This is a genomic window from Ekhidna lutea, assembly GCF_900188325.1.
Classification (GTDB): domain Bacteria; phylum Bacteroidota; class Bacteroidia; order Cytophagales; family Cyclobacteriaceae; genus Ekhidna; species Ekhidna lutea.
Genome location: NZ_FZPD01000003.1, coordinates 1 through 115343 on the forward strand (window position 1 = coordinate 1; position 115343 = coordinate 115343).

Genomic DNA, 115343 nt, shown 5'->3' on the forward strand with positions numbered 1-115343 from the left:
TTGATGTTAACCTGGATGCGATCGTCTAGGTAGGTGGAGTCTGTCTGAATCTTACTCCAGGTGGAAGTAGAGTCCGCCTGTAGCTTGTTGTAGAGCGCGGTAGAGTCGGCATCCACCTCTGCATCGAGCGTAGCAATGTCAGCGATGTTGGTCGCGATGCGATCATCGAGGTAGGTAGAGTCCGCCTGCACCTTGTTCCAGATGGCAGTAGAATCTGCATTAATTTTTAACCTAATATCATCATCAGCGTTTTTTATTGCTGCACTTACTGCTTGCTCAGTAACTAAGGAGTTATTATTCTCAGACCCATCATTTCTTACATCTGTTCTGATATTGTCAACCGTTTGTCCAGTAGCATCAAACCTAAATGTTCCGTCTATTCTTGCATTACCGGTTGCTGAGAAGTTGCCAGCTGTATTGATGTTGCCCGTGGCATCATCAACTATAAAACGAGTTCCACCAACTGTCAGGTCAGCATTGGTCACATCCAATCCATTCTGTGCATCTACATTGCCTGAGAAAGTTGCTAGTTGTGATACATTAAGTGTACCTCTCACATTAGTTGATACATTAGTAGCAGCTAAATCAGTTTGTCCTGCCACATCTAAAACTCCATTTAAATCTGTGGCATTAGCAACTCTTATACCGTTGGTATTATTTAAGATGATTTGCCCTGTGCCTGGAACAATAAAATCAGTTGTTAAATCCAAATCTGTTCCATCGACGGCATTGTCCTGAATGGTTGTAAGAACATTTGGGCCGCTTAGTGAAATATCAACATCAGATCCAGCAGATACTCCAGCTGAAACAATAGTACTCCCATTTCCTATAAGTAAGTAGTCGGCTTGTCCAGCAAATAATTGTTGGGCGGTGTTTGAATTATCACCAACGAAAATACTACCGTAGTTTAGGTCTTTCGTTGCAAAATCAGTAACAGGCCTTGAGGTAATTGCACCTCCCGGCCCAGTTGTTAGGATTTGATTTACTCCAGGTGCGAACCAAGATGCGGCGGGAACATTATTTGAGATCAGCAAAGCGTTGGCGTTGGCCGGTAAAATTTTACCTTGAGTTACAGCCTGATTTGCAAGCTTTGCAGTTGTTATCCCCAAATCCTTGACCTGAAGGATATCAGTACTTACTTCTAATGTTGCGTTATCAGCATTAATATCCAGCTCATCGTTAACACCATCCACAACGATTCCGTCTCCAGCTAAGTCACCAAGGTTGACTGACAAAATATCACCACTAATTTGAAGTCCATTGCCGTCATTGATCTCAAGACTCCCATCTACACTTTGAATCAATCCAGGTCCAGCTACATCCTGATTAATCTTTTCTTTTGTAACGGCATCATCTAATATTTTGTTAGTGGTAACTGAATTATTTGCTAGCTCATCTTCAGTCACAGCAGAAGTGGCTATATCTGCAGTCTGGACTTGTCCATCAACAATATTTTCAGTTTGAATCGCATTATTAGCAATTTTAGCATTTGTTACTGCATCGTTAGCTAATTCAGATGTTCCCACAGAAAGTGGAGCGATTTCATCTGCTCCAACTGCATTTGTGGCAATATCTTCTGCTAGAATTGTTTCATTTAAAATTTCTACAGTTGTGACAGCTCCCGTTGCAATGTCATTTGCAGTTATTGCGTCATCGGCTAATTCGTCTGATCCCACCGCACCTGAAGCAATTTCATCAGAGTCAACAGCATCCGTAGCAATATCTTCCGCCAGTATTGTTTCATTTAAAATCTCAACAGTCGTTACAGCACCAGTGGCAATGTCATTTGCAGTTATTGCGTCATTGGCTAACTCATCTGATCCCACCGCACCGGATGCTATTTCATCAGACCCCACCGCATCCGTGGCAATTTCGTCAGACCCTACTGCATCTGTTGCTATTTCACTTGACCCAACAGCATCAGCAGCAATTTCGTCAGACCCTACTGCATCTGTTGCAATTTCATCGGAATCGACAGCATTCGTTCCAATGTCACCAACGGTGATTGTATTGTCCAATATTTCATTGGTTGTAACTGCTCCGGTTTTAATTTGGATATCAGCTGATGATCCGGAGTTTGTTATAGTAACATCACCACTAGCTGGTTGAGCTTGCGCAATTCCTGAATTGTTACCAATGTAGATGTTATCTTGTGGGAGTGCGGATGATGTAAACTCATTACGACTCGTCCAAACAGGATTCCCAGAAGCATCAACCGTTAAAACACTGTTAGCATTGCCTTCTGTATTTATTTTAGAAATGGTGATCGTTCCGTTAGCAATGTCTTCATTCTGAATGGCTCCATTTATAATGTTGGAGGAGCCAATCTGAATAATAACTTCAGAAATACCAGTCACACGACCCTTTTGATCAACGGTTAATTGTAGAACATTAAAAGCATCTGTCCCGTAAGTACCTGCCGTTATTGTCCCTAAGTCCTCAAGCTTATCCCCTGTGACTGCTTGATTTGCAATTTTGTTTGTAGTAACCGCGCCATTATTAATTTTCCCTGTAGTTACGCTACTATTTTGAAGTTTAGAAGTAGAAACAGCCCCATCAGCGATTCTGTTTTCAACCACAGCCCCTAATTTAATTGTTGGGTTTGGGTAACTTCCTGTCAGATCCCCACCTGCAGTAATTACATTTAAAACCCCTAGTCCAGCTTTCCAAACACCACCACTCCAGTAGTAAAAAAGATTTTCAGTTGTGTCAAACACCATCAATCCGTTTTCCCTGCTACTCAGAGAACCGCTCATACCAATTCTTTGCGAAGTGGTGACCCGGGGCACTAGAAACCCTTGATCTGACTGAGGTGAGACTAACTCTAAAACAGCATTGGAATTTGGAGAGGTAGTGTTAATACCTACTGAATTGTCCTGACCATAAGCAATAATGCAGGACGTTAGTAATGCAGTAAAAACTGCGCTTCTTAATCGTTTCATAATACGGGGATATTTAGAGACTAGTTTCGGCTGTTTCCAGCCGAGGGCTTTTTGGTTTTATTGGTTAAGAAAATAGGGCGGTGAGACTATTTCAATAACTGGTGGTAAAAGTTATCTTATGCATGCATAATTTCCAAAAAACCAGCGGGTTATGTGTATAACTTTAGATGAATGGCTGTTTTTTCATATTGAATTTTCAATTGTGATCTAAAAGCGGAGAATTTTTAACGGAATTGTCGAATTTCGACTTTAGTTTCATACCTTTGCGTTTAGTTATAGATAGAATTCCGAAAGAGGGGACAGCAGTCCCCTCTTTTTATTCATAGAAATGTGATTGAGGAGAAAGTAAAAGAGTTAGCTGAAATAGCATTACAGGAAAGCAAAGATTTGTTTCTGGTAGACGTGAAAGTAAAGGGGTCTGCTGGAAACCAAAAGGTTCTTGTATTCATAGACGGAGACAATGGTATATCCATTGATCAGTGTAGCAAGGTGAGTAGGTATATTGGCAATGAGATGGAGGAACTGGAGTTACTGGATGGAAAGTATACACTGGAGGTTTCCTCTCCAGGCTTAGATTTTCCGCTTACATTGCATCGCCAATATTTAAAAAATATCGGTCGAAAACTGGAAGTTGAAACAGTGGATGGTAAACATCATGAAGGCCAGCTAAAAGAAGTAAAAGACGATGGGATTGTTCTAAAGGACAAGGAGGAACGATCGCTTGGTTTTGAAGAAATAAAACAATCAAAAGTAAAAGTATCATTCAAGTAAGATGGAAGCGTCAGTATTAATTGATTCGTTTGCGGATTTTGCCAGGGGCAAAAACATTGACCGCCCGACTATGATCAGAATTCTGGAAGATGTATTCAGAACGATGATCCGTAAGAAATACGAGACCGATGATAATTTCGACATTGTAATAAATGCTGATAACGGTGACCTTGAGATCTGGAGATTTAGAGAGATCGTAGATGACAACTCTGAAGATATCTGGGATCATGATAAGATCAGTTTAACAGAAGCAAGGGAGATTGAGCCCGATTTTGAAATTGGTGAAGAAGTTGCGGAGGAAATAAAACTTGAAGATTTTGGTAGAAGAGCAGTAATGACGGCTCGTCAGACTCTTATCCAAAAAATCAAAGACCTGGAAAAAGACATCCTATTCCAGAAATACAAAGATCTTGTTGGTGAAATCATTCAGGGAGAAGTATACCAGGTTTTAGGCCGTGAGGTTCTTTTGACTGACGGTGATGGGAATGAGCTTACCGTACCTAAGAGTGAGCAAATCCCGAAAGATCGATACAGAAAGGGAGATACTGTTAGGGCGATTGTCCATAGAGCTGAGATGGTTAATGGAAATCCTAAAATCATGCTTTCACGAACATCACCTGTATTCCTTGAGCGTCTTTTTGAGGCTGAGGTACCGGAGGTTTACGACGGATTAATTACCATTAAAAACGTGGTTAGAGAGCCAGGTGAGCGAGCGAAAGTGGCGGTAGAATCTTACGATGACAGAATTGATCCGGTTGGAGCTTGTGTAGGTATGAAGGGATCCCGAATCCATTCGATTGTTCGTGAATTGCAAAATGAGAACATTGATGTGATCAACTTCACGGATAACCTAGAGCTTTATCTGGCACGAGCGCTTAGCCCGGCTAAGATCACTAGCATGAAAATTAGTGAGGAGAAAGACAGAGTTTCTGTTTATCTCAAGCCTGATCAGGTATCTTTGGCCATAGGAAAAGGGGGTCAAAACATTAAATTGGCCAGTAAATTGGTTGGAATGGAAATCGATGTGTTCCGAGAGCTTGATGGAGCTTCAGAAGAAGATGTTGATTTGGAAGAATTTACTGATGAGCTGGAGGATTGGGTCATTGATGAGCTTAAAAGGGTAGGGCTAGATACTGCGAAGAGTGTATTAAAGCTAAGCACAGATGATCTAGTGAGAAGAACAGATTTGGAAGAAGAAACAGTACATGAAGTCATTCGAGTTCTGAGCCAGGAATTTGAATAAACTTAATTTTGAGAGGTTTATATGGCAGAATACAGATTAAGTCAAGTAGCAAGAAAGCTAAACGTAGGTAAGAATACTATCCTGGAATTCTTGAAAGAGAAGGGTCATGAAGTTGATTCAAACCCAAACTCTAAAATTCCACAGGAGCAGTATGACATGCTTGCGCGTGAGTTTGCGGATTCTGCTCACGATAAAGAAGAAGCTTCTGAGCTTACCATCGGCGGGAAAACCGATAATATGGTTATTGATGCTGAAAAGCCTTCTAAAGAAGAGAAGAGTGAGGACGAGCGTATACTTATAAAGGATAATGTAGGTTCTGATCCTCAACCGGAAAAAATCTCTGCGAAAACAAAACTGGATGGCCCTAAGGTAGTTGGGAAGATAGATCTAGAAAAGAAAAAAAAGGAAGAGGAGAAGGAAAAAGAAGTAGAGAAACCGAAGGAGGAGCCTAAGAAAGAAACTGTAGAGCCGAAGGCAAAGGAAGAGGAGAAGAAGGAAGAGCCAAAAGCCAAAGAAGAGGCCAAGCCGAAGGAAGAAAAAGCCGAAGTGCCGAAGGAAGAAGCTAAAAAAGAAGAACCTAAGAAGGAAGAAGAAAAAACTCCGGAAAAAGAAATCATCAAGGCGAAAGCTGCTTCATTGAGAGGCTTGAAGGTTTTAGACAAAATTGAGCTTCCAAAAGACAAGCCAAAGCCGGTAGCATCATCTGATTCTAAACAAGATAGGAAGAAGCGTCCTAGAAAACGAATTCAATCAGCCGGAGGCCCTCCACAAAGAGGTGGTGGTGGAAGAGGTGATCGCGGAAGAACACAAACCGGAAGAAAAACGGAGGAGCTTTCTGATAAGGAAATTCAGGATAAGATTAAAGCAACGCTTGCTAAACTAAGTGGCGGTAGTGGAAAGAGTAGCTCACAGCGATCTAAATACAGAAAAGACAAACGATCAGCTCGAGCTGAGGAAGAAGAAGAAAAACAACTTCAGGCGGAAGAAGCATCAAAAACACTACATGTAACTGAGTATATCTCAGCAAATGACCTTGCGTCGCTAATGGACGTAACTGCGAATGATGTCATTTCTGCATGTATGTCATTGGGCATGTTCGTATCCATCAATCAAAGATTGGATGCGGAGACGATCACCGTTATAGCAGATGAGTTCGGCTATGACGTTGACTTTACGGAGGCCAAAGAAGAAACTGACATTGTAGAAGTTGAGGATGATGAGTCTACACTAGAAGATCGTGCTCCTATTGTGACGATAATGGGTCACGTAGATCACGGTAAAACATCCCTACTCGATTACATCAGAGAATCGAAAGTTACAGAAGGAGAAGCAGGGGGAATCACCCAGCATATTGGCGCATATGACGTGATGACGAACAGTGGGAAACGTGTTGCTTTTCTAGACACTCCAGGTCACGAAGCATTTACTGCTATGAGAGCCAGGGGAGCCAAAATTACTGACGTTGCAATTATTGTAGTCGCAGCAGACGACTCTGTGATGCCGCAGACGAAAGAGGCAATCAACCATGCTCAGGTAGCGGGTGTGCCAATCGTAATTGCAATCAACAAGGTTGATAAGCCAAATGCTAATCCGGATAAGATCAAAGAAGACCTTTCCAATATCAATATTCTCGTAGAAGATTGGGGTGGAAAATACCAGTGCCAGCATGTGTCGGCTAAAACGGGAGAAGGTATAGATGACCTTTTAGATAAAGTATTATTAGAAGCAGAAATCCTTGAGCTGAAAGCTAATGCAAATAAGCCAGCGGTAGGATCAGTTGTGGAAGCTTCGTTGGACAAAGGACGAGGTTATGTATCAACCATTATGGTGCAGGCTGGGACTCTAAGGGTTGGAGATGTGCTGTTGGCAGGGCCATATTTTGGTAAGGTAAAAGCCATGTTTGATCATAGGGGTCAGAAACTGGATGCTGCTGGACCTTCCACACCGGTACTGATGCTTGGACTCGACGGTGCTCCACAAGCAGGTGACAAATTCAATGTCATGGAAAGTGACAGAGAGGCCAGAGAGGTTGCAAATAAGCGAGAGCAGATTCTCCGAGAGCAATCCATTCGAACCAAGAAACATATTACCCTTGATGAAATTGGCAGAAGGCTTGCTATTGGAAGCTTCAAAGAGCTTAATGTAATCGTAAAAGGTGATGTGGACGGTTCTATTGAAGCCTTGGCAGATTCACTATTGAAGCTTTCTACAGAAGAAGTACAGGTTAATATCCTTCACAAAGCTGTTGGTCAGATATCAGAATCCGATGTATTGTTAGCATCAGCGTCTGATGCGGTAATCGTTGGTTTCCAGGTAAGACCATCAGGAGGAGCCAGAAAGCTTGCGGAAACGGAGGAAATTGAGATCAGGTTGTATTCTATCATTTACGATGCAATCAATGATGTGAAGGATGCGATGGAAGGAATGCTGGAGCCAACCAGTGAAGAAGTAATCACTGGAAATATTGAAGTAAGAGATGTCTTCAAGATCTCCAAAGTGGGTACAGTAGCCGGGTGTTATGTGACAGATGGTATTGTGAAACGGTCAAATAAAGTGCGATTAGTTCGGGATGGTATTGTGGTTTACACAGGTGAAATTAACCAGCTCAAGCGATTCAAAGAAGACGTTGGTGAAGTGAAGAATGGTTACGAGTGTGGACTGAGCATTAAAAACTTCAATGACATTAAAGTTGGTGACATCATCGAAGGCTTTGAGGTGAAAGAAGTAAAGCGAACACTCTAGAAAGAGTTAACATATAGATTTAAAGCTCATCAAAAATATTTGATGAGCTTTTTTTATTTTACAGCACTCCAACATATCCAAATATGAGAACATGTGTGAATTGTGGTGTTGACAACAGCCACAAATTCTGCCCTGAGTGTGGCCAAAAGATGGAAGTGAAACGTGTTTCTTTTCGAACAATTGCGGAAGAATTCTTTTCGAAATGGATTGGTTTCGATAATCAGTTTGGGCGTACTGTTTTAGATATGACCATACGACCCGGAATAGTCGTTAATGCCTATTTATCAGGCAATAGGACTCGATACATAGGACCTTTAGGCTATGTAGTTATTATGACGGCCCTACTTATTATTTCATTCGATTTGTTTGGTCTTGAGGTGGGTGATTTTTTGAAACAAAATAGCGATACATTCAATCCCGCCGGCAACCAAGCAATAAGTGAGGATCAAGCTAAGATGCAACAATCCGTTATGGAGTTTATGGCAAAAAATTTCCGATTCATGGCAGCTATTATGATTCCATTTTTTGCTATTTCATTGGGCTGGTTCTATCGTAGAGAAAAGCTCAATTACATAGAACGCGCAGTAGTTACAACCTATTTATCCTGTCATGGGATGTGGATTACAATGGCTATGCTTGGGATATTAGCTTTGAGTGGACATCTTTTCAATGTTACAGGCATGATCCTGTCGATTGTTTATTATGCTTTTGCATTACACAAGTGCTTTCCAAGAAGGAATTTTATGCTTGGTTTTGTTAAGACAGTGGGAGTGTATGTAAGTGCGATTTTGTTATTCACACTTTTTGCGCTAATTGTTGGGATTGGGATCGGCATTCTAATAGCAATATTTAATCCCGAAATGATACAATCTTAAGGATAAGTTTTATAAAAAAGCACAACCTTCCAGCTATAATTTCGTTACTTTGTGGATTGAGATAAAATCTTGAAGAAGTTTCAAACGATACTGACCGTTTTTACCCTAATTTTTTCAATGAATTTGGCGTTTGCGAACTCCAATGTGAGTGAAATACAAACAGGAAGTCAAGAGCCTGGTCAGGAAGGAAGACGGAAAGCTGAGCAAGGAATGATGAGACCTGATGGAGAGGTTTCAACATCACAACAACAAGATAGACAAGGTCAATCTGAATTCCGCCAGGATAGGGTTGAGAGTAAATCACCATCGAGTGTTGAAAACGAAGTTGATTCAGTTGAAGATGATTCTGTAAGCAAATACAACTTTATCTTTTACTTTCTCTACAAATTCAAATACGATAACGAGGAGGCTCCCTAAGCTTCGACTGACTGATAGTCATCAATATCGTCAAGGGAAATAGTACCTTCATAAAATGCTTTCCCAAAAATTACACCGTACAAACCAAGGTCACGCAACTTTTTGATGTCATCCATACCTCTAACGCCACCACTGGCAAAAATGCTCAGGTCAGGAAATTCAGTAAGTAGCTTCTTATATAAATCAAAGGAAGGGCCTTCCATAGCTCCGTCTTTCGAAATATCTGTAGTTTTCAGGTATTTGAGTCCTCTGTCGTAGAAATAGGAGATATGATCAAACAGATCTTTTGAGGTTGCTTTTTGCCAACCGCGAATTCGAATTTTTCCCTGCAGACTATCTGCGGCTAAAGCCACTTTTTCTCTACCATATGACATTAGCCAATTGGCAAACTGTTCTTTGTTAGAAACGGCAATCGATGCAGCGGTAACACTTTCCGCTCCGTATTCAAATGCTTTTAAAACATCACCGTCAGTATGTAGTCCACCAGTAAAGTTGATTTTTAAATCTGTGTAAGCTGAGACCATGTGAAGGATGTCATAGTTGACAGAAGTCCCCTTACGAGCACCGTCCAGATCAATTAAGTGTATACGGCTAATTCCATGATCTTCAAACTGCTTTGCTACATCTATTGGGGTATCATTATACACCTTTTCCCTGGAGTAGTCTCCCTGAGTGAGGCGAATGGTTCTGCCTTCAATAACTGATATTGATGGTACGAGTAGCATAATAAGTTGAGATTGGTTCTTTTAGAATCGCTCTTTGATAAAGATACAAAATACTGGTGAGAATAGAATCACTTCACTTCCACTAATTTGAATCCTTCACCGTGAATTGTCAATATCTTAAGACTGGGTTCATCTTGAAGGTATTTCCTGATTTTGGCAATATAAACATCCATGCTTCTGGCATTGAAATAGCTATCGTCTTTCCATATTTTTTTCAAGGCAACACTTCGTTCTACTGTCTTGTTTACATTCTCAAAAAATATTTTAATAAGCTCATTTTCCTTTGTAGTAAGATTTATTTCGCGTTTAGGAGTGACAAGCCTGTTTTCCTGATAGTAATAAGTAAGATCAGCTATTGTGAATGGGTTTGGAAAATTGTCTTCCTCTTCTTTTTTGACCGATCTTTTTAAAATTGCCTGAATGCGCAGCAAAAGCTCTTCCATGCTGAATGGCTTGGTCATATAATCATCTGCTCCAATAGTGAACCCTTTGATTATGTCCTGCTTCATTGATTTGGCAGTGAGGAAGATGATTGGGGTGGCATCATCAGTCGCTCTTATCTCTTTTGCCAATGTAAATCCGTCTTTCTTTGGCATCATCAGATCCAATATGCAGAGATCGTACTCATCCTCCTTGAATGCTTCACCTCCTTCTTCTCCATCTCTTTTTAGCGTTGTTTCATACCCCTTTAACCCAAGGTATTCACTCAGGATTTCTCCCAGGTTAGGGTCATCTTCAACGATCAATAATTTAGGCTTCATTTGCTAATGGTAATGTGATTGAAAACTTGCTTCCCTTTCCCGGTTCGCTATCCACATGAATACTTCCTCCATGGGCTTCCACAATTCTCTGAACGTAAGCTAAGCCTAATCCAAATCCTTTTACATTGTGGAGGTCACCTGTGGGCACTCTATAGAATTTTTCAAAGATATGCTTCTGCTGCTCACGAGACATACCAATTCCTTTATCATGAATAGAAATGATAAAGTCTTCATCATCAGAGGCAGTGCGGAGAGTAATGTTTGGTGCTTCGGGTGAGTATTTATTGGCATTATCGAGAAGGTTCAGGATGATGTTGGTAAGATGCATTTCATCCCCTTGAACCACATCTTTCTCGGCTTTTTCTATCATATTTAGTCTCCCACCTCGCTGCTCAACCTGCATAGCTATATGCTCGGCAGCATTTTTCACCATGTTACTCATATGCAAAATTTCCTGCTTCAGATTATAATCATTGCGATCGATAGCTGCGATTTGTAGCACTTTTTCAACCTGATCACCAAGTCGCTTATTCTCCTCCCCAATAACTTTAATATACTTCGTGCGCAAGCTGCTTTGTTCAATGTCTTTGTCGTTTAGCGCCTCTACAGCCAATGAAACTGTAGAAATTGGTGTCTTAAGTTCATGTGTCATATTGTTGATGAAGTCATTCTTCATCTCCGATAGTTTCTTTTGCCGAACGATTGTACGAATACTGTATCCAAAGCAGAATAGTATGACCAGCACTAAAAACCCGGAACTCACCATGGCGGACCAGACTTTGCTCATTAAGTAACCTTTTTTACCGGGGAAGCTTATTGTTAATATGCTGTCATTGTCAAAGATGTCGTTAGGAAATAAAGAGGCTCGAAGTTCACTTTGAGCTAATTCTTTTTTCTGGCCGCCACTTGTCAGAAGCAGAAATCGACTTTGCTGAGGCTGAATAACACCGTATTCGTATGAGATATCAATGCCCTTACTGTTTAACTCGTTCTTAAGTAAGGAGTCTAGCTGCTGTGGGCTGAATCGCGAGGAAATGGAACGATTGGGTCCCATTAAATCCTTCACAACATCAAACGTCAGCTCATACTTTCTGGAAACTTTAGCCAATTTGCTTTCAAGTTGCTGGATCTTTACGTCTCGCTCTTCCAGCATTTGTTCCATCGAAGAGCCTGGAGGTGGTGGAGTATTATCAAAAAAGAACCGATCTGCCACACTGGAAAAGTTCACAACAAATTCAAAACCACCCTCATTTACCGTATCAGCAAAGTAGAAGATCTGTCGATTGCCCTGGTTAAGGACCTCAACATTTTCATTTTTCTTTCTATTCCGTAGTTTTTCAGAATTCTCAACTTGTTGTAAGTGTAAATTTTCCCTCTGTTCGTAGAGAGGTGAGTTAACATAATTGAGCTTTTGCAGAGCAGCATAGGTCTCCTGCTTTTCGAGCTTATTTGCGACTGAATTAAGAGCATCAAGCACATCTTTCCTGAATCTTTCTTCATTGGCTGTAACCAATGAATCAATCCAGTAAAGCTGAAGTGAAATAAGGCCGATCATGGCCAACCCCATCATGCTAATAATCCATCTCAGTGTTTTACGCTGCATACTTCAAAAATACGATGAAGTCCTCAGCGTAGTTCATCTTTAACCATTTTTAACAAGGATTAACGACTGATTAACAGAGAGATAGAGTGTCCCGTCGTACTTTCGATAAGGAAAAACGATTTCAATAAAACTCAAAATAATATGAAAGCGAAACTTACAATAGGTATTGTGACTCTGGCTATGGCCCTTGGTGGGCATGCTCAGGGTTTTGCTGACGATGATGGAAAAATTATCGTGGAGATTACCAAAGAAATTAATGGTGAGAAGAAAACCTTTAAGGGAGAATACAACAGCACTGAAGAAATGCATGCGGACCCAAACTATCAGGAATTTGCAGGAAAAGATGAGCAGTTCAACTTTTGGTTTGATAGGTCTGGTGATGATGATGTTTTTCTACACCTGGATCAATTGAGGGATCATAACAAGTCTTTCTTCAAGTTCTTCCATGGTGATGAAGAGGATGGTGACAACACTTTTTTCTTCAAACATTTCGATGATGACTCTGTTGATGGTTTTTTTGATTTACATCTGGATGGCATGAATCTGGATGAATATAGAGAACGTATGAAACAGCTCGGGATAGAGATGGAGGAGATGTTTGACAAATTTCATGGAGATAAGAGCGTTCGAGTGATCGAAATAAAGCGAGTAAAGATTGAAGATGTCGACGATGAGTTTGGCAAGAAAGGCAAGGTGGATGATTCTAGTATGCTAGAACTTGACGACCTTTCATTCTATCCAAATCCGTCATCCAATGGGCGATTCAAGGTTCGATTTAGTGTTCCTGAAGAAGGAAGCTTAGCGATAAAGGTTTCAAATCTCGAAGGCAAAGAAGTCTTCAGTAGACATTTTGATCGTTTTGGAGGCACATACTCGGAAATGATAGATTTATCTGGCCAAAAAGAAGGAATCTACTTGCTAGAGATAAGTCAGGGCAAAAAGAGATTAACCAAGAAAATAGTAATCAATTAGGTTAGGTTTAAGGTTGAATATGGAACCGGTTTGATATTAATTCAACCGGTTTTTTATACATATTCATCCGTACTTTTTGTCATAATAATATTAAAGTTAATATCTACGATATCCTGAAAGTCCATACCGGTTTCTAACATATCCTCATCATCTTCCTCTGCGTACCAGTTGATTACAACATTTTTACCGCTATCCTCTAACCTTTTTAGTTGCTTAACAATGAGATATATGCATCTTGCTGAGCTTGTGTTGAAATACATAAGCTTGAAATCAGCTTCGATTTTCTCCTTATTTAGTTTGCCTATCATGGTAATGGCTCTGATGAAGGGCTCATAAAACTCCATTGTATTTTCCGGGCTAGATCTTCCTTGCAGTTCTATTTTTCCTGCCTGAAAGTTTACACATGCATATGGTGTTGTTCGGGTAGCTTCGCGTATATATGATTCTTTCATTTCTTCGTTATTTTAGACTTTTACTCCTATGATTAGCATGTCATCCAATTGCTCTTCATCACCTCTCCATTCAGCAATTTCTTTTTCAAGCAAAAGCAATTGTGCTTCTGTGTCCTTCTGATGTATACTTTGTAAAAAGTCCTTAAACTTTTTTGAAGAATACTTCCGATCGGCTTTACTTCCGATCTGATCCTGAAAACCATCACTGTATAGATAAAATGTATCTCCACCTTTCAGTTCTATGGAGTGATTTGTGTACTGCTTATCAATCTTCCCAAAGTAAGAGCCAATTGGCATTCTGTCTGCTTTAGTTTCCTTCATCTCTCCACCTCTTATGAGCACCAATGGATTAAATGCTCCAGCATATTCAAGCACTTTGGTCTCATGATTAATTGTACAAAGCGCAATATCCATCCCATCACGCTGTGCACTTTCTTTTCCTTGTTCCAATGTGTCAATCACTTCAGATCTCATAGAGTTGAGGATGTCAGCAGGTTGAGTTTTACCGGGGACTATTTTATTTAGAATGGTATTTCCTATCATACTCATGAAAGCGCCAGGTACTCCATGCCCTGTACAATCCACTGCTGCCAGATAGGAAATATTATTGATATGTCTGAACCAGTAGAAATCACCACTTACAATATCTCGTGGATGATAAAAGACGAATGAATTAGGGAGGTATTTTTTAATGAAGTTTTCAGAAGGTAGAATTGCCTCCTGGATTTTTTTCGCATAACGAATACTTGCAGTAATATCCTTATTCTTTGATTCAATAATTTTCTTTTGAGCATTTAACTGCTTGTTAGAATCTTCTAACGCCAGTCGCGAAATAATTTCCTTCTTAGTCAGATTGAATCGGGTTTGAATGAGAATAATCGAAAAGATCATCACGGTACCGGTTAGCAAGCCTCCACTCGCCAGGATTTCTTCCAGCCCAAGAGTACTGTTTTTAGCCAAAAAGTAAATATTGGCTGCAATTGATATTACAACTACGATGATAGACCAATAGATTTTCCATAGTACTAGCATGCCGGCACCAATAAATAATGCGATGTATGCCAACGTATGCTTCTGCAGGTGCTCCGCATCCATTAGACTCCACATGAACGCATTTTGAACAGATATCAGCAGGAATGGGACGAAAATCAGAAAGTCAGCGGAAATATTTAGCGGTTTGCGAAGAACTAGAAGAATTGCAGTGAGCGCCGATACTGCTAATCGGAAAATGAAAAAAACTTCAAAATGATGGTTTACGTTGATGTAATCGGTAGCACCGAAGATCAGGTTGAAGATCACGGCAACCCAGGATCCCGCAATGTGATATTTTACTGTGGCTTTTTTTAGTTCTTCTTCCCACTGAACCTGTAAGGCTCGCTGGGCGAGTAGTTCTACTTGTTTCATGTGTAGCCCTAAAAAGGGTAATGGTTAAACTGTTGGTAATGGATTATAACCGTTCTCACAGAAATAATTACAATACCTACGAGTTCTTAGAGGGAATTGGATTTATGTACCTGAAATCAGAAGACAAAAACCAACGCCATGGTGATTCTTGATTTCTAGTGTAGAATCGTTAGAAAGGTATTTACGTAATCGAGTAATAAAGACATCAAGACTCCTCCCCTTAAAGTAATCGTTCTCACCCCAGATCGTTTCAAGAATGTCTTCTCTTTTTACTAACTGATTCCGGTTTTGAACAAGCATCCCAAGGAGTTTTCCTTCCATTTGAGTAAGGGATTGTTTTTGATCGTGGAAAGAATAAACAAGGTTTTTTGTGTCGAGAGATGAATGACCAAATTTGATAAGCTGTGTTGGCGGTGAGTCTATCGAGGTGGAGTTTCTTCTGAGGAATACTTGAATCCGATACCCCAGCTCTTTCATCGAAAAAGGTTTGGTGATGTAATCATCTCCACCAATCTCAAAACCTGATAACCGATCCTCCTCTTGTGATTTAGCGGTTAAGAATAGAATGGGAATAAATTCGTTTTGATCTCTGATATTTTTAGCCAACTCAAAGCCATCCATTTTTGGCATCATCACATCAAGCAAACAGATTTCATATTGATCTGATTTGAAGGATTGCAAAGCCTGGGATCCATCCGAACACCAAGTCACCTCATGATTAAGTGACTGCAGGTTGTCCTGGATCATAAACCCAAGGTTTTGGTCATCTTCTGCCAATAGTATCTTAGCCATTCAATATTATTTTAAATGTACTTCCAACGTCTATTTTAGATTCGACACCAACTTTTCCGCCTAGATTTTGAACTGCAGACTTTACAATGTGGAGTCCCAAACCAAATCCCTTTTGATTGTGCTGATGTTGACTCTCAGGTACGCGATAAAACTTCTTAAATATCTTCTTGAGGTGTTCTTTTGGTATGCCCGGCCCATCGTCCGCGACACTTATAACGGTTTGGTTTTGATCTTGACTAAAGGCTATTTTGATATGCTTTCCGCCGTATTTTATTGCATTATCTACCAGATTTCTTATACATTTTTCAAGTAGTTTTTCATTGGAAAAAATAGCTCTGTTCGCTTCTCCTGTTAGGTCCCAGCTTATCAGCTTTGAGGCATATTCACTTTTAAACCCTTCCGTCAGCGTGTTCAGAAACTGGTCCAGCTGAAGTGGTGCTTTTTGAATTGGCCTTTTGGATTCAATGAAGGATGCCTCTAAAATATCTTCAACATTTTTATGTAAACGAGCGACTTCATTATTGATAATTGTCAAATACTTGTTGTCTTTTTCAGCAGATCTTTCATGAAGGGTTGTAGAAGCTAATGCCAATGTAGCTAATGGCGTTTTAAGTTCATGGCTAACATTGTTGATGAAATCACGCTGCACTTCGCTGAGCCGCTTCTGACGAAGGATCACAAACAGCGCGTATCCAAAAAAGCCAATTACGACCAGTGTGATAAGCGTGGTAAACTTCCACAAATCAAAGCCTGCGAACAGGTTTTTGGCTTTCTCCGGGAAATAAACGCCGAAATAGTATTCTTCATTTTGCAAAACAGGAATGGCAGGACTGTTGGCCTGATTTTTCAAACTTACATTGTCAGCATAGACCATCTGATCATTGGCACAATCGTAAACTCCATATTCAAAGTCTTGTGATATGGCTCTCTTCTTTATTTCGGCCGAGATTAAATATTCCAGATTAGTGATATCTATTCTGTCATTGGTTCGAACAATAAAGTAATTCCCTGAAACCTGCTCAATGGGATTAACCGTAGGAAAATCTTTTCCATTAGCCTCACACAAAGACTCTACTACATTCCTCAGGGCGACTTGCACATTGTGATTAAAGACCTGATCCTGCTGCTCTATTGCCCGATTGAGCCAATATACCTGTGTTCCAATAATGCCAATCAGGGAAACAATGGCAATAATTACTAATACACGAATAGGTGCATTCTTCATTCTTCAAATGTAGGCGTTATGAAACGGAGATTTTGAGGTTTAACAACTCATTAACAATCATTAGGAGATCATTAACAGTGTTTTGGCTGAGTTGCTGTCACATTTGGAAAAACTAAAATTATTCAAAATGAGAAAAGCAACATTTATCGTAATGCTGGGGATCGCAGTAGCTGTGATCGCTGGTATGTCACCTTTAAAATGGAAAACCACTTCAATCGACCTGGGTCAGGTTACTAAAAATGAATCAAAAGAACTTTCCTTTGACTTCACTAATTCGACCGGTCAGGCTATCACCATTCTTGAAGCCAAAGGATCGTGTGGATGCACGAATGTGAAATTTCCGAAAGATGAAATCAAGCCAGGTGAATCGGCTTCAGTGACTGCTAGCTTTAAATCAGGCAAGGTGGGGACGTTCAAGAAGAATATCAGAATTAAGACCTCTGCTTCTGAGGAGTATACTTATCTACACTTTAAAGGTGAGGTGGTAGAATAGCATCAAATCCCTCATCCGTTTGGGTGAGGGGTTTTATATATTTATCACATGTTGAGTAGGTTAATTTTCAGTTTTCCTTTTTTTGTAGCGTCCACTCTTGCATTGGCGCAAAGAGTCGATTATAAGAAAGTAGATCTTCCTTTAGAATATTTTCCGATAAGTATCAATGAACAGAGTATTCATCTAAAAGCCAACCTGTATAATGATATCTATTGGGTTCATGCGATTCAACCAAAATGGAAGCCTTCAATTGGTTTATTAGCTGATGATAGTTTGAAATTTGTACATCAAGTTGAGGCTGATGGAAGGTTTGGCTATGCTTATTTCTATAGATCTGAAAATTCTCAAAATAGCTTTATTGTAGCTAGTGTTCATAGTTTTGAAGATGGACTTTCGTCAACCTATTTTTTTAAAGTCGATGGTAAACAGGTTAAATTTTTGGGAGAATTTTTTATTCTTGAAAAGCGCAATAACGACCCTTTAATAGGTGGTTATTTTGGTGTGTTTCCAAAAGGCATTTCAATTTACAAATTGGATAAAATGAAAATAGAATTCGACTCAAACGAATATCTCATAATGGATAATGGTGTGGAGGCAGTATTTAAAGGACGAATCGAATTGCAAAGTAAAAACGGAGATTTTGAGGTGAGTAAAATCGAAGAATTGTAACGTTTCAAAAGAAAAAGCTCATCGAGAAGGTTGGCAGGTTCTCCTCTTCGCCAAATGCATAATTGAAATTAAGCACAAGTGTATTAAGCGGACTTATCCAAAGCCCAAATCCTTTCCCGGCATGCCACTCATCTGAGTCTTCTCCATCTACCCATACACGACCTGTATCATGAAAAGCTAAAAGCCCGAACTGCCCGGGAAAGATGTAGCTACGGAATGATGCCAATTTGAGCCTTAAATCCAGGTTGTGATAAAAAGAAGTTTCACCGTAAAACCGTGTTCTTCTAAATCCCCTCAGATTAGTTCGTCCCCCCAAAATGTTTGCATTGAAGAAATCAAATTGATCGGATGTGATATGAGATGCACCCAGTCGATTTGCAATTACCAATCGTGATGGCAGTTTGGCCGTCAGGTAGAATGCCCACTCAGCACTGAGTCGTGTTGAGCTTTCTGAAAAGTCAGTGATCGCCTCCAAATGTTCCACTTCAGCAAAAGCGGTCATTCCGGCAGTTGTTAAAACCTTGCTATCTCTGGAGTCGAATGAAATGCCGGTTTTAAACCGGGCATATTGGTTTTCCTTAAAATCATTCCCGTCTGATGGTTGATCTGTGATAAACCGATTGTCTGATGCCTCTACCTCTACCGATTTATATCCACTACTCAAGTAGAATTTGGCTTTTGCTCCGACGTTTCTGGAGAGACCAGCGTTTAGCTCCAGCCTGTCCATTCGTACCCTGTAGTAGTCGATGGGGTCATCGTCGGGAGCAACAAACTGATCCATCAGGAATTCGCTTTCATTGCTAATGCCAAAGAAATTATTCACAAAAAATGGCTCTTGCCAAAGCAACGAAGTGTTCAGGTCCCATTTTCCTAAAACATCTGTATAATCCCCGGTATAATCGAACTGATAAGAGCCGGTTTCAAATGCGCCAATGGCTTTGAAGGAATGTTTTGCTGCAAAAGGTTCTTTCCTCCAACCATGTTTGGTGTAAGAAAATCCACCTCCAAGAAAAATGCCATCATCTGGATTTAGCGCAGCAGTCACTAGCGGCATGAGTACATCATATTGAAAAGCTTTCCTGTTGTACCGATTAATTGCCGGGTCATTACTCAGTTTTAAGATGCCCTTTGAGTTGCCCTGAACTCTTGTGCTTTTATAGCGATCGTATACTTTAACTTTTTTCAGCTTTTCGTCTGCATTCCCATTGATGATGAGGTCTTTGTCAGTACCTCCAATTATTCGGACTTTGATTTTGCTCGACTGACCTTTAACTTCAAACACGTCCTCACCATCAAAACCATAGAGTCGTACTTCTTTTGTTTCATCGCTTTTGAAGATACGCTCATATATGACATGCTCGACCTCTCCATCTTTCTTTCGTTTTCTGACAGTCACCTTTGTTTCAGAAGGCGTTAGATGCTCTACCAGAAAATATTCATGTTTATCAGAGCCGGTAACCTCTACTTCTTTAGAAAGGAATAGATATAGTTCTCTTGCATAGCTTTCCATGTTTGCTCTGCGAGCTTGCAAGCCTGTGCGAATGCGATCTCCGGTGAGTGATTGAATTTGTTCTGGCCACAGGGAAATAGCCTGATCGATCACTTCATCCGTCAGGTTTTTTTGCAGAAAATCGATTTGTTCCAGCCAGTCATTCCAGTCAGGTTCGTTCATAAATGTGCGATCAAAAAAGCGGGCATTTTGACTAATCCCGGGCGCCCAGTCTACCTCTTCATCAAACCCTTCGATTTTGGGAAGTGCCCATTTTCTAGCTGCCAGCTTGGGGATTATACCTTCATTGATGAAAAAAGCCTGATCACGATCTCTGGGAATTGGACGATACAGGTTGCCGTTTTCCTGATCTATTTGCGCCCATCGCCATTGGTCATCGTGCCTGTCCCAGTCACCGATCCACATATCGAACAGTCTGTTTCTTACAACGAAATTTTGATCTACTGCATTGTCATTGTCTTCCTTCAGGTTTTCAATGACAGTGTCTGTCCCATCAATATCCTCGCCCCCTCCAAAGTGTGCATCCCTGGAAGCCGCTTCATTTGGTCGCTCTTCATATAACGCAAGCGTACCGGCGAAAGTCGAACGAAACTGTCCTAATCTGGGATCATCCGGGATATATACCGGTTTGGGGTTAGTATGGTAAATGTGTGCAGCCTCAGCAAGTGGCGGAATTATGAATGCTGCATAAGGATGGGAGGCTGAAATCTGATCTTCAACAATATCCTGTGCGAATGTTTTTTGAAGAGCCGTTGGAATGGCATTTTCCGGATATTTTTCAATTGATCGAAGAACATATTCTTTTTCGTCCTTCGCACTTAATCGAAGTGATTTGGTTTGCATGCCACCCCCTTTTTTCACCACTTCAAGTCCACCTCTTTCAACGCCAAGATCAAAAACGTCTACCTCGACGGGCGTATTCCAGACATCCCGATAGTTTGCTCCTAACCAGAAGTCTTTTCCTTCTTTTCCCTCATACTTTTTGCTTGCGACGACTGTGATAGTGCTGTCCGAAAAATCAGGCATATTAATATTTTCAATGCTTTTCTGTAGCTGCTTTGAATAAACTTCCTTTTCATAGAGCAGACCACCATCCACGCCCCAGTATTCAACAGACGCTTTTCCTGAATTTTCAAGGGTTAGAACAGCAAAACCCTGTTCACTTTTTGCAAATAGACTTCCCTTCCCTTGCTTCACATGAGTGGTTTTGGAACCAGAACCACTCACAATAAAATGATGCCCTTCTTGCTGAATGAATTGCAAAGAATGTTCGTGTCCTGCTGCATAAACGACACTCTCGGCTTCATTCATGGCTGAAATTACCTGCTTCATTATCGCTCTGTACTTGGGATGGGTTACATCCTGAATATTGCCAATGAGCCTACGAAATAAAGGTTGAAGGCTTCCCAACACCGGAGGCTTCATCTGATCTTTAAAGCTGAAATTGCCATGATGCTCACCGTAAGTAAATATTGGATGATGGGCAGCAATGAGGATATGCTTTCCTTTATTTCTTCTGACAATCGTTTTGAGGTCTTCTAACGCCTCAATGGCCGACTTGTTTTCACAATTGTCATCCTCATCCGGTTTGTCCCAACCATGCAAAAAATACTGCGTGTTTAGAATGATAAGGGTCGATTTATCATTCATTGGTATTTCTATCGGCCCAGGACATCCTCCCGTAGGATGAAATGCATCTGTACCTTCCTGATAATCCTGAACAAAGCGCTCCATATTCAACGCTCGTTCCCATCCGTAGTTTCGCCCCTGAGCCCAGTCATGATTGCCTGGGACCATATAGGCTTTACCTGGAAACACTTTCATCACATCTAGCTGCGAAATCAGCTTTTGTTCTAGCTCCTCTCTTTCCGGATGCTCCTTTTCGGGCAAGCCTTTTGGATACAGGTTGTCGCCAAGGAAAATCAGATAGTCTTCGGGTGTGGCATAAGCTACTTTTTCTTTCAACAAGACCAGGTTTTTATCCTGGTCCTTTGGTTCCCCGGCATCACCTATCAGGTAAACTTTTTGTCCAAACAGGATAGCAGGAAAAAGAATAAACAGAAATACTAATTGCCTCATTTAGTCAGGTTTGTTCATTTTGAAAGTTAAGATATAACCTCGATCACCCTCCCCCTCACTGCTAATGTACATGGTGCCTTCAGGAGAAAAGCATAGCCCTTCTGGCTGACCTAAAATCCTTGGAGAGATCGGGTATGTAGCCTGAATCAGCCCATTCTTGTTGACGACCACAAGCATTTTTCCAACCGATGACAAGATGTAGTAATGACCGGAAATCGGGTGTGTGGCAATAGCTGAAGGTTTAAACTTAATTCTGTCTTTATTGTACTCAAACGATCTGTTCTGCTCCCAAAAACGTTTGAGCTGATCAGGCCCGATCGTAAAAAGGGGCCGTTCAATGAGTGTCATCGAGTCTAAATTAATTGCATAAAAAGCCCGACCATTTGTTTGATTATCCGATAGACTACCTTCCTCTTTACATGCGATTATCAATTGGTTGTTTTTGAGGTCGAACCCTAACCCCTCTGTATCATTTTTAGATGTAAAGGCATTTTCAAACTTATCTGCAATAAGCTCTTTTTTTGATGTGTATGGAAACCTGAAGATATCCCCATCACTTTTTAGGACATAGACATGTTTTTTCAGTAGCTCCACTCCCTCATAGTCATCCGATTTATAAAACTGGATGGAGTGAGTAATGTCTTTTTTATTGAGATTGTACTCATAAACCCTCCCTGATTCATCATCTACAGCCAATACCGAGTTTGGACTTTTGAAGGTAAGACCAGAGACTTCTTCCAGGACATAGGGGAGAAAATGTTTTTCGTCTGGTGACTTCAGGTCATAATTGACCTCAACATGCTCTGTCACTAAAAAAAGACTATCTGCATGCTGACCAAAATTCCCTGTGCAACACGCCTGACTAAAAGAAATCAGCAAAATGAACAATAAAATAGGGGCTATGTTCTTTAGTGTAATCATTAGGTTGGTCTAAAATGTCAAGGCTACAACACTAAATTGCCTAATTTTTGTTCTAATTTGTGAGAGATTGTTAAGAAGATGGATTCGAGTACGATAATTAGCCGTGTAAAGGATTATGCTATCGAGGTGCTATCGAAAAAGCTCCCTGATAATATGACGTATCATTCAATTAATCACACACTTGATGTGGTTGATTCGGCTGAGGAGATTGCTGCCAAACAGAAAATTAAGGGTGACGATCTCGAGATCATTCAAATTGCTGCATGGTTTCATGATTTGGGTTATGCCAAGGGGTGTGAAAATCATGAACAAAATGGCGCCAATATGGCGAGAGAATTTCTTAGTGGGCTTAGCTACCCACCCGAAAAAATTGAAAAGATTGAGGGCTGTATTATGGCCACTCAAATTCCTCAGAGTCCGAAAAATAATCTGGAAAAGATTCTATGTGATGCTGATCTGATGCATCTGGCACACCAGGATTATTTTAAAAAGGCTGATTTACTTCATAAAGAGATAGAAACAACCAAGTTTTGCAAAATTCCGGAAAATGAGTGGTTGCGAATGAACCAGGAGTTTCTCGATAAACATTGTTTTTTCACGGAATACGCAAGAAAAAATTACGAAGTAGCGGTAAAAGAAAATCTTAAAAAGGTTAGAGACCGCTTAAAATCATGGAAGAAAGCGAAAAAGTAGAAGAGCTGGAAGGCAAGATTTCCAAGCTTAAGAAAAAGGTAAAAGAGGCAAAGGAACTCAAGCCAACCAGAGGCATTGAGACGATGTTTCGCACGACTTCCAAAAACCACATGGAATTGAGCGCTATAGCTGATAACAAGGCGAACATCATGATCTCAATTAATTCCATCATTCTTTCAGTACTCGTTTCTGTTTTGATACGGAAGCTGGAAGAGTATCCACACATGACAATTCCAGCTGTGGTATTGACTTTGGTATGTCTGACTACCATTGTATTTGCAGTTTTGGCCACAAGGCCAAATGTGACTTCAGGAAAGTTTAAACATGAGGACATCATCAATAAAAAAGCGAACCTGCTTTTCTTTGGCAATTTTCATCGAATGAAACTGGATGATTATAAGTGGGGGATGACAGAAATGCTAAAAGATGCCGATTATCTATATGGCAGCATGATCAAAGACATCTATTTTCTGGGAGCAGTGTTGGGCAAGAAGTATCGCTTACTCAGAATGAGCTATACCATCTTTATGTTCGGGTTTGTGCTTTCAATACTTGGCTTCATTATCGCGGAGCTTTTCTTTAAATCTCCTTATCCATATTGATTGAGGAGGTATTCATAGGTTGCTACCTGTGCTCTCACTTCTTTTTCCACTTTCGGTCGCTTGTTAGCCAATTTTTGTGAGAGCCAAACCCCTTTGACATCATCTGTCCATTGAAACTTCAGAAAAGAGAGCAATTCTTGTTTCATACCGTCTTCCTGGATCGGGAAGCAGACCTCAACCCTACGGTGCAGGTTTCGATTCATCCAGTCTGCTGAACCAAGATAAACTTCTTGCGCCCCATCATCATGGAAGTAGAAAATTCGCCCATGCTCCAGGTAGCGGTCTACTATTCTTTTCACTTTTAGGTTTTTGTTGGGAACCAGACAGCAAATACTTCGAACAATCAGCTTAACGTCTACACCTTTTATGCTCGCCTCATAAAGTTTATTAATCAGTGTTTGCTCTTGTAGGTTGTTTACTTTGATAATGATTCTAGCCTCCCGACCCGCCTCGGCATGAGCGATTTCCCGGTCTATTTTTTCTAGAAATCTCTCATATGCTCCAAACTGAGAGACGATCAGCTTCTCAAAAGGAGGAGGTGTGTATTTTGTTAAGAGGTGTTGAAAAACATTCGAAAGCTCTCTGGTCATGTCTTCATTGATGGTCATCAATCCATGATCGCAGTAAATTTCCGAGGTTTTTTCATTGAGATTTCCTGTTCCAAAGAAGCCGTACATTTTATCTCTTTTCTTCACAAGAGCTACCTTGGCATGTACCTTTAATCCCGGTAAGCTGTAAAGCACTTTCACCCCTGCAGCTTTCATTTTTTGGGCCCATTCCAGATTATTTTGCTCATCAAACCGAGCTTTTACCTCCATGAATACTGCTACTTTTTTCCCATTGTTAGCTGCGCTAATCAACGCTTCAGCGATTACAGAATTTTTTGCCATCCGATAGAAAGTCACATTAATCTCTGTGACATCCGAGTCGATGGCAGCTTCATTGAAAAACTGTAAAATGTAATCGTATGATTGATACGGGAAGTGCAGCAGGTAATCCTGGCTTTCAATGCACTTAAAAATGGATTTGGTTTGATCCAGGCTTTTGACAGAAATGGCTGGCTGGTCTCTATAGATGAGCTTGTCATCCTTGATATTAATCTGAAAAAAATCGTTCAAATTGTGATACCGTCCACCTGTGATCATATCCTCCGACGAAAGCTTAAGCTTATCCGCAAGTGTGGTGAGCAACGCATCATTCATTTTGACATCAAATAGAAATCGAGACGGAATACCCAGATTCCGCTTGTGAATTTGCTTTTCTATTTTTCTAACCAGGTTGCCCTCAAATTCATCATCGATTTGCAGGTCTGCATCTTTGTTGAGTTTTATCGAATGGACATCATCCGCTGTTACGCCAGGGAATAAGCTATCCAAATGCATTCGGATAATATCATCCAGGAAAACATAATAGGCCTTCGAATCAACTTTGTAACTGGCGAACCTTCCAAGTTTGTCAGTTGGGATTTTTAGAATATAAGAGCCGGAAGTTTTGGTTTTAAAAGTCAGGTAAATAGCCTGATTATCTAAAAACAACTCGTCTTTCTTTTCTATATGAATAGGCCTGAGATAGGCAGAAACCTTTGTTTTGAAATAATGAAGTAGCTGCGGTTCAAGCTCAGCTGGAATTTCGGAAGTGTGAGTGCAAATGCAATGACCAGCTTCATTTAACGATTGAATGGTCGATTGAAGAGCTTCTCCATACTCTTCCAGCTGATGGCTGACTTCACTGTGGATTTGCTCTAACAGTGCCCCAGCATCAAAATCAAGACGTTTATTAATCTTCTTTTTATCAATTTGTTTGATGTTGCGAATATTAGCAACGCGTACCCTGAAAAATTCATCCAGATTGGAAGAGTAAATAGCAATGAATCTCAATCTTTCAAGCAATGGGACTGATTTATCCATTGCCTCCATCAGTACCCGGTAATTAAACGATAGCCAGCTTAAGTCTCGATCAAAGAGTTTCACTAAGCCAATTTAATAATTTCCATTTCCTGATCTATTCCTTTTAGCTTCACATTACCCAGTGAGGTCCCATTTGATGACATATGTTTGACGTCATTGTAAAAGTTTGAAGATACTAACCACGAGCAGTTGTAGTCCTTTGTGAGCTGCTCAAGTCGTGCTGCTGTGATAACCGGGATGCCGGAGATTGAGAATTGCTGACGTGTACTGTTACCAATATTGCCTGCTATAATTTCTCCATTATGAATCCCTATTCCGACTTTGATTTCTTCATTCCAGTCGGACTTGTTCATGGCGCTTATCTTGGACAGAATATCCCGTCCTGCTTTAAAAGCATTTTCAGGCGTATCCCCATCTTCCGAGGCAAAAGAAGCCATTAGGCCATCACCCATGATCTGGTTGATCATTCCACCATTGTTATGAATGCAATCCATAATAGGCCCGAAAAATCGATTCTGAAATTCATTCACGTCTTCTGGAGAGAGTAGCTGCACCCGCTGGGTAAAGTCTCTGATATCTAAGAACAGAACTGATGCTTTAATCTTGAAACTGGCACCACCGGCTTCTGTTAATGCCTGAACTACCTCTTTGGATACTTGCTTGCTAAACAACGATTCAATTTGGTCTCGTTCCTCCTGAGTTTTAATCGAAACTGTAAGCCTCTTACTTAACTCGCTTGCAACAAGTCCGGCACAAGTACCGGCAATTAGAAACATAATTGCTTTTGTGTAGTAGACAATGGATGGAAGCATGGATGCAGTATCATACGTTTCGAACGTCCAATAAATAATTATGACATACATCATCGAAATTAATGCCCCATTCATGAAGCTAATCCAAAAATTTAAGTAGAGGGCGGAAACGATAATTATTGGAACGAAAATGAATATAAGCGGAGAGTCTAGAAAAATTCCATTGCCTTCCCATTTAATAATAAAATAGAGCCAAATGAAAGGCACAATCGAATCTGAAATGACCGAGTAATATTTATACCAAATTGGAAGAGGTTTTTCACAATCTGCGATCTTTCCAACCATCCATCGCGAGATTAAAAGTATTACAATGAATCCTGCAGAGGTATAAACTCCTAGCTTTATACTCCTTTCATCCAAAAAAGTATCTGAAATTGTAGTTGGAAAGAAGATCATATTGGTCAATAGCAAGACCAATCCAATAACCAGAATGCCGATAAAAATTTCCAGCCTTCGCTTTTCGGTTTTGACAATCTCAAGATCAATGCATTTTTCTAGCTCTTCTATTTGCATGAAGGTTTTCCTTTTGGCAGGATAAAGGTAATTTTAAATAACGCCGCAAGTAATAAGGCGAATTATACTTGAGTTGGTTCCCGATTAAAGGATTTGTTTTATGAATATACGGTTAATTTCTGAGGGAGATTTCGAAAAGTTATTTCATGCGTTCAAGGCGGCTTTCACAGATAATGCTGTTAAACTTCAGCCTACCCGTGACGAATTTTCCTACCGCATCCACAAAAAATTGAAGTTCAACATGGATATTTCAGCGGTTGGTTTTGATGGGAACGAAATGACTGGCTTCATACTTCACAGTTCAAATCTCTATCAAGGCATCCCAACTGCTTATAATGGTGGTACTGGCGTTTTACCTGGCTTTAGGAACCAAAAAATGGCAGAAAAAATGTATGAATTTCTGATTCCAAAAATTCAAGCCAAATTCCTCGCCAGGATTTTATTAGAGGTTGTTGAAGGCAATCAAAAAGCCATATCACTGTATGAAAAAATAGGATTCACTTTTAAACGTAGATTTCATTGCTATAAGCTTACCGAGACATTCAAGCTAGATTCGGACATCCTGATTACAGAAGGTAAAATATCGGAAGTGAATTTCAACTTCAATGATTTTGAACCATCATTTATTGACAGTTCCGAACATTTAAAAATAGGAAATGAAAAGGTGTTACTTGCAAAAGATCAATCGGAAGTCATCGGGTATGTAATCATGCAACCTCATTTGGGCCGAATCTCCCAATTAGCCGTTAGTGGATTCCATCGTAGTAAAGGCGTTGGGGAAGCACTCGTAAGTGCGGCTCAGGCTGCTGCTAAAAAGCCGCTTACCATTATGAACATTCCGGATGATGAATTTGGGTTCGATGCATTTTTAAAAAAGTGTGGTTTTCAAAATCAGGTCAATCAATATGAAATGGAATTGATAATTTAGGTGATGCTTTTTTCACACCTCAAAAAAACTACCAATGGACAACTGAGCCTTGATCAGGATTTAGAGGTAAGCCGGTTTTCAACCGACACCAGAAACCTGACCGGGCATCCTTCCGAAGTATTTATTGCAATCAAAAGAAAACGAGATGGACACGATTATATCAAAAATGCAATATCAAAAGGAACCAGGAATTTCATTGTGTCTAGTGATATTGAGGTTGCCGATGTAAACGTCCTCCTGGTATCAGACACCTTAAAAGCGTTCCATCAAATAGCATATCATCACAGGAAAAAATTCAAAATCCCACTTATAGGCATTACTGGGAGCAATGGAAAAACGATAGTTAAAGAATGGCTCTCGACCATTCTTTCAGAGCATTTTTATGTGGTTAAAAGCCCCAGAAGCTACAACTCACAGATAGGGGTTCCAACTTCTTTAATGGAAATCAAAAAAAACCATGAGGTAGGGATATTTGAGGCCGGCATTTCTCAAAAAGGAGAGATGGAGCACTTACAGAAGATAATCAATCCAACGTTAGGAGTTTTTACCAATCTGGGGCATGCGCATGATGATGGTTTTGATTCGTTAGATCAAAAACTAGAGGAAAAGCTCGCTCTTTTCTCCAATTCAGAAAAAGTAATATGCCGAGGAGATACCAGTTACTTCGCCAAAATACAGAAACAACTTGGGGATAAGCTTGTGTCATGGAACCCAGATGGCACTGGCAAATACAATGTGAAGTGGAACCCGCATTACATCGCAGTAAATAGTTATAAGTTCCAAACAGAATTCAGTGATCCATCACAATTAGAGAACTTAACTCATGCCATTGTAGCAGCGCTTGAAATGGGTCTTGCACAAGATGAAATCCAGCGTGGTGTCAACCTAATTGAAAACGTGCCCATGCGTCTTGAATTGAAGGAGGGGATTAATGGATGCTACCTTTTGGATGATACCTACAACAACGACGTGATAGGGTTAAAAGTAGCGCTTGATTATCTTGAATCTCATCAGCAAAACAGCAAACGAACGCTCATTCTCTCCGATATTCTTCATTCCGGTTTGCCGGATGAAAAGCTTTACAAAGACGTGTCAGATCTGTTAAAATCAAAATCAGTCGATCGGTTAATCGGAGTGGGGCCTAGAATCTCTGCAGCCGAGCATGTTTTTCAGATAGAGCGAATATTTTTTGATAGCACTGATGCCTTATTAGCGGATCTGCCTGATTTCAAAGATGAGATGGTGGTAATCAAAGGAGCACGAGATTTTGAATTGGAACGTGTCACTCAAAAGCTTGAGGAAAGGAGTCACGGCACAGTACTCGAGGTGAATTTTGAGTCACTACAGTATAACCTCAATCAATATAGAAATTTACTCAAGCCAACAACAAAGTTGATGGTGATGGTGAAAGCCAACGCATATGGTAGTGGATTACTTGAAGTAGCTAATTTTCTTCAGCATCAGCGAGTAGATATGCTAGGTGTAGCCTATGTAGATGAAGCCATCCTTCTACGCAAAAACGGCATTCATATTCCAATCATGATTATGAATCCACACATTGCAAGTTTTGACCAATTTGAAAAGTATGACCTGCAAGCAGAGATATTTAGTTTCTCTTATCTAAATCGTATGATGAGGGATACTCAAAAGCCACCAAAAATCCATTTGAAAATTGATACCGGAATGCACAGATTGGGTTTTGCAAAAGATCATATTCTACAACTGACCGAAAATTTGAAAAAGCATCCTGACCTGATTGTGGAAAGTATTTTCACCCATTTTTCCAGCTCAGACATGAAGTCGGAAGATACATTCACCAGTCTTCAGGCGGAAGAATTTGATGATGTATACAACCAGATAGTTGACGCGCTTGGATACCAGCCAATTAAGCACGCTTGTAATTCGGCGGGGATGGTTCGGTGGCCTCAATATCACTATGATATGGTGCGTCTTGGAATTGGGTTACACGGATTTGATCCTTCCGGAGAGCTGAGTTTACGCCATTCAAGTCAACTAAAAACGGTCATTTCTCAGATTCAACATTTGAAAGCAGGTGATACTGTTGGTTATTCGCGAAAAGGGAAAATTGAAAATGACAGTAAAATCGCAATCATTCCTATCGGCTATGAAGACGGATATTCCAGAATTTTTGGAAACGGTCGAGCTCATGTTCGTGTCAATGATATACTTTGCCCTACAGTTGGTAATGTTTGTATGGATATGACCATGATTGATGTGACTGATGTTGATGTTTCAGAGGGAGATGAGGTCATTATTTTTGGAAACAATCCAGAGATCAGCGATCTGGCGAAATGGTCTGATACCATTCCTTATGAAATTCTCACGAATGTTAGCAACAGAGTTAAAAGAGTATTTGTATCTGAATAATTAAAGAAGATGAAAACCAAGACTAGCATCAAATTACGAAATGGATTTTATGGGTTTTTATGCATTGGGGTGGCTCTGTACGCACTTTCACATCTCTTCAGGGTAGACTTTTATTCATTCAAAATGAATGGAATTTCCACAAGCTCAATTTGGAGAACAGCCTTTCATTTTCACTTTATTGGAGGAGCAGTGGCGCTAGCGATTGGCTGGACACAATTTTTGAAAAACTTTCGATCCACGCATTTAAAAACACATCGAAGGCTAGGGTATGTCTACATCACAGCTATTCTTTTGATTAGCTCTCCTGCTGCTTTTTACATGGCTCTTTATGCCAATGGCGGATTCAATAATGTGGTTGGCTTTGGGATGATGGCGCTGTGCTGGTTTGGTTTTACAGCAATGGCATTTGTAAAAATCAAGAATAAAGACTTAGATGCCCATGAGCGATGGATGATCAGAAGCTTTGCGGTAACACTTGGTGCCGTTACGCTTCGAGTTTTTATGCCAATAATGATTATATCAGGTGTTTCTCCTGAAGAGGCATATCAGGTGATTGCGTGGTTTTGTTGGGTTCCCAACCTTTTTGTTGCAGAGTATCTCATCAGCAAGAAGTACTTAGCCGCCGCATCCTAGGTTTTTACTAAAGTCCAGGTCTTCAGGAAATCCTCCATGATCATTCTCTTCGTGGTTTTCCGTCGGCTTTTCTTCTTCCTTTTCGTTCACTTTTTTAGACTTCTTTTCCATTTGTTCAATTTACATCTTTCAAGATATAACCATGAACAGATCAGTAAGGTTATCTTTGCGGCATGCCTGCAAAAGACATTACCGACCTGAAAATTGGCGTACTTGGAGGCGGTCAACTTGGCCGTATGATGATCCAGTCTGCCATCAATTACAACCTGGATATTTCCATTTTAGATCCGGACGAAAATGCACCTTGTGCTCATTTAGTTAAGCACTTTTCCGTAGGGAAGCTTACAGATCATGATACGGTTTATAAGTGGGGTCAAAATTTTGACCTCATCACAATTGAAATAGAAAATGTAAGTGTTTCTGCCCTCAAGCAGTTAAAAAATGAAGGAGTCACCGTTTACCCTCAACCGGAAATCATCGAACTGATACAGGATAAACGAAAGCAAAAGACATTCTATAAAGCCAATCGCATCCCAACGTCTGACTTTGTACTCACTGAAAATGCGGCTGATGTAGCCAACCACCAGGACATGCTTCCAGGAGTAAATAAGCTAGGTACAGAAGGATATGATGGCAGAGGCGTGCAGATGATACGATCTGAAGCTGATTTGCCTAAAGCATTTGACAAACCCGGACTTTTGGAGAAGTTGGTTGATTTCGAGAGAGAGCTAAGCGTGGTAGTTGCCAGAAACGAAAAAGGTGAAATGGATTGTTTTCCGGTAGTTGAATTGTCCTACCATCCCGAACAAAACCTAGTGGAGTTCCTTTTTGCTCCGGCCCAAATCTCTAGTGAGAACGAGGAAAAGGCCTACAAGCTGGCAAAAGATGTCATTGAAAAATTAGACATGGTTGGACTACTTGCCGTTGAAATGTTTTTAACAAAAGAGGGGGACGTGCTGGTAAATGAGGTGGCTCCTCGCACCCATAATTCCGGTCATCATACGATTGAAGCTAATCGAACCTCGCAGTTTGAGCAGCACCTCAGAGCCATACTCAATATGCCTTTGGGGTCCACAGAGCTAATTACTCCTGCAGCGATGGTCAATCTTTTAGGAGAAGATGGATTTACAGGAAATGCTCAATATGAAGGAATGGAGGAGTGCATGGCAATGAATGGAGTTTATGTGCATCTTTATGGAAAGAAATTAACCAAGCCTTTCAGGAAAATGGGGCATGTGACTATCACTGATGACTCTATACAAGATTTAAAATCTAAGGCCAGAAAGGTCAAAGACACACTTAAAGTAAAAGCATAATGGCAGCACCAAAGGTTGGAATCATCATGGGAAGCAAATCAGATCTTCCCGTCATGCAGCAAGCAGCAGATATTTTAGATGATCTAGGCGTTTCTTTTGAATTGACGATTGTTTCTGCTCACCGCACCCCTCATCGAATGGTAGAGTATGCCGAAGGCGCACGATCAAAAGGGTTGCAGGTAATTATTGCCGGTGCAGGCGGAGCAGCTCACCTCCCTGGAATGGTTGCCTCGTTGACCACCTTGCCTGTAATAGGCGTACCGGTTAAGTCTAGCAACTCGATTGATGGTTGGGATTCGATACTTTCGATTCTTCAGATGCCTGGAGGGATTCCGGTGGCAACAGTAGCACTGGACGGTGCAAAAAATGCCGGAATATTAGCTGCTGAGATCGTAGGAGCGACTGATAATTCTATTGCTGATAATCTTCAACAGTATAAAGACGGCCTTAGAGATAAGGTAATGGAAAGTGTTAAAAGCCTGGAAAAATAGTGCTATTCCTCTGCCGGAAGCTTCTCCTCAATAATTTCTTCAGGTGTTTCGTCTTTTGGAAACATTAGAGACAAGACTATGGCTAGTACTAATGCCCCGATAATTATGCCGAAGGATAGGTATATAGGTACATGAATATCGAATATCTCAGCCAGCATTTTAGCTCCAATAAATATCAGTACGACTGACAAGCCCTTTTGTAAAAGGTAGAATTTGTCCAGAACATTGGCTAACAAGAAGAACATAGCCCTAAGACCCATAACTGCAAAAATGTTTGAGGTATAGATCACAAACTCATTCTGCGTGATTGCAAAAGCTGCTGGTATTGAGTCTACCGCAAAAATTAAATCTGTTGATTCGATTAGAATAATTACAAGAAATAATGGAGTAAATAGCAGCTTACCTTTTTCACGAATCCAGAATTTTCCATCCTTATCAGAAGTACTCATTGGAAGTACTTTTTTTGCCGCCTTAAGTAGCGGATTTTTTTCCGGCTCCAGCTCCATATCATCTTCTTCACTAAATAGCTTGATCCCGGAGTAGACAAGGAATACACCAAACACATACAATATCCAGTGAAATTCTGCAATCAGTAATGCTCCAACAAATATGAATACTGCTCTGAATACAATTGCTCCCAGGATACCCCAGAAAAGGATATTGTGATAATACTCCTCTTTGACATTGAAATATCTGAGGATGAGCAAAATCACAAAAATGTTATCAATAGAGAGTGCCTTTTCAGTTATATAAGCGGAAAAGAATTCCAAGGTTGCCCCCGATCCTTCCCCGTAGAAGTAAATGAGAGTTCCATATCCGACCGATACGAGCACCCAGAAAATAGACTGTTGTAATGCTTCTTTTTGAGAAACTTTCTGGTGCTTCTTGTGAAAAACACCCAGATCTACAATGAGAAACAGGACTATAATAACTCCAAATACTCCAAAGAGTAATCCTTCATTTTGACCTGTAAATAAATTAAGCAGCATTTTTAATGGCGATTATTCTTTATGAGGGCGCAATCCAAATTAAGCAATAAACCACAAATAAAGAAAAAATTAATCGATATCGGTGGAGAAGTTTTCTACTTAATGTCCCATAAAGAAGATAAGCCAGATAATTATAAGGACAGGAAGCAATATGGGAATAGAATACTTTACAATATAAGAGAAGAAGGAGGGCATTTTAATACCTACTTGCTCAGCTATAGACTTAACCATAAAGTTTGGTCCATTGCCAATGTAAGTGAAGGCTCCAAAGAATACCGCACCTAGTGAAATGGCCATTAACGAGAGCAGCGACGATTTATATTCATCGTTGGCATAGGCTATCACTTCCTGAATGTTATTTACATCAGCCCCAACGCTTGCCATAGAGGCGGTCAGGAAATTAACATAGGTAGGAGCATTATCAAGGAATCCACTTAAAAGACCTGTTCCCCAGTACAATGTACTCGGACGAATCAGTTTTTCACCTTCTGGTGATTGAGCGAAATCACTAACAAGCTCAAGAGCCGGCATCATTGTAAAGAAGATTCCGATGAACAGAAAAGCTACTTCCCTGATTGGCTCAAAGCTGAACTCATTTCCCTGAATGGCTTGGAGGTCAGCATACTTAAATGATCCAAAAGCTGCCAGAAGCATTATAATTTCTCGGATGTATGAGAACTTCTGGCCTTCATAAACAATCCCTGGAACCCAGTCAAAAACATTCGGATCAAGGAATACGGCTCCAACAACTATCGCTAGCCAAATAAAATTTCTTTTTCCAACAAGGGATACTTTACCAGTTGGTTCTTCCAGTTCATCTTCCTCTCCGCGCATTAAGGCATAATTGGTTTTATTCCTAATGTCGAATAGATAGAAGAATACTAAAAGAATAATACAAGCTATGACCCATGGTACCAGGTTATGAATTAATGTCCACTGAAATGGGATACCTTTCAAAAACCCCAGGAATAATGGTGGATCCCCGATAGGGGTAAGTGATCCGCCCACATTACTCACAATAAAAATAAAGAATACAATATGGTACGGTTTAATCCTGTTTTTATTGAGCCGGATAAATGGTCGAATCAGAAGCATGGACGCACCGGTTGTTCCTATGATGTTGGCAATAACTGCTCCTATTGCCAGGATAATCACGTTGGTCAATGGATGAGCATCTTTATCCACATTAATCAGAATACCTCCCGATGCTACGAAAAGTCCCGCTAGCAGTGCAATAAACTGCACATATTCAGCACCTGAATGTATAGGGGCATGTACATTATGAAGATAGAATAAGTAATATGTACAAACTATGATTGCCAGAATGACTGATATGACCGGATAGCTTTTATGCCAGAAGTGAGGGTAAAATAGCGGTCCTGTTGCAATCATCAATAGTAAAATCACAAAAGGAGCTACACTCCACATTTTGGGCTTTTCGGATGCATGACCGCCCTCCACATCATGATCCATTGTTTGATGCGTTTCCTGTTGCTCTTGAATAGGAGCACTGTCATTAGCAAATGCAAATGACAGGGTGCACACAAATATTAAAGCAACAAAAACTCTTCGAATCATGCTTAGGCGTAAGTGAATAATACTAAAGTTATCATTAGCGCAGACAAAAACAAACCTACACCAACTTATACTAGCTTATTTAATGAAATATTAAAGGCGGTTTCAGCAAGGTTTGCACGGGTATTATTTTCTTTATGTACTGCCTGCAACGCATCTCCTATCGTTTTTGAGCAGTCATTAAAAATATCCGCATCCGTTAATACGTCGTTATTATCAGGATCCATTAAGAATGCAAAAGTTCGTGCCATCCCACAATTTGCAATAAAATCCGGGAGCAACGAAACTTTCTTATCCACAAACTCAGCAATCGGCCCGTAAAAAATTTCTGTATCGTTGAATGGAACATTAGCTCCACATGAAACCACTTCAAGATCATTGTTGATCATAGATTCGGCCTGGTCTCTTGAAACAAGTCTTGATGCGGCTGCCGGAATAAATATCTCGGCACCCATAGACCAGACCTCTTCGTTTATTTTGTCGAATGGAATTAAATTATCAGCAACCAGCTTGTTTCCGTCCTTGTCGTGGAATAGCATCTTGATATCATCAAGTGTGAACCCATCAGGATTCATTAATCCACCTACTCGGTCTATAATCCCAACTATTTTTACTCCATACTTAGCCAGATACAAAGCAGCGGTAGATCCTACGTTACCCCAGCCCTGAATAATGGCTCTTTTCTCTGAGATATTTCCTCCCCAGATTTGATAGTAATGACGAACCGCTTCAGCTACACCATAACCGGTGATCATATCTGCTACTACATATTTTTTTGGTGAGTCAGGGATGTATTCCTGATCCTCCAAAACTTTTGATACGCCTTGTCTCAATCGACCAAGCATATGAATTTTAGTTGGCTTTCGGGGATTATAATGCCCATTAACAATCCCTTCCTGAGGATGCCACAATCCAAAATCTTCCGTGATCGGAATTACTTCATGAATTTCATCTACATTCAAATCACCACCTGTACCATAATAGTTTTTAAGCAGAGGATAGACAGCATGATACCACCTTTTCAAAACTCCTTCTTTTCGAGGATCATTAGGATCGAAATTGATTCCAGACTTGGCTCCTCCGATTTGGGGACCGGAAACCGAAAATTTTATTTCCATTGTTTTGGCCAGTGACTCAACTTCACGCTTGTCCAGCCCTACGCGCATTCGGGTTCCCCCACCTGCAGCACCACCTCTCAATGAATTAATTACAACCCATCCTTCCGCGTCAGTTTCAGGATCCGACCATTCAAAAACAATCTCGGGCTTCTTATCTTCAAATTTCTTTAGGAGTTCTTTCATCTGTAGTGATTAAATAATTGAGGCCGCAAATCTAATCATTAAGGAAGATGTATCACACCGGAAGATGAGTCTTTAGCAGCCCCGGTAACAGAAGCAAGCACATTAACCTCATTCCTGAATCTTTTTAATGCGAGAAATGCGAAGATTAGTGACTCCTTAAAGTCAATAAGTTTTGAATCAGGTATGATGACTTCCCATCCTTTTAATTCACTTTCAATTTTAGAAATAAGGAACTCATTAAAGGCTCCCCCACCAGTCACCAACAGTTTCCCAGGTGATGGGTCCTCGAGTGATTGATTGATTTGTTCAGCTATTATTTGACAATAAGTATATAGACCATCAGTGGGATCAACAGGATCGAGTAGGCTTTGATTTATGAAATGATTAGGAAGTGATTTTGGAGGAGATTGGTGAAAAAAGTCAATTTTTGAAATTGCTGAATAGAATGCTAAATTCATCTGTCCTTTTTCAGCCAGCTCACCTCCTTGATCGAAAGACTTTCCAAGCTTGTTTGAAAAATAATTGAGGACCTGATTGCAGGGGCAAATGTCCCATGCGGTCTGACTTTCCTTGAGAGAAATATTTGCGATACCCCCAAGGTTCAGACACGCATCATACCCCTCGAAAAGAGTAAAATCCCCAAAAGGAACCAGTGGAGCTCCCTGGCCACTATTTTTCACATCTTCGGTTCTGAATTCCGTAACTGTAGGCAGTTTGATTATTTTGGCAATAATGTCTCCTCGACCCAGTTGCCAGCTGATTTCATCTTCTGGCTTGTGTATGAGCGTATGCCCATGAATGCCTGCCAGATCAATCTGCTCAATGTCATTCTTAAAACGGCTAACCTTTTCTCCGATCCAATTTCCAAATTCAACATCTATGCTTTCCTGTTCGTCTCTATCCAGTCTGTGAGCATTTTTTAGCCGACTGAAAATTCCCTTGTCATAAAAAATAGTTTCACACTTCTTTAGTTGGTAGTTCCATCCTTTTGGCTCTATACTGAAAACCACATGCGACAGGTCCAGTCCATCCATAGATGATCCGGCCATTGCCCCAATTACAGAATAGGATGATTTTTTCATTTCCTTTGCAGTTGTGGACGAAAAGATAGAAGTATTATTGGTTGATGTGGGTAATAGCTCCATCAAAACTACAGGTGCAGTGGGCGGAACCTTTCAAGATACCAAAACATGGACGCAGTTAGCTGATGTTTTAGATCATTATTCCGGCCAACCAATGATGGTTTCTTCAGTGAAAAAGCTGGATCCCAATCTGGAAGGCAGAAAAAATACCACAATTTTATCTCATAAAATCCCTCTTCCAATAACACTGGATTATGAAACTCCTGAAACGCTTGGTGCTGACCGAATAGCTGCTGCAGTGGGTGCACATGAGCTATTCCCTAATAACGATAATCTAATTATAGATATGGGTACATGCATGACTATCGATTTACTTGATAAATCAGGTGTTTTCAGGGGAGGTATTATTTCTCCAGGATTGAAAATGCGCATGACATCCATGTCAAGATATACAGATCAGCTTCCGGATATTTCCGATGAATGGCGGGAAATTCATTCCGGAGAGCTAGGTAAAACCACAAAAGAATGCCTTTTCAGTGGGTCTTTTTGGGGTATTATTCATGAAATAAATGGCGTTATCAAGACTTTAAGTAAAGATTTCACAAGTCTTAACATGATATTAACAGGTGGGGATGCACATTTCTTTGAATCCAACCTAAAAGCTCACATCTTTGCTGGCTCAAAAATTGTGCAGAAGGGTCTATACCGAATTTGGAAGTATCAGGAATAATGAAAAGGATTTTAGCAGGGGTTGCCTGTTGTTTTATTTTAGGGCATCTAGCTCAGGCACAGTCAGTATACTCATTCCAGGGTCTTGGCAGCCTCAATCATCAGGGTATGCCAAACAATGTGGCCTATGGTGAGGCGGGTATCGGATCACCAACACTCTGGCATATCAACACACAAAATCCTGCAAATCTTATCTACAATACATTTAGCACTTTTCAAGTAGGCCTTGAAATTGACAGAAGAAATTTTACTGGGGAAGGTGTTTCAGGTTCAGATACTGAAGGTGGCTTGCGGTTTTTAGGGTATGCTTTCCCAATTATGCCTGGTAAGTGGTCTTCTTCTTTTGGCATCCTTCCATATAGTTCGGTCAATTACAATACATTCTCAGAAGGGGATGTAGAAGGTACAAATGGGACGGTGCAGCAGATTTCAGACAATAGAGGAGAGGGTGGTCTTACCAACTTTTACTGGTCCAATGGCTTTCGAATAAAAAATAAATTGCTGGTCGGTGTTCGTGCGAACTACACTTTCGGCTCAATCAAGAAAACTTCAACTATTTCACTGGGTGGTACTGACGTGCCAGTGAGTACAGCTACCTATGAGGAAATGGAATCCTACTCTGACATTAACTTCTTATTTGGTCTGGGCTACAGGCATAAACTGTCGGATGAGACATTCTTTAACTTCGGCGCTACATTCTCTCCTAAAAGCCCACTCAACGGCAGTTCTGAACTATCATTGATCAGACTTTCTAGTGGTGGATCAGAGCTGGAACGGATAGAAGTAGGTACTGAAAATATAAAGTTTGATCTCCCTCAAACTGTTGGGTTTGGCTTCTCCTATCAGAAGCTTAATAATTTCACTCTAGGATTTGATGTGGAAGCAAATAGCTGGGGATCTGCAGGAAGCCCGTCTGATTTATACAACAATTCTCTCAAAATAGCAGTAGGAGGAGAGTACACCCCAGACTATGATAACGTCACTTCTTATTGGAAGCGCGTCAAGTATGCAGCAGGGTTTAACTATCATAAGCTTCCATATATCGTAAATAATCAGGCTCTTACTGATTTTGGTATTAATTTTGGTGCCTCTTTACCAGTAAGTGGCTTTTCAAGTCTGGATGTTGCCGTTAAGGTGGGTCAACTTGGAGAATCTACGAACGGATTAATTAAGGAAACCTACTTTAAGGTTGTTATAGGGGCAACCATAAATGACAGGTGGTTCATAAAAAGAAAGTATGACTAGCAAATAGTGAGTTATGAAGATGATTACTAAAATACTCGGCGCAGCTTTTTTCCTATCACTCGCCATAGGGGCCAGCGCTCAAAATGGGTGGAACTGGGGAGAGCAAGTAGACATTGCCAAAGAAAAGAATGTCTTGTATACGGACGCTAAGAAAGCCAAAAACTATAAGGCAGCATTAGAGCCTCTTAATTGGCTACTCGAAAACACTCCGGATCTCAACCCTTCCATTTATATCAATGGAATTGATATTTATGAAGAGTTGGCTAAAAAGGAAAGTGATCCGGCAAAAAAGCAGGAGTATATCCAAAAAGGTTTAGACCTTCATGATAAGAGAATCGAGAATTATCCGGATGATGAGGCAGATATTATAGAGCGAAAGGCCATCTATGGGTATAGTTTCTATAAAAAGAATAAGGATAAGTATTTTGATGTCCTTCAGATTTTTCAGAAAGCCTTTGAAATGAATGGGGCTGATATGAACAGAGGAGCCTTAGTGGCTTATATGGATATGGTTTATAAAAACTATCTCTATAAGAGACTTACTGATGAAGAGGTAATCAACACTTACTCAGGTATCTCAGAAGCGCTTTCAGAACAACGAAAGAATGCAAGTGAGTCAGAAAGAAAGAAAATTGATAATTCATCAGATTTAGTTGACCGTTTACTCACAGCTACCAAAGTTGAAATTAGCTGCGATTTCGTAGAGGAAAAGCTTGGGCCAAAACTAGAAGGTGGTGAGGATGTAAACATGGCTAAGCAAATTTTCCGATTGATGTTAAAAGGAAAGTGTATCGATAGCCCATTGGCATTGAGAGCAGCAGAAGTCATTCAGAATGATGAGCCTACTTATAGCGTAGCTAAATTTTTGGGTCAGAAAAATTCACAGAATGAGAATGACGAGAAAGCAATCGAGTTCTTTCAGGAAGCAGCTTCTCTTACAGATGATAATGTAGAAAAAGCAGAAATGTATGTGAGTATCGCAAGAATTCAGATGAAGAATGGACAGAAGTCTACTTCTAGAAATAGCGCAAGAAGAGCCTTATCTTTCGACCCTTCGCATAAAGATGCTTACAAGCTCATTGGAGACCTTTACATGAGTAGCTTCAATGAATGCAAAGAAGAAAAAAGTCAGGTAAATGATCGAGCTATTTTTATAGCTGCATACAATGAATATAGAAAAGCAGGTCACTCTGCATCTATGGCTGCAGCCAAAGCTCAATTCCCTTCCATAGAAGATATCTTTAATGAAAACATGGAAGAAGGACAATCTATTACTGTAGGATGTTGGATCAATGTTACGGTAGCTCTTGAGCGAAGACCTGCGAACTAATATCATTTCAAAAAGAAACATAGCTGCGGCCTGGAAGGTGATTCCGGGCCGCTTTTTGGTTTTAATACTTTGGGTAATTCTCATTGCCTGTAACCAGCGAAAGGATCTGGTTGATGCACCATTGTATGAAGGTCCTCTTTCATCGATGGATAGTGCCATTACCTTACTTAGCGATTCAGGGATTGTAGTTATGAAAATGAATGCTCCTGAGCAAAGTAACTTTGAAAATGGTGACAGAGAGTGGCCAAAAGGCTTCAACATTGAATGGTTCAATAGTAGAGGACAGGTTACCAGCTACTTTAAGGCCAATTATGTATACTTCACCAAAGAAGACGAACTATATCGCGCCGAAGGGAATGTGATTGTGCGTAGCAATTCAAAAAATGATGAGCTGAATACAGAGGAACTATTTTGGGACCAAAAGGGTGAGAAATTTTACACCGATAAGTTTGTCACAATAAAATCTGAAGATGAGGTACACACGGGCGAGGGAATGCAGTCCAATCAGGACTTTACGGAATACCGAATCTTAAAACCAAGCGGAACGTTTACTCTTGAAGATGACCCAAACCGATCAGATGCAAGGGATATTCCCTTACAGCCTAGACCGAACAATCAATGAAGTTATTTGACAGAATTCTATTTGCATTGATCATTTGTACCTTCGTAATAGGCATAGATCAGGCAATTGTGATTGGCCTTACTGAATCGTACTGGATTTTTATGTTTAGCCTTGCACTCTTATTTTTATATGGATATCGCAAAGGTCAAAGACAAGCTCGCGAGAAGGAGGGCAATAAGAAAACCTCCAAAAAACCTATGAAAAAGAAACAAAAGCATGGATGATCCACTCCCCTATTTGATCATACTAATCTGTTTGTTCTTCTCGGCGTTTTTTTCAGGAATGGAAATAGCGTTTGTATCTGCAGATAAGCTGCATATAGAAGTACTAAAGAAAAAAGGCACGTTTGCTGGTAGAGTTCTAGCCCTCTTCACAGGTAATCAATCCCAGTTTTTGGCTACAATGTTAGTTGGAAACAACATTGCACTTGTTTTATATGGTATCTTCATGGCTAGTCTTTTGGAGCCAGTCATTGCCTCAATGCTTCCGGCTGCTTTTAACTCAGATGTGGTGGTGCTGATCATCCAATCAATCATATCTACAGCTCTAGTGCTATTAACCGCTGAGTTTCTTCCAAAGAGTCTTTTTTTAATCAATCCGGATTTTTCGCTTAGACTCTTTGCTTTGCCTATGGGAGCGATCTATGTCTTCATGTATCCAGTAGTGTTTCTGGTAGTAAAAATTTCAGCCATTTTCATCTGGATGTTCGGTTACAGGCTTTCCGATGAAAAGCCTGTTTTTGGGTTGACTGACCTTAACAACTACATCAAGAACAACATTCTGAATATTAAGGACGAAGAAGAAGCCGAAATAGACGCCAGGATTTTCAATAATGCTATTGAGTTCAAAACCATCAAAGTAAGAGAATGCATGATCCCTCGAACCGAGATCGTAGCTGTAGATGTAAATGACTCAATTGAAGAGCTGAAACGACATTTTGTAGAAAGCGGGCATTCCAAGATCCTTGTATATAAAGAATCGATCGATGAAGTTATTGGCTACTGCCATGCTTTGGAGCTATTTAAAAAGCCTGAAGATATCAAGGCCATTCTTGCAGAAATTCCTATTGTACCGGAAACCATGCTTGCCAATGAGCTTTTAATTCAATTCATCACGGACAGGAAAAGTCTTGCGCTCGTTGTAGATGAATATGGTGGTACATCAGGGTTGGTCAGCATTGAAGATGTGATAGAAGAAATATTTGGTGAAATACGTGACGAACATGACGATGAGTACCTTACCGAGCAGCAGTTAGACGAATTTAACTTCATCTTCAGCGCACGTCATGAGATTGATTACCTCAACGATCGTTATGAACTTTCACTTCCAGAAGGGGAATATGACACACTAGGAGGTTTGATTTTTGCATACCACGAAGATATTCCCGAAGTGAATGAAGTAATTGAGATACCTCCATTTGTCATTACCATTTTTACCATGGAGGAAAATAGAATTGATAAGGTGAAGCTGACGTTGATTAACAAAGAAGAGCTTGTGTAAATGGGAGCCGTTTACGCTTCATTTAAGGTCTTTATGAAGCTGATGCTTCAATTGTATTTTTACAAAATCAAGGTTGAGGGAATCGAAAATATACCCAAAGGAGTTCCATTACTCATCACCCCAAACCATCAGAACGCCTTAATAGATCCACTTCTGGTTGGGACACACATGCCAATACCCATCCATTACCTCACTCGTTCCGATGTTTTTAAATGGTGGATAAAGTCATTTCTAAACAAGTTAAACATGATGCCTATTTACCGAATTAGAGATGGATACGCCAAACTCTCCCTGAACGATGCAGTATTTGCTTCATGCAGAGAGGTTTTTAATGAGAGGGGCTCTGTACTTATGTTCCCGGAGGGAAACCACGGAAAAGAATATTTCCTAAGGCCACTTACAAAAGGAGCAGCAAGGTTAGCACTACAGTCATACGAGGAGGTTGCAGAAGATTTGATGATACTACCTGTAGGGTTAAATTACTTTGAGCATCGAAAACCTAACTCAGTAGTGCTTATCAAGTTTGGAGGGCCTGTAACTGTGGCGGATTATGCACAACAGTACAAAAAAAACCCTGCGAAAGGCCTGATTGCCATGAGAGATGCAATTGCCGAGGCGATGAAAAAAACGCTGGTGATTCCAGAGGAAACGGACGACTATCAGCAAAAAAAAGAGTTGATGTTTCAACAGAAAAATGAGCACCTTTCTTTTTCAGAACTGAAAGCATTGAATTTTTCTGAATCCATTGACGAAAACAGACACCATACTCATCTGCTTGCAAAGATTTTTAACCCCATTCCTTTTCTTATTATTCATCGTGTACTAAACAAAGAGGAGGATGTTGTTTTTCACTCCACACTCAAGTTTGCATTGGGTTTATTTGCATTTCCTGTCTGGTGGATGCTTGTTTTTTTACTTTTATCGTTTTCTGTGGGAATTAATATTGCCACTTTAGCAGTTATAGTAATGGTCTCCGGACTATTCTATAGCTATCAGCGATGATCGAAATTGTCAATTACCTACCCAAACATGCGCGTGCGTTCAAGGAGCTAAACGAGGCATGGATTAATCAGTATTTTGAGATGGAGGAGTCAGATCGAAATATGCTGGATGATCCTCAAGGATATATTATAGAAAAAGGAGGTGCCATACTAATTGCTACCCTGAATGATAAAACCGTAGGCACATGTGCCTTGGTAAAAATGAAAGAAAAGACTTATGAGTTGGCAAAAATGGCAGTTTCGCCTAAAGCTCAAGGCCAGAAAATTGGCTGGAAAATAGGACTCGCAACCATTGAAAAAGCCAGAGATCTGGGAGCTGACACCATTTATCTTGAAACGAATAGTGTATTGAAACCGGCAATAAATCTTTATTACAAACTTGGTTTCAAAGATACGGAAGGTTATTGCTCACCCTATGCCCGGTGCAATGTTCAAATGGAATTGAAGCTTTAGTATCGTCCTTTCAGAAACTTCTTTCGGTCGTAAATAAGCACTCCTTTGCTATCCCACTCTCGAGAGATGTAGGGGTTGAACTTAAAGTTGAAGGGGTCTTCCGGATATACTACCTCTCGCTTTACTCTACCACCATCATAGTACTCTCTCCATAATCCTACACGATGACCGTGTTTGTATTCACCTCTTACAGCCAATGAACCGTCTTCATGAAAGGCCCAATATTCTCCATCTTTTTCACCGAAGTGTACAGGGATAACCTCTCTTAATTTAGTTTTCTTAAAATCGTAGTAAGCGAGCTTAGAATCTTGCGGCCAGCCCTTCCACCAATAGGATTTGTCTTGCAAAATATCATGCCTGTTGAAGCGCACCCATCTGCGATGTTTCATGCCTTTGTAGTACCAGCCTTCTTCTAAAACCTGCTCGCCAAGCATCTTTTTATAGGGGCCATGAAGAACGCCGGCATTTTTCTTGTCCACCCTAAGTGAGTTCATCACCTTCTTTTTCTTGTAGTCATACCAGTAGAAGTCAGAGGCATACTCCGGTGGACCCTCATACTCTTTTAAGACGTTGAATATTTCAAATACAACATCATTCCCAAATCCAGTTCGAGTAAAGCCTTTTCGGGTTTTAATGCCGAAATATACATTTCGTTTTTTCTTTTTTTTCTTTTGCTTGACAGGTTCGATACCTGAATCTTCTTTTGCCTCTTCCTCCAGATCAAGGGTTAGAGGGGTATCATAATCTACCTTAAATATCTCCTCAAGAGATTCACCTTCCTGTGCAAATACAGAAAGCCCCATAAAAATGAGGCTTAATGACAATATCGACTTTATCTGAATTTTCATCCAGTCATTGTTTTCTTTTTATTCACCAGCACCACGGCTAATCGCTTCTCCAAAAAACAACGCATTCATAAAGATTTTATTGGTTCCATACCAGAATGCCCTGAAGTTCGGATTGTCCGCTAATGTAATCACTTTCCCGCGACCTACATTAGATACTGTAACCGCAGGGGAATTTTTAAATCGATCCAGGTTTTCTTCTGAAACATACCCGGAGAGTAGTGGGTTTTCCGTGTAAACAATGGGATTGGCATATTCGTTCTTTGATCGCTCCATTACAAGGTTGTGATTTCTAAACAATGGCATTCGATCACTTTCCATTCCATAGGCCAGCGGATGGGTGAGGTCTACTTTAGCTTCAAAGATTGATCCACCGGTGACCTGAGCACCTCGTTCTTCATCCAGGTTTTCATAGGCTTTAAGAGGCTCTTCTTTTTCCTCATCTTCTTCATCGTCCCGGCTTGCATATTTCACGCTGGTAATTTCTGAATCTGAAAGCCATTTACCACCGTTTTTCCAGGCGATAACCACACCTCCCTGAGAAATCCATTCTTTGAGGTTTTTCTTTTGACCATCACTGAGTGAGCCCCACATGTTTGGAATAACGATTCGGTTATATCTGGATAGGTCACGACTTAGTCGATCCACAGGAAGTTTGGTCACTTTCATTTTGAAACGCTGGTCAAGCAGGTGCCATACCTCGCCTGCTTCATAACTACTTACACCACCTTCGACAAGAACGGCGATTTTTGGTGCTTTCATGGTGGTGTTGCTTCTACTTCCCAGATCCACACCTTTTCTGGCTAGTCCTGTATTCAATGAATACACATTCACACCATCTTCTTTCACAATCTCATCGATGGTTTGCTCAATCCATGCACGTTTATTTTCCTGAACACCCACCGGAATGATCATTGTGCCACGTGGATACGTTCGGTTAGCATCACTATGTGTTTCATGAAGCATCTGAACGACCACTTTTTTGCTCAACAATCGATTGATTGCTCTGAAGCCTAAATATCCGTAAGGTTCAATCGCATAGGCGTAAGCTCCTTTTTCACCTACCAGTTGAGCAGTCGGAGCGGATGGATAATCTACCATTTCTCCAAGCATACCAGTATTAAAATCTTTGCTACCTAACTCTGCATACGGAAGGTTAAACGCCAACGGCATGGTCCAGGTAGAAACATCATAGAACAGGCTGTCAGTAAATGAAGTGCGTGTTTCGAAGATCGCTTTCGCTAAACGATATTGGCTTTGATTCATGGGTACGATGTAGCCATTACCAGACGAGAACTGCTTTCCATTTTTACTAACAGAACTCTTGATTTCATAAACCTCAATCTCATGTTGTACGAGCATTTTGGCTAATTCGTAATTTCTCACCGGATCTTTGGCTGAGCCAAACACATAGGCTTTTACTGCATCTCTTGAGGCTAGATTTGCAGCTCCCTGATAGAATTCTTTTTGATAATCCAGAAACTCTTTGCGGTGTGCAATCCCGGAGGCCAATGTGGAAAGCGAAGCGGTAAAGTGATTTTTCACTGCCATTGGGAAAGTCAGGATGCCATAATCATTTTCCTGGGCATGGCCCCTGGAGCTAGCCTGCTCAAATAATATCCCGACACTTCCATTCACATCCGGGTAAGTGGATCCTTTGCCAATATAAAAGTCATCAAAGCTTTCTTCGCTGTAATATAGTGATCCGATATCGTCAAGGTATTGAGCATGAAATGCTGCCATCTTGTGTGTCAATTCAACATTCTTATCTGGTGTCCATGGGAATTTCCTGGAAGGAATGCCAGGCTGAAAAAAGAACGTGGAGTTTGTACCCATCTCATGGTGATCTGTCAGGATATTTGGCTTCCACTCATGGAATCTTGCAATTCTGGCTCTCGATTCAGGGTGTGCCAATGGCAGCCAATCTCTGTTTAGATCAAACCAATAATGGTTCGTTCTACCCCCTGGCCATACTTCATCGTATTCGCGATCGTTGGGATCAGGATTGATGGTATGTGATCGGTGCATATTTACCCAAGATGAGAAGCGGTGCAAGCCATCAGGGTTGAATGAAGGATCTAAGATGATGATGGAGTTTTCCAACATTTCATCAATTTCGGCACCAATAGCAGCTGCTAGATAATATGCTGTGATCAATGCGGCATTAGATCCACTTGCTTCATTTCCATGAACGGAATAACCCAGCCACATGACAATTGGCATTTCTTCAGTATTCATTGATCCTGAGGCTGAGGGGTCAGTTAATTTTTTATGATCTGCTTTAACCTGATCCAGATTAGCCAGATTTACCGGGTTAGAAATGGTGATTTGAACAAGAGGCCGTCCCTCGTACGTACGGCCTATTTCATCAATGATCATACGATCAGAAGCAGCTGCAACCTCTCTCATGTAGTACAAAAGCTGATCATGGCTTACGTGCCACTCTCCCGGGTGGTACCCAAGCACCTCCTTAGGTGTTGGGATATCAGGGTTGTAAGAGAGTCCTCCAGGTAGATAGTAGCTCATGTCTACCTGCGCAAAAGACCAGAATGAAAGGATGGTTAAAAGTATGGTGAGATGCTTTTTCATATCTTATATTTTTAGGTCAACTAAACTAACCAAACCTATAGGTACAAAAAAACCCGCTGTGATGAGCGGGTTAATGTCATGTTGAGCTTGTCGAAACATCGACATTTGCCCTGTCACCCTTTGACAGGCTCAGGCTAACAATGCCACTAGGCTAAACTCAGCTCCACACTTCGGTTCACAAAGTCTGTCAGGTCTTTACCTTCCAGCATCCCCTGTGATAAAAGTGCTAGGTCGTAAGCTTGCTTCGCGAGTTTTTGTTTTGCATCATCCGTATCTGCTTCAAGGATTTTCTTCGTCATTGCATGGTTTGCATTGACAGCTACAGAAAGCGTCATTGGCATGTCACCAAACATCATCGGGCCGCCACCGGTTGCCTGCATGTCCTTCATGCGACGCATAAACTCCGGTAAAGTGATCGTTACAGGCATATCATCAGTCGCCATTGGCTGAACAGCTACGCTGTTATTTTTATTATTGATCGCCTTTTCAAAAACCTCCTTAAGTGACTCTTGCTCTTTCTCAGAAAGCACAGACTCCTTTTTCTCATCCTTGTCAATCAGCTTGTCGATTACATCTGCATCCACTCGCTGAAGCTGGAACTTTTCGTGTTTCTGCTCCAGATGATTGATAAAGTGCGGATCAATCGGGCCGGTTAGCTCAATTACATCATAGCTGCGCTTTTTCGCCGTATCGATATAGCCATGTTGCTTGTCTTTGTTGGTGGTATACAGTGCCACAACATTTTTGTCTTTGTTGGTTTGATTCGCCTCGATGTGCTTTTTGTACTCCTCGATTGTGAAGTGCTTGCCATCCATGTTTTTCACCAATGCCAAATCCTTCGCTTTCTCGTCAAACTTCTCTTCGGAGATCATGCCATACTTCACGAAAACACCAATGTCTTCCCACTTCTCTTCGTATCCTTTGCGATCATTTTTGAAAAGCTCAGCAAGTTTATCGGCCACTTTCTTAGTGATGTACCCGTTGATCTTCTTCACGTTGGAATCCGATTGCAGGTAGCTTCGGGATACGTTCAATGGAATATCCGGAGAATCAATCACACCATGCAAAAGCTGCAGGAATTCCGGCACAATATCCTTCACTTCATCAGTGATAAACACCTGGCGGGAATACAGTTGAATCTTATTTTTCTGAAGATCAAAATCCTTTTTCAACTTCGGGAAGTAAAGCACTCCGGTCAGGTTGAATGGATAGTCCACATTCAGATGTATCCAGAAAAGCGGATCATCACTGAACGGATATAATGTTTTATAGAAATCCAAGTAATCCTGATCCTTCAGTTCGCTTGGCGATTTTGTCCAAATCGGGTCTGTATCATTAATGATATTGTCTTTCTTGACCGTTTTGTATTTCGGCTTGTCATCCTTGTCTTTGCCGTCTTCAACCTGCTCTTCTTTTTGGCCAAACTTGATTGGGATCGGCAAGAACTTCGAGTATTTGTCAAGGATTCCCTGAAGCCTGTGTTCATTCAGGAATTCTTCCGAATCATCTGCAATGTGAAGGATGATATCGGTTCCTCTTTTCTTACGAGTACCCTTTTTGATTTCAAAATCAGTTTCACCCGTACAGATCCACTTGGCTGATTCAGCACCTTCCTGGTGAGAAAGCGTGTTGATTTCTACCTTCTTCGCGACCATGAAAGCAGAATAGAATCCTAGCCCGAAGTGACCGATGATCTGCTGGTTGTCTGCTTTGTCTTTGTATTTCTCTACAAACTCCGTTGCACCGGAGAACGCAATCTGGTTGATGTATTTCTTGATTTCCTCTTCGGTCATCCCGATACCATTGTCGGAGATGGTGATGGTTTTTTTCTTTTCGTCGAATGACACTTCGACAGTTAGATCACCCAACTCACCTGAATATTCACCGAGTGAAGCCAGTTGTTTGATTTTCTGCGATGCATCTACTGCATTGGAAACCAACTCGCGTAAAAAGATCTCGTGATCGGAATAGAGGAATTTTTTAATGATCGGAAAGATGTTTTCCGTGTGTATTGAGATTGTACCTTTCTCTGCCATTGTCTGATTACAATTTTTTTGTTGTTACTCAGACGCCTAAACTCAAAATCTATTCCAGAGGAGAAAAACTGACAGGTTGGCAGAAAAACTAAATGGTATTAAAATTCGTATTACTTTTAGTATACCAATTGTATTAATAATGAAAACGATTAGTTTAAAAATTCCGGATGATGTCTATGAGAAAGTAGAGAAATACCGAAAGGCAATGGATAAAAACCGGAGTGGCTATGTAATGGAAGCCGTGATGGAGTATACCAAAAACAAAGAGCGTGAAGAGCTTCGAGAGCAACTTAAGAAAGAATCAAAAATGGTGGCTGAAGATTATGAGCGGTTCAGAGAAGAAATAGAAGAATGGGATGTGACTTTGATGGACGGATTAGATGACGATGAGTGGCCGGAATACAACACCAAGGAATATTTGGAAAAAGTGAAAGCATTAAAAGAAAATGATGAAAAAGTTTGAGGTTTGGCTAGCTAACCTCAATCCCTCCAGAGGCACAGAGTTAGGGAAAATTCGTCCTGTTTTAATTCTACAAAATTCAGATTTAGCAGAAACCCATACATCGACTTTAATGTGTCCGTTCTCTTCAAGTGACTGGCGTGAAAATAGGTTCAGGGTGAAATGTGATAAGGAAGAAATAGGGTTGAGAAGAAACTCCTATTTAGTGTTAGATCAAATAAGGGCACTAGATAACAGAAGATTCATTGAGAAGCTTGGAGAGATGCCACAGAACCACAGAGCCCAAATTGACCACACCATTAAAATCTTATTTGATCTCACCTAATCCTATCCGCACTTCTCACCAGCTGCTCATCTTTTCGGATAAAGCGATTCGCCAAAAAGTTGTTGAGCATGGCTACAATCGGGAGGTAGAAGCCAATCAGGAATGCCCCCTGACTTTGTGGTTCGAATAGCTGATTGGCTTTGTTTATGTACAGATAGGTTCCCACAAGTGTGGCTGCCGTGATTAGCGAGAACAAGGCGTTTAGTTTTACCTGGGTCATTCTGTTTTTATATCGGGTGATGGAAAACAACATCACCAATGCTGCGGCGATTGCTCCTACAGAAAGCAAGAACGTGTCTCGGGTTCCTAAAAGCTGCACTTCTCTTGTCCCAGTAATATGTTGCTCATATCTCAGTTGAAAAGAGTCCATGATGGCATACTCCCTTTTTTCTGCCTCGAATTGTGTATCGGATTTTTCCCAGATAGGAAAGAAAAGCATTAGGATCATTGCGATCGCTGCGATGGTCATGAAGATGGTCTGTACTCGTTGTAGCATTTGGTGTCGTTATTTTTTTGTGCGTAAATATTCCAAATGGATTTTCACCTAGTTGTGCTATTCGGAATGTTTTAAATAAAACTTGTCATATCGAATGAAATGAGATATCTATGATAATAACAGCATTGCCTTGGACATTTTATCCTGCTTTACAAGTTTCAAAGATTTCTCCTATCGTCGAAAAGACAAGTTTTACGATGTTCTATTGATAGCACAACTGTCAAATAACCTTTTGTTAGGCAAATATGACCCTAAATGTTCTTCAATCGGAAGAATAGGGGCAATTTTGTCGCGTGAGGTATTTCATGGACATCAGTTACCGCGGCACCAACTTCAACGGTTGGCAGATTCAACCAAATGGGGTGACAGTGCAGGAAGAACTTGAGAAAGCATTATTCACGATACTTAAAAAAGAAACCGCCGTGACTGGAAGTGGTCGTACAGACACGGGTGTTCACGCAATGCAACAGATTGCACACATTGACATAGATGAGATTGACCCTCAAAAATTGACCTTCAAACTCAACTCATTTCTCAATGGAGACATCTCCATCAATGGAATAAGACCGGTGAAGACTGAAGCACATGCCCGGTTTGATGCTACGGATAGAACCTACCATTATCATCTTCATCAAGCTAAAAATCCCTTTAAAAAAGGCTTGTCCTATTATTTCAATCCGGAGCTAGATATAGCTAAAATCAATGAGGCCTGTGAAATTATCAAAGGATGGCAGAACTTTGAGTGCTTCAGTAAGGTTCATACCGAGGTGAACAACTTCAACTGTGAGATTTTTCAGGCAAAGTGGATTCAGGATGGATCAAATCATATGTTTGAAATTTCTGCCAATCGCTTTTTACGGGGAATGGTTCGGGCAGTAGTGGGCACGCTGATTGATGTTGGGCTTGGGAAAACTTCATTGGAAGATTTTAGTGCTATCCTCGAAAGCAACGACCGAAGGAGAGCAGGCAGGGCAGTACCGGCGGAAGGATTGTTTTTACAAAAAGTTGTTTACCCTGAGGACATATATTTAGACTGATTTGGAAAAAGAAAAGGCAAGCGGAAATATTGTAGACCTGACGATTTTAAAAAGACTATTCGTCTTTGCAAAACCGTACATCGGTGTTTTCTACTTCCTGGTTTTTTTAACCATCGCCTTGAGCATTGCCGGTCCATTGAGGCCTATGCTGATCCAAAAAGCGATTGATAATAATGTAGCTCAGGGGGACTATCCGGGATTGGTAAACATGATCATGTTGTTGATCGGGTTGCTTATTTTTCAGGCGATTGTGCAATACCTGCATACATTCTACTCGGGCTGGCTGGGACAAAATATTATCAAGGATATCAGGATCAAGCTTTACCGCCATATCCAAAGCTTGAAACTTTCATTTTTTGATAAAACACCGATCGGAAGATTGGTCACCAGAAACATTTCTGACATTGAAACACTGGCTGAAGTCTTTAGCACCGGGATTGCAGGCATCATTGCTGATATTATGCAGCTTCTGGTAATCCTGGGATTCATGATCTGGATGGACTGGTCATTGACATTAGTCAGTCTTTCACTACTTCCTATTTTACTTTTGGCTACCTACATTTTTAAAGAAAAAGTGAAGGTCGCTTTCAACGAGGTTCGTGCTGCTGTGTCTAATCTGAATTCATTTGTTCAGGAGCACATCACAGGGATGAACATCGTTCAAATCTTCAACAGCGAACAACGTGAGTTCGAAAAGTTTAAAGAGATCAATAAAGAGCACCGAAAGGCAAACATACGGTCGGTGCTGTACTATGCCACTTACTTTCCAGTCGCTGAGGTGATTCAGGCCGCAGGCATTGGACTCATTGTCTGGTACGGAGGAGGTCAGCTGGTGCAAGGACAAGTAGAGTTTGGGATGCTGATCGCATTTATTTTGTATTTGCAGATGTTTTTCCGCCCAATCCGGATGATCGCCGATAGGTTCAACACACTTCAAATGGGCATTGTCTCATCAAACAGAATTTTGGATTTGCTCGATAACGACTCACACATTCAGAACAATGGAGATTTTAAACCGGATCATGTAAATGGAGATGTCAAATTCGAAAACGTCTCATTTGCTTATGTCAAAGATGATTATGTGCTGAAAGACATCTCTTTTGAAGCCAAAGCAGGCGAAACGATAGCGCTTGTAGGGGCAACTGGAGCAGGTAAGTCGTCCGTCATCAATCTGCTGAGTAGGTTTTATGAAATCAACAAGGGAGGTATTTACGTTGACGGTCGGGATATTCGGGATTATGATGTTGCTAATCTCAGAAATCACATTGCTGTCGTGCTGCAGGATGTATTTCTCTTCTCCGATTCAATTTTCAATAACATCACCTTGAAAAATCCCAATATTTCCAGAGAGAAGGTGCGTGAAGCTGCTGAGATGGTTGGTGCATTGCCATTCATTGAGAAGCTTCCTGGTGGATTTGACTACAACGTGCAGGAAAGAGGGGCGACATTATCTGTTGGCCAACGACAGTTGATCTCCTTTGTGCGGGCGATGGTGTATGATCCTAAAATCATTGTGTTGGATGAGGCCACTTCTTCTGTGGATACCGAGACAGAAGAACTGATCCAATCAGCTATTCAAAAAATGATGCATGGCAGAACGTCTATTGTGATTGCTCACCGTCTTTCAACGATTCAGAATGCGAAACAGATTTTAGTTTTGGATAAAGGCGAAATAGTAGAAAGAGGCAATCATGATGAGTTGATTGAAAAAGATGGCTACTATGCGCAGCTTCATCAAATGCAATACAAAGAAGTAGCAAAAGCGGTTTGATTCACCCTTATCTTTGACCCATGAATCGAGCGAAGCAGATCTATCTGGCCATAATTATCCTGTGTTTAATCATAATTGGTTTTAGCACCTACTACTCACTGGGTGGGTTCGATCCGGTTGAAGTGTATGTAATGGAGGGTGAAAAGGAGCGAACGGTCATTGGTAAAGAATATATTGAGGGTATTCGAAAATCAAAACTTCAGTCCAGAGTCGAAGAAGCTAAAACGGTAATTGATTCTGGTCAATTGAAAGGCAAGCTGACAGTTGTTTACTTTAAAAATGACGCGATTGGAGCCGATTCAATTCATTATTTTGTTGGGGCTTCAGTGGATGAAATAAAAGACGTGCTTCGATTACCAGCCGGATATTCCTATAAAGAATTTACTACGGACAAAGTTTTTAAGGTGTTTATTACACAACATTGGCTTGTTGGACCTGACCCTCAGGAGATGGATGAAATTATTGAGATTAAAGCGATTGAAGAGGGGGAAGTATTACAGCCGCTCTCTTTTGATCTTTACTACTCAGATGGTTCCTGGAGTACTGAAAGGTGGGCGAGGTAATTAGGCTACTTCCTCTCCAGCCAGCTGCTTATCATGCAGCTCTTTATACGCACCATTATTGTTGAGGAGGTCGTCATGCGTGCCTTGCTCAACCACCCTACCATCATCTAACATTACAATTTTATCGGCCAGTTTAGCGGAAGAAACCCGATGCGAGATGATAATTGAAGTTCTGCCTTGCATTATACGTTGCATGGCGTTGAGAATGGCATTTTCTGTTTTGGTGTCAACAGCAGACAAAGCATCATCAAGGATTAAGATTTTTGGTTCTCTGGCAATTGCTCTGGCAATGGAAACACGCTGCTTTTGACCACCGGAAAGCGTAATGCCCCGTTCTCCTAGTCGGGTTTGAAAACCCTCTTTAAAGTCCTTGATATTGTTGAGGAGATCGGCATCCTCCGCTGCTTTTTCGATTTCTTCTTTGCTCATCTTTCGGTTGCCAAAGGAAATATTGTTTTCGATTGTATCTGAGAAAAGGAAAACATCCTGCGGGACATACCCGATCTGACTCCTGAGCGAGGATATATTATAATCTTCTACTGCCACATGATCGATCTCGATCTTTCCATTATCAATGTCATAAAGCCTGCAAACCATATTTGCGATGGTGCTTTTTCCTGACCCTGTAGTTCCTACAATAGCTATTGATTCTCCCGGTTTCACTTCGAAGGATACATTTTTCAAGGCCTGAATCCCGGAATCAGGATAGGTGAAGTTTACCTTGTCGAATACAAGGTGGCCTTCTATTTCTTTTTCGACGTTCTTCTTTGAAACAATGTCTGTTTTTGTGTCCAAAAACTCATTGATTCTCCGCTGTGATGCTGCAGCCCGCTGAATAATGGAAGTAATCCATCCAAGTGCGGTCACAGGCCAGGTCAGCATGTTTACATAAATAATGAACTCGGCAATATTACCTGTGCTCACTTCTCCATTAAACACCTGAATGGAACCAACCCAGACAGTCAGAATGACACTCAATCCAATCAGAGCCATGATCAATGGCATAAACAGCGCCTGTACAAAAGCCAGCCTCAATGATCGATCTCTGTATTCGACACTTTCAGTTTCAAAATTTTTGGCTACTTCTTCTTCCCGAACAAATGCCTTGATCACACGAATGCCGGAAAATGCTTCCTGCACGTAAGTCGATAGACCTGATAAGCTCTCCTGGATCTCAGTAGAACGTTTGTTGATGACGTTGCTGACAAAATAGATGCTTACAGAAAGGATCGGAAGCGGGAGAAGTGAATAGAAGGTGAGTGTTGGATTGATTGAAATCATGTAAGGGATCACCATCACGAACAGAGTAAAAAGATTGATGCCGTACATTATTGCTGGGCCTATATACATTCGCACCTTACTCACATCTTCGGAGATTCTGGCCATCAGATCTCCCGTATTATTTCTTCTGTAAAAGCTAAGTGGAAGTGTTTGGTAGTGCTCAAAAATTTCGTTTTTCAAGTCATACTCAATGCGGCGGGACATCACAATGATGGTTTGGCGCATAAAGAATAGAAAAACACCGCGGAGTAAAGCAGAAGCAAGGATCAGAACAGCCAGAATAATAATGCTGGAACCAATGATCCCGATCGTGTTTTCCTGAAGTTCAAAACCCTCAAAAGACGAAAAAATACCATAGCTACGTTGAAGTATATCAAAAGCATAGCGAACTATTACAGCAGGAACTATTGCAAAGAAATTTGCAATAATGATAAATAAGGCACCAAAAATTAGGTGAAACTTATATTTGAGTAGGTATTTATTTAAGTATCCTAAGTCTTTCACAAAATTTTATAAAGGCCTGACTGCCAATGTGTTTTAGTTAAAATGAGATATTTTTGCAGCCCCTTTTATCTAAAGTGCCACAGCGCTTCGGAAAGAAGGATCAAAGTTAGAATAAAGTTCATTCACAATGATAGATACACAACCCGAAGTAAAATCGAACAGCGTGTTCGATCAAATGGCGAACCTTGAGCATGAGCAGGTAGTCTTCTGCAGAGATGAAGCGACAGGCTTAAAAGCAATCATTGCAATTCACAATACCGTATTGGGCCCATCAATGGGTGGAACCCGTATGTGGAACTATGCCACAGATGAGGAGGCCGTAAATGACGTTTTGAGACTTTCCAGAGGCATGACCTTCAAGTCAGCGCTTGCCGGATTAAATATCGGTGGAGGAAAAGCGGTGATCATTGGTGATGCTCGAAAGATGAAGAATGAAGCCTTGATGAGACGCTTCGGGAAATTCGTGAATAGCTTAAACGGCAAATACTACACTGCTGAGGATATGAATATCACCATGCGTGATATCGAGTACATGAGCATGGAGACACCTTACGTAGTTGGGAAACCAGAATATATGGGCGGATCAGGAGATCCAAGCCCTATGACTGCTTACGGGGTATATATGGGTATGAAGGCTGGAGCGAAAAAAGCATACGGACTTGATTCACTAGGGGGAAAGAATATTCTTGTGCAGGGTGCTGGCCAGGTAGGAAAATATTTGGTGGATCACCTGATCGAAGAAAATGCGAACGTATTTATTGCCGATATCTTCGATGACAAAATCAAAGCGATCACAGATAAACATGATAAAGTATCTGTCGTGGATCCAAATAAGGTATTCCAGATGGAAATGGATATCTACGCACCTTGTGCGATGGGAGCAACCCTAAACGATGAAACGATTTCTGAATTGAAGTGTGCGGTAGTTGCCGGAGCAGCCAACAATCAGCTGGCTATAGAAGAGAAGCACAGTGCAATGCTCAATGATCATGGCATTATTTACTGTCCTGACTTTTTGATCAACTCAGGCGGCATTGCCAATGTATATCATGAATATTTAGGAAACTACAATAAGGAAAGAGTGATTGCATCAACTGAGCACATCTATGATGTGTGTTTGGAAGTGCTGAATCACTCCGATGACAATAAGATTGGCTCACATGAAGCAGCCCTGGAGCTTGCGTTGCAGCGAATCGAGAAGGTGGGTAAGGTTAAACTTGGAGAATAAGGAATAATCCAACATCTTCAGTGTCCGAAAGTGGATGACTGTTAAAAAATTGAAATAAGGAGAAGGCAAAAGTGCCAATATAGAATGCTAAACAGACGAATACTTAGAGTTAAAGCCATGCAGGCATTATATGGACACTTCACTGCGGTGGAGTCCATCAAAGAGGTGAAAAGAAATGAGTTGGAAGAAATGCACGCACTGGATCCTGCAAAGCATGATTTTGCAGATAAAGCATTATTCGAGGCGCGAAAGAAACAAGCCGTTCAGCTTTTCAACAGAAATATCCTTGCAGGAAAAGTGGAAGATCCGGGTGATGCGGAGCAGGAAGTAGTTGATAATGTGAATGAGGCATTGACTGATTACGAAAATCAGATACACAAAGAAGCCCGGGTTAGAAAAAACGACATGATGAAAGAAGCTGAAAGGCTTCAGGATACCTATATCAAGCTTTTACTCCTTCCTATGGAAATAGAGCAACGTGAAAAGCTGGACAGTGAGAAAGAAGATAAGGCCTACATTGCCAAAGAGAAGAAAAGGTATCCATTCATTGGAAATGAGCTTGTCAAACAGCTTAAAGAATCAGAATTATTACAAAAAGAGGCTGCTCGCTCGAGCATATCTTGGGATAATGATCAACAAGAAATAAAATCATGGTATCGGGATCAAATCCGTACGGTGGATGCACTGAAGCATTTCTTTGGAGGGCCTAAGCCTGACGATGCACCTGATAATGATATTGTTCTAGAGCTGTTTAAACGAGTAGTATTCAAAAATGAAGCAATTGCTTCCTATCTTGAAACTAATCACCTCCATTGGGTCGAGAATCAGCCAATAGTGAAGAGTATGGTAGTGAAAACCATCAAGTCGCTACAGGATGGAGAGGGCTTTGAGCTTGCGGAACTAACAAAAAATGGTGAAGATGATTTCAAGTTTTTGGAGCGACTCTTTATGGACGTGATTAACCAGAATGAGTTTTTGGAGGAAGCCATTCAGAGCAAAACTATGAACTGGGATGTGGACCGAATAGCGCTGACTGACCGTGTTATTCTGAAGTTAGCATTAGTGGAAATGATGAACTCTCCAAGCATACCGATCAAAGTAACTATCAATGAAGCGATTGAAATTTCTAAAATGTACAGTACGCCGAAAAGTAAACAATTTGTAAACGGTGTTTTGGATGTACTCTCAAACGAGCTAACTTCGAGTGGTAAAATTCGTAAGAGCGGTAGAGGCCTTATCGACAACAAATAAACAGAATAAACAATGAGCAGAGCAGGCGGTTCTTTTTTTGCATTTCTCTTAGGAGTGGTAACAGGAGGTGTTCTTGGTATCCTTTACGCCCCGGATAAGGGCACCAACACCAGAGATAAGCTCACTTTCCAATTAGATAAGCTGAAAAAGCAACTGGAAGGGTTCGTAAATGAGGTAGCTGACGGAAAAGAGGTCTTTGGAAATGATGCTAAGAATCAAGGAGAGAAAATCGTGAAGGATGCTAAAGACAAAGCGGAGCGTCTTCTGGATGATGTGAATGGCTTAATTAGTCAGATTCAGAAGGATTAAACATCCCATTAACATTTCATTAGGAATATTGAAACCATATCTTTCGTAGATTTGTAAAGCAATATTGAATATTAAAAAAGAGTGATGATATTGTCCTGAAGGGACGAATTCAAAAACAACAAGACAGATGAAAATAGCAAAAGTTTTATTAGGAGTACTTGTAGCAGCTGGTCTCAGCAGCTGTGGCAATAGTGAGTTAGAATCCAGAATTACCAAACTGGAAGGAAGAGTAGCAGCCCTAGAAGGGAAAGGTGGAGTAGCCAGAGCTAATCCAACAGCTCAGCCTGTGGCAGTTAATAATACTACTCCAGCTGCACCAGAAGAAAAGCCTGAAGGACCACTTCCGGCTATCAAGTTCGAAGAAGAACTTCACGATTTTGGTACGATTAAAGATGGCGATGTGGTAGAGCATGTGTTCTCCTTTGTTAACGAAGGCGAGGCACCATTGATCATCACAGACGCGAAAGCAACTTGTGGTTGTACTGTGCCAGAATGGCCTAAAGAGCCAATTCCAGTAGGAGGAGAGGGAGAGATCAAGGTTCGATTCAATAGTAAGAACAAGCCTGGTGTACAGAACAAGACTGTAACACTTACGGCAAACACGTGGCCTAAAACTCAGCGTGTAAGAATTAAAGCGAATGTGGTGAAGGAAGGGGAGTAAGCCTCTGATAACCACATCAATTTTTATTAACATTGCCCCCGACTCCCGATAGCTATCGGGATGTCAGGGGTTTTTTATTTCAAATAACAGAAAATGAACACAGTTTTATTGCAAGCCGGAGGCGGGAGCGACTTCACCTCTTTTTTACCGATCATAGGAATGATCGCGATCTTCTATTTCTTTTTCATTCGTCCTCAACAGCGAAAGCAAAAAGAGACGAAAAAATACCTTCAAGAGATTAAAAAGGGTGAAATGGTTGTTACTGTAGGAGGTATTCACGGTAAAATCGTAGAAGTCTCTGACACCACAGTTCTGGTAGATGTAGACCGAGGAACAAAATTGCTTATAGAGAAATCATCAATCTCTCTGGAAGCAAGTAAGCGACTGAATGACACTTCAGAAAAGAAGGATAAGAAAGAGAAAAAGTAAGTGTAAATGATCCCTAAGATATTAAGTAACTGGAAGGTAGTGGTGCTCTCATTTTTGGGAGCCACTACCTTTTGGTTTTTTAGTGCTTTGGGGAAGGAATACAACTACCGAATCCAACACCCAATCGAGTTTGTTTACAATAAGGATAGTCTCATCGCAATCAAGGCACTGCCAGAATTTGTAGATATTGATGTCTCTGGTGGAGGGTGGGACCTTTTTAGAGAATCTTTTTGGTTTGTTGATCCTGTAGTGTTTGAGCTGGACAATCCGGCTGCCATCCGATACTTGACCCGTCCAACAATTCTTCCAATCATTTCCGACCAGTTGAAGGAATACCGGGTAAACTTCCTTTATACAGATACGCTTTATGTGAACATAGACAGAAAAGTGTCCAGGTCAGTTAACCTTCGGATTGATTCTACAAAAATCAGCATGGATGACGATTATAGGATTATTACGCCTATTACACTCTCCCCGGATACAGCTACAATCTACGGACCCACCAGCTTCATAGATACATTGAAGCAGGATTACCACATTAAGCTTGAGGCAAAAAGTATTGACAAGGCGTTTGATCGCTTTGTTAAGTTAGGCTTACCGGAAGCATTTGATATTTACTCAACACCTCCTACCGTGAATGTCAAATTTGAAGTAGATCGCTTTGATCGATTAGAAATTGCGTCCATGGTTGAAATGCAAAATTTTCCTGCTGATTCTTCAGTGTATATAACCAACCCCAATGTCACCGTGCGATTTGTGGTACAACGAGAACTACGTGAGGATTACTTCTCTGATGATTTTAAAGTAGTTGTGGATTACAACCTTATAAATAAAGGAGATTCTACAGCACCGGCAATTGTTGTTTATCATCCTGAAAATGTGCTTGAAGTGGAAACAATACCGGATTCTTTGGCGATCTCCTATGGCAATTAAACCTCCATTTATTGGTATTACAGGTGGGATAGGTTCAGGAAAGTCTATCGTTTGCAAAATCTTCGAGACATTGGGAGCCACTACATACTATGCCGACGATCGAGCAAAATGGCTAATGGAGAATGATGATTCACTTATTTATGAAATCAAAGAGTTGTTTGGAGAGGAAGCATATTCTGAAAGTAGGTTGGATCGTAAATTCATCGCTCAAAAAGCCTTCAAAGACAAAAACATTTTAGATAAGCTAAATAGTCTGGTACACCCGGCTGTGGCCAGAGATGTAGAAAAATGGCGAAAGGAACATTCAGGAGCAAAACTACTTTTGAAGGAGGCGGCACTTCTTTTTGAAACGGGTTCATATAAATCACTGGAAAAGACAGTTCTTGTAACAGCCCCTGAGGATATAAGGGTAGAACGGGTAATTGCTCGTGACACTCACAGATCTAAGGAAGATGTGCAGAATATAATTGAGAAGCAGATGAGTGACCATGAAAAAATCCAGCTTGCGGATTTTGTAATTATAAATGATGGTCAGCAGTCACTTATCAAGCAAGTGACTGAGCTTTATAAGGAGTTAGTCATCGCATAGTATCAGTTCAAACTCACCTTTAGTATATGCCCTTGAGAGAATCAGTTCACCAATATCGTTGATGTAACTAACTACATGATAGCCTGCCTTGTCTAAATGCTGATCGGCGAAGAACACCGGATTATGATTGTTTCCTATGTTGAAAATGTCGGTGAACTCGGGCTTTAAAAGCTCACCAAATTGATTGCTGATGAGTCCATACTTTCCGTCCCTAACAAAACGATATATTTCTTGTTCGTCATTTTGAACTAACAGTTTCATGCTTTCAATAGCGGGAAATAATGACTCCTCAAATGAATTGATGATTAAATATGACTGATCGTTTTTTACCAAATAGCTACTGTCGTTCCACTGCTGGATTTGATCATAATTGAATGAAAGAATTTCTTCTTTAGAAAAATCAACAAGCCCGAATTTTCCGTTTTTCTTTGCCAGGTAGTATTCGCCCAATCGTGTCACTCGTGCTTCATATTCAGTTTCAATCAACTCATTAATTGTGGGGTCATAGCAACCGATCTTGCCATCAATTAAAGTAAGTACCAATCCATCTTTCTCATCAATATTGTCAAAAACGGGGTTTAAGATCCATGCCCCATTGGTATCAATTAGTCCTTGCTTATTTCTGACTTGAACCTTTACAAGAGAATCATTTAACAGCGTAATTTTTGTGAATTCACCGGAAATCACCTCTTGTCCGTAGTGATTATAAATACCCGCGGATTCATCCTTTGCCAGCATCAGATAGTTTGTATTGGCGGGAAAAGTTGAAATCTGATGGCCATCTAGTGGAATATTTTCTCCATTTGAAAAGAGCAGTTCTTGTTTATCGTCAACGATCGTTAAAACCGCATGCTCATTGATCACCTTTAAGGAGTCATAATCTCGAGATGGCAATAGACCTTTTTTTCGAGGCAGAAGCATCCAGTCGTTTTCAGTTTGTATAGCCAGCCACCCTGCATTTGATTCAAGGTATGGGTAGTGCTGGTCCATGATGTCTTCCTCCGATTCATTGTACAGCCGATACCCTTGATCTGATCTCAGGTACCAACCTGAGGATTCAGGATAGATTTCGTATGGTCCCCATGGAATGCGAAAATTGAGAGTTGAATCCAGTAAGCACTCGCGATTGTCCCTGAAGCCAATGAGAGCGTTATCGTTTACCAGCTCGATATCATCAAATTTAAATTCCAGTGAAAGCCCATTTTCTTCCACCTCCTTCAGAATAAGCCGGGTGTTATAAACAGCTATTTTTTCATCTTTTTCAAAGATCCAGAAAACACCTTCCTGATATATATCACTATAAATGCTTTTAGCAATATTAAGCCCCATGATAGACACCAACCCCCACATATCATTTTGCTGGAATTTTATCCATTGATTAGACAATACTTCAGCATCCTGTACTGGTTGGCTAATAATTGAAAATCCACTTTTATGATATAGCCACCACTTGCCTTTCTGCTTTATTAAACCTACAGCATCTCCAATGTTCCTGTAATCCTCCACATTTTCAATTACAATATTCCCGTTCTTGGTTATAATCCTCCCGTTTGCATCAGACTCTGCAAAGATCCAGTCATCAGATACAAGTTCACACTTGTAGGCATGCGGGATGTTTTGGTAAGTGGAACTGATAGCCTTTTTTCCACTCTTTTCGTAAAAACCAATAAGTTGATTTTCTACTACAGGAAATAACTCAAGTGGTATAGCTGCAATCGCAATTTGCAATGAGTCTCTGGCAGGGTGAAAAATGTAGTCTTTCTTTCCTGATAAATAATATCGAACATCCGCTGCTTGCTTTTTTAATGTTGGGATATTCGAAAAGGAGATGAACGACTCCAGATCGTCTATTTGACCAGAGGCGGTAGAAACTTTCAGCACATATTGCTCAAGCCTCGCTCTATGTCGAGTAAATGGATACATGTCCAGGAACTGATAATATGCCTGTAGGTTGCCATTTTTTTCTAACTCCCTGACACGCATATCATCTAAAATGGAGTCAGCCTTTGGTTTAAAAATGGAAGTCGGGTGTTCCTCGACAAAGTCTATTAAAGCCTTCTGGTTTTTGACCCTGGATGCGAGGTTGAATTCGATACTATCCACCTTATAGGTCAGGATGTCGTCGTAGATGGAATTAGGAAAATTATTCTGAAAGTTTTGCGCTTTTGCTACAGAAAGATTCTTTAAAGTGTTTTGAAATGATCGATCACGGATTTGTTCGAATAGTTTATTGATTTTTTCACCTGTAACACCATCCTCCCTTAAGTCCGCTTTCACCTCTTCACTGGCATTAGTAAAATCTGATTGTGATTTAGTAATTGATAATCTGGAAGAGTCAAGGCTATAATTGACGTAATCACGATTAAAGAAAAGCAAGGCCTGGTAGTAGCTAATTCCGGGATTGTTTGGTTCTTTTTCGTATCCTTTTATGATTAGTTCATGGGCTCTCTCATATTCTTTTTTTTCCATTGCTTTTTGAATACGATCTACCGTACCAAAGACAATTAGCTGCGGAAACAGGATTAATATGATGATCTGTTTGAGCATTTCAATGGCAAATTAACGCAAGCAGACCCATCTCTGTTAGCTAAATGCCTGACTTATTTTGAGAGCTGAAAATTCGATATTTATAAGGAAGTAATAGAATTAAATGGTTATATTTACTGTCTACATTTACAGGCGAGTAAATTAGGCGGTGATTAGATTCGATGAAGATCGAATCGAAAGTTCGATCCAACCAGCACATTGGGATCGGCTATGGGAGTACTAAGGTGCTCCCTTTTTTTATGCCTATTCTATCTTAAATCTTAAATCCTATTCTATCTTAAACTTAATCTTTAGCTCTTCCTGAGAGGGGGTTCGCTCGGTTCCTTCAAGATCAAAAGCATAATGAGGTGTGTTACCACACACATCCTCAAGCCTCGGGTCAATTAATAACTCCAACTCCTGTGAGCCTTGATGTCTCCATAGAATCTGTAATTGTTCCGGGTTCTCAAAATTGATCTGAACAGGTAGTATTTGACCTTCCATATTCCGCAGAAAAAGCATTCGCTGTGCTAATGGTTGATCCAGGGGATGATCTGTAACGACCGTTAGAATCCCAATACCATTATTCACTTTTGCCTTTAGGGCCCAGTTGTTGATATTCATTGCACCACGGAGAGGATTGGTGGCATTAATGGTTTGAGTAAACGCTTCCTTTAGTGGTTCTCCACTTGACCCCTTCCACGCAGGGTCGATTTTGAGGGTATAGCTGTTGCCAGCAAGCAAAACATCACCCAGTGTCATGTTTGGCCCAACCCCCTGCTTGACCCTCCCAGGGTGAAGAAGTAGGGTCAGACGCGTATGATCGATGTTCCAAAGTCCTTCTGGTACGATTACAAATGGATCCACCAATGCTTTGCCATTCTTATCTTCTATTGTGATAAAATCGTACGGGTTTTGCAGGCTCATAGGTGCAGAAAAGTAAACGTAAAATCTCAGGAGGTTTGCCGGAACGTCGTGCAACTTCGGGATGAAAGAAATGACCTCTGGCTGGGTAGCTTCTGGCGGCTCAAAGGAAGCCACATCACTGTATATACTAGTCTCTTCTATTTGCCCCGATAGCAACTCTGCGAGCTTAGGATAGGAAAAAGTAACGAGGTATTTGATATTGGGATCAGGTAGAAATTTCGGTGTGAACGAAAGATGATTGGTTTCAATACCATAGGCTCCTAACACTGCAGGCCCACTCGGGGAGGTTTGGACATAAAAGAAAGAAGACCACTCGTCAAAGTTTAGATTTCTTTCTTCAATAAGTCTTACGATATCTTCAGGAACCAGCCGGGTAGTAATGGTCCCATATCGATCCGACTGGGGCAATGTTTTTGCCGTAAAAAAACTTTGACCATTGACGGTACTAACGGCGAGTAAAAAACAAAGGAGGCTCCATAGGCCTCCTTTTTTGATGTTTGTTTTAATGTGGATCACGGATAAAGCCAATCTTTTGACAGTGAAGTTAATGCAAGCTTGCCGTTTGGCAGGCGTTGTGTCGACAAGATATATTTTTTATTGAAGTCAGCAAGTTGCTGTACCCCATTACCAGAGCGTGGAGTGTATTTAACTCCAGCTAAATATCCCTGCACTTCTTCGGTGATTTCACCATCATAATTCGCAACATCCTGAGGGTCGAAAAGGAGTAATGGTAATGCACTGTTGGACATTAAAATGTAATCCTTTCCATTGTTTTGATATAGTACCATATCAATGGGGTAGTTGCCAGAGCCAAATTCAGCAACAGTTCGTCCTTTTACATGATTACCTGCAGTGAGTTTTGTAGCATCAATAGTAACCAAAGGTGTGCATAGGTATGCTGCTAGCATTTGCTTTTGATTATTTAGCTCGTATGGAAGGAAAGCTCTTACTGGTGATGCTGTCTCCCACTTTCCGTGAGCTCCATGGAAAATTTCCAATGTGCTTGCATTTACATTGTCAGTAAATGGAAACGAAGCTGTCCACAATGCAGAGCGAAATTCTTCATTGGAAAGCCCTGTGATGTAAAGTTTATCTCCATCAATGGCAATATCGGTTATAGCGTCAGACCTTAGTTTAGCTCCTTTTTTCCAACGATGTTCAATACTGGCATCTACAGGATTTGGAATTTTCACACTAGAATACTCCACATCCTCCAGGCTGGCTTCAGATATTTTTCCTGATGGAGAAATCCGGATAAGTATGCTTGCATCTGTGATATCGTTTGGTGTTTCCCATTTGGAAGTCCATTTAGCTCTTCCTCTGGAAACACTCAGATAAACGTTTTGAGATATTGGATTTACAGCCATATCATGAATCATGACATTGTCTGCAGTAGTGCCCAACATACCAGCAATTTTGTCTTCAAGATCTGGAATAGAAAGTTGTTCTTCATTTGAGCTCATTTCATCATCATCCAGATCAACTGCATATATGGCCCCTCCTTTTGAGTCCCCAATAAATAAAATGCCGTCTTTATTAAACTCCAAGACAGAAATAGAAGTAATGTTTGGAGTGCCTTTCTTCATCCCCGGATCCTTTGCTGTTACTGCAATGACAGCAAAGAGGGTGAGTGTTAATATTAAGATTTTTTGTCGCATGGGCTTATTCATTTAAGTGAGAGTGTTTTTTACGAATATCATCCTGAGTTAGTTATTCCTAAAAAGAAAAACCCACCTACCACAGGGTGGATGGGCTTTCCGGTTATGTTGGAGATTTGAGTTTAGTTGATATCTTCTCCTTTTTTTAGTTTTTCAATGTTCTGATCGATGATAGGAGGATTTAGGGTATCTCCAGCTGGTACATTGGCTTTAGCTAACTCCAGATATTTGATGGCTTGCTTGTAGTTACCAACGGCAGAGTAGCCCCTTGCCAAACCATAGTTAGTAGGCCATGTCCCATTATTCTGTTTATGGTTGTATTTAAATACCTCCAATGCTTTATCCTTTTGTCCTGCTGCGATCAGCTGCCTTCCATACCCGTGAATGGCAAATGCAGTAGCTCCAGGCAGCTTAATAGCTTCATCCATTACTTCTGCCGCTTCATCTGTTCTGCCAGCAGCCGTTAATACTGCACCCTTTGTTGACATGGTATTCCAATTTTTCGCCCCAAAGAATGGAGCATTGATTGCCTGATCTGCCCATTTAATTGCTTCTTCATGTGCTCCAGCACCCGAAGCATACCTGGCAGCCGCACTGTAGTTGCCAGCAGTAAACCCAGCTTGATTGTTTAGCTCCGCCGTAAGTACATCCAAATGTGCTTTTACAGGATCTTTCATCTCAATTTTGATTGGTAGTTTTTTATCTCCCCAAATCAAAGCGACTGTTGCGGAGGTAGGCTGTCTATCTATAAAGTCATAAGTCAGCCATTCTCTTGGTTCTGTATCCTCGGCTTCCACTTCTACGCGCAATGCATCATTTTCAGGCTTGTAAAAAAAGCTTCCCCAATGATTATTGTCCTTCGAAAAGATTACTGTCCACGGACCATCTTCAGCAGGAGCTACGAAAAAGCCATACTTGCCTGCTTTTAATTCTTCTCCTTCTATGAGAACGTCATGAGAAGAATAAAACGTGGTGTTTTGATCGGCACCCGCCCGCCAGGGGGAGGGGTTTTCAGCCGTACTTAGACCAAAGCCTAAATTATTAAAGCCGTATGGTACAACGGTACCAAAAATGGTCCGACCTCTTGCTCCAGGACTGCTGTATTCGATCGCCACTTTGCCAACACCACCAATGTGTTGTTTTACAAATGATCGTTGACTACCTCCACCGGGAGGAGTACTGAGCTGCGCCAATCCCACAAAACTCACAAATGAGAGGATTAGCATTCCAAAGAATTTTCTGTTGTAGTTCATAGTATTTTGAGTGTTGGTTTCCATTTATTGGAAACGCTGAAAATATTGATGGCCTTTTTATTTTCTGTCAAGGGATTATTTTGTTTATGAATGGTTATCATTGAGTGCCTAATTCTTCGTTATGAGAGATTTGAAAGATCAACTCGTGGGGCTGGATCCAAATTTTCGATACAGGGGTCTGAGCCAAACACGAATAGAGACATTTAGTGATGCAGTATTTGCGGTCGCATTTACGTTGGTTGTACTTTCCACAACAGTTCCGGAAACGTTTCAGGAATTAAGGAGGTCAATCAACGATATACTACCATCTTTTATTTGCATCGTGCTGATTGTGGTGATCTGGTATCAACATTATGTTTTTTTCTTAAGGTATGGTCTTCAAAACACCAAGACGGTCACTGTCAATACCTTTTTATTGTTCATGCTGTTGATCTATGTATATCCGTTAAAATTTCTGGCCAGATTTCTCGTGGAATTGTATTCGGGTCTCATTTTCGGGATGCCGGACAATTTCATGGATGATTTTGGAGGGCAGATGAATAGTGAGAACATGACGCTCCTTATGACAGCATACGGAGCTGGGGCCACTCTAATATTTTTGGCGATGACCTGGCTGTACCGACATGCTTATAGAAAAAGAGAAGAGCTTGAATTAAACGAATATGAAACGTTTGCTACAAAAGTGAGCCTCTGGCAGAACTTACTAATGAGCTCCATTCCCTTTCTTTCAACAATAGTTGCATTCCTGCATCCGTTTGGTCACGGAGCACTCAATTTTGGTATCGCTGGATTCATCTATATGCTCTACCCCCCGGTAATGTTCTCTTTTGGATATAAAGTAAAGAAGAAGTCTCAAAAACTTTTTGGGTAGAGAACTTACCAACTTTCGGGTATTGAGTTTGATTGCTTGAATATCGAACTTTAAGTTCATACCAGACCTAACTCACTATCATGAAAAAATATGCAGACCTGCATTGTCATCCGCACTCACGTGCATTTCATTGGATGAGACACACCAAAAACGAAAGGAAGCCATCCAGATTTAATCCATGGAACATTGTACTCAGCAATTTCAAAAAGCAGCAGGAAGGAAAGCGGGCGTTTAGTTACTCACAGTGTGATCCCGTTAAGCTTTGGAATGGACAGACAAAATTGGTGTTCGCTTCGCTATACCCGTTCGAAAAAGGATTCTTTCAAGGAGGTGAGTTAGAGCAAAGTAAAGTCATTCGAATCCTTGATGTTTTGTCTACCTCAGGACTGGGATTTCTTAACCCAATAAAGTGGGCGCAGGCAGCCTTTGCTTTTATTACAGGAGCACCAACAGCCCTTAAAATAGCAAGGGTGTTTCTACAATCTCTTTTGATGCGAATGCCACTTCGAAGGATCAAATATTTTATATCAGGTAATTACGATTACTATGAAGAGTTGATTTTGGAACGAGATTTTCTTTTATCAAATAGCGGTGAAGTGGTCCGGAACAACGTTTATATTCCTGGATTTCGCAGGCTCATTAAAAGTGCGAGAAAGCTCCGTAAGAAATATCCGGAATCGCTGGATGCAACAGGTAAGTATGTGATTTGCTCTGAATACAACGAAGTGAAATCTGTACTTGATAATGACGAAATCGCAATGGTTCTGACGATCGAGGGATTGCATGCGCTCGGCACGGATACTAATCTGGAAAAAGTATTGGAACGTGTTGATGAAATAAAGCAATGGGATACCCCGGCCTTTTTTATAACGTTTGCTCATCATTTCAATAACTTTCTTGGTGGCCATGCACATAGCATACCCAATTCGCTGAGCATATTATCTGATCAAACCGATGGAATGAACGGCGGGATGCAACCAATTGGTGAGGAGGTGGTGAGAATATTACTTGGATTAAATGAAAGCCTTGAAAAGGACGAATCTCTTGGAAGAAGAATTCTGATTGATTTGAAGCACTCATCCGCACTATCTAGAAAATGGTACTACCAAAACATTGTTGCTCCCTGCATAGCAAAAGGAGATACAATTCCAGTCATTCTTAGTCATATGGGCTTTAGTGGCTGGGGGACCCTGGAAGAATCTATCAACTATGCTAATCTGGAAAATGATCATGAGTTGAAGGATGGATTTTACCCCTGGAACATCAATGCATGTGGGGAAGATGTGGTTTGGGCTGCAAAGACTGGAGGATTGATTGGCCTAAACTTTGATCAGCGAATCCTGGGTGATAAGAAGGACAAAATAAGGAGTATAGACCTCTTGTGGGACAATTTGAAGGCGATGGTAGAAGTGATTTTAGACAGTGATGAACTTTCAGAAGAGCAAAAATCTATTTGTTGGTCTTACTTCACTTTAGGAACAGACTTTGAGGGGTATATAGATCCTACACAAGATTATAGCAACTCCCTTTTATTCGATGATTTTGAGCAAGACTTATTAGACAAACTACGATTGCTTCAGGAGCTTGATGGAGCCAAGTATCACCTTAACTCTCAGGTCGAAACGGATGAAGCAGCGAGAATGATTTTCTTTGAGAATGCGCATCAATTTCTAAAGAAGCACTTCTAAGCTTCGATATACTCGCGTAAATGCTCGGTGAAAAGTACTGAAAATGAGTAGATTACCCTATTTAGGGTATTGCTATTGGGATAAAAAGATTACGAACTTTATGGTGAAATAGAAAAACACCACAGTTATGAAAAAGTTTACAAGATTCGTATTCGTCGCTATCGCCGTTCTTTTAGCCTTCTTTGGATATAAAAAAGTAAGAGTCAATAAAAGTTGATTTACATTATCATTTGATAATTTTTTATTAAACGGAATTACGTTTATATAAAATATCCTATAAAGTTCTTCTTATTCTCCTAGAATACCCCTTGGTAGGTATTGTTTTTAGTCAACGGGATGGTGATCTTTATTAAAGTTTTACCAACCAATTCCAATCATGCCTCCGATAAAGAAAATTTTATCTATCGACGGAGGGGGGATACGAGGGATCATTCCAGGTCAGATTCTGGTGGAGATAGAGAAAGCATTTGGTGTTCAAGTCGCCAAAGATTTTGATTTAGTAGCTGGTACAAGTACCGGTGGTATTCTTACTTGCGCATATCTACTGCCCGATAAACCAGGATCAAAGAAGCCAAAATTCAACACGAAAGAAGTTGTTGGTCTCTATTTTGAGCGAGGGGATGAGATTTTTGACGTGCCCATTTTTCACAAGATTCGGACACTCGGAGGTATTCTTGATGAAAAATACCCGGAAGACGGAATTGAAGAGGCATTACATGATTATTTCGGTGACGCCTGGTTGAAGGACCTCATGAAGCCGTGTATTGTTACATCATATGATATAAGGCGAAGAAAAGGTCATTTCTTTGGTCAGCACAAAGCACAGAAAAGCTCCAAATTCAATTTTAAGGTAAAAGATGTTGCTAGAGCAACTGCAGCGGCACCTACTTATTTTGAGTGCGCAAAAGTAGCTTCTGAATATGGCGATGAGTTTCCATTGATAGATGGAGGGGTGTTTGTAAACAACCCTGCGCTGGTAGCATATGCAGAGGGGCGCAGCATCTTCAAAGTTGGCAGTAAAGAAGCAACGGCAAAGGACATGAAGATCCTTTCGCTGGGGACAGGATACACACGAAAGAAATATCACTACAGCAAAGCGAAGAACTATGGCATGGCTGAATGGGTACAGCCTGTAATAGATATTATGATGTCCGGGGCTTCTGAGGTGGCCCACTATCAGCTAGACAAGATTTATGGTACGATCCAGAATCCGGATCAATATCTCCGTATAGACGGAGACTTAAAAACAACCGACATTGACCCGGACATGGACTGTGCTACAAAAGAAAACATGGCCAGGCTTAAAGCTTTTGGCCAGCAGCTTTTTGAAGAGAACAAGGAGAAGATTGAGGGGTGGTTAGGGATATGAATTTAGAATTAGATCATATTATCGGGATACTTTCTGCTCTTTTTATTTTAAGTGTGGTAGTGGAAAAATTCACTCAGCTGATAAGATCATATACCAAGAGAATTTCTTTGCTAGGCATAGCTCTTGTTATTTATATTTCATATTCACTGTATGCCGTTTATCTATATGAGCTTATTCTTGAAAGGAATTCGGAATTGGTTCCAAAAATAGAATGGGTATTGACAATTTATCTTCTTTTTTACTTTGCAATAGCCATTTTTAAGAAGAGTTTATTAATCAAGAAAAGATGGCCCAAACAAATCAAGCTAGTCATTTTTCTCATTAATAAAACTGATTTTTGGAAAGCCTCGATAATCCTGGCAGCAACAAATTTTCTTTTCCAAATAGTATTTTTATGGAAGTCAATAAAGTTCGAAATCGTTGATCTGAGTTTGTTCTTATATCTTCTGGTTTTACTTTTTTTTACTCATGTTTTGATAGGGATATGTTTTGGCTTCATCATTCCAAAAGAAGTTGAAAAAAGAAAATTATTTCTCTTACTTTTTATACCAACAATCCTGAGTTTCTACTCTCTTTCAAATGAACTCATTAGTGGATGTCTATTTTATTTAGCGGCTCTTCCTATAATGTATTTTTCTTTGGTTGCCCTAGGTTATTGTAAGCCGATAATAATTCATTACGGAGAAAAAAAGGAATATGAATTGCGACTATTTAAGAGGATAGCTAAGGGGAGCAATGGTGAATGTGCTAATAAGAAAGCAAGAGAAATATCTCTACTGAGTTTTCTTGTCTCCTGTATTGTAGTTGTGTCACTTAATAATAACCTAGTTAATTCCTTAAATGGATTATCCGAAAATCATATAGCTCTTGAGTTTGATGTTTTGTCATTTCCATTTGAGGTCGACTCCTACCTAAGGTACGATTTGAAGTCGAATGATTTGAGTGAAATATTAATAGATCCTGGTCAGGCGTTTTGGTTATTAGTAGTTGCTTTCTTTTTGACTTTCGGATCTCAATTCTTTCATGATTTAATTGATAGGCTTTACCTACTAAAAGAAGCAAAGAAAGGTTTGGCGAACATTCGCAAAAACTTCCAGGTTGAGGATCGCAATCATGAATTGGAGCTAGAGAACAGATATTTCCAGATGAGAGATTTAAATCAGGAAAAAAATGGAGTCTCCGACCCTACAAGACTTGCCGTTATTGATAATGAAATCAATAAAATCGCAAAAAGAGCAAAAGAATTGACAAAAGAAATCTATGGCAATTAAACGAGCACTTCTGTCTGGACTTGGCGAATCATACAACGAGATTTTAGGTCGTAATTATCGATCATTTCAATTTCTTGAGAAGAATATCGCTAAGCTTTCTTGGCATTTAGGGAAAAAAAGATGGCGAACTACATATCTCTTGGAAAAAGAATCTACAAAGGATAATATACTTGATGGTATTAAAAAAATAATAAATGCCTCTTCTGCAGGAGATAGAATCCTTTTTTACTTTTCGGGTCATGGCGATAAATCAATTTATAGTCAAAATGAAGATGATTCAGGTGATGAATACTTGATTACATACCATGAGGATTTGAGATATCGCAGCACAGTTAACTCTCGTCAATTACAAACAAAATACTTCCTTCTAGATAATGATTTTACTCATGTAATTGATTCAATAGATGATAAAATTTTGGTCATTATTATTCTTGATTGCTGTAAATCTGGAGGTATGCTTGATTCAATTGAACAATACGGCAGAATCAACAGCAAATTCAAAAATGTCATCTTTTTCAGTTCTTCGATAGAAGAGCAAGATTCCTACGCTACTGAGGACTACAGTTTGTTTACCATGTCTCTTTTAAACGCCTCCTTAGAATCAGATACTATAGGTGAACTTGCTGAGAAAACTAAAGCATACCTAAAAGATGAATTCGTAGGACAAAAATCATTGATTCTTTATGATAAAAAATATGAGAGCAGATCCTCATTCATTTAAAAAATATCCTTATGAAAACTAAATTACTTTACGCATTATTGCTTATATCTTGTATCACCACTTTTAGTCAAAAGAAAATTATCTTAAATGATAAGACTGTTGAGATAAGCGCCTCTAAAATTCATGCTTCACTTTTTGAAAAGAAAGAAGACGGATATCTTAAGTTCTACAATAACTTCTTGCTAGGTAGTCTTCCGAACTCTGAATATTTTAATAAAATCCTTGGCGAAGGAGACATGAAGAATAGAGCAATTGTATTCATTCATCGAAAGTTTAAAAAAGGATCATTTACAAGGCCACTAGTTTTTGAGGATATAGCGTCTTTATCAGACGATATCTATAATGATATCAAAAAGAAATATGAGATTTTCTATAGTGTAGAGGACATTCAGGTAATGCTCAATCTAATAAACGAAGAGATTTCTATTTTAAATAAATTGAAAAAAACTGAAAATATTAAAGATCTGGAATCGATTAAAAGAAAGCTGATTAACCAGTTAGATCCTGTCAAAAAGGGATCATTTATCGATACCCTGGTAGCCACTTCTTTGACAGATGTTCGAGCTATTCTAATGAATGATTATGAAAAGCTTGAGACAAGTTTTGTGTCAGATAATATAGAAACTTTTGTTATTGTTAAGAGAGGAAATAAATGGTCAGATGATATAGTTGGGATTAATAACATTTTGTATGTAATCATTGATGGGAAAGGCGATTTAGGAAAGGGGAAGTTTAAAATCGACAATAAAAAATCTAGTTTTTCGCAAGAGCTTGATGATGTTGGAGATTTAGCACTAAAGCTCTTCAAGATGGGACGAAAAGATCAAACATTTTTATTGGATGAAAAGGTTAATGTGCGTCTGGTTGAATTGGCCCACAATAAAATCAATCCGCCTAGTGAAATTAACTATATCTATAAACTAGCTGACTCAGATAATAATGATACAATCAAAATCGATATTAAAGAGAAAATACGTGCCAATCTGAAGCTTGGAATTACCAGTGCTCAAGTAGAGAGGAGTCTTTTCAAAATCGATAATAAACAATTAATTATTAGTCCTGATAGTGTTCAGACTGAAGAAATCAAGCAGCACCTCGCATTGAACTTTGTATTTAGACCATTTTATCATACAGATGAATATAAGCCCAAATTTTTTAAGTATGATTATGAAAACAATGTTTTGAAAAGGTTGGGAATAATTGGCGGATTTAATTTTTCATTAACTCCATTTGATAATCTATACTTAGGTGTTTCATATGACCTTTCAGAGTACTTTACTTTCGTAACAGGATATACTTGGAATAACATACTTGACTCTGATACTATTGATATCGGCGACATATCCTCAGTTAAAGATGCATTGAGTCTTGCAAGGAAAGATTATGGGGATCGTCAATTGTTTTTTGGACTTTCCTTTAGCCCGTCCACAATAACAAAAATTTTGGGAATAAAAGAAGATGATTAAATCATGTAGGTGAGCCTTATTTTAAAGGGTTCTTAACTTTTTTAAGAGCTCCCCCACATCCTCCTCCACTATCGCCTGGTCATGTAGTGATTGGTAAAGGAATCCCTGCTTTTCCATGTGGTCGAAGAAAGCGATGAAGTGGTTGTAATAACCATTGGTATTGAGGAAAGCACACGGTTTATTGTGGTAGCCGATTTGAGCCCAGGTCATTACTTCGGTCATTTCCTCTAAGGTTCCAACACCCCCGGGAAGTGCGATGAATCCGTCTGAAAGGTCGGCCATTAGCGCTTTACGTTCATGCATGTCTTTGACACGATATAGTTTCGTGATGCCAGTATGTGCGACCTCCATTTCATAAAGCTTGTCCGGGATTACTCCGGTGATCGTCCCCCCATTTTTAAGTGCCGTTTCTGCTACAACACCCATCAGACCCACATCACCACCTCCATACACAATCTCTATCCCTTTTTTCACCAGTGTTTCTGTCAGCTCTCGTGCAGCACTTTCATAGGCTGGGTCATTCCCCATTTTGGATCCACAGAAAATAGCTATTCGCTTCATTGCTCTAAAATATGAAATTACCAGTAAGGAATATGAATTGACTCAATGAATCTGAAATTGGACTTTTTCCACATTTCGACGAATAAAACGGTTGGAAGTTTATCAATTGATAATATCCAGTTTCTTTTTCATTACTTTTAAAAATTCATATAACCGCCTATCAATGAAAACTTTACAGTTTAAAAGATTCTCAGTTTTTATCTATGCCGCCTTTATTCTCATTGCTTGTCAGGATGATGCAATAGTTGAGGAGGAACTTATCGAGACAGATTTCGATATGATTATAGCTATCGAGCTAGCAGACGAATACCTCAGCTCAACTGCGGGAAGGGATAATTCAGAAAGGTCAATAACTGTTTTAAAATACCATAAGGATAAATTGTATTTTGCCACAAACACAGATGACGTAAAGGGATACCAAGAATTGACTGAGACATCCATAACTGCAATTGTTGATCCAGGGGAATTCGTTTTTTGGTATGCCGGCGGGGGAGTATCTGATCTTGATGGTATTGAATTCGATCCTACCTCTCAGGATGACCTTGACGAATACCCAGAGGAAATTAATGCTGACAGAATGTGGAAGTTACAGGTTCCAATGGATGGAGATCTTCCTATGTACAAATATGATATCCTCTATCAACATAAAGATAATGATGGTACCCCGATACGATTGGATCCTAAAATAAGGGTAAAAGGGGATGAAGAAGAATGAAACCCTGAAAGTTAACGTCAAATGAATGTGCTAAAGAAAATTGGTCTTCTAATCTCTTTTTTCGCACTCTCATACTTCACTTTCTGTCAAAATCAAGCCAAAGCGGATAGCCTTAGAGGCTTGATAGAGAAAGGTGAGCTGGAAGGCGAAAAAGAGTTGCGTGTCTATTATTGGCTGTCCAGTTATTCCAGTTCACCGGAGGATGTGCTGAACTATGCCAATGAACTTTTGAAGCTAGCTGAGACAGCCGAAAATCTTGAGTATAAACTGAAGGCATATACCAATATAGGCATTGCCCATAGGCTGATGGGTGATCTGGATGAAGCACTTGAATATCAGTTTAAATGTGCGAAAGAAGCAATTGGAAAAGAGGAATTCATACCATTTATGGCTGAGGTGTATAGCGAGATATCGACTTGCTACACACAGAATGGCGATTCGGAAAATGCCCTCCTCTATGGGGCAAAAACAATTCAACTTCTTCGCGGAACTAGCCGGAAGCAAGAGCTTGCGCTTACACTCTTAAATTTTGGCTATGACTATTACTTAGTAGGTGAGTATGATTCGGCAATGGCTTACTATAATGAAGCCGAACCGATACTGGAAGAAATAGATATGCAGGTTGGACTGGCATATATAATTGGAAATCGAGCTTTGGTTTATTGGAAGAAGGGGAATGCTGAGAAGGCGAAAAAAGACATTATGCTCGCAATTGAAATGCTGAAGCCAATAGGTGATACCTACGGTATGGCAGATTATTACAATCAGCTAAGCAATATCTTGATAGAAGAAAACGCTTACAACCAAGCGATTGAATATGCACTAAAAAGCTACGATTTTGCTACTTCCGAAGAGCTCAAAGAGCAGGCTAGAGATGCCAGCAAAAGTTTGTACTTAAGCTATACAGCCATTGGAGAGTTTGAGAAGGCATTGAACTTTCAGACACAATATCATTCACTCAAAGACAGCATTCAGAATTTAGAAACTACTCAGCGTCTGGCCAATTTGCGCACAGAGTTTGAGGTTGGCCGTAAACAAGTTGAAGTTGATCGTTTGATTGAGCAAAAAAAGAGCAACCAGATCATTATGATCGTTGGTGGTATACTCCTCGTGCTTTTTATCTGCCTGATTATCATCATCTATTCGTTCCTTAAAACAAAAAACAGACTGAATCGCAAGCTTGAAGAACAAAAGAATTCTTTACAGCTACTCAATTCCACAAAGGATAAGTTTTTTTCTATCATATCACATGATCTCAGAGGGCCGGTAAACACGCTTTCAGGCCTGGTGACTGTTTCTAAAATTTACATGAATGAGGGGACTAAAGAGCAGACGATGGATATGATCGACAAGATGGAACATTCTATTGGTCGCCTTACGAAATTATTGGATAATCTTCTCACCTGGGCCTTACAACAAAGGGGGCATTTTCCACACATGCCTGAGCCTCTAAGTATACGATTTTTGCTGGATGATATGACTGATATGTTTCAGGAAATGTCACAATCAAAAAATATCAAACTTGACTATGACTTAAAGGGAGATTTTCAACTGTATGTAGATCGAAATACAGCATCCACAATTTTAAGAAATCTGATAAATAACGCCATCAAGTTTACTCCAAATGATGGTCACGTTCAGATTATAGCGGAAGCCGATCACGATAAAAAGATAGGTGTCATAAAAGTGATCGATAATGGAGTGGGTATGTCTGAAGAAAAGCTTCAGCACCTATTCAAGCTAAATGAAAACAACTCAACAAAAGGCACTTCCGGAGAGACTGGCTTAGGTTTAGGTTTGCAGCTGGTTTATGATTTTGTCAAACTAAATAAAGGTAAAGTGGAAGTTGAAAGTGAAGAGAGCAAAGGCACAAAATTCATAATTACGCTCCCACTTAGTCCTGAATAGGAACGAAGCTAAGTCTGGGATGGTTTATAGATTAAAATTTAGACTTATGTCTTCAATCCAAAGCGTATATCCACTGGGTTTTCCATGGAAAACACAAGACCCATTCCTTTTCTGTGTATATCATAGAGACCTGTTTCCCAAAGGAAATGATTCGCAAGGACCACATCCGGAGCATTTGAAAGGACGAATGATCGGGCAGGACTTCACTGTAAAAGATGGCTGGCGGATGTACCATGGGCAGCAGGTGCCGGGCTTCCCACAACACCCACATAGAGGCTTTGAAACCATTACGGTTGTTCCTGAGGGATTGGTAGATCACTCAGACAGTATGGGCGCTACCGGTAGGTTTGGTCATGGCGATGTGCAGTGGATGACAGCAGGGAAGGGCGTTCTACATTCGGAAATGTTTCCATTGGTGAATGATGACAAAGACAACCCATTACTATTGTTTCAAATCTGGCTTAATCTGCCCAAAAGGAGCAAGTTTGTTGATCCTCACTACAAAATGTTGTGGGCTGAGGACATCCCAATACACAAAACAGAAGATGCCGAGATTACTATCGTTGCAGGAGATTTTGTAGAAACCAAAGCACTAAATTCTACTCCGGACTCATGGGCAGCTGATCCAGAAAATGGAGTGGCTGTATGGCTGATCAAGGTCAAGCCAAATGGAAATTTGGTGTTGCCAATAGCGGATAAAGAGGTGAACCGATCCATTTATTTTTATAAGGGAGATACCATCAAACTGGGAGAAGAGTCACTTAGCACAGAACAAGGCGCTAATCTACATGCCGATCAAGAAACAATCCTGGAAAATGGAGGTCAAGAAGCTCACCTACTTTTATTACAAGGTAAGCCAATAGGAGAACCGGTAGTTCAGCAAGGTCCATTTGTGATGAACACGCAGGAAGAAATTTATGAAACTATTCGTGAGTATCAGCGGACGCAATTCGGGGGCTGGCCATGGCCAAAAAATGAATTTGTACACCCAAAAGAAAAAGGTCGATTTGCATTACATGCAGATGGTAAAGAGGAGATAAGGTAAGTTTTTACCATTTTTTTCAGGTAATATAATTCCGTCATTAGAAATACCCTGATTAGGGTATTGTAATTCATGGAGAAGATTGCGATCTTTAATTTAAGAACTAGCCAAGCTTTACCATGTCACCTAACTACTCAAGGCATTCAAACAATGCTTTGAATTACATATTATCTCTCCAAACTTCACAGAGATGAAAGAAGAACTCTTAAACAGGAAGTTGGAGTTGGAGATAGAGCAGCTTGAGAAACAACTCACAGCTAAAAAGAAAACCTCTCTCGAACTTTTCAATGATTGGATAAAAAGGTGGTCCGTTACCATTCTGACCTTCGCTTCAATCATTGGAGGCCTTTGGGGTCTTATCATTCCTATCAAAAATTATTACGACGAACAGAGTAGAAGGCTTAAGTATGAGCTAAACAGTCAAATGGTTCGCTTTGTGGATCAGCTCAATGATGATGCGATGCAGGATCAGGCAATCATGATGCTCCAGTATTATGAAATGAACGCCTTTGATATCCTTGCTTTTAGATTAGAGAGGGCCACAAAACAGAATCAGTTTAGGCTCAGACCTGCCATAGCAGATGCTATGAACAGTATCTACTTAAAAGGTCATCATGAAGTGGTTGACCAGTTGCTTGAGTTTACAGGTAGATCTTTGCGAAAAGTAAAAACGAAATCGGAAAATATAAATGAGGCTAAATACAGAGCTTTTTTGAGCTATGTTTTTGTGCTGAATGAAATCGAAAGCACCCCAAAAGACTCAAAGAAAATACGAAAAGAGGCTGAGTTATTGTTGAATGATGTGCCGGAATCCAAGCAGGATGAATTTAAACCGCTTGCACAAGCACTGGAATCCCTAATCAATGAAAAATCTGATTAAAATAGCGACCTTCCTGGCTATCATTGCTGCTAATGGGCTCTTTGCACAAAGTGCTAACAGAAAGATGTTGCTTCTTTCGTCAGATATTGAAAAGCAATGGTACCAGCCTATTTCTGATTCTATTTTCTCTAAGCTGCAAGGCACCAACCTTTTTACAGAGCATCGAAGAAGTGTGGTGTGGGAAAACATATCCAGCGATGATAAAAACAAAATAAAAAGTAAGGTTGGGTATATCCTTAAAAGTAATATTCAGCCCAGGCCCGGATCACGAGACTTGTTTATCACTTTCACTTTAGAAGATGTAGGCGGCACTCCCATTGCAAATGAGCGATTGATTAAGCGAGTAATAAATAATGATGCGAAAAAACTTTCAATTAATGAGATTGTGACAACCGTCTCAAAAGAAATTCTTCATTTTCAGAAACATGGAAAGTTTAAGACCAAGCTAAAAGTAAGCGAAGAATCTACCTGTGAATTTGTGGAAGCCAAGTTCTTGCAATACTTGAAGATTTATTTGAAATCGCATAAGGAGATTAAGAAACTACATGAATTGTGCTTTGACGATGAATGTATATCCAAAATCAGTGTAAGTATTTTTGATTGCCAGGAGGTGGATGGAGGCCTGTTGCTTACCCTACTAATTGATGCCAATGATGATCCAAAGTTGTCGGATAAAAACATCACTACTGATTACAAAAAAGGCAGTAAGCTACTAGCTGAGCACATTTTTGATGAAATAAGAAAATTATAGCAATCAATATCATGAGAAAAATTCTACTCCTTTCTCTTTTATGTACATACCTTTTTGCTGCTAGTCAGAGCATGGAAGCGAGAAAGGTTCAGGTAACCCTGAATCCCTTTAAGGACATATCCGGAAATATTGGCGATAAAAAGCTAGAAGCATTATTCACATCCTCTTTCGAAATGGCAATGACCGTTTATGATGATGTTGAACTTTCTCCGACTCAAACATATGCTAAGAGAGCTACCGATGCACCCCAGACTGTTCGAGTTTCAGGGGAGTTTGCATTTGTAGAGAATGATATCAGACTCTATATAAGAGTTGCCGGTCCTGAAAATTCAGTTAATCTGGATGTTATTTCATACCCATCAAGAAACACCTTACTTGCTATTCATGAAGCTGCTCAAAAAACAATTAAAGAGGTTCGAAAGCTTACTACTACTGTCGGTAGCAGAGCTAAGCGTCTGGCTCTATTACCTCTAAGTGGCGATGATGAAGGTTTTGTGAATGATTATTTAAGAGAGCTTGCCATCAGTACCAATGAGCTTATTATCCCTTGTGAAAATCTTGGAGTAGCCAGATGGGATGAAGCTGAATCATTTTACTTTTCTGAAGAAGCATTGCCACGTGTTTTGTCACAATCAGGATTCGATGCGCTCATTACGCTGCGAGTTTTAGAACAAAGTGATGACCTCACACTTCAGGTTGGTTTTATTTCCTCAGAAAAAAGAAGAACCATTCCCATGGTGGAATATGATCTTTTCGGGGATGAAGTAGATTTATTGCATCATGATATTAATGGTTTTCTAAAGATACTGGTAGATGATGAAGGCAATTGGAGTACTAAGGTTTTTGAGGAAAACCTGGAGAGTGCAGATGCCTATATGGAGAAAGGTGATGAATACTACTATGATGGAGATCTGTTCCTATCAAATTTTATGTATTCTAAGGCTATAAAGCTAAATCCCAAAGATGCCCAATTGCATCTATTGAAGGGGGTCAACTATCATCACCTTGTTGTTCAGGCCCAGGATAGGGGAGATTACACTCTTGGTGATTCTTATTTAATACTTGCCAAGGGCCTATATCGCAAATCTTTGCTGCTAGACTCTGGGTTGGTACAACCTAAGGTGGAATTAGGTAAAATCTTACTGTATGAAGGCTATTATAAGGAGGGACTAAACTTTTTTGAGAAGGCATATAAAGAGGATCCGGATTATGCCGAGCTGAAAACAGAATTAGGGGTAGCATATTACTGGAATTACATGTATAAAGAGGCCATCGAAGTGCTTGAAGACGCTTTGGAAGTTGGAACTAATGATCGTGCAAAATATTTCCTGGCACTTTCATATCAATCAGATCAGAAAGTTGAGCAATCAATCAACTTAATGACCGAATTGTATAACAATAATCCGGACAATGCGACCTACCAGTTTGGTCTCGGAAGCGCATATGCCGAACTCGGCATAGAAAAGTATAATGGTGAACAATACTCTGATGCGATAGGTCTTTTTGATAAGGCAAGAAGCTATTACGATATAGACTATCTGAGCAATTACTATAGAGAGTCCTACCTGAATCAAGGTGAGTATGCGAAAGCTGATGAGGTAGTAGAACGTGGAATTGCAGAGGGCACATTAAATGAGAATTATATCTATTATGACCATGCCAGTGATATTGTAGGGGTTTGGTTACGTTCAGGTGTAGCAAATGATGAACTATACAATCAAGCTGTTCGGTATACCGAAAAGCATATTGATATCGCACCAGAAGATCCTGCCGGTTATTCCCTACTTGGAATGGTTCATTACAATCAAGGTAATAATGAAGCTGGCCTGGAAAACATGGAAAAAGGCTGGATGCTTGATTCTACCGATACCTGGGCTGGTGTCAACCTTTTAGAATGCTATCTTGTTGGGAAGGAATATAATAAAGCAGTGAAGCTATACGAATACCTCGAAAGTATTGAAGGAGAATATATTTTCTATGGGGACCAAAAGACAATGCTGAAATTTCTTGGATTCTTAACCAAAGTGGTGGTTGGTGAATCGCACCGGCCTGAGCGAAAATTTTTGGACGATTTCATTAACGATGATGGAGAGATAGAGAGTTGGTATTACAACTTAATCGACGATTGGATTGAGGAGGTATCGCTTTCTTCTTCTAAAATGGAGTTGATAAAAGATTATCTAGCCAAAGTCAAAGAAATAACTACAGTCTACTAATGTGCCTATTCATGTATTTGAAGATATTTGAGCAGTGACCTAGTATTTTATGCCTGAAGATCCAAACATCACTGTAGCCAGATTCAATTTTAAGCAAGCAATTGTTGTTGCCATTATCACCGGGCTAACTACCCTGGGCGGAACACTTTTAACCATGCAGTCAGGCAAAAGTGACGACACACCAGATTTTAATAATGATTTAGAAGACTGTCAGGAGCAGTTGCAGCAAGCATCTGCATCACTAGAAAATGCCATCACCATTTCTAGCTTAAGGGATATATCAAATATCTACTTTGGTCAAGATGCCAATGAACAAGCCGTTAAAAACACTATACGAGAACTGATAAGTACCTCAGAGCTCTATAAGAAAGACAGCCAGCACTACATGCATAAGCTGTTTAGACTCAAAAAGCTAATGCTTGCAAACGGCGGAAACATTAATGTGCGCGTGAGTAATGCTAACAAGGAAGCCTGCGGTTTAATTCAGGATTTGTTAAAGGGAATTGAGTACTACAAGGGGAGTATTGATGGTAATGTCGAAAGCACTAGAGTAGCTGTTGAAGACTTCCAGAAAAAGCTAAATAATTTCACTCCGGGCTACTTTGAAGAACAAAACATCGGAATAGTAGGTAAAAAAACCTTCAATGCGATTTTGGAGCATTACGAAAGAAGTTAATTGCTTTCATCAATATTGGTTTAATTCGCTAAGAGATAACCAACTTATCTAACACATGAAACGTCGCAACTTCCTGACCAAATCTGCACTGGCAGCTGCAGGAGCTACCACCTTAGCTTCCTGTGTCAAATCCGAGGAAAAGTCTCAGGGTCCCTATATCAATTTTAATAACACCTATCGGTGGAAGATGACCACTACCTGGCCACCCAATTTTCCTGTTGTAGGTGAAGGATGTAAGCAGCTGGCTGATTGGGTGCACAAAATGTCGGGAGGCCGTATGGAAATCACTGTTTATGGAGGTGGAGAATTGATACCCGCACTGGAGGGATTTGACGCGGTAAGCAATGGTGCTGTAGAAATGAATCATGGTGCTGCATATTACTGGGCGGGAAAAGTTCCGGCTGCTCAGTTTTTTGCTGCAGTTCCATTCGGGATGAATGCACAGCAGATGGGGAGCTGGATAATTTCAGGAGGAGGTGCTCAGCTGTGGGAGGAGCTGTATGAACCATTTAATATCCAGCCGATTCTTTGTGGTAATACAGGCGTTCAGATGGCAGGTTGGTTTAAAAAAGAAATAAAAACAATTGATGATCTCAAGGGGCTAAAAATGCGTATTCCCGGATTAGGAGCCAAGGTGTTGGAAAAGGCAGGTGGTACTCCAGTTTTGGTTTCAGGTGGAGAGATTTATACAAATCTTGAACGAGGTGTAATTGACGCTACAGAGTGGATAGGGCCATTTCATGATTACCTGATGGGATTCTACAATGTAGCCAAATATTATTACTATCCCGGATGGCATGAGCCGGGACCCGCATTGGAAATGATGATCAACAAGCCAAAATTTGAGGCACTTCCAACGGACCTGCAGGAGATCATACGTACCGCCTGTTATCGTACCAATAGATGGATGGGGGCAGAGTTTGATGCAAGGAATGGGCAATATCTACAAAAGATCATAAATGAAACAGATGTGACAGTGGCACCATTTCCGGTTGAGGTTTTAGAGGCATTGAAAGGGTATACTAAAGAAGCACTAGCGGAACTTGTCGAGCAAGATGCTCCTAGCAAGAAAGTATATGAAGCCTTCGATAAGTTCAGAAAAGATGTGAGTGTGTGGATGAATGTAAGTGAAAGAGTATTTTATGAACAAATTATGTAAATTGTTAGTCTTCGAAAACATCTTCCAATGACACCTTAAATTGGGGAAGAACACTGGAATTGACAGATACATTTCCAATGAATTTACCCCTTAATACATATTTATCCTTTTTAAGATCAAAAATATCAATCAGATTTTCACCAGGATATACAACCCAATATTCTTTCACACCATTCTCCTCATATAACTCAAACTTATTTTCAAGGTCTTTCTTTGCAGTGGAGGGCGAAAGAATTTCAATGATTAAATCGGGCGCACCTTTACATCCCAACACATCTAGTTTGGTATGATCGCAAATCACACAAATATCTGGTTGAACAACTGTTAGAATTTTATTATCAGGATCATCTGAGTTTTTAGGCAGTCTCACATCAAACGGTGCAGCAAAAACTTTACATGATTTCCCTTTGAGAAAATTTTTAATTTCAGACCCCAAATTCATGCTAATTGTTTGATGATTAGTTCTAGGTGCAGGGGACATTTTGAAAATTTTTCCTTTGATGAGCTCAACACGCTCTTCAAAACTCCATTTCAAATAGTCTGCATATGAATACGTTGCTTCAGGCTCAAGCAACGATATATCATCTACCGGTTGTTCAGGAATATTATACTCATCAGCCATACAACTAAGTTAGTGAAAAAGGCATAAAAAAGGCCGGCTCCTGGAGCCGACCCTCGCAATAGCTAGCCATAGCTAATGCTGCCTTAGTTTATCTTTAAAAAAGGCCGATCCGATTCGCGAACCGGCCAATCGCGTTAGTTCCCCAAGTAGGGGACCAGCCTTTAGTTTGCTTTAATAATCCTATAGCTTGATGAACGGTCACCATCGCTCACCTGTAGGATGTACAGCCCTGAAGTCAGGGACTGAATATCAAACTCAAGTTGACTTCCGCTTTTTGTTTGAATCGCTTTACCGTTTAAATCCGATAATCGTACGGTTACTTCTTTATTGGTATTTACATTGATAAAGTCTGAAGATGGGTTTGGATAAATCTTCACTTCAACATCTGCTATTCCAAGTGGAGCTTCATTTACGGTGAAAATAAATTCATCGGAAACCGTTCCTCCATTACCATCATTAGCTGTTAGTGTAATGGTACTGCTACCAATGCCAACCTCGTTTATCTGGATTTGATCATTCGCAATGACTTCAGCAGTAACAACAGTCTCATCACTGCTGGTAACTGTAATGGTCAATACATCTCCATCGGCATCTTCGAAGACGTCAGCATAGCTAAATTGCGCAGCTCCGAATCCCTCTTCCACTTCCATTTGATCATCAAGTGGGTTTACGACTACCGGCGCAGTATTTGGAGCCTCATTCACTGTGACGATAAACTCATCCGAAACTGATCCCCCGTTTCCGTCATCAGCCGTCAAAGTGATTGTTGCTGTCCCAATACCAACTTCATTGATCTGGATTTGATCATTTGCGATTACTTCTACGGTTACTACGGTTTCATCACTGCTGCTTACTGTTATAGTAAGCGCATCCCCGTCGGCATCTTCAAATACATCAGCGTAATTTATTTGAGCCGCACCAAACCCTTCCACGAGTGATGTTTGATCATCGAGCGGGTTTACGACTACCGGCGCAGTATTAGGTGCCTCACTTACTGTGACAACAAACTCATCTGAAATTGATCCCCCGTTTCCATCATCAGCTGTGAGCGTAATCGTGCTGGTACCTATACCAACTTCATTAATCTGAATTTGATCATTGGCGATTACTTCTACAGTGACTACAGTTTCATCACTACTACTTACTGTTATGGTAAGCGCATCCCCGTCGGCATCTTCAAATACATCAGCGTAATTTATTTGAGCGGCACCAAATCCTTCGATAAGTGACGTTTGGTCATCGAGCGGGTTAACAACAATTGGCGCATTGTTTGGAGCCTCACTTACTGTGACAACAAACTCATCTGAAACTGATCCCCCGTTTCCGTCATCAGCCGTCAAAGTGATCGTCGAAGTTCCGACTCCAACTTCATTGATCTGGATTTGATCATTGCCGATTACTTCTACGGTTACTACGGTTTCATCACTGCTGCTTACTGTTATAGTAAGCGCATCCCCGTCGGCATCTTCAAATACATCACTATAATTTATTTGAGCTGAACCAAACCTTTCCACAAGTGAAGTTTGATCATCAAGAGGGTTAACAACAATTGGCGCATTGTTTGGAGCCTCACTTACTGTGACGATAAACTCATCCGAAACCGATCCGCCATTTCCATCATCAGCCGTCAAAGTGATCGTCGAAGTTCCGACTCCAACTTCATTGATCTGGATTTGCTCATTGGCGATTACTTCTACAGTTACTACGGTTTCATCACTGCTGCTTACGTTGATGGTAAGCGCATCCCCGTCGGCATCTTCAAATACATCAGCGTAATTTATTTGAGCCGCACCAAATCCTTCCACCAGCGACGTTTGATCATCAAGTGGGTTAACAACAATTGGCGCATTGTTTGGAGCCTCACTTACTGTGACGATAAACTCATCCGAAACCGATCCGCCATTTCCATCATCAGCCATGAGTGTAATTGTTGCTGTCCCAATACCGACCTCATTGATCTGGATTTGATCATTGGCGATAACTTCTACAGTAACTACCGTTTCATCATTGCTGGTCACGGTAATGGTAAGTGCATCCCCATCTTCGTCCTCAAATACATCACTATAATTTATTTGAGCAGCATCGAATCCTTCAACAAGTGACGTTTGATCATCTAATGGATTGACCACAACTGGCGCATCATTTACATTGTTAACTGTCACCTCTAAATCATCCGATACTGAACCACCATTTCCATCATTGGCAGTAACGGTAACTGTTGCTGTGCCATTTCCAACTTCGGAAACGGTAAGCGTTGTTCCAGTGATACTAACTGTTACAACAGTTTCATCTCCACTAGAAGCTTCTAGTGATAGGGCATCTCCATCCTCATCTGTGAATGTGTTGGAAAGGTCTATTTCAATGCTACTAAATCCTTCATTCACATTCTGATCAGAAATGGCATTTGCAACAATAGGGGCATCATTCACATTACTGACTGTGACGATAAATTCATCTGATGTTGTAATACCCGAACCATCATCTGCCGTCACTGTCACTGTTGAGCTTCCAAAAGAGCCAATTTCAGTTATCGTTAATGTTGATCCTGAATTGCTTACTGTTACGATCGTTTCATCGGAGCTTATAACTTCATAGGTCAGTGCATCCCCATCCTGATCGGTGAAAACTCCGCTTATGTCAATTTCTATGGAAGTAAATCCTTCATCCAAATCCTGATCAGCAATAGGGTTTGAAACAAGAATGCTTTCATTTTCATTGGTAATAGAGATGGTAAACGACTTGCTGAAAGTACCCCCATTTCCATCGTTTGTTTCGATTCGAACCGAGTAGCTGTTCTGAGTTTCAAAATCAAAAGCTTCTGCTGCCTGCAACTCATTCCCAACAATATCAAATGAAGCATTGTCTGTATCTCCTGTACCGCTTACAAAATTGTACGTGAAGCTTTCGCCTGCATCTTCATCTGTGGTAGATAGTGTGCCTATTACATCCCCTATTGAATTATTTTCTACAATAGAATTCGCACTCAGTAATAAGTCAGTAGGTGCTTCTGAAACATCGTTTACCGAAATAGAAAATGTTTTTTCATCTGTATTTCCGGTTCCGTCATCAACCATCACACGAATGCTGTAATTGCTTTGTGATTCAAAGTCAAAACTTGCACCCGTCAATAATTGATCATCTGAAATGGAAAATGCTGTATTATCATCATCATCAAGACCACTTACCAATGCATAGGTGAAGCTTCCTGAAAGGTCTTCTCCGGATGTTGAGAAAGAACCTACATTGGAACCAGCGCTTTCATTTTCATTAATTGAAGTGTTACTAAGTTCAAATGAAGTGATGCTTGCCGGGATATCATCGATTGAAATGGTAAACGATTTCTCAAACGAACCACCATTACCATCTTCTGACCGCACTCTTACCGAGTATGAATTTTTTGTTTCATAGTCAAAGACTTCACCACTCAAAAGATCACTGCCTGAAATAGTGAACGAGCTATTATCAGTATCACCAGTTCCGGATACAAGGATATACGAATGCAATTGACCTGCATCCTCATCAGTAGAAGATAATGATCCTACAAGTGTTCCGATCTGATTACTCTCCTCTACGGTGTTATTACTTAACATTACATCTGTAGGGTCTTCATTCAAATCATTGATCGTGATGATCACAGCCTCCTGAAATGTTCCGCCATTGCTATCATCTGTTTGAACTCTAACAGCATAAGAGTTTTTGGTTTCAAAGTCTGGAACAAAGCCTAATTCAAGAGAATTTCCACTAACTGTAAACAAGGCATTATCAGTGTCCCCAGAGCCTGTTACGAGCGAATAAATGTGAGTGTCACCACCATCTTCGTCGTTAGTTGTCATTGTTGCAACAACAGATCCACTTGAGCTATTTTCATCCATTTGCGTGCTTGAAAATATGATATCCGAAGGGTCATCATTTATGTCATTCACAAAAATGGATATTGGAGACTCAACCGATAAACCACCATCATCTGTGGCTCTTACGCGGATTGAATACTCCGCTTGAGACTCGAAATTAAAGGTCTCCAGGTTTACAAGATTTTGTCCTTGAATCTCAAATTTGTCATTATCATCGGATCCTGATCCTGTAACCAACTCGAACGAATGAGAATCACCTTCATCTTCATCACTCACAAAAAAGCCTGTAAGAGTTGAACCACTTGTTAAGCCTTCATCAAATTCGTTTTCGTTCACGTCAACATGCGATGGTGCTTCATTCACATCTGTTACATTAATCAACAAGACCTGTTCTATTGTTGAACCTTCACCATCATCGGCCATGACCCTGATCGAGTATTGGTCTTGAGATTCATGGTCAAATGAAGTAGAACTTCTAAGTTGTCCACTTACAATTGTAAATGATCCATTGCCTGAATCTCCTGTACCTGAGACCAGTGTGAATGTAAATGAAACACCTTCAATTTCATCTCCAAGGGCATATAGATTCCCAACTGCAGTGCCAATAGGGTCATTTTCATCGATGGTATTACTTGTAATTCCAACACCTGTTAAGCCAGGAGGTTGATCGTTAATTGAAATGGTGAATGCTTTTTCAAAAAGCCCACCGTTTCCATCGTTGGTTTGAATTCGAACAGAATAGCTTGTTTTTGTTTCATAATCAAAAATCTCAGCACTTCGTAATTCATCTCCTGATATATTAAATGATGCATTGTCAGTATCACCCGTACCACTTATCAATGTATATGTGTAGGTTTCTCCTATGTCTTCATCGGTAGTGCTCAAATTACCAACCGTTGTTCCAGCCGGAGAAGACTCGTCAATATCGCTTGAAGATAAAAGAATATCCGCTGGAGCTTCATGTTGATTGCTGATTGTGATTGCGAAGACCTTCTCAAACGTACCGAAGTTTCCATCATTTGTTTGTACTCTGATAGAGTAAGAGTTATTCGATTCAAAATCAAATACTTCCGATGCTCTTAGCTGATCACCATCAATATTGAAAGAAGCGTTTCCAGTGTCTCCTGTTCCACCTACTAAAGAGTAGGTAAATGTTTCACCATCATCTTCATCTGTGGATGAAAGTGTTCCAATCACATCGTTGATGCTATTGTTCTCAGTTATTTCAAAAGCACTCAAGGCAATATCGGTCGGGTCTTCAGGAACATCATTTATTGTAATTGTGAATTGCTCTTCAAATGTTCCACCGTTTCCGTCATCGGTTTGAATACGAATGCCATATGAGTCTTTAACTTCAAAATTGAAACTCTCTGATGCTCGAAGCTTATCATTTAAGATGTTGAAAGAAGCATTATCAGTATCTCCTGTACCACTAACCAATGTGTACGTGTGCGTTTCTCCACCATCATCGTCAGTTGTAAACAAGGTGCCAATTTCAGTGTCTACCGTGTTGTTTTCATTAATCGAGGTGCCAAACAGGTTGATGTCTGTAGGTGCTTCGAAAACGTCATTGATGTTAATTGTGAATGCTTTCTCAAATAGCCCGGAATTTCCATCATCCGTTTGAACCCTGATTGAATAAGTATCTTTTGATTCAAAATCAAAAGCGACGGAAGCTCTAAGTTGGTCACCATTGATGTTGAAAGAAACATTGTCTGTGTCGCCTGTGCCACTAACCAAAGTATACGTGTAGGTTTCGCCTGCGTCTTCATCAGTCGTTGTTAACTGACCGATGACATCATTGACAGCATTGTTTTCATCCATATCATTTTGATCCAATGCAATGTCGGTTGGGGCCTCATCTACATTTGTCAAATCAATTGTGATAGTAGCGGAGTTGGTCAGCGAACCATCTGTAACCTCTACAGTAAGATCAAACGAAGGGTTAGTTTCAAAATCCATATCTGTTTGATCCGCAACTGTTATTTCTCCGGTGTTAGGATCAATAACGAACCCACCAAGATCATTGCCTGCTGTGATTGAAAAAGTAATTTCATCACCATCCCCGTCACTTGCTACTACCGTTCCTACTGAAGTTGCATTCACACTGTTTTCTGCAATTGAAAATGTTTGGTTTTCAATTGATGGAGCTTCAATAAAGCGAATAGATAATTCGCTATCGGCTGAGATTGCATGCGTTACAATGGATGCATTTCCAATAGAGAAAGCGGAATTTTCGAAGGTGAATATTAAACCTTCCACATCGTCTGATGCATCATGCGAAGTAGCAGTTCCACTTGCAGTCAAAGTTCCTGTTTTACCATCCGCTGATACAGTAATGGAAGAACTCAATCCAGCTGGTAGATTGCTGATGTTGTAGTCAACTCCTTGAGTTAAGGTACCACCTGCGTTGGCAAACAATTCATCGTAAAGTTGTAGAACATACGATCCGGTAATTGTACCATCATTAGATGCACTTTCTTCCATACTACCGACCTGCATGTCGAGTTGATTAATTTCATCTCCATTGTAACCGACTATAAACATTCGGGCTCCATTTTTACTAAAAGCGATATCTGTTGGACCGAATTCGTAGGCGTTTATATTAACAGGGTTCTCATAAGGAGTAACACCACTTGTAATATCAAAAGCATTTTCTAAATGATAGTTATGCACATATTTTTGAGAAGCCTGTGTAGAGCTGCCCATGATGACCATCTTCGTGCCGGATTCACTAAAAGCAATTCCATTCGGTGTGTTTTCCTGATCTAAAACAGAATATGACCCATCTAATGTTGCTCCGGAGCTTATGTTGTAGGCAGATGTAAGCGAAAATTGACTTACCTGATCAGTGCTTGCCGAAGTGGTAAACAATTTCATTCCATCAGTACTAAAGGCTAGTCCGTTTGGATACCCCTGAGCGGAAACGTCAAGCGAGTTATTGGAATAGCTAAACCCTGAAGTCACATCATATGGAGTGGAAAGGGTGTATTCCAATATTGATTCACTTACTCCTCCAGCAATAAACAAGCGACTTCCGGTATCATTAAACGCCAGAGCTAATGGGCTATCATCTTGCGCATTAAGGCTAGTTGAGCTTCCATCAAGCGTTGCTGTTGTTACATCATACGCTGTTGAAAGGCTGTATTGAAAAACCTGATCATTGCTTGTACCTACAATGTAAACTTTAGTGCCATCGTTATTGAATGTGATCCCGTGGGCACTACCCTCCTGAGCTAAGATGCCAAAATTTCCTGCACCAGCAAAATTGGCTGGGTTGTAAGCGTAATCATATACCAGAACAGGTTCATTTTGGGTAAAGTCAATGCCTATTTCGCTGGAAGCTGAAATGGCATCAATAACTGCCGCCGCATTGCTGTTGGTGAATGCACTGTTTTCAAAAGTAAATGTGAGGCTTGCTAAATCATTAGCGTCTTGGTGCAATGCTGCGTTACCTCCAAGAGTCAATGTGGCGCTCAGTCCATCAGCAGCTACTGTCAGCGTTGGAGTTAGTCCACTGGGAAGGTTATCTACGGTGTAATCAGTAGTTTCCGTTAAGGTTGATCCTGCATTCGTAAATGTATCTCCTGTTATTGATACCAAAAGAGAACCATCTACCGACCCGTCATTTTCCTCTGTTTCTACAAACCCACCGGTATTGATAAGGTACTCGTGTAAAGAATCATTAAAATCTGATCCTAGGTACAACTTCGAGCCATCACTACTGAAGTGAACACCATGGATGCTAGAGTTTTGGTTGTTGGTAAGGACAATTGGTCCAATGGGTGTAACTCCGGATGAGATATCAAATGGGGTAGCAAGCGCGTACTGGTAATGACCAATGTAGAGTATGGTTCCATCCGGATTCAATGTGAGGTATGTTGGATCCAGCAGCTCGTTTGTCGGGTCAAACGATACATTATCATAAGTGACACTTGCTGTAACATCATATGCTGATTCCAAAGTATACTGATGTATCAAATCATCCACGATTCCCGAAATCAACATCTTTGATCCATCGGTATTAAACGCTATTCCCCATGCGGAATTGGAGCCAGTTTGAGCAGCCACAGATCTGTTGCCGTCGAGTGTAACCCCTGAAGTTATATCAAATGGTGTTGTTAAGCTAAACTGTGTGATTTGGTTTAGTTTATTGTCAACAATGTACATCTTAGTTCCATCTGGATTAAACTTTATCCCTCGTGGTTCATTCATGCCGGTGGCATACGGTGACCCATCATGTGTTACAGTGGAACCTAAATCGAAAGCGGAAGAGAGACTGTATTGATATACATTTCTGTCCCCAGCCATAAGGAACATTTTGAAACCATCTGCACTAAAAGTGACGCTACGAACTGACGTTGACTGGCTGGAAAAGTCAAATGAATTTCCAGAATACGTAGCACCATCTGTAAGATTAAAGAACGATCCGTAGGTAAGGAAAGGATCATCAATAGTGATTGTGATAGAGGCGCATGAGGCATTATCTTCATTGCAAGAATAACCTTCGGCTCTTACGTAATAGGTGGTTTCCACGTTAGGAGAAACGGTAATAGATGTCCCACTTCCAACAGGAGTTCCACCACAGCTTCCGCTGTACCATTGCCAGTTTGCTGCGTCATTGAGATTTCCCTCATTGATGGAAAGTGTGGTTGAGTGTGTTGGATATACACTTATAGCTGTAGCACCAATCGTTGGTACATCTGCAAACCTTTCAAGAATATACTTAGCTCTAAAGCCCTCATAATTGGAACCAGAAGGCGTTAATGAGGTTGTGCCACCACAAAAATCGAAATTATTAGATGCATACCTGTATGTGCCAAGCAACTCCATTCGTGTGCCTTCAATATCAATATCGGTGAAAGATCCATAGCCCGGTGATTCATCTTTGATGAGGTTTCCACCTGCGTCATAGGTTTGATAGACCAAATCCAATAGCGTGCTATTTGGCTTTGTCCATATAAGATGAAGTTGACTCTGATCATCCACCTCAATGTCATTAGGAGTATCAGTGCCACTTCCTCCCTTTTGAAAAGCCCATTGAAATGTGCCGGAGGAATTGAATTTGGAGATGGCAAAGTCTTGGCCATTTGGAGTAAAGGATGTTGTGCCACTTCCAGGATCAAAATCTGCGGCTATTGAAAATCTACTGGAGACATATATGTCTTGCGTGGCGGGATCAATAGTAATGATTGATTCAAATCCATCTGAACCCCATTGCTCTCCTGTAAGAGCAACATTATTAGCATCAAACTCTAATAGGAAGTTACTTCGAGTGCCAATTACCGGAAAATTTTTCCCATTCACAGTCATGTCACCCCTTTGAAATCCTGTAACCCAGACATGGTCATCACTATCCAGAACTACATCTGTAAACTGACCTGTTCCTCCCGGAAATGATATTACCGATGAGAAATCGCCGTTTCTGTCTAGTGTTAGTAGATATGGATCTCCAATAGTTGTCGCTGTTTCATTTTGAACGCCTGCTCCCGGATCAAAATCAGTTGTTCCACCGAAACTTCCTGTAATAACAAGGTCAAGGTTGCTTTTGATAGCCATGGAAGAGGTGGACACAGAACTACTTCCATCATTGCTAACAATATTTCTGGCGTAATTGAAGGCTCCATTTACATCGAGACTAACCAGGCTTAAGGCAGAAGGGTGATTAGAAGTGATGAATGTGCCAGCACTTGGATCAAGGTCATAAGGACGGAGTGTGCTTGCCAGCATATATACTCCTGATGAATGAGCTAGAATATCAATGTCCTGATAATAGCTGGTTGAAGCACTTCCACTTGGTTGAGGTTCTATATGTTTAACCCATTGAAATACTCCACTTGAATTAAGTTTGAGAATAAAAATATCTACTCCGTCATCAGAGTCTGTAAGTGTGGTGACTCCTGCTCCGGGATCAAAGTCTGGGGTTCCAGTAAAGGAACCGGCGTAATAAGAATTGCCCGAAGCGTCTATTGATACAGATTCAAAGCTAATATTATCCGTTGCAAGAACTTCGTCAAGAATTTGTGCACTTGCCATGCCCATCATTGCGAGCATAAAGGCAAGAAGAAGAATTTTGTTTACTAAGACTTTAGTCATGGCGTTTGCGATTTAGTTTGAATTCAAACTTGCCGCTATACCATTAATAATCACCTGACCCTATGGGCTAGTTTTGACCTACCCGGGTGGGTGGTTTTGTAAATAATTGCGTTTAAAGCTTAAAATGGAGGTTTTCTAAGACTGTCCCACAATCAGGTGAAGCGCTTCTTTTCTGTTGTTAACTCCTAGTTTTTCGTACACATTTTTGAGGTGGTACTTTACCGTGTTCACAGAAACAAACACCTCTTCGGCGATCTCCTGATTGGTTTTGTCCGAAACGGTGAGATTTAAAATCTCAAACTCCCGTTCTGTCAGTGGTTGGTGAAGTTTCTGATTGAGTTCGTCCAGACTGAGTTTGATGGAGTCACTATCTCCAAGTAGAGAATTGATTTTGAGTCTTAGGTTTTCTATTTCCTCGCTAAGTAGCTTTTGCTTGAGATTTGATTTTTGCTTCAGTGAATAGATGATAAACCCGCCCACTAAAACAATAAAAATGATCACCCCGCTCAAAAAGTATTTTTCTCGTTTCTGCTGAATTAATTGAAGCGAGGCGATTGCCAGTTCTTGTTCTTTCTTTTCTGTCTGATACTTGGTTTCCAGCTCAGCGATTTGCCTGGATTTCTCTTCGGTAAAAATTTCAGCAGCTATTTCATTTTTGCTTTCCAGGTATTCTAATGCAGCCTGATAATCCCCAAGCTCCACCGATATCTTGCTAAGAAGATCATAGGTGTACACCTCATCCTGAGCAAACTTGTAATTCTGTGCGATGTTCAATGCCTCAAGTGCCAGACTCTTCGCTTCCGCATTTCTGCCCATGTACATCAGGTTTTCAGCTTTACTCTGGATCGTATTCTGAATGCCGGAAGACATTTCAATTTCTTTAAAAACCTCCAGAGCCTGGTCATACAGCTCATTGGCTTTAGCATACTGCTCTAAAATGAGGGAATAAACAGTACCGGAATTGAGGAGGGTGTTAGCATAACCCTCTTTTTCACCAATGGCCTGGAAAAGTGAAGCTGCTTGCTCGTAGTAGTTAAGCTCTCTTTCAGTTTCGTCGCTGTAGCTGGCCATCATCCCGAGATTATTGAGTGCGTGACCCCAACGGAGCGTATCTCCAAACTGCTTGGAAAGACTTTCAACCTGCTTGAAGTAGTTAATGGCTTTTTGATCTTCTTCCAGCATCAGATAATCAATACCCAGATTATTGAATCCGTCAATCAGCGTAATCGTGTCATTATATTGTTCTGCAACCTCGATTGCCTTGAAAGAATAGGTAGTCGACTGCTCGTAGTTTGCTAAGTAACTGTAGCTCGTCGATAAGGCGATATAAATCTGCCCTTTCAATTCTCCATTATCAAAAGATTGGCTTAACTGCAGGGCTTTATTGGAAAGAATTAGTGCAGTATCCGGTTGGGTTTCTGCGTACTCTTTGGCAAGCTTGGTGAGAATCACCAGATAGTGAGAATCTGATTCTTCTAAATTCTGAAGCTTGTGTTCTAAACTGTCGATAACAGTCTGACCACTTGCATTCAGGCATATTAGGGTAAGCGTAAGCCACTTAAGGCGCTTTAACAACATAGTCTAAGGCTTCTTTGCGATTATTGACGCCTAATTTACCATAGGTGTTGCGTAAATGGAATTTAACTGTGCTGGTTGATATAAATAATTCCTCACCGATCTCACTATTTGTCTTACCATCCAGGCTCAGTTTGAGTACTTCAAACTCCCGCTCGCTGAGCGGAGTGTTTAGCTTGTTATTAAGATCAATGATATCCAGGTTAATATCAGGAGGTGTGGCGTTTAATTCTTGCAATCGTTTCTGCAACGCTTCGAACCTTAGTTCCTGGGCTTCCAATTCAGCTCGGTGTTCCAGAATACGAACCCTGATTTTGTAAAACACAAAGCCTGAACCGACAATCAATAATCCACATAAAGAATAGAACCACCAGGTCTCCCAGAAAGGAGTGCCAATGAAGATAGAAATTGTTCTGGGCTCACTCCACGCACCGTCTCTGTTTCTTGCTTTTACTTTAAATAGGTAATTACCTCCATCTAGATTTGTATAGTTAGCCTGACGGCTCTTTTCAGCAATGATCCACCCTTTATCCAACCCTTCAAGCTGATAGGCAAATTGGACTTTTTGCCTGGGTGAAAGAGCGGGAGAGGTGAATTCAAAGGAAAAGAAATTCTCGGTGTAGCTTAGGTTAATTTGGTCGACATAGTCAAGTGACTTCTCAAGTGGATAATCTTGGTTTCTCACTTTAAAATCTGTAAAGAAGACCTTAGGAACATCGAATGAAAATTGTATTGAATTCGGATGAAACATGGAATAACCACCGTATGAGCCAACCAACAGATAGTCATCGATTTTAACAAAGCAACCAGCATGGTCAAGCCCGTCTGCTTTGTTGTAGTTTATGATCTCACCATTTATAGGGTCCATTTTACTAATCCCTTCATTAGTACCCAACCACATGGATTGATTTTCATCGAATAGAATTTCCATCACATTGTTGGAAGGTAGGTTTGAATTTGAGGTATTTATCAGCTCTTCCTCATCATTTTCGAGCTTGATAAGGCCATTCGAAGAACCGATCCATTTTACCAGATTTTCATCTTCTCGAACCACATAAATGAGTTGGTTTTTTTTGCTGGAAATACTCTCTGGCTGGAAATGCGTGGTACTGTTGTTTCTAGGGTCATAAATGACAATGTCTTGATCTGTACTGAACCAGATTTTGCGATCGCTGGCAACCAGCATGTCATGATATCGAGGGATATTCTGGCTATTGATCTTAAATAGAGGAGATATTTCATTAGTTACAAGATTTAATTTATAAACCCCACTATATGCTGTCAAAATCAGTGAGTATTCTGATGTCCATTCATGAATGGATTGCATGACTATTTCTGATTCCGGCATATTTTTAACTCGCAATGGATTGATTTCGCTGGTAGCCTTATCAAAGTATTTTAATGATCGAAGGACATCAATGATGATGACTTTATCTTCCAATTCCAGCATACCGTAGACCATGTCAGACATTCCGTTGGTAATGACCCTTTGATTTTTGGTTTTTTTATCGATCTCCCAAAGACCTTCACCACTCACTCCTGCTAAATATATTTTATCATACTCACCTGTAGCGACTGTAATTCTTCCGTATTCTTTTTGCGCAAAGTTGAGCGGGACAAAGGGGAACTTGTGTGCATCTCCATCATAGAACGATACCCCATTTACACCCCCGACCCATAGCTTTTCCTCATCAGCAACTACAGTGTAGGTGAACCCGGGGAATGGTGATTTGTGGTTATCCATATCCGAGTCAATGAATTGGATTTCCTTCTCTTGTGTCTCGTATATAGCTAATCCTTTTTTTCGGGCCGCCAACCAATACTCAGTATTCGATTTTTTAGCAATATCAAATGTTCGAATATTTTCGTCCACATCCGAATAGGTCTCATTCCACATGCCATTATTTATTTGGTACTCATCAATGCCTGCATAGTAGAACCCACCAAGTATCGTGTTTTTATCTGGTTGATAGGCCGCAAATAACCCGTGCCGATTGATTTTTTCAAGCGGATGATCTATGACATGGAACCTTTCTTTTTTAGAGTCGAAAGCAATCAGTCCGCTAGTCGTGGCAAGCCACAATGTGTCCGGTCTCCATTGATCGGGGACAACAGCTCGTATTGCCTTGACACCCTTTTTTTCAACAGAGGCAAACGGGTCATAGTTTTTAGCCTTCCCTGTCTTTAGATCCAGATTACATAATCCTATCCCATTGTCAAACCCGATCCAAATTTTACCATTTACATCTTCAGCGATTTTTCTCACACGATCGCCTGGAATGCTATTGGGGTCATTCGGATCATGTTTGAAGGTTGTAATTGAATCTATTTTGGGATCCAGTATACTTACGCCGTGCGAGTTGGTTCCAATCCATATTAACCCGTCAGAATCCTGAAAAATGTCATTAATAAGGTCGTCAGGCAGGGCATAGCCATTTTGTTGGTTGTATAGCTTGAATTCATACCCATCGTATCTACACAGGCCGTTTACTGTGCCCATCCACATAAAGCCTTGCTTGTCTTTGAAAATGCAATGGACACTGTTTGAGGGTAAACCGTCTTCCTTTGTTAGCCTGTGAAATTCCATTCGCTGGGCTAAAGACAAATAACCCAGGCCAACACAGAGAAGATATGTAAGGACATTTTTCACAAACTAAAGCAGCAACTATAAGTTACGATGATTTTTTGTCAAAAGGTGGGTTTGCAATATTATATTATGAGCTTTTGACGACATAATCGAGCGCCTCTTTTCGATTATTCACACCTAATTTCCCATATGTATTTCGAAGGTGAAATTTGACCGTGCTTGTGGATATGAAAAGATCCTCGGCTATTTCAGAGTTAGTCTTCCCTTCAAGGCTAAGTCGAAGGACATCAATCTCTCTTTCGGATAGCGGAGTGTGAATTTTGTCATTGAGTGAACTAGAGTCTATGTCTACCTCTTTCGGACTAATGTTAAGGTCTAACAAGCGCTTTTCAAGCGCCTCGATTTGAAGCTCCTGGGCTTCCTTCTCAGCTCTTTGCTTTTTGCTACGCTGGCCATAGAAAGCGATGACAAGTAGAATAAATAGCACACTGCTTGAGCCAATTACTATGATCATCATTCGGGTATTTGAAAGCTCATTTTCTTTTAATTCCGATTCCAGAGAAAGTCGTTCGATCTCCGCTTCTTTTTGAGCAGTCTGATATTCCTGATCAAGCATTAGAATGGCTCGCTGCTTTTGCCTTCTTTGTAATGTGTCATTTAAAGCCTGATGCTTTTTTAAATCCTGATTTGCAGATTTGAATCGACCCTGCGACTCATGTATTTCTGATCTTTTCGTTAGGATAGCCATTGAGCTTTCAATCAACCCTAATTTTTCAGCTATTTCCAACGCCTCATCAAGGGTTGATTGTGCTTTTGAGTAATTGCGTAATCCTATGTATGCATCTGCAAGTACATTGGCGGCATCCACTAGATTGCTAGTGGGCGATGCGTCAAAATAGCTGTAAGCTCGATTTGCAAAGTCAAGTGCCTGATGATATGCTCCTTTCAGAGCATAGATTTGGGATTTAATAATCCACAGCTTTGCCAGGCTCAAACTGTCATCTATGGCAGTGGACTCGTTTTCTGCCCAGTTTGCATAATATAAAGCACTATCCAATTCACTATTCATAAGATAGGCACTGCTTAGTTTAGATGCCCTTTGAATATGAATGGTATGATCGCCAGCAATTGTTCTTTTAACTCGAACTCCTTGCCTAAAATAAGATATTGCTTTATCGGCATCTTTCATAGCCAGGTGTAGTGAGCCAAGGTTGACTAGATCATAAGCTAATGCGACTGTGTCTTTAAGGGCAAAATCAATCTCGTAAGCTTCTTTGAAATAGGTTGAAGCTTTATCATAATCTCCAAGATTGCTATAAATGGTTCCTAGCCCTGAAGCTTGATTGGCTATTTCAACCGAGTCATTTTGCTCAACTGTAAAGGTATAAGCCCGTTTGTAGTAGGGAATAGCTTCAATGTATTTCCCCAAATAGCGGTAGCAAAAGCCAATGTGGCTATAGCATTCCATTGCATTATAAGGGTGCAAAGGGAGCGATTCTGAGGGGGTTATAGCTTTTAAATAATGTTCAAGCGATGCTTCCACGTCATTGAGGAAGTAATACGCGTCTGCTTGGATTTGATAAACTCTTGAAGCATATTCCGTTGCATTGTTTGATAAAATTGAATCACTAAGCAAAAGGACTTTTCTATAGTCATCCTGGCTATAAACAGACTCCAACTTTTGAATTGCTTCATCATACACCTGAGATGTACAAGTGATTGCACTTGAAATGAACAGAAATATTAAACTAAGGCGGGCCACTATGCCAAATTAACTTACCGGCCTGAAAAACCTTAGCAATGTGAAAAAAATTAACTGAATAATTACAATTTGATTTTACTCAGGTCCGTGTTTGGGTTAATTCAAGCTATCTGGCAATAAAAACGAAATCACTACCATTTTCATCATGCCCAAACGCGCCAAACCGTGGAGTTGACTTCAACCGCTCCATATAAGCATTAATTTCACTAAGGATGAGAATACGATCATCTCCTCCATTCGATTTTAGTGCTTCAATGAAATTCCTGGCAAAAGGAGAATGACTTCCAGCTACTCCATCGGAAACATATTCTTTACTTCCTGAAGTCAGATATTTTCTCGTTTTTTTAGACAGTTTCCTCACCAGATACTCTCTATCGTTTGTTTCCTCATACGCAGCAGATCTTGACGATGCAAGCAACGGGTCAAATGTTCCTCCAAAACAAACATCCATGGTTAAGAAAATATGCTCGCACGGTATGTTGTTAATATTACTTCTAATCCTATTATGAGAGATGTACGAGTTTTTACTTACATCGTTTCTTAAAGAATTAGTGGCCACCAAAAATCCTTCACCAAAGACATCATCATACTGACCATGTCCAGCAAAGAAGATGAGTAATTGATCCTGAGGTTTGTAGTTGATCTGTGCGTATTCCCTCAGTTTGGTCATCACCATATCTTGATTAGCGTCAGTGATAATTTCCACTTTGAACCCATATCGTTCCTCTAGTTCTTTGCCGATCGCCTCAACATCAAATACTGGGTTAACAAGGTCTGACCAGTTGTCATATTTGTTAATACCGAATAGAAGTGCATAGTCTTGTCGATCAGCCATTACCGCATCACCAATAGCGTCCATCCCAACTTTTATATTGCGATATTCGCGTGTAATGCCACCTGTGGTGGTTTTTGCGACAATTTCTATCCAGTTATCTCCATCCTGCATCCTTAGCGTGAGGTCAAAGTTTGTATTATGTTCATCCTCAATATATGCTGTCCTCGAAGCGATGGGCTCACCATCTTTCTTTCTTTTGAAGTGTAGCGTGACACTTTCAAGTGGATTGGTGGACATGATGTTTGCTTTTATTTCCAGCTTTTTTTCTTCAGAATTGGTGTACTCCAACCTGGGAGATATCCAGTCAATTTGTGCATAAGATGCATGCAAGTCGGACTTTAAGTCCACCTGTACCTCATTTGATCTGGATGATACAATTTGGGCACTGGCGATGAACGTCAGGCATAAAAGAAGAGTATAGATAGATGCTTTCATTTCATTAAATATTTAGCGCTTAATGATTATTTTCTTTTGCTGAGGTTTGTGAGACGTGTTTTTGAAGCTGGCACCATAAAAGTAGAGACCATCTTTTAGATTTAGTTTCTCAACATCCAGTTCAAACGTGTGAATACCTGGAGCAAACTGTCCGTTTGCTATTGTATAAACAAGCCGTCCCTGCATGTTATACAGACGTAATTGCAGTTCATATTTCTCCTCGTTTTTAGGGAGTAAAAGTGGAATTTGAGCACGGAAACTAACCGGGTTTGGATAGATGTCACCCAAAGTAAGCCTGGTTGGAATCACAGTGTAGTTGGGATCTTCCGAATAGTGAATGGAAAATTCATGATGATTATTCATTGCAAAGGAGTAAGTGCCTGTATTTGACATCTCCGTTGTTTTTCCATTTGTTTCATCTACTAGCCATAGCTTACCACGATTATTGACCATTGAAGGATCCCAGGATAAAGAAGTCAATCCGGAAATTTGGTTAGACTCCAAATCATAAATCCAAACTTGCTCACTGGTATGCGATTTTATATCGTGGCTAAATTTTGGATAAAAATATTCATCGACTGTGGTATACATTTCCAGATAGTTTTCAAAACGAGGCACGATCAGCTTGTCAAATTCGTCTTTATTGTTGCTGGCACTGCTATGCATACCAATGGCTGCAACTTCCCTTGAAGTACCATTCCATTTCAGCTCAATTGTTTTAATCCAGCTATTCGCATCAAGGTCTGTTATCTTTTTTGAAGTTTCTGTTCTCGCTCCTTGCAATCCGGCTATTGGATTTACAGATAAAACCGTGGCAGCATCAGCAAAAACAAAAGCACCTGAAAATGGGTCAAGCGTACTGGACTCTACGAATTCTCCAATAGTTGTATTATAAATTATGATCCTGCTGACATTAACTGACAAGCTATTGTCGTCAAGAATTTCATCCCAGTTGATACTGACATTATATGGATTGCCGATCTGATTCCATCCTTGCTCAAGTGCCATGTCAAAGGGTATGGTACTATTGGTTTGACCTGCGCCAACATTTATTGTCACATCATTCAGTGAATTAAACCAGTATCCTCTTCCGAGATCTATTCTGGTAAAACCTACCCCCTGATCCTGATATTCACCATCGAGGTACGTCATTAACCTCCATCTTTTTTTGTATTTAAGGTCGCCGAGCTCATTAAAGATTGATTGAACCAAATTGTCATCAAGTACATAAGGTATACTTATCAGACTCCATTCGCCGAGCTCCAGACTGGGTAAAGGCTCGCTGCTTGTTTCACTAAATGTTCTTTTGATGGTGTTGTTTTTTCGTTCAAGGAACGTCACGCCATCATTGGCCTTAACTTCAAAGACCACTCCAATATCATCCAGCATGTTTGATAGAATGGTAAACTCAAATTCAGTTGGAGATATTTCTATCATAGGCAGATAGTCAGACCAGCTGGCATCAAGAATTTCTTTGTGTCGTATTGTGACCGCAGGATCACCAATACCACCTGAAAATTTTACATTAATTACTGCTGAAGTAGCGGTTTCACTGAACTCATCATTGTATTCCAGTTCTGATATACTTAATGATTGAGATGTGTTTTGCGCTACTACCTGTATGATATCAGAATATGGAGATTCTCCCGAAGAATTTCCGGCTTTAATTCTGTATTTATACGTTTCTCCTGCTATTAAATCCTGAATTTTCACAGGGCTGGATGAACCGAGTTGCTCATTGTAGTGAAAGGATTGAAAGTCATCCAAAGACACCTCCAAAACATAATATTCAGCACCATCGGCTGCATCCCAGTTTGCAGTGAAGACACTTGCCGATGAATTGGATGCATCTCTTGCTACCGGAGTTTCAGGTGTAGTTAGGAACTCGATCATTTCAGAATTGGGGGATTCGCCGGAAATGTTTTTAGATCTTACACGGATCTGATATTCTTCTCCAGGGCTCAAACCAACAACATCAATTAATGCATTTGCCGACAGCAAAGCATTGTATGTTGGGAGTAGCGTTTGAAAGAAATTCTGTGATATGTCAACTACATAATTATCTGCTCCTGCTATTTCACTCCAGGAAACAGTTGCCGTTGTTTGCCCAATGGCACTGATCTCATTAAGTATTGGCGTATTGGGTGTAGTCAAGACTAAAATTGGATCGGACCATGGCGAAGATCCGGAATCATTGTATGAGGAAAGTCGTGCATAATAAGAAACGCCCGCATTCAAATTATCAATAAACTCGGTGGTTTGCCCTTTGTCTATGACTTTAGGGATATTATCTGCCCCATAACCTTCAATTAGTTGGTTTTTATCAGAAAATGAGTCATCTGTTGATATTTCCAAATAGTAGCCGTTGAATATTTCTGAAACAGATGCCCAGCTTAAGGTGGCAGTGTTTTGACTAATGTTTGAGACAGGATTTAAAGCGGGCGTTTCCGGCAATGTAAGCATGCTTAGTGCATCCGAAGATTTCGAAACCCCGGTTTCGTTGTAGGATCGCAAACGCGCGTAATATTGAGAGCCAGCAGTCAGATCTATCACCAACATTGAAGTTGAGTCTTTAGAAACATCCAGATTTTCCCATCCTGGTAAATAGGTACCTGGAGTGAAATTTATAGTGGTAGCTATGTCTAAATAATAACCGTCCAGAACTTCAGGAACTTCATTCCAGTTAAGCGTGATGCTGGTTTGAGAGACATTGGTTAATGACGCTGAAGCGGGGAATTCCGGGGTTATGGGTTTGGTTAAAAAATTGGTTGTTCCAAAATCAGCTGGTTCCATGTCGCCGCTGTTTCCACTGGCATTGCTTGATTGTACTCTGACGTAATATTGAGTGCCGGGTGAAAGCTCATCCAGTACCTGAAAAGGGACAGCCTGTGGGAAATCAGAAAAAACAGCAGTCTCTTCTTCAAATTCCTCAGATGTATTCAAGTCAATTAAGTAGACGTTTGCACCCAGCGTTGATTGCCAGTTCAGAGATGCGCCTGTTTGACTAATGTTATTCACCAGGCCTACTGTTGGAGCACGTGGTACGGTGGTAAAGGCTAGAATATTGGAATTAGGTGATTCTCCGGTGCTATTGAATGCTCTGATCCGGGCAAAATACGTTTGCCCTGGCAGCAATCCACTAACTGTAGTTGTTAATTCTGATTGTGCGAGCTCATTCGGCACCCCGCCACGACCGTATCCTTCAAGCATTAAATTGGCATTACCGAAACTAAAGTCAGTAGATACTTCAAGTTTATAACCCTCATAAAACCCCTCTGGCGCATCCCAGCTGAATGTGATTTCATTTTGCGTTATAGAGAGGATAGCTGTTTCTACACTAAAAACAGGAGAAGCAGGTGTCGTTAAAATGGTAATCTTTTCAGACAACTCAGAGTCACCAGATGTGTTCACAGCTACCAGATAGGCATAGTAGTTTGTTCCTGCCTCCAGTCCGCTTACTTGAATAGAAGTTTTAGATTTAGCTATATTCAAACCATTGTAATTGGCTAGGAATGCTGTTGAGTCAGTGTGTCCATCATCCAGAGTTGAAATTGAAATACGATATCCGCTTAGTATCTCCGGCACTGCATTCCACGTTGTAGTAGCAGAAGATTGCGTAACGCCTGTTACTACCTCATCTTGATTATATGTTGGTGCCTGTGGTTTTGTAAGAAATGGAACTATTTGAGAGTAGGGAGATACACCGGAAGCATTAAATGACTGAATTCTTGCATAATATTTCGTACCCGGAGTTAGGTTTAGAATCTTCTGGAGCTGTACTACATTGATTTCCTTGCTTTCAAAATCTTCGTGGATCATGGTAGCGTCTTGAAAAGTAGGGTCCTCAGATATGTCTAAATAATATCCATCAAGAATACCACCAGTCACTTCCCAGTTTAGAAAAGCCTGCGTAGAAGTAAGGTCTGAGATAGCCGCTTCCAATGAAGTAAAAGTAGGTGTAGCTGGTAAGGTAAGAACGCTGAGGGGAGAGCTGAATCCAGACTCTCCAATTTCATTGATGGCATTCACCCGGTAATAATAATTTGTTCCAGGGTCTAGATTATTAATTACCGCCTCTTTATTAGAAGAGGTTTCGTCATAAAGTGTTTCACCAAAGTCATCAGCTAGTGATACCTGAACTTGATACGATCGAGTCCAAGCTTCGTCACTAGAAAAAGAATATCCATCTTGTCGGATATCTTGAGGGGAATCAACCACTGGCACTCCTGGTATAAACTTTATTTCCCATAAATCATTATAGCTGTCTTGAGTTGATTTTCTTCCCCCAAAAAGCCAAAGACTTTTATCAATAGGGCCAAAGGTGTGTGCCCTTTGACGGCTGTTTATTGTGTTTAGTTCATCAAATACTCCTTGACTTCCATAGTTAGCAACCACGTTGAAATCTTCAGATCCTCCTACCCATGTCCACAAGTTTAGTTTTGTATCATACTTCCACAAATCATTTAGGTATCCAGCATATAATTCGCCATCAATTTCAATAACACCAACACCCCCGAAAATCCAAAGATTACCTGAATCATCCATCCAGGTATCGTGTCCATATCGTGCCGGAGGTAGATTATCCAAACTTGCTACTCCTTTAATTCCAAAGCTAGGAGCCTGGTTAATTAAATTGGGCCCAGATATCCAAGTCCATTGATTTGAAGAAGGATCATATTTCCATAAATCATTTAAATAGCCAAATTGTGCCTCGCTATCATATCCCTGGCCTCCAAAGAACCACACAGCCCCATCCTGATCTATCTGAGCATCCATATATCTACGGGCTCCTATCAAGTTGTCAGGGTCAGAAATTCCTTTTTCACCATACGATCCGGGCGTATTTTGGAAGCTATTTCCAGATAGCCATGTCCACTCTAATGTATTGGGATTGAACTTCCATAGGTCATTATTGAATTGAAAACTCTCATATCCTCCAAAAAGATAGAAGTTTCCTTCATGATCTGACCAATATGCAGCTGAGCTTCTTGGTCCGGGAATGTGCCCTACACTTGGCTCGCCTTTGGTGCCATAGACACCAGAAGCATTGAGTTCAGAACTGCCGGCCATCCAGGTGTACACTTGTGATTCTGGATCGTAATTCCACAGATCGTTGAGCCAACCAATATCATCAATCGCATTATTGAAATGGATGCCTCCAAAGAACCACAATTTCCCATCCTGACCAGTCCAGGAAGCACCATGCCACCTGTCCCTGGGAACATTGAGTGCATTTCCGATTCCACGTGACCCATATTCACCGTCTATGGTTTCAATTTCAGTATTACCTCCAAAATACGTCCAGATATTTTTTGAAACACTGAACTTCCACAAATCATTTAAATAGCCATCTTTTACATTTCCATTTATATTTCCACCTATGTACGCACCACCTTGAATCCAAAGGTTTCCGTCAAGATCTGTCCATCGTAGAGCTCCGTTTCGCCCTCCTGGAGTTGGCTGACTACCAGCACCTAAATCTCCGTATGTGCCTAATTCATCAGCAGTGGCTGTTGAGTTAAAACCTGAAACCCATGTCCACTCATTTGAAGAGGGCTCATATTTCCATAAATCATTGTACTGTCCGGTCGTTATCTGGTTTGGAAAATTGCCTCCGAACATCCAGAGGTTATCATCCTTATCAACCCAAATATTACTATGCCACCTGGCACCTGGCACATAGTCAACAGAGCTTAATCCTTTTTCATTGTAACTTCCCGTACTGCTGGCAAAATCAGACCCGGAATGCCATGCCCATTCTTCAGTAGTTGGATCAAAGCTCCATAAATCATTTAGGTATTTAGAACTAATACCAAACTTATCATATCCCTGTCCATCAAAAATCCAGAAAATTCCATTTGAATCCATCCATTGATTATATCCAGCTCTTCCGCCTGGCCTGAAATCGGCACTATATTCACCCAAAGCTCCAAAAATTCCTTTTTGATTGGCAAGATTGGTTCCACTTATCCATGTCCATTCATCCGTGCTAGGATCGTATTTCCATAGATCATTAAGATGCCCTATTGTTCCTTCTGAGTCAGGCCCATATCCTCCAAATAACCAGATGTTGTTTTCACTATCTATCCATATTTGGTGATTTTCTCTAGCACCAGGCATATTTATTGGATCACTTATACCTTTTGTGCCATGTGTTGGCCACTCATCAAGATTTTCACTACCACTTACCCATACCCACTCACTTATTAGTGGGTCATACATCCATAGGTCGTTCATCCACTGAATGGGATTCTCAGAAGCACCTCCACCAAATACCCAGAAGTTACCATCTTGATCTAGTGCTCCGTCCATCAACCAGCGAGATGGAGGCATATTGGAGGCTTCAGATACTTTTATCGTTCCGTAGCTACCACTATAATAAGCTTCATCAACACCTTTTAAAATGCTCCATTGATTTGTTTCGGGATTATATTGTCTAATCGAATTATAAATCCCCAAAACACCCTGACCACCAAAAACATTGAAATTACCATTTTCATCTGTCCATCCAGCGCCAAATGCTCGACCGGGCTTTTCTATCGGTATGTCAAATCCATCTGTCCAATTGGATGTCAAAGCTTGATTAATAGGGCTGTTAAAAACGCCAATGAAATTAGGTCGTACATACCCCAACCGGCCGGCATACCCCATGTTATCAACATCAAAGCTTGAAAAATCTAAGTCTATTGTATTTATACCATCATCTGCAGTGTAATCCGACGTTAACTGGATCCCGTCCAAATAGAAAACAACATTACTGGGATAGGCAGATGTGACAGAAAAAGCAACGTGATGCCATTCTCCATCAGTAATGTCATAGTCCTCTATTGTTTCAACCGATCCGGAACTCTGGCCGTCTTGATTTAGACTAAGCTTGTTATTAGCTATAAATAGCGCAAAGCTGTTTCTGTCTGCTGTGGGCCACCCATTATCATACAAATCAGTTGTAATAGAGAATATGGGGCCATTATCAGAAGTTTTAATCCACCCTTCCCAGGTAAAATCATCGTTAAAAATATTTGGGTCAGCTGCCTGGGTAGAAAAATCAGGAATATTGACGTAATCATCAACTCCATCAAATCTTAAAGTATTGACGGGTGAAGATTGATTTAAATCATTATTCTCTCTGAGCGTAATGCTTACATCAGCATAATGGCTAATGGCAATATCTACTTGACCATTTTTGTCAAGGTCACTAATTGCAACATCTTCAGAAGAGGATGTAATGTTTATACTTGTTGCTAATGTGAACTCGCCTTCAACATTACCATGAAAGATCAAAAGTTTATTTGATTCGTTGCTCGAAGCAATGATGTCAAAGATATTGTCTGCATTGACATCCATTATTTCAATGCCGGAAAAGGTATTTCCATAAAGTTCTCCCCTATAATTTTCCTGGAATGTGCCGTCTCCGTTTCCCGTTATTGACCCAAAGCTTGAACCGTCTATAAAGATTAAATCTTTGTTACCATCATCATTAATGTCTGTTGATTTAAACTCGGTCACTTGTAGATAGCCACTTGATGCCGTTGCTTCGGTAGTGACCATTTCATCAAATGAACCAGCTGTATTATTTCGTAAAAGACCAATAGTAGTATGACCAAATTGATCTAAAGTAGATATGACTATATCAAGCCAACCATCATTGGTAAAATCATCTATCTCTAATCCAAAATTGTAATATGGGCCAACGCTGAAGAATTCATTGGTAATGTAACCACCAGCACCATCCCCATAATATATAGCAAGCGTTTGAGTGGCTGGAAGTATTACAACCAGATCATCAAAGGTGTCGTCATTTAGGTCATCAGCCAAAATCCTGCCCGGAAATGCATCATCAGATAATGGAAAGTCAGTAAATGAAGAGAAGCCACCCGCTCCATCTCCAAAAAACAATCTCACCTTATCGTCCCCTGGATTATCGCCTTCTGTAGTAACGGCAACATCCGGGAATGCATCATTATTGAAAAAACCAGTCGTTATGTGGTTGGATTGAGAGCCAGTGCTAAATTCTGTTGCTGCTCCAAACGCTCCTGATTGATCATTAATTAGGACAGATATTGATTGTTCATCAAAATTCGTGGTTAAAACGTCTTCATAAGTGTCATTATTAACATCTACTAAAATGATGTCTCTACCTCCGGTGAAATTAGAATACCTTGAGGGCAGCACTTTCATGTAATCAGATCGATAATTTGATTCGGACCCGGATAGATCAAAAGCATGGAGTTCCCCGTCATAATCGAAGCTTGCAATATCATTGATGTTGGTGAGAGAAGTGTTATCCCCTTCAGCTATACCCTCTGCAAAATCATAGGCATTAACGATATCGGGACTCGCACCTGTTACTGGAGTTTGAGCTAAAGCAGCAATTTCTTGTGCATTCTTTACAGTATTGAAAAGCCTGACTTGAGCCATCTCACCATCAAATCGAATATCTCTTCCAAAATTTACGAGTGACCCAAAATTTCCACCGACATTATCCTCTAGTATGTCGATGCTATTATTAGCACTATTAGCTTCGCCTTGATTGAACTTGTAGTAGGCAGTGATGCCTTCTTCATTAATGTTTAACTCCCTAAATCTACTTGTAGCAACCTGACTTTGACTTCTTGCATAGTCCCAGAATCTGAGCTCATCTATCTGGCCCTTGAAAAACTCGCTGTAACCATCTCCAATTCGAGCTCCCAGCATAAGGAAATCGTACTCATTATAAACTGTGAAGGGGTTATTGCCATGAATTAATTCTTGACCAATTAATTCACCATCCAGATAAACAAATAAAAGATCTTCAATGAAAATGTCGTCACCTTCTTTGGTGACAAAAGCCAAATGATGCCATTCGTCATTGGCCAAATCAAGATTTGGAATATATATAACCTGATGGGCTCCTCTATACATACCCAGCGCCTCTCCACTATTTTCAACTTTTATTTCCCATTCGGTGGACTCGATTTCATTAATATTACCGTAAGCTAGTATAGGACAATGTTGAGTTGTTTTAAACCAAAACTCGACAGTTACATCGGTCATTTCATAAGGAACAGTTGCAATTGGATAGTTGCCACTGTTAAAAATGATATAATCATCGATACCATCAAAAAGTAGTGAATTGTTATTCTCAACATATGGAATGTCAACGGTTTCCTGCCCGTCAATCCAACTCCATGTTTTTGAATTCTGATCGTATTTCCAGATATCATTGAAATAGCCGGAAGTAGTATTAAAATCCTGCCCGGAACCGCCAAAAAGCCATAGGTTATCATCATCATCACTGAAAGTGAAATGCCCGTTTCTTGGACCAGGTTCAGTAGCATTTAAAATTGATTTTTTTCTGGTTTCTTGAGACCCGGATACCCATTTATAAGTAGGTGTTTGTGACCAGGTAGAAAAAGACATGGCCAAAAATGCTATTACAATTAATTTATTCTTCATGCTTCTTCTCATTATCTAGACGGTAAATCTGGTGGGCTTGTGATGTCTGGTTCATTTACAGGGATCAAGCTTTTTATAAGGTAGTAGCCAAACACCCCAATGGTAATTCCAGACCCGGCTTTTATTAGCAGTGGAAACTTCCGTTTCACCTCAAAAGTTGGAGAGAATACTACCTCATCTCTATTGCGCTCATCACTGATTTTATATCGATATTCTTTGCCCGGGGGTACATTGTTAGGAATCTTAAGCATGGCGTTCCCCGTATTTGGCAATTCACCCAATCCTCTCACAAGTTTTTCTCCCTGATATAGATCAACATTTAGGATGTTGTCTCCACGCCCACCGGTCCAACGTATATCGGCCATTTTTCCACGTTTCAAAATCATGCCTTTTTCAACTCCGTCCAGCTCAATGAAGGGCACATATATCTGGCCTTTTATTTCCAGCTTGATTCCATCATTGAATTCACCAAGCTCTTCTTTAGCATTCCAAACAATCGTTTTGTTGGCACCTACAGGAATATCAACTCCCACGTCTCCGGAAACTTTTTCAACAGGTTGAATAAAATTGTCCAGTGAGGTATATAAGTGCATTGAATAGCTGCGATCGATTCGCTCATCGATTAGGTTGTATGTGACAAGCATATCAGGCCCTTTCATTTGAATGTTGGTTATTTGGACTTCCTGAGCAAACACCAAATAGGGCAGGATTATTAGTCCTACTAGGCATAATAGTTTCATTATTAGATTGATTTTAGAGGTTATAAAGGCGGTACAAAGGGCTACTTTTAGTAAGTTTTTTGGCGTGTGATTATTGGTTAACCATCTAATATACTGTCATAATATTTTATTCTCAATAGTTTTTATAAAATAATAGATGGAACAAGTATAAGAAGCGTTAAAAATATTAGTTGAATAATCACAAAAGGAATAATGCCCTGATAGATGTGTCTTGTCTTTACTTCGGGCGGTGCTACACCTTTTAAATAAAACAGCGCAAACCCAAATGGAGGAGTGAGAAAAGATGTTTGTAAGTTCACAGCAAGCAAAATTCCAATCCAGATGAGGTCTACTCCGAGCGATACAAATATGGGAGCCACTACTGGTACAATGATGAATACGATTTCAATGAAGTCGATGAAAAAACCAGAAATGAAAACGATAACCATAACCACGATAAGGAAAGTGGTTGCATCCAGATTCGCATCCTGAATGAGGTTTAGCAAAAACTTGTCTCCTTCTAATCCCCTGAAGACAAGAGAAAAAGCAGTTGCTCCAACTAAAATCATAAAAACCATGGAGGTGAGCATGGTCGTTTCTCCCATTACTTCTTTAAGAATGGAGAGATTAAATTTTTTACTCACCACCGCCAAAATCATTGCTCCAAAAGCTCCAACACCTGCAGCTTCTGTCGGGGAGGCTACCCCAGCGAAAATGGAACCTAAAACGATTAAGATTAGAATGAAGGGAAACAGGAAAGATTTCACTACCTCCATAGAAAATCCCTCATCCCGAAATTCCTGAAGTTTTTCTTTAGAGACTTTAGGCACCCGCTCAGGATAAATCTGCCCGTAAACAATAATATAAATCAGATAGATAACCACGAGACAAACACCGGGTACCACAGCGGCTAGAAAAAGATCACCAACTGAAACGTTTAATACGCTCCCTAGTAAAACTAATACCACGGAAGGTGGAATGATTTGCCCGAGTGTTCCGGAAGAGGCAATTACACCTGTGCTAATTCTGGGACCATATCCATTTTTTAACATGGTAGGCAGACTGATCAACCCCATAGTGACTACTGTAGCACCAACAATTCCGGTTGATGCTGCAAGCAAAGCACCCACAACGACAACTGCTATCGCAAGACCCCCACGAATATTGCCGAAAAGCATACTCATGGTATGAAGTAATCTTTCTGCGATACCGGATTTCTCCAGCATCATCCCCATGAAAATGAAGAGCGGCACAGCTAGCAACACGAAATTCTGCATGGTGCCGTAAACGCGCAAGGAGAGGAGGTAGAAAAAATCGATATCAAACACTAAAAGTCCAACCAGAACAGATAGCCCTCCAAGGGTGAATGCAACCGGATATCCAAGCAGGATGAGCAGGAATATTGTTCCAAATAAGATCAGGGGCAGGTATTCAAGCATTTCCCCGAATAGTTTTGTATGATGAAAGGATAAGGGATATACCCTGAAGTCCAAGGAGTAGGAAGCCTGCTGGAATGGTAGACTTGATTACCCATCGTGCCGGAAGTCCTCCCGGCTGAGGGCTGGTTTCACCCAGTTGGTAAGAACTTTGGACAAAAGAAAGGGACTCCCAAAGAGCCACTCCGCAAAAAGGGAGAAGTAAAGTCAATGTTCCAATCAGATTCACCCATGCTTTGGTCTTGTCGGAAAAATTGTGATAAAACACATCTACTCGTACATGCTTGTCGTTTTTGAGGGTAAATGCAGCTCCAAGAAG

The 115343-nt window shown here is 40.5% G+C and carries 86 protein-coding genes (1 of these 86 running past the window's edge); 49 read left to right on the top strand and 37 right to left on the bottom strand.

The features are described from left to right. A partial coding sequence (locus tag CHB71_RS07785) for a beta strand repeat-containing protein (RefSeq protein ID WP_144017366.1) occupies positions 1 to 2942 on the bottom strand: 2942 nt, incomplete at its 3' end. A gap of 330 nt (positions 2943 to 3272) precedes the next feature. Between CHB71_RS07785 and CHB71_RS07790 the strand changes: the two genes are divergently transcribed. The 5 genes from CHB71_RS07790 (at position 3273) to CHB71_RS07810 (ending at position 8990) form a co-directional block, all read left to right on the top strand. Beyond that, positions 3273 to 3713 (top strand): ribosome maturation factor RimP, encoded by a 441-nt coding sequence (locus CHB71_RS07790; protein ID WP_089356355.1) that lies wholly within the window; start codon positions 3273 to 3275, stop codon positions 3711 to 3713. Between the two features lies 1 nt (position 3714). After that, on the top strand, positions 3715 to 4956 hold the full coding sequence (gene nusA / locus CHB71_RS07795; protein ID WP_089356356.1) for a transcription termination factor NusA: 1242 nt from the start codon (positions 3715 to 3717) through the stop codon (positions 4954 to 4956). 21 nt (positions 4957 to 4977) lie between these two features. Then, positions 4978 to 7698, top strand: coding sequence for a translation initiation factor IF-2 (gene infB / locus CHB71_RS07800; protein ID WP_089356357.1), 2721 nt, complete (start codon positions 4978 to 4980; stop codon positions 7696 to 7698). A gap of 149 nt (positions 7699 to 7847) precedes the next feature. Further along, positions 7848 to 8573, top strand: a complete 726-nt coding sequence (locus tag CHB71_RS07805; RefSeq protein WP_179213344.1) for a DUF3667 domain-containing protein — start codon at positions 7848 to 7850, stop codon at positions 8571 to 8573. 117 nt (positions 8574 to 8690) lie between these two features. Next, positions 8691 to 8990 (top strand): hypothetical protein, encoded by a 300-nt coding sequence (locus CHB71_RS07810; RefSeq protein ID WP_089356359.1) that lies wholly within the window; start codon positions 8691 to 8693, stop codon positions 8988 to 8990. On the opposite strand, the gene CHB71_RS07815 is transcribed toward CHB71_RS07810, so the two are convergent. The 3 genes from CHB71_RS07815 to CHB71_RS07825 all read right to left on the bottom strand — a co-directional run bounded on the left by CHB71_RS07815 (position 8987) and on the right by CHB71_RS07825 (position 12079). Further along, positions 8987 to 9715 (bottom strand): 1-(5-phosphoribosyl)-5-[(5-phosphoribosylamino)methylideneamino]imidazole-4-carboxamide isomerase, encoded by a 729-nt coding sequence (locus CHB71_RS07815; protein ID WP_317043975.1) that lies wholly within the window; start codon positions 9713 to 9715, stop codon positions 8987 to 8989. The genes CHB71_RS07810 and CHB71_RS07815 overlap by 4 nt on opposite strands. A 68-nt stretch (positions 9716 to 9783) precedes the next feature. Further along, a complete protein-coding gene (locus CHB71_RS07820; protein WP_089356361.1) occupies positions 9784 to 10476 on the bottom strand; it encodes a response regulator transcription factor in 693 nt (230 codons plus the stop codon). Continuing rightward, entirely contained in the window at positions 10466 to 12079 is a 1614-nt protein-coding gene (locus CHB71_RS07825) for a sensor histidine kinase (protein WP_089356362.1), read from the bottom strand. Before CHB71_RS07825 ends, CHB71_RS07820 begins: the two co-directional genes overlap by 11 nt. Before the next feature lie 141 nt (positions 12080 to 12220). On the opposite strand from CHB71_RS07825, the gene CHB71_RS07830 reads away from it, so the two are divergent. Continuing rightward, on the top strand, positions 12221 to 13051 hold the full coding sequence (locus CHB71_RS07830) for a T9SS type A sorting domain-containing protein (protein ID WP_089356363.1): 831 nt from the start codon (positions 12221 to 12223) through the stop codon (positions 13049 to 13051). 53 nt (positions 13052 to 13104) lie between these two features. On the opposite strand, the gene CHB71_RS07835 is transcribed toward CHB71_RS07830, so the two are convergent. The 4 genes from CHB71_RS07835 to CHB71_RS07850 form a co-directional block, all read right to left on the bottom strand. Beyond that, the gene (locus CHB71_RS07835; RefSeq protein WP_089356364.1) at positions 13105 to 13503 is read right to left on the bottom strand and encodes a DUF1987 domain-containing protein; all 399 of its coding nucleotides are present in this window, start codon (positions 13501 to 13503) and stop codon (positions 13105 to 13107) included. A gap of 12 nt (positions 13504 to 13515) precedes the next feature. Further along, positions 13516 to 14907, bottom strand: coding sequence for a PP2C family protein-serine/threonine phosphatase (locus CHB71_RS07840; RefSeq protein WP_089356365.1), 1392 nt, complete (start codon positions 14905 to 14907; stop codon positions 13516 to 13518). 102 nt (positions 14908 to 15009) lie between these two features. Then, a complete protein-coding gene (locus CHB71_RS07845; protein WP_089356366.1) occupies positions 15010 to 15699 on the bottom strand; it encodes a response regulator transcription factor in 690 nt (229 codons plus the stop codon). Beyond that, positions 15692 to 16924 carry a sensor histidine kinase gene (locus CHB71_RS07850; protein ID WP_089356367.1) on the bottom strand — a complete coding sequence of 411 codons (1233 nt, stop codon included), beginning with the start codon at positions 16922 to 16924 and terminating at the stop codon, positions 15692 to 15694. The genes CHB71_RS07845 and CHB71_RS07850 overlap by 8 nt, the downstream gene beginning before the upstream one ends. A gap of 127 nt (positions 16925 to 17051) precedes the next feature. On the opposite strand from CHB71_RS07850, the gene CHB71_RS07855 reads away from it, so the two are divergent. Both CHB71_RS07855 and CHB71_RS07860 read left to right on the top strand, forming a co-directional pair. Beyond that, entirely contained in the window at positions 17052 to 17417 is a 366-nt protein-coding gene (locus CHB71_RS07855; RefSeq protein WP_089356368.1) for a DUF1573 domain-containing protein, read from the top strand. A 48-nt stretch (positions 17418 to 17465) separates the two neighbouring features. Further along, on the top strand, positions 17466 to 18086 hold the full coding sequence (locus CHB71_RS07860; protein ID WP_089356369.1) for a hypothetical protein: 621 nt from the start codon (positions 17466 to 17468) through the stop codon (positions 18084 to 18086). Positions 18087 to 18090: 4 nt separating this feature from the next. Here CHB71_RS07860 and CHB71_RS07865 read toward each other — a convergent pair whose 3' ends face one another. Both CHB71_RS07865 and CHB71_RS07870 read right to left on the bottom strand, forming a co-directional pair. Next, complete coding sequence (locus CHB71_RS07865; protein ID WP_089356370.1) at positions 18091 to 21675, bottom strand: BamA/TamA family outer membrane protein; 3585 nt, start codon at positions 21673 to 21675, stop codon at positions 18091 to 18093. Next, the gene (locus tag CHB71_RS07870) at positions 21676 to 22596 is read right to left on the bottom strand and encodes an SdiA-regulated domain-containing protein (RefSeq protein ID WP_089356371.1); all 921 of its coding nucleotides are present in this window, start codon (positions 22594 to 22596) and stop codon (positions 21676 to 21678) included. It lies immediately after the preceding gene. 78 nt (positions 22597 to 22674) lie between these two features. Between CHB71_RS07870 and CHB71_RS07875 the strand changes: the two genes are divergently transcribed. Both CHB71_RS07875 and CHB71_RS07880 read left to right on the top strand, forming a co-directional pair. After that, positions 22675 to 23289, top strand: a complete 615-nt coding sequence (locus tag CHB71_RS07875; RefSeq protein WP_089356372.1) for an HD domain-containing protein — start codon at positions 22675 to 22677, stop codon at positions 23287 to 23289. Continuing rightward, on the top strand, positions 23268 to 23891 hold the full coding sequence (locus CHB71_RS07880; RefSeq protein WP_089356373.1) for a Pycsar system effector family protein: 624 nt from the start codon (positions 23268 to 23270) through the stop codon (positions 23889 to 23891). Before CHB71_RS07875 ends, CHB71_RS07880 begins: the two co-directional genes overlap by 22 nt. Here the strand turns inward: CHB71_RS07880 and ppk1 are convergent. Both ppk1 and CHB71_RS07890 read right to left on the bottom strand, forming a co-directional pair. After that, positions 23879 to 25861 carry a polyphosphate kinase 1 gene (ppk1, locus tag CHB71_RS07885; protein ID WP_089356374.1) on the bottom strand — a complete coding sequence of 661 codons (1983 nt, stop codon included), beginning with the start codon at positions 25859 to 25861 and terminating at the stop codon, positions 23879 to 23881. The genes CHB71_RS07880 and ppk1 overlap by 13 nt on opposite strands. Further along, positions 25861 to 27123 carry an adenylate/guanylate cyclase domain-containing protein gene (locus CHB71_RS07890; protein ID WP_089356375.1) on the bottom strand — a complete coding sequence of 421 codons (1263 nt, stop codon included), beginning with the start codon at positions 27121 to 27123 and terminating at the stop codon, positions 25861 to 25863. Before CHB71_RS07890 ends, ppk1 begins: the two co-directional genes overlap by 1 nt. A 100-nt stretch (positions 27124 to 27223) precedes the next feature. Here CHB71_RS07890 and CHB71_RS07895 point away from each other — a divergent pair, with 100 nt between their 5' ends. From CHB71_RS07895 to CHB71_RS07905, 3 genes are read left to right on the top strand one after another with little or no spacing between them, the layout of a single operon-like run. After that, the gene (locus CHB71_RS07895; protein WP_089356376.1) at positions 27224 to 28051 is read left to right on the top strand and encodes a GNAT family N-acetyltransferase; all 828 of its coding nucleotides are present in this window, start codon (positions 27224 to 27226) and stop codon (positions 28049 to 28051) included. A gap of 3 nt (positions 28052 to 28054) precedes the next feature. After that, positions 28055 to 30439: a bifunctional UDP-N-acetylmuramoyl-tripeptide:D-alanyl-D-alanine ligase/alanine racemase gene (locus CHB71_RS07900; protein ID WP_089356377.1), complete on the top strand. Its 2385-nt coding sequence runs from the start codon at positions 28055 to 28057 to the stop codon at positions 30437 to 30439. Between the two features lie 9 nt (positions 30440 to 30448). Further along, complete coding sequence (locus CHB71_RS07905) at positions 30449 to 31072, top strand: DUF2306 domain-containing protein (RefSeq protein ID WP_089356378.1); 624 nt, start codon at positions 30449 to 30451, stop codon at positions 31070 to 31072. Here the strand turns inward: CHB71_RS07905 and CHB71_RS19085 are convergent. Next, a complete protein-coding gene (locus CHB71_RS19085) occupies positions 31055 to 31183 on the bottom strand; it encodes a hypothetical protein (RefSeq protein WP_262485924.1) in 129 nt (42 codons plus the stop codon). The two genes, CHB71_RS07905 and CHB71_RS19085, sit on opposite strands and share 18 nt — an antisense overlap. 62 nt (positions 31184 to 31245) lie before the next feature. Here CHB71_RS19085 and CHB71_RS07910 point away from each other — a divergent pair, with 62 nt between their 5' ends. After that, complete coding sequence (locus tag CHB71_RS07910; RefSeq protein ID WP_089356379.1) at positions 31246 to 32388, top strand: 5-(carboxyamino)imidazole ribonucleotide synthase; 1143 nt, start codon at positions 31246 to 31248, stop codon at positions 32386 to 32388. After that, positions 32388 to 32879, top strand: coding sequence for a 5-(carboxyamino)imidazole ribonucleotide mutase (gene purE, locus CHB71_RS07915; protein ID WP_089356380.1), 492 nt, complete (start codon positions 32388 to 32390; stop codon positions 32877 to 32879). Before CHB71_RS07910 ends, purE begins: the two co-directional genes overlap by 1 nt. Positions 32880 to 32881: 2 nt before the next feature. Here the strand turns inward: purE and CHB71_RS07920 are convergent, their stop codons facing one another. The 4 genes from CHB71_RS07920 to CHB71_RS07935 form a co-directional block, all read right to left on the bottom strand. Continuing rightward, positions 32882 to 33868 (bottom strand): TerC family protein, encoded by a 987-nt coding sequence (locus CHB71_RS07920; protein ID WP_089356381.1) that lies wholly within the window; start codon positions 33866 to 33868, stop codon positions 32882 to 32884. 99 nt (positions 33869 to 33967) lie between these two features. After that, positions 33968 to 35446 carry a sodium:proton antiporter gene (locus CHB71_RS07925; RefSeq protein ID WP_089356382.1) on the bottom strand — a complete coding sequence of 493 codons (1479 nt, stop codon included), beginning with the start codon at positions 35444 to 35446 and terminating at the stop codon, positions 33968 to 33970. 65 nt (positions 35447 to 35511) lie between these two features. Next, on the bottom strand, positions 35512 to 36744 hold the full coding sequence (locus CHB71_RS07930) for a Glu/Leu/Phe/Val dehydrogenase dimerization domain-containing protein (RefSeq protein WP_089356383.1): 1233 nt from the start codon (positions 36742 to 36744) through the stop codon (positions 35512 to 35514). Positions 36745 to 36782: 38 nt separating this feature from the next. Further along, positions 36783 to 37826 (bottom strand): anhydro-N-acetylmuramic acid kinase, encoded by a 1044-nt coding sequence (locus CHB71_RS07935; protein WP_179213345.1) that lies wholly within the window; start codon positions 37824 to 37826, stop codon positions 36783 to 36785. Positions 37827 to 37839: 13 nt separating this feature from the next. Here CHB71_RS07935 and CHB71_RS07940 point away from each other — a divergent pair, with 13 nt between their 5' ends. Genes CHB71_RS07940 through CHB71_RS07975 form a run of 8 tightly spaced genes read left to right on the top strand, consistent with a single transcriptional unit; the run spans position 37840 to position 44706 of the window. Then, positions 37840 to 38556 (top strand): type III pantothenate kinase, encoded by a 717-nt coding sequence (locus CHB71_RS07940; RefSeq protein ID WP_179213346.1) that lies wholly within the window; start codon positions 37840 to 37842, stop codon positions 38554 to 38556. Then, positions 38556 to 39800 (top strand): hypothetical protein, encoded by a 1245-nt coding sequence (locus CHB71_RS07945; RefSeq protein WP_089356386.1) that lies wholly within the window; start codon positions 38556 to 38558, stop codon positions 39798 to 39800. The genes CHB71_RS07940 and CHB71_RS07945 overlap by 1 nt, the downstream gene beginning before the upstream one ends. Before the next feature lie 13 nt (positions 39801 to 39813). Continuing rightward, positions 39814 to 41130 (top strand): tetratricopeptide repeat protein, encoded by a 1317-nt coding sequence (locus CHB71_RS07950; protein ID WP_089356387.1) that lies wholly within the window; start codon positions 39814 to 39816, stop codon positions 41128 to 41130. Then, a complete protein-coding gene (gene lptC, locus CHB71_RS07955) occupies positions 41108 to 41752 on the top strand; it encodes an LPS export ABC transporter periplasmic protein LptC (RefSeq protein WP_089356388.1) in 645 nt (214 codons plus the stop codon). Before CHB71_RS07950 ends, lptC begins: the two co-directional genes overlap by 23 nt. Beyond that, complete coding sequence (locus CHB71_RS07960; protein ID WP_089356389.1) at positions 41749 to 41976, top strand: hypothetical protein; 228 nt, start codon at positions 41749 to 41751, stop codon at positions 41974 to 41976. Before lptC ends, CHB71_RS07960 begins: the two co-directional genes overlap by 4 nt. Further along, entirely contained in the window at positions 41969 to 43252 is a 1284-nt protein-coding gene (locus CHB71_RS07965) for a hemolysin family protein (RefSeq protein WP_089356390.1), read from the top strand. Before CHB71_RS07960 ends, CHB71_RS07965 begins: the two co-directional genes overlap by 8 nt. After that, positions 43253 to 44254, top strand: coding sequence for a lysophospholipid acyltransferase family protein (locus tag CHB71_RS07970; RefSeq protein ID WP_089356391.1), 1002 nt, complete (start codon positions 43253 to 43255; stop codon positions 44252 to 44254). Then, complete coding sequence (locus CHB71_RS07975; protein ID WP_089356392.1) at positions 44251 to 44706, top strand: GNAT family N-acetyltransferase; 456 nt, start codon at positions 44251 to 44253, stop codon at positions 44704 to 44706. Before CHB71_RS07970 ends, CHB71_RS07975 begins: the two co-directional genes overlap by 4 nt. Here CHB71_RS07975 and CHB71_RS07980 read toward each other — a convergent pair. From CHB71_RS07980 to htpG, 3 genes are all read right to left on the bottom strand, one after another. Beyond that, positions 44703 to 45554: a toxin-antitoxin system YwqK family antitoxin gene (locus CHB71_RS07980; RefSeq protein ID WP_144017367.1), complete on the bottom strand. Its 852-nt coding sequence runs from the start codon at positions 45552 to 45554 to the stop codon at positions 44703 to 44705. The two genes, CHB71_RS07975 and CHB71_RS07980, sit on opposite strands and share 4 nt — an antisense overlap. Positions 45555 to 45572: 18 nt before the next feature. Continuing rightward, positions 45573 to 48140: a M14 family metallopeptidase gene (locus CHB71_RS07985; protein WP_089356394.1), complete on the bottom strand. Its 2568-nt coding sequence runs from the start codon at positions 48138 to 48140 to the stop codon at positions 45573 to 45575. Positions 48141 to 48286: 146 nt separating this feature from the next. Further along, positions 48287 to 50176, bottom strand: a complete 1890-nt coding sequence (htpG, locus tag CHB71_RS07990) for a molecular chaperone HtpG (protein ID WP_089356395.1) — start codon at positions 50174 to 50176, stop codon at positions 48287 to 48289. A 139-nt stretch (positions 50177 to 50315) separates the two neighbouring features. Here htpG and CHB71_RS07995 point away from each other — a divergent pair, with 139 nt between their 5' ends. Together CHB71_RS07995 and CHB71_RS08000 are read left to right on the top strand one after the other, a co-directional pair. Next, complete coding sequence (locus tag CHB71_RS07995; RefSeq protein WP_089356396.1) at positions 50316 to 50639, top strand: ribbon-helix-helix domain-containing protein; 324 nt, start codon at positions 50316 to 50318, stop codon at positions 50637 to 50639. Continuing rightward, positions 50623 to 50961 carry a type II toxin-antitoxin system PemK/MazF family toxin gene (locus CHB71_RS08000; RefSeq protein WP_089356397.1) on the top strand — a complete coding sequence of 113 codons (339 nt, stop codon included), beginning with the start codon at positions 50623 to 50625 and terminating at the stop codon, positions 50959 to 50961. The genes CHB71_RS07995 and CHB71_RS08000 overlap by 17 nt, the downstream gene beginning before the upstream one ends. Here CHB71_RS08000 and CHB71_RS08005 read toward each other — a convergent pair. Continuing rightward, complete coding sequence (locus CHB71_RS08005) at positions 50954 to 51457, bottom strand: DUF4293 domain-containing protein (RefSeq protein ID WP_089356398.1); 504 nt, start codon at positions 51455 to 51457, stop codon at positions 50954 to 50956. The two genes, CHB71_RS08000 and CHB71_RS08005, sit on opposite strands and share 8 nt — an antisense overlap. A 293-nt stretch (positions 51458 to 51750) precedes the next feature. Between CHB71_RS08005 and truA the strand changes: the two genes are divergently transcribed. Genes truA through CHB71_RS08020 form a run of 3 tightly spaced genes read left to right on the top strand, consistent with a single transcriptional unit; the run spans position 51751 to position 54828 of the window. Then, positions 51751 to 52494 carry a tRNA pseudouridine(38-40) synthase TruA gene (gene truA, locus CHB71_RS08010; protein WP_089356399.1) on the top strand — a complete coding sequence of 248 codons (744 nt, stop codon included), beginning with the start codon at positions 51751 to 51753 and terminating at the stop codon, positions 52492 to 52494. Between the two features lies 1 nt (position 52495). Beyond that, positions 52496 to 54265 (top strand): ABC transporter ATP-binding protein, encoded by a 1770-nt coding sequence (locus tag CHB71_RS08015; protein WP_089356400.1) that lies wholly within the window; start codon positions 52496 to 52498, stop codon positions 54263 to 54265. Between the two features lie 20 nt (positions 54266 to 54285). Further along, positions 54286 to 54828 (top strand): hypothetical protein, encoded by a 543-nt coding sequence (locus CHB71_RS08020; protein WP_089356401.1) that lies wholly within the window; start codon positions 54286 to 54288, stop codon positions 54826 to 54828. Here CHB71_RS08020 and CHB71_RS08025 read toward each other — a convergent pair whose 3' ends face one another. After that, on the bottom strand, positions 54829 to 56613 hold the full coding sequence (locus tag CHB71_RS08025) for an ABC transporter ATP-binding protein (protein ID WP_089356402.1): 1785 nt from the start codon (positions 56611 to 56613) through the stop codon (positions 54829 to 54831). It abuts the gene before it with no gap. A 127-nt stretch (positions 56614 to 56740) separates the two neighbouring features. Between CHB71_RS08025 and CHB71_RS08030 the strand changes: the two genes are divergently transcribed. From CHB71_RS08030 to coaE, 7 genes are all read left to right on the top strand, one after another. Continuing rightward, positions 56741 to 57841 carry a Glu/Leu/Phe/Val family dehydrogenase gene (locus tag CHB71_RS08030; RefSeq protein ID WP_089356403.1) on the top strand — a complete coding sequence of 367 codons (1101 nt, stop codon included), beginning with the start codon at positions 56741 to 56743 and terminating at the stop codon, positions 57839 to 57841. Between the two features lie 84 nt (positions 57842 to 57925). Next, entirely contained in the window at positions 57926 to 59092 is a 1167-nt protein-coding gene (gene nusB / locus CHB71_RS08035) for a transcription antitermination factor NusB (protein WP_089356404.1), read from the top strand. Between the two features lie 12 nt (positions 59093 to 59104). Continuing rightward, positions 59105 to 59401, top strand: coding sequence for a YtxH domain-containing protein (locus tag CHB71_RS08040; RefSeq protein ID WP_089356405.1), 297 nt, complete (start codon positions 59105 to 59107; stop codon positions 59399 to 59401). Positions 59402 to 59528: 127 nt separating this feature from the next. Further along, positions 59529 to 60062, top strand: coding sequence for a DUF1573 domain-containing protein (locus CHB71_RS08045; RefSeq protein ID WP_089356406.1), 534 nt, complete (start codon positions 59529 to 59531; stop codon positions 60060 to 60062). A gap of 93 nt (positions 60063 to 60155) precedes the next feature. Next, positions 60156 to 60491, top strand: a complete 336-nt coding sequence (gene yajC / locus CHB71_RS08050; protein ID WP_089356407.1) for a preprotein translocase subunit YajC — start codon at positions 60156 to 60158, stop codon at positions 60489 to 60491. Positions 60492 to 60497: 6 nt separating this feature from the next. Further along, a complete protein-coding gene (locus CHB71_RS08055; RefSeq protein WP_089356408.1) occupies positions 60498 to 61424 on the top strand; it encodes a YbbR-like domain-containing protein in 927 nt (308 codons plus the stop codon). Beyond that, positions 61414 to 62013, top strand: a complete 600-nt coding sequence (coaE, locus tag CHB71_RS08060) for a dephospho-CoA kinase (protein WP_089356409.1) — start codon at positions 61414 to 61416, stop codon at positions 62011 to 62013. Before CHB71_RS08055 ends, coaE begins: the two co-directional genes overlap by 11 nt. Here coaE and CHB71_RS08065 read toward each other — a convergent pair. From CHB71_RS08065 to CHB71_RS08080, 4 genes are all read right to left on the bottom strand, one after another. After that, positions 61999 to 64560, bottom strand: coding sequence for a WG repeat-containing protein (locus CHB71_RS08065; RefSeq protein WP_089356410.1), 2562 nt, complete (start codon positions 64558 to 64560; stop codon positions 61999 to 62001). The two genes, coaE and CHB71_RS08065, sit on opposite strands and share 15 nt — an antisense overlap. Before the next feature lie 267 nt (positions 64561 to 64827). Further along, on the bottom strand, positions 64828 to 65982 hold the full coding sequence (locus CHB71_RS08070; protein WP_089356411.1) for a hypothetical protein: 1155 nt from the start codon (positions 65980 to 65982) through the stop codon (positions 64828 to 64830). Next, positions 65979 to 67124 (bottom strand): hypothetical protein, encoded by a 1146-nt coding sequence (locus CHB71_RS08075; RefSeq protein WP_144017368.1) that lies wholly within the window; start codon positions 67122 to 67124, stop codon positions 65979 to 65981. Before CHB71_RS08075 ends, CHB71_RS08070 begins: the two co-directional genes overlap by 4 nt. A gap of 122 nt (positions 67125 to 67246) precedes the next feature. Further along, positions 67247 to 68377: a DUF2911 domain-containing protein gene (locus CHB71_RS08080; protein ID WP_179213347.1), complete on the bottom strand. Its 1131-nt coding sequence runs from the start codon at positions 68375 to 68377 to the stop codon at positions 67247 to 67249. A gap of 121 nt (positions 68378 to 68498) precedes the next feature. On the opposite strand from CHB71_RS08080, the gene CHB71_RS08085 reads away from it, so the two are divergent. From CHB71_RS08085 to CHB71_RS08110, 6 genes are all read left to right on the top strand, one after another. Further along, complete coding sequence (locus CHB71_RS08085; protein ID WP_089356414.1) at positions 68499 to 69248, top strand: TMEM175 family protein; 750 nt, start codon at positions 68499 to 68501, stop codon at positions 69246 to 69248. 80 nt (positions 69249 to 69328) lie between these two features. After that, positions 69329 to 70936: an amidohydrolase family protein gene (locus CHB71_RS08090; protein ID WP_144017369.1), complete on the top strand. Its 1608-nt coding sequence runs from the start codon at positions 69329 to 69331 to the stop codon at positions 70934 to 70936. A 376-nt stretch (positions 70937 to 71312) separates the two neighbouring features. Further along, a complete protein-coding gene (locus CHB71_RS08095) occupies positions 71313 to 72305 on the top strand; it encodes a patatin-like phospholipase family protein (RefSeq protein ID WP_089356416.1) in 993 nt (330 codons plus the stop codon). 701 nt (positions 72306 to 73006) lie between these two features. After that, positions 73007 to 73576: a hypothetical protein gene (locus CHB71_RS18715; protein ID WP_144017370.1), complete on the top strand. Its 570-nt coding sequence runs from the start codon at positions 73007 to 73009 to the stop codon at positions 73574 to 73576. After that, positions 73566 to 74297: a caspase family protein gene (locus CHB71_RS08105; RefSeq protein WP_089356418.1), complete on the top strand. Its 732-nt coding sequence runs from the start codon at positions 73566 to 73568 to the stop codon at positions 74295 to 74297. The genes CHB71_RS18715 and CHB71_RS08105 overlap by 11 nt, the downstream gene beginning before the upstream one ends. A gap of 11 nt (positions 74298 to 74308) precedes the next feature. After that, positions 74309 to 75763, top strand: a complete 1455-nt coding sequence (locus tag CHB71_RS08110; RefSeq protein WP_089356419.1) for a hypothetical protein — start codon at positions 74309 to 74311, stop codon at positions 75761 to 75763. Between the two features lie 21 nt (positions 75764 to 75784). Here the strand turns inward: CHB71_RS08110 and CHB71_RS08115 are convergent, their stop codons facing one another. Next, entirely contained in the window at positions 75785 to 76324 is a 540-nt protein-coding gene (locus CHB71_RS08115) for an LOG family protein (protein ID WP_089356420.1), read from the bottom strand. A 163-nt stretch (positions 76325 to 76487) separates the two neighbouring features. Between CHB71_RS08115 and CHB71_RS08120 the strand changes: the two genes are divergently transcribed. The 8 genes from CHB71_RS08120 to CHB71_RS08155 all read left to right on the top strand — a co-directional run bounded on the left by CHB71_RS08120 (position 76488) and on the right by CHB71_RS08155 (position 85671). Further along, positions 76488 to 77039 carry a hypothetical protein gene (locus tag CHB71_RS08120; protein ID WP_089356421.1) on the top strand — a complete coding sequence of 184 codons (552 nt, stop codon included), beginning with the start codon at positions 76488 to 76490 and terminating at the stop codon, positions 77037 to 77039. 27 nt (positions 77040 to 77066) lie between these two features. After that, positions 77067 to 78947 carry an ATP-binding protein gene (locus tag CHB71_RS08125; RefSeq protein WP_179213348.1) on the top strand — a complete coding sequence of 627 codons (1881 nt, stop codon included), beginning with the start codon at positions 77067 to 77069 and terminating at the stop codon, positions 78945 to 78947. Positions 78948 to 78993: 46 nt separating this feature from the next. Then, a complete protein-coding gene (locus tag CHB71_RS08130; protein ID WP_089356423.1) occupies positions 78994 to 79992 on the top strand; it encodes a pirin family protein in 999 nt (332 codons plus the stop codon). Positions 79993 to 80179: 187 nt separating this feature from the next. Beyond that, a complete protein-coding gene (locus tag CHB71_RS08135; RefSeq protein ID WP_089356424.1) occupies positions 80180 to 80869 on the top strand; it encodes a hypothetical protein in 690 nt (229 codons plus the stop codon). Further along, the gene (locus CHB71_RS08140) at positions 80853 to 81620 is read left to right on the top strand and encodes a hypothetical protein (protein WP_089356425.1); all 768 of its coding nucleotides are present in this window, start codon (positions 80853 to 80855) and stop codon (positions 81618 to 81620) included. Before CHB71_RS08135 ends, CHB71_RS08140 begins: the two co-directional genes overlap by 17 nt. Before the next feature lie 11 nt (positions 81621 to 81631). After that, positions 81632 to 83836, top strand: coding sequence for a tetratricopeptide repeat protein (locus tag CHB71_RS08145; RefSeq protein ID WP_089356426.1), 2205 nt, complete (start codon positions 81632 to 81634; stop codon positions 83834 to 83836). A gap of 49 nt (positions 83837 to 83885) precedes the next feature. Next, entirely contained in the window at positions 83886 to 84512 is a 627-nt protein-coding gene (locus CHB71_RS08150) for a peptidoglycan-binding protein (RefSeq protein ID WP_089356427.1), read from the top strand. Positions 84513 to 84567: 55 nt separating this feature from the next. After that, complete coding sequence (locus CHB71_RS08155; RefSeq protein ID WP_089356428.1) at positions 84568 to 85671, top strand: TRAP transporter substrate-binding protein; 1104 nt, start codon at positions 84568 to 84570, stop codon at positions 85669 to 85671. A 4-nt stretch (positions 85672 to 85675) separates the two neighbouring features. On the opposite strand, the gene CHB71_RS08160 is transcribed toward CHB71_RS08155, so the two are convergent. The 10 genes from CHB71_RS08160 to CHB71_RS08205 form a co-directional block, all read right to left on the bottom strand. Next, a complete protein-coding gene (locus tag CHB71_RS08160) occupies positions 85676 to 86293 on the bottom strand; it encodes a Uma2 family endonuclease (protein ID WP_089356429.1) in 618 nt (205 codons plus the stop codon). Between the two features lie 161 nt (positions 86294 to 86454). After that, positions 86455 to 96240 carry a cadherin domain-containing protein gene (locus CHB71_RS08165; protein ID WP_089356430.1) on the bottom strand — a complete coding sequence of 3262 codons (9786 nt, stop codon included), beginning with the start codon at positions 96238 to 96240 and terminating at the stop codon, positions 86455 to 86457. A 135-nt stretch (positions 96241 to 96375) separates the two neighbouring features. Next, positions 96376 to 97818, bottom strand: a complete 1443-nt coding sequence (locus CHB71_RS08170) for a tetratricopeptide repeat protein (protein WP_089356431.1) — start codon at positions 97816 to 97818, stop codon at positions 96376 to 96378. Further along, positions 97799 to 100402, bottom strand: coding sequence for a two-component regulator propeller domain-containing protein (locus tag CHB71_RS08175; protein ID WP_089356432.1), 2604 nt, complete (start codon positions 100400 to 100402; stop codon positions 97799 to 97801). Before CHB71_RS08175 ends, CHB71_RS08170 begins: the two co-directional genes overlap by 20 nt. Before the next feature lie 127 nt (positions 100403 to 100529). Continuing rightward, positions 100530 to 102164, bottom strand: coding sequence for a tetratricopeptide repeat protein (locus tag CHB71_RS08180; RefSeq protein WP_144017371.1), 1635 nt, complete (start codon positions 102162 to 102164; stop codon positions 100530 to 100532). Positions 102165 to 102270: 106 nt separating this feature from the next. Continuing rightward, positions 102271 to 103434: a caspase family protein gene (locus CHB71_RS08185; RefSeq protein ID WP_089356434.1), complete on the bottom strand. Its 1164-nt coding sequence runs from the start codon at positions 103432 to 103434 to the stop codon at positions 102271 to 102273. Positions 103435 to 103446: 12 nt separating this feature from the next. Further along, a complete protein-coding gene (locus tag CHB71_RS08190) occupies positions 103447 to 112869 on the bottom strand; it encodes a fibronectin type III domain-containing protein (protein WP_179213349.1) in 9423 nt (3140 codons plus the stop codon). Between the two features lie 11 nt (positions 112870 to 112880). Next, positions 112881 to 113609: a hypothetical protein gene (locus tag CHB71_RS08195; protein ID WP_089356436.1), complete on the bottom strand. Its 729-nt coding sequence runs from the start codon at positions 113607 to 113609 to the stop codon at positions 112881 to 112883. 122 nt (positions 113610 to 113731) lie between these two features. Then, complete coding sequence (locus CHB71_RS08200) at positions 113732 to 115027, bottom strand: TRAP transporter large permease (RefSeq protein ID WP_089356437.1); 1296 nt, start codon at positions 115025 to 115027, stop codon at positions 113732 to 113734. After that, on the bottom strand, positions 115020 to 115343 hold the 3' portion of the coding sequence (locus tag CHB71_RS08205; protein WP_089356438.1) for a TRAP transporter small permease subunit. It continues 165 nt past the right edge of the window; only the last 324 of its 489 coding nucleotides appear in the window; the start codon falls outside the window, past its right edge — the gene reads right to left on this strand; its stop codon occupies positions 115020 to 115022. The genes CHB71_RS08200 and CHB71_RS08205 overlap by 8 nt, the downstream gene beginning before the upstream one ends.

Bases quoted from the DNA above. Each gene is read 5' to 3' on its own strand.
- nusA (WP_089356356.1), top strand. From the start codon at position 3,715: ATGGAAGCGTCAGTATTAATTGATTCGTTTGCGGATTTTGCCAGGGGC.
- infB (WP_089356357.1), top strand. From the start codon at position 4,978: ATGGCAGAATACAGATTAAGTCAAGTAGCAAGAAAGCTAAACGTAGGT.
- CHB71_RS07805 (WP_179213344.1), top strand. From the start codon at position 7,848: ATGGAAGTGAAACGTGTTTCTTTTCGAACAATTGCGGAAGAATTCTTT.
- CHB71_RS07810 (WP_089356359.1), top strand. From the start codon at position 8,691: ATGAATTTGGCGTTTGCGAACTCCAATGTGAGTGAAATACAAACAGGA.
- CHB71_RS07815 (WP_317043975.1), bottom strand. From the start codon at position 9,715: ATGCTACTCGTACCATCAATATCAGTTATTGAAGGCAGAACCATTCGC.
- CHB71_RS07820 (WP_089356361.1), bottom strand. From the start codon at position 10,476: ATGAAGCCTAAATTATTGATCGTTGAAGATGACCCTAACCTGGGAGAA.
- CHB71_RS07825 (WP_089356362.1), bottom strand. From the start codon at position 12,079: ATGCAGCGTAAAACACTGAGATGGATTATTAGCATGATGGGGTTGGCC.
- CHB71_RS07830 (WP_089356363.1), top strand. From the start codon at position 12,221: ATGAAAGCGAAACTTACAATAGGTATTGTGACTCTGGCTATGGCCCTT.
- CHB71_RS07835 (WP_089356364.1), bottom strand. From the start codon at position 13,503: ATGAAAGAATCATATATACGCGAAGCTACCCGAACAACACCATATGCA.
- CHB71_RS07840 (WP_089356365.1), bottom strand. From the start codon at position 14,907: ATGAAACAAGTAGAACTACTCGCCCAGCGAGCCTTACAGGTTCAGTGG.
- CHB71_RS07845 (WP_089356366.1), bottom strand. From the start codon at position 15,699: ATGGCTAAGATACTATTGGCAGAAGATGACCAAAACCTTGGGTTTATG.
- CHB71_RS07850 (WP_089356367.1), bottom strand. From the start codon at position 16,924: ATGAAGAATGCACCTATTCGTGTATTAGTAATTATTGCCATTGTTTCC.
- CHB71_RS07855 (WP_089356368.1), top strand. From the start codon at position 17,052: ATGAGAAAAGCAACATTTATCGTAATGCTGGGGATCGCAGTAGCTGTG.
- CHB71_RS07860 (WP_089356369.1), top strand. From the start codon at position 17,466: ATGTTGAGTAGGTTAATTTTCAGTTTTCCTTTTTTTGTAGCGTCCACT.
- CHB71_RS07865 (WP_089356370.1), bottom strand. From the start codon at position 21,675: ATGAGGCAATTAGTATTTCTGTTTATTCTTTTTCCTGCTATCCTGTTT.
- CHB71_RS07870 (WP_089356371.1), bottom strand. From the start codon at position 22,596: ATGATTACACTAAAGAACATAGCCCCTATTTTATTGTTCATTTTGCTG.
- CHB71_RS07875 (WP_089356372.1), top strand. From the start codon at position 22,675: ATGGATTCGAGTACGATAATTAGCCGTGTAAAGGATTATGCTATCGAG.
- CHB71_RS07880 (WP_089356373.1), top strand. From the start codon at position 23,268: ATGGAAGAAAGCGAAAAAGTAGAAGAGCTGGAAGGCAAGATTTCCAAG.
- CHB71_RS07890 (WP_089356375.1), bottom strand. From the start codon at position 27,123: ATGCAAATAGAAGAGCTAGAAAAATGCATTGATCTTGAGATTGTCAAA.
- CHB71_RS07895 (WP_089356376.1), top strand. From the start codon at position 27,224: ATGAATATACGGTTAATTTCTGAGGGAGATTTCGAAAAGTTATTTCAT.
- CHB71_RS07900 (WP_089356377.1), top strand. From the start codon at position 28,055: ATGCTTTTTTCACACCTCAAAAAAACTACCAATGGACAACTGAGCCTT.
- CHB71_RS07905 (WP_089356378.1), top strand. From the start codon at position 30,449: ATGAAAACCAAGACTAGCATCAAATTACGAAATGGATTTTATGGGTTT.
- CHB71_RS19085 (WP_262485924.1), bottom strand. From the start codon at position 31,183: ATGGAAAAGAAGTCTAAAAAAGTGAACGAAAAGGAAGAAGAAAAGCCG.
- CHB71_RS07910 (WP_089356379.1), top strand. From the start codon at position 31,246: ATGCCTGCAAAAGACATTACCGACCTGAAAATTGGCGTACTTGGAGGC.
- purE (WP_089356380.1), top strand. From the start codon at position 32,388: ATGGCAGCACCAAAGGTTGGAATCATCATGGGAAGCAAATCAGATCTT.
- CHB71_RS07920 (WP_089356381.1), bottom strand. From the start codon at position 33,868: ATGCTGCTTAATTTATTTACAGGTCAAAATGAAGGATTACTCTTTGGA.
- CHB71_RS07925 (WP_089356382.1), bottom strand. From the start codon at position 35,446: ATGATTCGAAGAGTTTTTGTTGCTTTAATATTTGTGTGCACCCTGTCA.
- CHB71_RS07930 (WP_089356383.1), bottom strand. From the start codon at position 36,744: ATGAAAGAACTCCTAAAGAAATTTGAAGATAAGAAGCCCGAGATTGTT.
- CHB71_RS07935 (WP_179213345.1), bottom strand. From the start codon at position 37,826: ATGAAAAAATCATCCTATTCTGTAATTGGGGCAATGGCCGGATCATCT.
- CHB71_RS07945 (WP_089356386.1), top strand. From the start codon at position 38,556: ATGAAAAGGATTTTAGCAGGGGTTGCCTGTTGTTTTATTTTAGGGCAT.
- CHB71_RS07950 (WP_089356387.1), top strand. From the start codon at position 39,814: ATGAAGATGATTACTAAAATACTCGGCGCAGCTTTTTTCCTATCACTC.
- CHB71_RS07960 (WP_089356389.1), top strand. From the start codon at position 41,749: ATGAAGTTATTTGACAGAATTCTATTTGCATTGATCATTTGTACCTTC.
- CHB71_RS07965 (WP_089356390.1), top strand. From the start codon at position 41,969: ATGGATGATCCACTCCCCTATTTGATCATACTAATCTGTTTGTTCTTC.
- CHB71_RS07970 (WP_089356391.1), top strand. From the start codon at position 43,253: ATGGGAGCCGTTTACGCTTCATTTAAGGTCTTTATGAAGCTGATGCTT.
- CHB71_RS07975 (WP_089356392.1), top strand. From the start codon at position 44,251: ATGATCGAAATTGTCAATTACCTACCCAAACATGCGCGTGCGTTCAAG.
- CHB71_RS07980 (WP_144017367.1), bottom strand. From the start codon at position 45,554: ATGAAAATTCAGATAAAGTCGATATTGTCATTAAGCCTCATTTTTATG.
- CHB71_RS07985 (WP_089356394.1), bottom strand. From the start codon at position 48,140: ATGAAAAAGCATCTCACCATACTTTTAACCATCCTTTCATTCTGGTCT.
- htpG (WP_089356395.1), bottom strand. From the start codon at position 50,176: ATGGCAGAGAAAGGTACAATCTCAATACACACGGAAAACATCTTTCCG.
- CHB71_RS07995 (WP_089356396.1), top strand. From the start codon at position 50,316: ATGAAAACGATTAGTTTAAAAATTCCGGATGATGTCTATGAGAAAGTA.
- CHB71_RS08000 (WP_089356397.1), top strand. From the start codon at position 50,623: ATGATGAAAAAGTTTGAGGTTTGGCTAGCTAACCTCAATCCCTCCAGA.
- CHB71_RS08005 (WP_089356398.1), bottom strand. From the start codon at position 51,457: ATGCTACAACGAGTACAGACCATCTTCATGACCATCGCAGCGATCGCA.
- CHB71_RS08020 (WP_089356401.1), top strand. From the start codon at position 54,286: ATGAATCGAGCGAAGCAGATCTATCTGGCCATAATTATCCTGTGTTTA.
- CHB71_RS08030 (WP_089356403.1), top strand. From the start codon at position 56,741: ATGATAGATACACAACCCGAAGTAAAATCGAACAGCGTGTTCGATCAA.
- nusB (WP_089356404.1), top strand. From the start codon at position 57,926: ATGCTAAACAGACGAATACTTAGAGTTAAAGCCATGCAGGCATTATAT.
- CHB71_RS08040 (WP_089356405.1), top strand. From the start codon at position 59,105: ATGAGCAGAGCAGGCGGTTCTTTTTTTGCATTTCTCTTAGGAGTGGTA.
- CHB71_RS08045 (WP_089356406.1), top strand. From the start codon at position 59,529: ATGAAAATAGCAAAAGTTTTATTAGGAGTACTTGTAGCAGCTGGTCTC.
- yajC (WP_089356407.1), top strand. From the start codon at position 60,156: ATGAACACAGTTTTATTGCAAGCCGGAGGCGGGAGCGACTTCACCTCT.
- CHB71_RS08055 (WP_089356408.1), top strand. From the start codon at position 60,498: ATGATCCCTAAGATATTAAGTAACTGGAAGGTAGTGGTGCTCTCATTT.
- coaE (WP_089356409.1), top strand. From the start codon at position 61,414: ATGGCAATTAAACCTCCATTTATTGGTATTACAGGTGGGATAGGTTCA.
- CHB71_RS08065 (WP_089356410.1), bottom strand. From the start codon at position 64,560: ATGCTCAAACAGATCATCATATTAATCCTGTTTCCGCAGCTAATTGTC.
- CHB71_RS08075 (WP_144017368.1), bottom strand. From the start codon at position 67,124: ATGCGACAAAAAATCTTAATATTAACACTCACCCTCTTTGCTGTCATT.
- CHB71_RS08080 (WP_179213347.1), bottom strand. From the start codon at position 68,377: ATGAACTACAACAGAAAATTCTTTGGAATGCTAATCCTCTCATTTGTG.
- CHB71_RS08085 (WP_089356414.1), top strand. From the start codon at position 68,499: ATGAGAGATTTGAAAGATCAACTCGTGGGGCTGGATCCAAATTTTCGA.
- CHB71_RS08090 (WP_144017369.1), top strand. From the start codon at position 69,329: ATGAAAAAATATGCAGACCTGCATTGTCATCCGCACTCACGTGCATTT.
- CHB71_RS08095 (WP_089356416.1), top strand. From the start codon at position 71,313: ATGCCTCCGATAAAGAAAATTTTATCTATCGACGGAGGGGGGATACGA.
- CHB71_RS08105 (WP_089356418.1), top strand. From the start codon at position 73,566: ATGGCAATTAAACGAGCACTTCTGTCTGGACTTGGCGAATCATACAAC.
- CHB71_RS08110 (WP_089356419.1), top strand. From the start codon at position 74,309: ATGAAAACTAAATTACTTTACGCATTATTGCTTATATCTTGTATCACC.
- CHB71_RS08115 (WP_089356420.1), bottom strand. From the start codon at position 76,324: ATGAAGCGAATAGCTATTTTCTGTGGATCCAAAATGGGGAATGACCCA.
- CHB71_RS08120 (WP_089356421.1), top strand. From the start codon at position 76,488: ATGAAAACTTTACAGTTTAAAAGATTCTCAGTTTTTATCTATGCCGCC.
- CHB71_RS08130 (WP_089356423.1), top strand. From the start codon at position 78,994: ATGTCTTCAATCCAAAGCGTATATCCACTGGGTTTTCCATGGAAAACA.
- CHB71_RS08135 (WP_089356424.1), top strand. From the start codon at position 80,180: ATGAAAGAAGAACTCTTAAACAGGAAGTTGGAGTTGGAGATAGAGCAG.
- CHB71_RS08140 (WP_089356425.1), top strand. From the start codon at position 80,853: ATGAAAAATCTGATTAAAATAGCGACCTTCCTGGCTATCATTGCTGCT.
- CHB71_RS08145 (WP_089356426.1), top strand. From the start codon at position 81,632: ATGAGAAAAATTCTACTCCTTTCTCTTTTATGTACATACCTTTTTGCT.
- CHB71_RS08150 (WP_089356427.1), top strand. From the start codon at position 83,886: ATGCCTGAAGATCCAAACATCACTGTAGCCAGATTCAATTTTAAGCAA.
- CHB71_RS08155 (WP_089356428.1), top strand. From the start codon at position 84,568: ATGAAACGTCGCAACTTCCTGACCAAATCTGCACTGGCAGCTGCAGGA.
- CHB71_RS08160 (WP_089356429.1), bottom strand. From the start codon at position 86,293: ATGGCTGATGAGTATAATATTCCTGAACAACCGGTAGATGATATATCG.
- CHB71_RS08165 (WP_089356430.1), bottom strand. From the start codon at position 96,240: ATGACTAAAGTCTTAGTAAACAAAATTCTTCTTCTTGCCTTTATGCTC.
- CHB71_RS08170 (WP_089356431.1), bottom strand. From the start codon at position 97,818: ATGTTGTTAAAGCGCCTTAAGTGGCTTACGCTTACCCTAATATGCCTG.
- CHB71_RS08175 (WP_089356432.1), bottom strand. From the start codon at position 100,402: ATGGAATTTCACAGGCTAACAAAGGAAGACGGTTTACCCTCAAACAGT.
- CHB71_RS08185 (WP_089356434.1), bottom strand. From the start codon at position 103,434: ATGAAAGCATCTATCTATACTCTTCTTTTATGCCTGACGTTCATCGCC.
- CHB71_RS08190 (WP_179213349.1), bottom strand. From the start codon at position 112,869: ATGAAGAATAAATTAATTGTAATAGCATTTTTGGCCATGTCTTTTTCT.
- CHB71_RS08195 (WP_089356436.1), bottom strand. From the start codon at position 113,609: ATGAAACTATTATGCCTAGTAGGACTAATAATCCTGCCCTATTTGGTG.
- CHB71_RS08200 (WP_089356437.1), bottom strand. From the start codon at position 115,027: ATGCTTGAATACCTGCCCCTGATCTTATTTGGAACAATATTCCTGCTC.